This is a genomic window from Candidatus Poriferisodalis sp., assembly GCF_965208485.1.
Lineage (GTDB): Bacteria > Actinomycetota > Acidimicrobiia > Acidimicrobiales > Poriferisodalaceae > Poriferisodalis.
This window is the reverse complement of sequence record NZ_OZ242344.1, coordinates 4,131,547-4,245,479: the sequence shown is the minus strand read 5'-3', so window position 1 is coordinate 4,245,479 and position 113,933 is coordinate 4,131,547. Positions and strand designations below refer to the sequence as shown.

Genomic DNA, 113,933 nt, shown 5'->3' with positions numbered 1-113,933 from the left:
CCAGGCAGGCAGCGGGCACCGCAACCACCCAGAACGTGGCATCGGCATCGGTGCCGATGGCATCGAGACAGCCGAGCCGGAGCGCCCGCTGGGCGTGGTCGTCGATTGCGTCGCGCCCGGTGACGTGCCAACCCGACTTGCGCAGCGCCGCGGCGACCGATCCGCCGATCAGGCCGGTGCCGACCACTTGGGCGCGCGGCACCTCGTCGGCGCCGAATGAAGGCGCCTGCGCAGCCGTGCGGGGTTCCGTCGCCACGTTCCGAAGGGTACCGATGGCTCCTTATCGTCCCCGGCGAGGACTCGCAGCGACTATCCGGCTTCGATGCGGGCGAAGCTCAGTCTGCGGGGGCGAGCTCGGAGACTCGCTCGTCGAGCTCAGCGCGGAATATCGCGACGTTGGCCATCTTGATGTCCTCGTAGCCCCGCACCAGCTCCGGCAGGCGCGCTATGGCGATCGTCTGCTCGTACAAAGGACGCTCAGTGGGGCACTTGCCCGCTGCATCGCCCGTTGTGCCCCGCTCTTGCTCGCTGCGCTCACGGGCCGCTCGGGCCGCTCGGGCCACGGCTTCGCCTGCCGGCTCAGCCTCTTGGCGGGCGGCGCCGACGTCACGCTCGAGGACCTGCACCGCTGCGTCGACGGCGGCGAGGTATTCCCCGACCAGGGCTCGCTCGGTTCGACGCACCTCGGTGTGCCCGAAGGGATCGCACCAACGGCCCCGCAGCCGTTTGCCGCGCGCCAGCAACGCGAACGCCGGACGCCACGCGGTCGAGAATCTGATCTTGCCAGTGCGCCCGAGGACCCGCATCAGCGGCGGATGCAGCTTCCACGACACCACGCCGCCGACCGACGTCGCGAGCCGGCGTGCCGCGGCGTCCGTGACCGGATCGCACATGAGTCGGGCAACCTCGTACTCGTCCTTGTAGGCCATGAGCTTGAACAGGCCGCCGGCGAATGCCGCCGTCAACCTGGCCGTCCCGTCCCCAGCCTTGCGATCGGCTCGCGCCACCCGTTCCACGGCGTCCCCAAATTCCGCTGCCAGCCGCTCCGACTGGTAGGCGCAGAGCTCGGCCGCGTAGGTGCGCAGGCCGGCCCGCAGTCCGTCCGGGTCGCCGTTGCTGCTGCGGAGGCCGAGGGCGTCGGCGATCTCGTCGATCCGGGTTTCGAGCCGATCCGGCACAGTCTCGGCGCCGATGCTGTCGTCTGATGCAGAAGCGTCAGGACTCCCAGCCGACACGGCCGCCGCGGCGTCGGTCACGCTCTGCGGGTCGGCGACGAATGCCCGGCCCCAGCGAAACGCCGCGAGGTTCTGTGCCACCGCGACGCCGTTGAGCTCGATCGACGCCTCCACGCTGGCGGGCGCAATCGGCAGGCCGCCCGCCTGGACGGCCATGCCCACCACGAACACGTTCGCGGTGACCGCCGAGCCGCACAACGCGGTCACCAGCTCGCCGGCATCGGCCCAGTGACGCCGACCGGAGACGGTGACGGATGCCACTCGTTCGAGCAACGCGTCCGTCGAGGGCATGTCAATGCTGGGGTCGGCGACCATTGCACCGGTCGGCGTGGGAGTCGTCGAGCCGGTCACCATGGTGCGGCTGGGGTCGGCGACATCGAGACCCGCCTCCGACGCTGCCACCAGCAGGTCGAAGGCCAGGATCACGTCGGCTTGGCCCGTGCCCAGGCGTGCCGTGGCCGGGCCGCCGAGGCGCCGCAGCCGCAGGTCGCCGACCACCGTGCCGGCCTTCTGCGAGAGACCGATCTGATCGAGCCCCCGCACCTCGAAACCGTCGAACATCGCGGCGGTGCCCAGCACCTGATTCACGGTCACGACACCGGTCCCGCCGATCCCGCACATGCGCAGCGACACTTCGTCGGGACCGGTGATGCAGACCGGTCCGGGCAAATCCGTCGGCGGCTCGGGACGCTCGAATGGCTCGCTGCTCGCCGGGCGGCTCCATCGCAGCGGTGCGAGCATCTCCCGCACGGCACTGCGCAGCGGGCCGGGTGCCTCGACGGTCATGAACGACGGGCAGTCGCCGTCGAGGCACGAGTAGTCGAGGTTGCACGAGGTCTGGTCGATCCGGGTCTTGCGGCCGAAGAACGTGTCGGTCGGCTGCACCGACAGGCAATTGCTCTTGGCGCCGCAGTCGCCGCAGCCCTCGCAGATCCGCTCGTTGATCAGCACCCGCGTGGTCGGCGTCGGCTGGGCGCCGCGCTTGCGGGCACGCCGTGCTTCGGCCGCGCACTGCTGATCGTGGATCAGCACCGTGACACCCTCGATGCCGGCCAGAAACTCCTGCGCCTCCATCAGCCGATCGCGATGCCACACCTCGACGCCCGACGGCAGCGCGCGGCTGCGGTAGTCCGCGGGGTCGGCGGTGGTGATCAGCACTCTGGCGGCGCCGCCCGCCAGCAGCCCTGCTGCGACGTCGGGCACTTCCAACTGGCCCGCTGGATCCTGCCCGCCGGTCATGGCAACGGCCCGATTCCACAGGAGCTTGTAGGTGATGTTCACCCCGGAGGCCACAGCACCGGCAATCGCCAACTGGCCGCTGTGGAAGTACGTGCCGTCTCCCAGATTCTGGAAGATGTGCTGCGTCTCGACGAAGGGCGACATGCCGATCCACTGCGTGCCCTCCTGGCCCATGCAGGTGACGCTCACGATCTCGCCGACGCGCTCGGGCTCCATGAACAGCGCCATCGTGTGGCAGCCGATGCCGGCGCCCACCACCGCGCCATCGGGCACCTCGGTGGAGCGATTGTGAGGGCAGCCGGAGCAGAAATACGGCGACCGGCGCTGCTGGGGCGTCAAGGTCAGCGGGAGGTCGATGCGCACGCGTTCGGGCGCTGCGGCGACGAGCCGGTCGCCGATGCGGGACTCGAGGCGGCTGCGCAGCGGGGCGATGAGGTCGTCTGCTGTCAGCGCGCCGAAGGACGGAAGCAACGTCCCGTCATGCTCGTCGGTCTTGCCGACGATACGGGGATGGTGCGACTGGTTGTAGAGGGCGTCCTTGAGCAGCGACTCGATGTTGGGGCTCTTCTCCTCGATCACGAACATCTCGGTGACGCCGCGGGCGAAGTGCCTGGCCCTCTCTGCGCTGAACGGGATGGGCATGCCCATGCGCACCAGCCGGATGCCGGCGTCCATCACTGCATCGTCGCCGTCGAGACCCAGCCGCTTCAGCGCCTCGCGCACCTCCCGGTAGGTGATGCCCGAGGCAACAATCGCGATCCACGCATCGGGGGGATCGACGGTGGCGTCGTTCAGCCGGTTGGCGGCGGCGTACGCGATCGCCAACTCGTAGCGGACCTCGACGATCTCCTGTTCGATGCCGACCGTGTGCGGTGTCAGCAGGTAGCCGTCGGGGGCATGGCGGTACGGCACGCCGTCGACCGTCGGAATCACCGGATCGAACCGGTCTGGGTCGAGCAGCACGGTCGCGGCGCCGTCGGCGACATCGGCCACGATCTTCAGGCCCGTCCACAGACCCGTCGTCCGGGACATCGCAATTGCATGGCGGCCAAGATCGAGCGCCTCAGCCGGCGTCCCCGGGTAGAGCACCGGGATGTGCAGATCGGCCATGGTCCCCGCGGAGCTGGACGGGATGGTGGAGCTCTTGGCCGCAGGGTCGTCACCCGCGATCGCCACCGCGCCGCCATGGGGATCCGTGCCGGCGAAGACTGCGTGCCGCAACGCGTCCGATGCCCGGTCGACGCCGGGCCCCTTGCCGTACCAGAGACCCACCACGCCGTCGTAGGCGGCATCAGGCCGGGTCGTGGCCAGCTGGCTGCCCATGACAGCGGTGGCGGCCTGATCCTCGTTCACCGCAGGCGAGTGCACGATCGGCAGGTCCGTGGTCGCGCATGCAGCCTCGACAGCAGCGTCATAGCCGCCGAGCGGCGAGCCCGGGTAACCCGACACGAACGCCGCCGTGCGAAGCCCGGCCCTGCGGTCGGCTCGCAGCTGCTCGATGGGCAGGCGGGCCAGAGCCTGCAGCCCCGTCATGAACGTCGTGCCGCGATCGTCCGTGTACCGCCCCGACAGCCGGTAGGTCTCTGCGAGGCTCATCTGCACTCTCCGGTGTGTACGGCGCTGACTCCTGCCGCCGCCGGCCTTCGACGGGAACCTGAGCGCGTCATGCCCATTGTGGTCGCTGGCTGCGACACGAGCGGTACGCCCGAGCGCTGCGCGTTCCGACCGCCGGGCAGCGGAACGCACTTCGGCGCCGCACTGGGGCCGGCGTCAGGCGTCGGGTCCCTTCGCAGCGCGGTGAAGCCCGCGGACTTCCTCCGCTGTCAGCGGGCGGCACTCGCCGGGACGCAGGCTCGGATCGACAAGCGGCCCGATGCGCATGCGCACCAGGCGCAGGACCGGATGGCCCACGGCCTCGCACATGCGACGGACCTGGCGATTGCGGCCCTCCGAGATCTCTATGCGCAGCATCGACGACTGCCGCGATGATCTCTGGGGCACAGCCGACTGGGGCATCGAGACCCTCGCCGGCGCCGTCATCCCGTCGTCCAGCTCGACCCCGTTGCGCAAGCGCGCCAGCGCTCCCCGGCCCGGAACGCCGTCCACATGGGCCAGATACTCCTTCTCCACACCCCAGCGGGGGTGCGTCAGCCGGTGTGTCAGCTCGCCGTCGTTCGTCACGATGATGAGCCCCTCGGTGTCAGCATCCAGACGGCCGACGGGATAGACGCGCTCGCCAGCGGGCACCAGGTCGGTCACGCAGCGCCTCCCCCGGTCGTCAGAGGACGCGCTGAGCACGGCGGGCGGCTTGTTGACCAAGTAGTGGACGAGGCTCTGGTCCCATGTGACGACGGCACCGTCGACTTCTACGAGATCCGACGGAAGCGCACGGTCGCCTGCCCTCGCCGTCGCCCCGTTGACGCTGACGCGCCCCGCAGCGATCAATGCCTCGCACGCACGCCGGCTTGCCACGCCAGCGTGGGCCATCACCTTGTGAAGGCGCTCGGCGCCGTCCCGCGGGCTGTCGGGCGATCCCACCCGAGCTAGCCGTGTCCGTCGGAACAGCGCAGAGGCGAGCCTCTTGGCCGCGAAGCCTGATGTCCCCCGCTCTTGTTCCCAGGTTTCATCCCAGGCTTCGTCGGCATCGGGCTCACAAGCCGCTCGGACCCTGGCCGGCCGCCAAACGGTCCATGGCCTCCACGGCGTCGGGATCCACGCTGAGCTCCGCGAGCGACGGCAGATCGTCGAGACGGTCAAGCCCCAGCCGCTCGAGGAACAGGTCTGTCGTTCCCAGCAGGGAGGCGGTGCCAGGCCCCGGGTCGCGTCCGACCTCGGCGAGGTAGCCCTGATCGGCAAGCGTGCGCACGACCCCATCGGCGTTCACGCCGCGGATGGCGCTGATCTGTGCCCGAGAGATCGGCTGCTTGTACGCCACCACAGCCAAGGTCTCCATTGCTGCGGCGGACAGCCTGCCCGGACGGCGGCCGCCGACGAACCGCTCTACATATTCTGCGCACGACGCCGAGGACTGCACTCGGTAGCCGCCGGCGATCCGCACGAGCGCGAAGCCCCGCTCTGCTGCGGCGTACTCGCGGGCAAGCTCGTCGCAGATCACCGCTACCGAGGCGAGCGGCGCCGCGGTCACCGACGCCAGCACCTCAGCTGGGACAGGCTCGGTGGCGACGATCAGCACGGCTTCGATGGCTGCGTACAGCTCGTGATCGTCGAACGACCGGGACTCGTCGAGACGGGTCTCACTGCTGAGGGACTCAGCAGCAGACTCGGCGAACCCGTCGAGCGTGTCCGTCTTGTCACGGGAGGAATGGCTGCTGCTGGCCGGCATCGATGGGTGAGGCGGCGGCGCCGATGGCTGCTGCGTGCGCGGCTGCGCCGACGGGTCGGCAACGGTGCGGCCTTCGTCGCTGACCAATCGCAAGCTGCGCGCGAGATCACGAAGGGGGCCTCCGGCGCTCACGCAGCGTCCTCGGAGTAACCGCCGGCAATGGCAGGCAGCGTCGCGTCGTCGCCTCCGACCCATTCCACCCCGATGTCGCCGAATCGCTCGGCCTGTTCAAGCTCGATCAGACCGGATCCGAACATCTCCAGCAGCGCCAAGAAGTACACGACGATGACGATGCGCTCGCTCAGGTGTGACGTGAGCTCGCGGAATGTCAATGAGCCGGTATCCGCCAGCCGTTCGGCGATCTGGCACAGCGCTTCGTCGACCGTGATGCCTGCGGCGCGCAAGTGGCTGACGTCGACGCGAGGCACAGGCTTGGGCGCCAGCACGCGTTCAAGCGCCGCCGTGAGGTCGCCGCGAGTGGCACCCTCGAGCAGATCGGGCGCGGATGCGATGAATCGCTCCTCGGGACCGGCGCATCGCGGCCAACCCAGTGCTGCAGCGTCCCACCGCTCGCGCAGCAGGCGGGCCGCTCTGCCGAACGTCCGGCCCTCGAGCAGCCGGGCGAGCGCCGCGTCCCGAATCCCGTAGGCCGCGAGTTCCTCGTCGATGTCCAGCTCGACCGGCGGGGCAGGCAGCAACCGGCGGGACTTCAGCTCGATGAGTGTCGCCGCGAGCAGAGCGAACTCGCTCGCCGCCTCGATGTCGATCCTGCCGCCGCGAACCGGCACGCCGGCCGTCTCGCCGCTCGGCGCACCATCAGTGGCCTCAGGGAACTCGACTGCGGCCATGACGGCCACGAAGTCGTCCACGAGGCGCGACAGCGACACCTCCCAGATGTCGACTTCTTGGGAGACCACCAGCTTCACCAGCAGATCCAGCGGGCCTGCGAAGGCTTCCGTGCGAACCTCGTAGGTCACGCAGCCCGAAGATACCGCGACCTTCTCGCACCGCTCGGGATATTCGGCAGGTTTCTCTCACCGTCAGCCGGTACCGTCCGGCGCCATGACACGAGTGCTCTCGGGCATCCAGCCCACCGGCGACGTCCACCTCGGCAACTATCTCGGAGCACTGCGCCAGTGGGCAATCGACCAGCACGATGCGGACGCTTTCTACTGCGCTGTCGACCTGCACGCCGTCACCATCCAACAGGATCCCGAACAGCTCCGCAGCGCAACGCTGGGCACCATGGCCACGCTCGTCTCGGTCGGACTCGACCCTGAGGTCTGCACGCTGTTCGTGCAGAGCCATGTGCCCCAGCACACCGAGCTGTCGTGGCTGCTCGAATGCACCGTGTCGCTCGGCGAACTGCGCCGCATGACCCAGTTCAAGGACAAGGCTGCCCGCGCCGAGGGAGGCGACCAGAGGGGCGACCATGTCTCCGCGGGTCTGTTCACCTACCCCGCGCTGATGGCCGCCGACATCTTGATCTATGACGCCGATCGGGTGCCGGTGGGAGATGACCAGCGACAGCATCTCGAGCTGACCCGCGACGTGGCCCAGCGCTTCAACAGCCGCTACGGCGACACGTTCGTGATTCCCGACGCCGCCATCCCCACCGTGGGCGCACGCGTCATGGACCTGCAGAACCCCACCGCCAAGATGTCCAAGTCGTCAGAGAGCCCGCAGGGCTCGGTCGGCATCTTCGAGGATCCAGCCCACGTCGCCCGCAAGTTCACCCGAGCGGTGACCGACTCGGAATCCGAGGTGCGCTACGACCCCGAGGTCAAGCCGGGCGTCTCGAACCTGCTGTCGATCCTGGGCGCCGCCACGGGCCGCAGCGCCGCAGACGCAGCAGCGAGCTACAGCCAGTACGGCGTGCTCAAGACCGACACGGCCGATGCGGTGATCGCCATGCTCGAGCCCATCAAGGCAAAGAAGGCCGAACTCGACGCCGACCCGGCCGAGCTGGCACGCATCATCGCCGTCGGCGCCGACAAGGCCGAGGCCGTGGCATGCGTCACCGTGGCCCGCGCCAAGGAAGCGATGGGCTTCCTGCCCAAGCAACCCCAACCAAAAGTTTCCGCCTAGTGGTGCGTCGGCAATCTGCGCAGGGCCTGCCGAAGCCTGTTTCCGCAGGTCAGCGGGTCGCCGTTCACGACTTCCCCGACAAGGCGCTGGGCGAGTTCGCGAAGGCGATCCCCTACTGCATGTGCGACATCGCCAACAACGACCTCGCTGGTCAACGACTGCACGTTCGCCATACTTTACGGTCAGGGAATGGTCGGCTGCCAAAACCGACCTCAGCCGCACAGACCCTGCTCCTGGCAGATCGCCTTGTCCGCCAGGAACTCCTCGTCGGTCTCGGAGAACGACAGCGTCCCGTCTGGCGATGTCAGCACGAAGTACATCCACGGCCCGTCTTCGGGATTGAGGGCTGCTTCGAGCGACGCGCGCCCGGGCGCTGCGATCGGCGTGGGCGGCAGGCCGACCAGCACCCGTGTGTTGAACGGCGAGTTGACTGCCAACAGGTCGGCCGTGAGCTCTCGCTCGCCCACCGCATAGACGATGGTGGCGTCGATGCCGAGCGACCACCCGCGGGCCAGCCGGTTGTAGATCACCCGGGCCACCTTGGGGCGGTCTTCGGGGCGCTGTGCTTCGCGTTCGATCATGCTGGCCACGATCAGCGTCTCATAGGGCGTCAGGCCCACCTGGCGCGGTGCGTCGGCATAGCCCAGCTCGCCCAGCACAGTGTCGAGGCGATCCACCATGAGCGCCACGAGCTGCTCCGCGCTGGTTCCCGAGTCATAGAAGTACGTGTCGGAGAAGAGCTGTCCTTCGGCGGGGTCGATGACGCCGGAAGGCAGAACCGGGGGCACCGGCGCTACCCGCGAGAGCGCGGGCCGGGCACGCACCGTCTCGAGGAACTCTCGGCCGCCGAAGTTCAGGTCCGGCACCTCGTCGATCAACTCGGCCATCTGCGCAAGCGTCAAGCCCTCCGGAATGGTGAGCGACAGCGAGGCGGCCCGCGCGACGCGGCTCGGCCCCTCCCCGAGCACCGCGAGGGTCTCCCACACCGAGGAGTTGGCCTGGAACGTGTACTCGCCCGCTTGGAACGCGGGGCCACCCCTGAACCTCACGTACCACTCATACGCGCGTGAACTCGGTATGACGCCGTGCTCGGCGAGCAGATCGGAGATGCTCGCCGTGCTCGAACCCAGCGGCAGAGTCAGCACGATCTCGCCAGTCGGCTCGCCGGGCGGGTCGAGCTGCTCGTTCACCCAGCGATAGGCGCGGCTTCCCGCCATCCAAGCGATGACGCCGAGCGCGACCAAGAAGAGCAGTGCTCCCCAGGTGCCGGGACCCCGCCGGGTGCTGACCACCTCGTAGTCGATGCCGCGACGGCCGCCGACCGGCGGCACGCTCGGCTCGCCGGCTGCAGCGGGGGGCTCGGACCGCACAGTGCCTGCGGGTCGGTCTGCGAGTCGGTCAGCAGGTCGAGAGCGGGCGAGCAGGCCCGGCTCCGCGGCTGCGGATGCTTCGCCGCTCGACAGCCCCATGAAGCCGGCGAGCCGCCCGGCCAGCCTGCGCACCGCAGGCGGCGTTCTCAGCGCGGTGGCGCGGCCTGCCGCGCTGGTCATTGCTTCCCGCTCTTGTTCCCCATCGCGATGGGAATCGGACTCACGAGCCGCTCGGACCCGGGCCTCAGCGCTTGGGCTGCCGTCAGTCACCGGCGTCCAGCCACGACTGCAGGATGACGGTGGCTGCCACCTTGTCGATGACCTCACGGCGGGCCGGCCCGCGCACGCCGCGCTCGGCCAGCATCCGCTCCGCGGTCACCGTCGTGTAGCGCTCGTCGTGGAGGACCACCGGCACCTCCAGCGCCGCGGCGATCTCGCCGGCCTCGGCCCGCACGGCCGCAGCCGCCGGTCCCTCGCCGCCGTCGAGCGACGTCGGCAGGCCGATCACGACCACCTCCGCACCCACGTCTGCGACCATGCCGGCGAGCGCGCGGTGGTCGTGGGCACGCTCGCCGCTGCGTTCGAGCACCTCATAGGGCACCGCCACCGAGACATCGGCGGGTGCGACGGCCACGCCGATGCGCACCGAGCCGAGGTCGATGCCGGCTGCCCGCATCATCGGACTCAGTACGTCAATTCCCGAGCGCAGCAACTCGAGCCTGGGTCAAGGCATCGGAGATGCCGTCGGGATTGCGGCCCCCGGCAACCACCAGCGGCGGGTCGCCCTTGGCGCCGAAGCCGCCACCCACGATCCGGGCGGCGTCGGCGAGCAGGGCGCCCGCCGACAGCGTCCCGGCGGGATCCACCGCAGCGACCAGTGCCACTCCCCCGCCCGGGGGCGCCGAGGCCAGCACCACTGCACGGATGCCGTCACGGTCGCGCACCGACACCGTAAGGTCTCGCAGCGCGTCGCGTTCGAGATCGCCGAGGTCGGCGATGACCACCCCGTCGACTGCGCTCGCAACGAGCTCGTCGGCCCGTCCCGACGACAGAGCCCGCTGCAGGTCGCGCACCTGGCGTCGCAATTCCTTGGTCTCGTCCAGCCGCCGCTGCACTGCGGCGGAGATCTCATCGGGCTGGGAGTTCAGCATCTCTGCCAGCGAGCTCAGCGTGTCCTCGGCGTCTGCGAGCCGGTCCACGGTGGCGAGACCGGTGACCGCTTCGATGCGGCGCATGTTGGAGCCGATGCTGGATTCCGAGATGACCCGCAGATGGCCGATGTCGCCGAGCGCCGCCACGTGGGTTCCGCCGCACAGCTCGACCGAATGCGGACCCGCTTCGAGCACCCGCACCACGTCGCCGTACTTGTCGCCGAAGAAGGCGATCGCACCGATCGACTGTGCGTGGCTCATCGAGGTCTCGTAATGGCGGCAGCGGCCGTTGGCGATGATCTCCGCGTTCGCGACGCGCTCGATCTCGCGCAGCTGCGCCGGACTCACGCCTTCGTAGTGGCTGAAGTCGAAGCGCAGCCGGTCGGGCGCCACCAGCGAGCCGGCCTGCTTGACATGGTCGCCGAGCACCTCGCGCAAGGCCCAGTGCAGGATGTGGGTGCCGGTGTGGTTGCGGCGAATGGCGGCGCGCCGCTCGTCGTCGATCTCGGCACTGACCATCGTTCCCGACTCGACTTCGCCGCTGATGCGCCCGATGTGGCGATGCAGGTCCGCCAGCGCGTACGTGCAGTCGAGCACCTCGATGGTGCCCTGAGGACCCGTGATCGTGCCGATGTCGCCGATCTGCCCGCCGCTCTCGGCATAGAACGGCGTACGGTCCAAGAAGACCTCGACAAGGCCCTCGCCCTCCGCTGCGCCTTCCATTGCGCTCTCGACCGCGCCGTCCGCTGAGCCATCGGGAGACGTCATCTCGAAGACTGCCAAGACCCGCGCATCGGCGACGGTCGGCGAATCTCGCACAAAGTCAGTGGGGCCGAACTGAGCCAGGAGCTCGCGATAGCGCTCGTCGGCAAACGTGGGCCCGCCTGTCCGATCCGCACGGGCGCGTTCACGCTGCTCTTTCATGGCGGCCTCGAAGCCGTCCCGGTCGATGCGGAAGCTGCGCTCAGCGAGTATCTCTTCGGTCACTTCCACCGGAAATCCGAACGTGTCGTGCAGCCGAAATGCCACTTCGCCCGGGAGCGTCAGAGGACGCGGCGCCGCTTCCTTTGACGATTGCAGGACTCGACGCTGCGGGCCTGAATGCGATGCAGCGATGGGTGCTCCCTGCAACGTCTCACCCCCGGGGGCCGGCCGAGGTGGTTGGCGTCGGCGTGCGGGCGAGCTTTGGCCGGCCGAATCCAACTGCTCCTGTACTTTCCGAAGCTCCTCGTCGAGGATCTTCTGGCCGGCGGCGAGCGTGGCGCGGAATCGCTCCTCCTCGCGGGCCACCACCTCGGCAATGAACTGCCGGTTGGCGACCAAGTCGGTGTAGTGGTCGCCCATGACGTCGACCACGATCTCGGTCAGCCGCGGCATCACGACATCGGTGACGCCGAGCACCCAGGCGTGACGGACCGCACGGCGGATGATGCGCCGCAGCACATGGCCGCGGTCCTCGTTGGACGGGAAGACCCCGTCGGAGATGAGCATCGCCGTGGCGCGGGCGTGGTCGGCGAAGATCCTCATCGAGACGTCGGTCTCGGGATCGGCGCCGTAGGTCTTGCCGCAGATGCGTTCGGCCTCGGCGAGCAGGGGCGCGAAGAGGTCGATGTCCCACGCTGCCGGCACGCCCTGCAGCACCGCCAGGATGCGTTCAAGCCCGGCGCCGGTGTCGATGCCGGGCGCCTCCAGCGGCGTCAGCTCGCCAGTGCCGTCGGCAGCGAACTGCATGAACACCAGGTTCCAGATCTCCACGAAGCGGTCCTCGCCGCCGTGTGCGGGGCCGCCGCCGGGGCCGTGATCGGGCCCGAGGTCGTAGAAGATCTCGCTGCACGGCCCGCACGGCCCGACATCCCCGGCGGCCCACCAGTTGTCCTTGTCGAGCCGCTGGATGCGCTCGGCCGGGACGCCCACCTTCGTCTGCCATATCTCCGCAGCCTCGTCATCGCTGAAATGGACGGTCACCCAGAGCTTGTCCGCGTCGAGGCCGAGCACCTCGGTGACGAACTCCCACGCCCACGGGATCGCCTCGGCCTTGAAGTAGTCGCCGAAGCTGAAGTTGCCCATCATCTCAAAGAACGTGAAGTGCCGGTTGGTGCGGCCGATGTCGTCGAGATCGTTGTGCTTGCCGCCCGCCCGGACGCACTTCTGGATGGTCACCATGCGGCGCGTGGGAGGCACCTCGGTGCCGAGGAAGTACGGCATGAACGGCACCATGCCGGCCACCGTGAACAGCAGCGACGGCTCGTGGGGAATCAGGCTCGCGGAGGCGCGGACCTCATGCCCTCGCTCGGCCCAGAACGAACTGAACGCCTCACGCAGTTCTCCAGCGCGCATCGGAGCAAGGATAGCTACGGCCTTTCGCGGCCTCTGTGTCGCTTCGCGGCCTCGATGGCCGCTGTGCAGCCTCGCGGCCTCGATGGCCGCTGTGCAGCCTCGCGGCCTCGATGGCCGCTGTGCAGCCTCGCGGCCTCGATGGCCGCTGTGTCGCTTCGCGGCCTCGATGGCCGCTCAGGCAGCCTCGCGGCGGTGGCGGCGTTCGGCCCAGCGACGATCCCGCTCGTCGCGCAGGCGCCGTTCGGCATCGCGCATCTGGCGTTTGCCGTCTTCCCACGCTTCGTCGACGCGCCTGCGGCCGTCCTGCCACGCATCCTTGAGGTCGCGACGCACTTGGCGGGCAGTGCCGAGCGCTGTCGCGGTGCCGCGGACCGGCGCGTACCGGTTGAGAAGATGGCGCAGGCGCCGCTGCACCCACAGCGACGCCCCGGCGCCCAAGCCGGCGCCCAACGTCAGCCAACGCAGTCGCTTGAACACCTCAGCGCTCCTCCGTCCTGCCGCTGGCAGCTCTGCCTTCGCCGCCGGAGCCAGTCTCGCGCTCCGACCCCGCTGCCTGGCCGCGCAGCACGGAAATCACCGAGCGCACCTTGTCGACCGGCACTGACGCCGCCTTCGCCGTGGCTGCACCCGCGGACTCGGCCAGCCCGGCGACCTTCTGCGCCACGTTCAGCAGGTCGCGCAGCCGGCCGATCTCAGTCTGTGCCATCTCGGCGGTGTCTGCGAGCTGGCTCAACGCCGGGGAGACCTTGGCATCGAAGTCCTCCAGCTTGCGCCGCATCTCCCGCATCAGCGCGAATGCCTGGGTCAGCACGGCGATGAGCGCGACGAGCGCGATCAGGACGCAGACTGTCACCACCACGGCGGCAAGATCGCCGTTGCTCACGAGTCGTCCTCGTCATCCGCAACCAGATCAGAATGCTCGCCCTCACCGGCGACGAGAGCCAGACCCAGCTCGTCGAGCTGATCGGGGGAGATGTGGCTGGGGGCATTGGTCAACGGGTCGGCGCCCGACTGGCTCTTGGGGAAGGCGATGACCTCGCGGATGTTCTCCTCGCCGCAGAGCAGGGCCGCCAGCCGGTCGATGCCGAAGGCGAAGCCCGCGTGCGGCGGCGCGCCATAGCGGAATGCGTCCAGCAAGAAACCGAACCGCTGCTGCGCCGTGACGGGATCGATGCCCAACAGCGTGAAGATCTGCTGCTGAATGTCGCCGCGGTGGATCCGCACGCTGCCCGAACCCAGCTCCCAGCCGTTCAGCACCAGGTCATACGCCTGAGATCGGATCCGGAGCAGACGCTCGGAACGACGGATCCCCGCCTCTTCCCCGAACATGGTCAGTGTGGCATCGCGCAGCTCTTCGGACTGCGCCCGCTCGGCCTCGGACAGATCGCTCGCTGCGGCCAACACCCGGCGCGCCTCGAATTCGTCGCTCAGGAGCCTCACGGTCTCAAGGTCATCGGCGTGAGGCATCGTGAACGGATGGTGGGCAGGCACGGGCAGCCCTTCGGCGGTGACGTCCTCGAACAGCGGGAAGTCCACCACCCACAGCAGCTGCAGCCCCCCCTCATTGACCGGCGGGCGGCCCAGCTCCAGCCGCAGCAAGCCCAGCACTGCGCTGGCCTGCCGCCAGGTGTCGGCCACCAAGTAGCACATGTCGCCCGGCCCGGCGCCGAGCCGCTCCAGCACGCCGCCGATCTCGGCTCCGGACATGAACTTGGCCACCGGCGAGGTGACCGCCAGCCGGCCATCCGCTGCGACCTGCGATCCATCGGGCGGTGCGGCGCCGTCGGCGACGCGCATCCACACCAGGCCCTTCGCCCCCCAGCGTTGGCACTGCTTGGTCAGCTCGTCGACCGCGTTGCGGCTGATGTCGCCGCCGGCGGGCACCAGCATCGCCTTGACCGCCGGGGCCTTGAAGGCGTTGAACCCGGTCTCGGCGAACAAGTCGGTGACATCGACGAGCTCCATGCCGAATCGCAGGTCCGGCTTGTCGGAGCCGTAGCGGTCGATGGCCTCGTGCCAGGAGATCTCGGCGAATTCCGGCCTGGGGCCGCCGGTGATCTCGCAGACCGCCTCGGCGACGGCGTCGCTGATCACCGCTCGCACATCGGCGCCGGACGCGAAGCTCATCTCCAAGTCGAGCTGGGTGAACTCGAACTGCCGGTCGGCGCGCAGATCCTCGTCACGCAGGCAGCGGGCGATCTGGTAGTAGCGGTCGACGCCGCCGACCATGGTGAGCTGCTTGAACAGCTGCGGGCTCTGCGGCAGCGCGTAGAACCGGCCGGGGTGCATGCGGCTGGGCACCACGAAGTCACGGGCGCCTTCGGGCGTCGAAGCGACGAGCGTCGGGGTCTCCACCTCGATGAACTCGTGCGCCTCGGCGGCACGACGGATGGCTGCGTTGACCCGAGCCCGGCGCACCAGGTTGTGGTGCATCCGGGAGTTGCGCAGATCCAAGTAGCGGTGGCGGATTCGCAGCGTCTCGTCGGTCTCGGTGCGTCCGTCGATCACAAACGGCGGCGGCTCCGAGCGTGACAGCACCTCGACCGTGGCATCGCGGATCTCGATCTCGCCGGTGTCGAGCTCGGGGTTTGCGGTGTCGGCCGGACGCTCGCGGACAGTTCCGGCGATCGACAGCACATACTCCGCACGCAGATCGTGAGCGTGGTCCACCACGCACTGCACGATGCCGGTGCGGTCGCGCAGATCGATGAACGCCAGGTGCTCGCCGTGCTCGCGGCGGCGCGCCACCCAGCCGCAGACGGTCACCTCACGGCCGATGTCGTCGGGCCGCAACCGGCCGCAGTAGTCGGTCCGCATGCTGCCCATCAGCGGGGTGCGCTGCGTCAGTGCCGTCGTCGCTGTCATCGTCACATCAGCCGCCATCAATCCAACCCTGAAGAATGAGATCCGTCGGTGTCGCCCGCCGCAGCATTCAGCGCATCGAAAACGGTACGCAGCGTGCCCAGCAGATCGGTGCGCGCCACGGTCCGCTGCGGCTCGTCGGTGCTGCCGCCGTCGGGACGGCGCAGCGGCCGAACCGTGACCGTGCCCGCACCGGCCTCGTCGGGCCCCACGATGAGCGCGATCTCTGCACCGGAACGATCCGCGGCGCGCATCTGCGCCCGCATCGACCGGTCGTCGAAGGCTCGGTCGGCCCGGATGCCCACCGAGCGCAGGTCGTGCGTGAGGTCGCGTGCCGCTGCACCCCCAGCAATATCGACCACCCACACTTCGGCCCGCTGCGTCGGAACCTCGAACACGCCCTCGGCGTCGCAGGCCAGCAGCAGGCGCTCGATGCCGAGCGCGAATCCGATGCCGGGCGTGGGCGGTCCGCCCAAGGCCTCGACGAGACCGTTGTAACGGCCGCCGCCGCAGATGGTGTCCTGGGCTGCGTCCAGGCTGGCGGCGCGGAACTCGAACGTGGTGCGGGTGTAGTAGTCGAGGCCGCGGACCAGCTTGGGATCGACCTCATGGGAGACTCCCAGGGCATCGAGTCCCTCGCGCACCCGCTCGAAGTGCGCTGCGGTCGTGGGCGACAGGAAGTCGGTGATCTGGGGAGCTTCGGCGGCAACCGCCGCTGTCGCCTCACGCTTGGAATCCAAGATGCGCAGCGGATGCCGCTCGATCTTGTCGCGGTCCTCGGAGTCCACATCGCCGACGCGACGCTGCAGGTAGACGCTCAGCGCCTCCCCGTACGCAGCGCGGGTGTCCGCGTCGCCCATCGAGTTCAGCACCAGCGGCACCTGTGCCAGCCCCAGCGCAGCGAAGAAGTCGGCAGCGAGGGCGATGATCTCGACGTCGGCGTCCGCGTCGTCGGTGCCCAGCGTCTCGGCGCCGATCTGATGAAACTGCCGGTAGCGGCCGGCCTGGGGCGCCTCATAGCGGAAGAACGGCCCTTGGTACCAGATCTTCCACGGCGTGGTGGGCCGATGCTGAGCGAACGCCCGGCACACCGACGCCGTGCACTCGGGTCGCAGCGCCAAGTGGCGGTCGCTGCGGTCGAAGAACTCGTACATCTCCTTGCCGACCACATCGGTGCCCTCGCCGATACGGGCGAACACGCCGATGTCCTCGAAGATCGGGGTCTGCAGGTAGCCGAAGCCGGCCCGGTCGGCCAGCCCGATGAACGCGCCCATCAGCGCCACCCAGCGATCCGACTCAGGGGGTGCCAGGTCGTGTGTGCCGATTGGCGTCCGGAAGGCCTTCTGCGCGGTCGCATCGCCGCTGGCGGCGGCTTGCGCTGGCTCAGAAGGCGTGCCGGTCATGACCAGCGCAGGCTACGGCCCTCGTGCCCCCTGTCACGAGATGTTCAAAGTGATATGCGATCTTCAAGACGCAGCACTGCGCGTGCTGATGGTGACCGTGGCCAAACGAGACAAGGCCTACCGATAAGGCCTGCAGCGCGGCGGAGAAATCCGGCGTCCACCGCAGCACTCTCGGACGATGGGCCTCGGTACTCGCGAGGCAGGTCATAGAGACGTCGATTGGCGAGCAGCGGCCGCTATCGCAAGTCGCCGTCGATTTGCAGTTGCACTCACCGTCCTTGATTGCTCGGGTGCACAAGAAATCGACGATTGTCACCCGACAACTGTTGGAGCTGGCTCGAGCGACGGATGCACCATCGCTCAGTATTCGGTGCGGGCCAGGCCTTGCATGGCGCGGTAGGCGTCGAAGACGCCCGGCACCTCCCGCAGCGCGGCAAGGAGCTGATCGAGCAGGATCGGGTCGCCGATCTCGACCTCGAACTGCATCACGGCCACCTGGTCATCGCCCACGAACGTGTCGCAGCTCGCAATCGACAGGTCGTGACGCCCCGAGACCACCTGCACCACGTCGAGCAGGAGCCGGTTGCGGTCGAGGCCCCGCACTTCCAATGACGCGACGAACTCGCCGGCCCAGCTCTCGTCCCACTCGACCTCCACTTGGCGGGCCCTCACCGACATCGCCAGCTCGCCCGCGTTGGCACAGTCGGCGCGGTGCACCGAGATGCCCCGCCCGCTGGTCGCAAACCCCAGGACCTCGTCGCCGCGCACCGGGCTGCAGCACCGCGCCAAGCGCACCAGCGCGTCGTCGTGACCGTCGACGTGGACGCCCGCGGATCGGCGGCGGCGTGAGCCGCGTTGGCGGGCCGGCCGGGCCGGAAGCTGGACGCCGTCGCTCTCGCCTCGCAGGTTGCTGACCAGCCGCTTAGCCACCGAACGAGGCCGGACGTCGCCCTTGCCGACAGCTTCGAACAGGAGGTCCAGATCGGCTCGGCTGAACTGCGCCGCCACAGCCCGCATCTCTTCGCCGTCGATCAGCAGCGACCCCTTGAGCCCCTCCGAGCGCAGCGCGTCCTCGACGGCCTCGCGTCCTGCGGCCACCCACTCCGACCGTTCCGACCGAGCGAACCAGCGCCGGATGCTGGACCTGGCCCGCGGTGTGACCGCGATCTCCAGCCAGTCCCGCGACGGCCGCGTCCCAGGATCGTCAGAAGTGAACGCCTCGATCGTGTCGCCCGAACGCAGCGGTCGATCCAGCGGCACCAGTCGGCCGTCGATCTTGGCGCCGATGAGGGAATCGCCGATATCGGTGTGGATGGCATACGCGAAGTCGATGGGCGTGGCGCCGGCCGGCAGCGTCACCACGTCGCCCTTGGGGGTGAAGACGTACACCTCGTCGTGGCCCAAGTCGCTGGCAATCGTGCGCATGAACTCGGCCGGGTCGTCGGACTCGGCTTGCCACTCCACCAACCGGCTCAGCCACGGCATGTCCGCCTCGGAGGTTGCGCTGGCTTTCTGTTCTGCCCTGTGCCCCTTGTCTGCCTTGTGCCCCTTGGCGTGTCCCTTGTCCTTGTGGCTCCCCTTGCTGCCGTTGCCGTTGCGCTCGCCCTTGTAGCGCCAGTGGGCAGCCACGCCGTGCTCAGCCCGCTGATGCATCTCGTCGGTGCGGATCTGCACCTCCACCGCCGTGCCCGACGGTCCCACCACCGTGGTGTGCAGCGACTGGTACAGGTTGAACTTGGGCATCGCGATGTAGTCCTTGAAGCGGCCGGTCACCGGCTTCCAGGTCGCGTGGATGGAACCCAAGGCGGCGTAAGCGTCGCGGATGGTCGGCACCACGACCCGGATGCCCACCAAGTCGAAGATCTCGTCGAACGAGCGGTTCTTGATGACCATCTTCTCGTAGACGCTCCAGTGGTGCTTCTTGCGGCCGGTCACGATGGCGTCGATCTTCATGCGGGAAAGCTGCTCGCGGACCTCCTCCAGCACTTGGTCGACGAATCGTTCCTGGGTAGGTGTGCGCTCGGCCAGCATCCGGTCGATCTCGGCGTAGCGCTTCGGGTACAGCGCGGCAAAAGCGAGGTCCTCCAGCTCGTCGCGTACCTGCTGCATGCCCAAGCGGTTGGCGAGCGGGGCGTAGATGTCGAGCGTCTCGCGTGCTACGTCGGCCTGCTTGGCGCCGTCGAGTGCTCCGACGGTGCGCATGTTGTGCAGCCGGTCGGACAGTTTGATCATCAGCACCCGGGGGTCGTTCGCGATCGCCACCAGCATCTTGCGCAAGGTGGCGGCCTGCTGTGCCTGCTTGGACGCGAAGCGCACCCGGTCGAGCTTGGTGACGCCGTCCACGATGCCGGCAACCTCGGTCCCGAACTCGTCGGCCAGCGCGACCAGCTCCACGCTGGTGTCCTCCACAGCGTCATGCAGCAGCGCCGCGGCGATCGAGGTGTCGTCGAGGCCAAGGTCGGCGACCACGCCGGCGACGGCCACCGGGTGGGTGATGTAGGCCTCGCCGGTCTTGCGCCGCTGGCCCTCGTGGGCTGTACGCGCCGCCTCGTAGGCCCGCACCACGAGTTCGGGCGAACGCTTGGGCCAGCGCTGGCGGTATCTCTCGACGACCGGCGAGATGTCGGCCGCGACCGTGTTCGCGATGCGCCGCCACGGCAGGACGCGCGACACCGCAGGCATGGCCCTAGCCAAGCTTCTCGCAGCGGCGTCCGGCCGGCGCCCGGCCGATCACAGGAATACTCACACTCTCATTCTGCCGTGCCCCGCCAACGGTCAGTGTCTTCAGCTCGGCAGCCGGACTTGTGTGCACGATCCCAACCATTGCGTGGCACAATTGTGGCCATGTCAACTGAATCGCTGCGTACCGTGAGGGATCAATTCTCTGACTTTGTGGAGCGAGTGCACAGTCAGCACGAACGAGTCGTCATCACTCGCAACGGGTCGCCTGCAGCGGTTCTGATGAGTCCTCAGGATCTTGAATCGCTGGAGGAAACGCTCGCGATCCTGACCGACAGCGAGGCGCTGCGCGAACTCGCTGCTGCCCAGCACGCCATTGCTGCGGGAGATGTCGTTCGTGGGGCAGAAGCCGTCCGCGCTCTCCGGGACGAATGACCGCCACGACCTACGACTTGGTCGTCGCAGGACCAGCAGCAGCAACACTCGCTCGGAAACCGCCGGAAGCGGTCGCGGCCGCCGTCATCGAATTGATCACCGGACCGCTGCTCGAGGCGCCGCGGCGCATCGGTGTGCCGTTGCGAGACGAGCTCGATGGCCTGTGCAGTGCCCGCCGAGGCACCTGCCGCATCGTCTATCGGATCGACGACACAGAGCGGATCGTCGAGATCTTGCGGATCTCTCATCGCAGAGACGCCTACCGACCGGCAGGTTCTTGAACTCGATTCCCACAGAGGTGTTACACCTGCTCAAGCAGCGAGACTGGACAACCGGCCAGTAGAGCGTCAGCGGCGGCGCTGGGACTTTGAGCGGCGGCGTTTGCGGGGCCGGGGCGAAGCGCTGCGGGTGTAGCTCTCCGCAGCGAGCGCCTGGGTGGCGGCCTCCATCGAGTCGTGGCGGCCCGCGGCGTCAGCGGCAGCCTGCGCGGCAGCCCAGCCCGGCTCGTAGCCCTTCAGCCACGCCACCGTCGGCATGGCCACGAAGATCGAGCTGTAGGAGCCGACGAGCAAGCCGATCAGCAGCGCCGTCGCGAACTCCGCCAGCGTGCCCGCACCCAGGAAACCGGCGCCCACCACCAGCAGCGACACGACCGGCAGCACCGAGGTCACCGAGGTGTTCACCGAACGCGTCAGCACCTGGTTGAGCGACACATTCGCGAGCGCCGCATAGGTGAAGTGGCTGCGTGCCGGCAGCGACCGCTCGTTGGACTTGACGCGGTCGAAGACCACGATCGTGTCGTACAGCGAATAGCCCATGATCGTGAGGAAGGCCACCACGGTCGCCGGCGTCACCTCGAACCCGAACAGCGCGTAAGCGCCGACGGTCAGCACGATGTCATGGCCCACGGCGATCAGCGCTCCGACCGACATCTTCCACTCGAAGCGGAGCCACAGGTACAGCGCGATCAGCACGAAGAACACCACGAGCGCTCGCCGCGCCTTGCCCGCCACTTCGTCGCCGAATGACGGGCTGACCTGGCGAGTAGACAAGCTCTCAATATCGACGCCGGCAGCCTCGGCCAGCGCTGCGTTCACGTCGACCGCGCTCACGTCAGGCTCAAGCAACGCGCGCACCCGAAAGATGTCCTCGGACCCCGTCACCGTGACGAGCTGCACCCTGGCATCCGGCACGCCGACGGCAGCAGCAGCAGCAGCGATGTCGTCGGTCATCGGGCCGTCCGCCAGCGGCCCGGTGGCGGTGTCGGCATCTTCTTCGGCACTGTCTTGCGCGCTCGCCGGGATCGGGATCTCCCACACCGAGCCGCCCTCGAACTCGATGCCCAAGTTCAGGCCCCGCACCAGCAGCGCGACCACGCAGATGAGGACGGCCAGCGCCGAGCCAATCAGCACCCGGCGGGACACCCCCAGGATGTCCCAAGCGTTCCCGCCCCGGTAGAAGGTCCGCAGCGCAGAGATCACGTCGCACCTCCCGTCACCGCAGCCGCAGTGGCTGCATCTTTGCTGGCCGGGAGCACACCCAGCCGCCGGGGCTGCTCGTTGACAAGCTTGCGAGCAATGAAGACCACCAACGGTCTCATGAAGAAGTACGACACCGCCAGGTCGATGAGCGTCGCGATGCCGAGATACAACGCGAAGCCGCGCACGGTTCCGCTCGTGAGCTGGTACAGCACGCCAGCACCGATCAGCGACGCCAAGTCGGCCCAGACAATCGTGGAGAATGCGCCTTTGAAGCTGGCATCAGCGGCAGAGCGAACGGCCCGCCCCCGGCGGACCTCCTCTTTGATCCGTTCGTAGTAGACGATGTTGGAGTCGACTTGGACGCCGATCGACACGATGATGCCCGTGGTGCCCGCCAGCGTCAGCGCGAGTCCGCTGCTCTCGCCGAGCCAGCTGATGAGCGACCACAGAATCGACCCGCTGATCGCCAAGCTGGCCACCGCCACGATCCCCAGCAGGCGGTAGTACGCCAGCATGTAGATGCCGACGACGATCAGGCCGACAATGCCGGCCACCACACCGGCACGCAAGGTTCCCTCGCCCAAGGTGGCAGACACTGTGCGCACGTCGTCCTGCTCAAACTCCACCGGCAGGGCCCCGAACCGGAGCGCAACGGCAAGATCGCGTGCGCCTTCCTCGTCGAACGTGCCGGAGATGACTGCCGTGCCCTCGAATTCGTTCGCCCGGATGACCGGCGCGGACTCAACGACGCCGTCGAGCACAATCGCGACCTGCTCGCCGAAGTAACGGGCGGCTATCTCATCGAATCCCACGGCGCCCTCCTCAGTGAGATCGACATTCACGACCCACTCGTTGTTGAACGTCGCCGCAGCTTCGGCGACCGCCTCGCCGGTGAGCTCTGCGGGGCCGAGCACATAACCGATCAACCCGCCACGGTCGCTGAGCAGGACCGTGCGCTCAGCGAAGTCGTCCTCAGGCTGCGTGAGCATCGGAGGCTCCTCGTCTTCGGCCTCGACGGACTCATCGCTCTCGCCTGACGCAGTCTCGGGTCCGATGATCTCCAGAGGCTCCACGGTCTCGGGAAGCCCATCCGCCTGATCTGCCGGCGAATCGCCCAATGAGCCGCCGGCGGTTCCCCCATCGAGAGCAGTCTCAGCGCCTGCGCCAGCCTCAGTTCCGCTCTCGAGGTCCACAGCCTCGCCAAACGCAGCGTTGTAGGTATCGACGAGGTCCGCCGCGGAGCGGAACTCGGCTTCGTTGAGCACGCTGAACGTCCCGAGCACAGGACGGAAGCGCAGTTCGGCCGTCTGCCCGACCAGGTCGACCGCACGCTGCTTGTCCTTGACGCCTGGGAGCTGCACCACCACCTGGGTGCCCTGACGGGTGATGTCGGGCTCGGCCACACCCAGCGCATCGACTCTCGATCTGATGATCTCGATGGCCCGATCGAGCTGCTCGTCGTCGGCCGGGGAGGTTGGTCGCAGCAGCACCTCGACGCCGCCCTGCAACTGCACACCCAGCACAGGCACCCATCCCGCGACGATCACGCCAGCCAGCGAGCCGAAGCCGATGATGACGGCCAGCAGCAACGAGACAATCTGCGAGCGACGCATCTCGGGTTATCGACAGACCGAGGAGCGAGGCGTCAAATCCGGCTCATTCGGGAGGGTCAAGCGCATCCGAGGTAGGCGGATCGGCGGGATCCGTTGAGACGGCGGATGTGAGGATCTCGCCGATGGCCCGACGCTGCACCCGCAGCTCGACGTCGCTGTCCACCTCGATGCAAACGACCTCGCCGGGTTCCTCGACCGCGACGATCTTGCCGATGACCCCGCCGACTGTAGCGACCTCGTCGCCGACGTCGGCACGGCTCAGCATCGCCGCCCGCTCCTTGGCCCGCCGCTGCTGAGGCCGGATCATCAAGAAGTACATGAGGGCGAACAGCCCGACGAGCAGGACAACCGAACTCATGGCGTGCTCCTCTCGGGGACCGGGACGGCGGGCCAGCGTACCGGCGTGTCGGCGTTCGCCATCCCTCAGCTCCAGACTTCGTTGACCTGCCCGCGAAACGCCTCGAACCGTCCCGCCTCGATGGCGGCACGCGCCTCTCTGACCAAGTCGGCCAGGAAGGCGATGTTGTGCAGCGTCAAGATGCGACCGGCGGTGGGCTCGTTGACGCTCATGAGGTGCCGCAAGTAGCCGCGACTGAAGCGGTTGCCCGGCCGCTCTCGGCCCTCGGAGTCCGCCGGGCGGGGATCGAGCGGCGTGGAATCGCGTGCGTAGCGTGCATTGCGGATGTTGATGCGGCCCTCCGGCGTGAGCGCGGTGCCGTGACGGCCTAGGCGGCTGGGCAGCACACAGTCGAACATGTCCACGCCCGCAGCGATCGCGTCAACGATTCGTGCGGGATCGCCGACGCCCATCAGGTAACGCGGTCTGTCCGGGGACAGCACGGCGGTCGCGGCAGCCAGCGCGGGACCCATCTCGGCGCGGGTCTCCCCCACCGAAAGCCCGCCGATGCCGTAGCCGTCGAATCCGATGTCTGCGATCACCTCGGCGCTGTGGCGGCGCAACTCGGGATCGGCACCGCCTTGGCAGATGCCGAACAGCGCTTGGCGACCGGCGGATCCGCTGCGGCGTGCCGTTTCCATAGCAGCAGCAGCCCTGTCGGCCCACAGGTGCGTACGCTGGGCTGCCAAGCGCACGTCCTGCGGAGCGGCCGGCAGTTCGGGGCAGACATCGAGTGCCATCTGGATGTCAGCGCCCAAGCGACGCTGGATGCCGACCGCGTCCTCGGGTGTCATCCGCATCTGGGTGCCGTCGTAGATCGAGCGGAAGGTCACGCCCTCGTCGTCGACCTCGGATTTCGCGCCAGCGCCGCCGGAACGGCGACTATGCCCGCCAGCGCCGCCGGAACGGCGACTATGCCCGCCAGCGCCGCCGGAACGGCGACTATGCCCGCCAGCGCCGCCGGAACGGCGGCCGAGCGACATGATCTGGAAGCCGCCGGAATCGGTGAGGAAGTGGCCACCCCAGCCGGTGAAGCGGTGCAGGCCACCCAGTTCCTCCACGACATCGACGCCCGGCCGTGCCTGCAGGTGGTACGTGTTGGCCAGCACGACCTCGAGGCCCAGCTCGTCGTAGTCGGCGGCGTCGAGGTGAATCACCGCACCTCGTGTCCCCACCGGCATGAACACCGGCGTCTGGAAGGTGCCGCGGGCAGTGGTGACCTGGCCTCGCCGGGCCTGCCCATCAGTTGCCAGCAGCTCGAAGGCGACCCTGGCGGTCGGCGCGGCCACGGCTTCGGCGCTCGCTGCGCTCATGACGACCCGCTGCGCTGCAACAGCATCGCGTCCCCGAATGACAGGAAGCGGTAGCCGTCGCGGAGTGCCTTGCGGTACAGATCGCGCCATCGCGGCCCGATGAACGCATCGATGAGCAACAGCAGCGACGACCGGGGCAGGTGGAAGTTGGTGAGCAGCGCGTCGACCGTCGTGAACTCGACGCCCCGACGCAGGAACAGATCAGTCCATCCGCAGACATCTGCCGCGTCGGCCGCGCCTGCGAGCCGCGGCTGCCGGACGGCCGACTCGAGCGCTCGAACAGTGGTCGTGCCGACAGCCACGACCCGCTCCGCAGCGGCACAGGCCTCGAGCGTCGCTGCGGGCACCCGGTAGTGCTCGGTATGCATCTCGTGGTCGTCGGCAGCCTCGACGGTGACTGGGGCGAAGGTGGCCAAGCCGACCGTCAGATCGACCGCCGCGATCGTGACACCGTTCGAACGCAACGCATCCAGCACACGGTCGGTCAAGTGCAGTCCCGCCGTGGGCGCGGCAGCCGAGCCCTCCGAGCGGGCGTACACCGTCTGGTAGCGCGCCGCCACGACGGATCTGGCGGCTTCGCCGTCTGAGTTGTCGAGCCCAGCGCGCTGCGCGATGGCCCGCCTGGTCGCCTCGGGATCGATGTAGGGCGGCAGCGGCGCCTCGCCGGCGCGTTCGAGCAACGCGGCCTGCGACACATCGCCGAGCGGGACCCCGCCGGCCAGCACGCTCACCGCCCTGCGCTGACGGTCCAGCCGCGGACCCACGACAACGCTCAGCTGCGGGTCGCGTTCGGAGACCAACGCGGTGCCCTCAGCAATGCGGCGCGAGGGCCGCACCAGCGCGGCCCATCCGTTGCCGAGTCCCGCTGCTGAGTCCTCCCCCACGACGTCGCGTTCCGCTGCGAGCGGTTCGAGCAACAGCACTTCAACAGCCCCGCCCGTGCTCTTTCGAAGCGGCAGGCGTGCGGGCATCACCCTCGTCTCGTTGACCACCAGCACGTCAGAAGGACCCAGCAACGAAGGCAGATCAGCGACGTGCAGATGCTCAGGCGTCCGGCAGGACCCCCGGTCCACCAGCAGCCGGGCCGTGTCGCGCGGCTCGGCGGGAACGTGCGCGATGGCGGACGGCGGCAGCTCGTAGTCGAACTCGTCCATCCGCAGCCGCGAATCGCCCATTGCGGGTCGAGGCTACGTCTGGGCGAATCGGCAAGCGCTGCTCGGTCGGCAGCCGGTTACCACGGCGTGTCGTCGATCGACACACGCTCTGAGGTCTCGGCGCCGGGTGCAGGTCTCTCCGCCAGCGCTACCTGAGGTGTCGTCGCTTCGCTGCGGCACACACGCATCTCGACCGGCAGCGGCAACGGCGCCTCAGCGGGACCCTCATGGTCGAACAAGGTGACCTCGCCGGGCGCCACCCCCGCAGCGGCGGCGTCGCTCGCCTGCGGCGGCACATCGACACCGAGGTGTGCGTAGGCGGCAGCCGTAGCGACGCGACCGCGCGGTGTGCGCCGCAACAGGCCGCGCTGGATCAGGAAAGGCTCGTAGACGTCCTCCACCGTCTCGGTCTGCTCGCCGACCGTGATCGCGAGCGTCGACAGTCCCAGCGGCCGTCCTGCGTGCATGACGGCCAGCGCGTCCAGGATTGCCCGGTCCACCTTGTCGAGGCCGAGATCGTCGACACCGAAGGCCGCCAGCCCCTCGCGGGCCACCGCATCGTCGATCGCGCCGTCGGCACGTACCTCGGCGAAGTCTCGGACCCGTCGAAGCAGCCGGTTCGCGATGCGCGGCGTACCGCGGCTGCGGGCGGCGATCTGCTCCGCTCCCGCGCCATCGATGCGCACGTCCAGGATCCCGGCCGCACGCGCCACGATCTTCGTCAGATCCTCCGTCGAGTAGTAGTCGAGGCGCTCGACCAGGCCGAAACGATCACGCAGCGGCCCCGAGATCAGCCCAGTGCGGGTCGTGGCGCCCACCAGCGTGAAGCGGGGCAGATCGAAGCGAATGGAGCGCGCCGCCGGCCCCTTGCCGAGCACGATGTCGATGGCGAAGTCCTCCATGGCGGGGTACAGGACTTCCTCCACCACCTTGGGCAGCCGGTGAATCTCATCAATGAACAGCACATCGCCGTCGGCTACGTTCGTGAGAATCGCTGCAAGGTCGCCCGCTCGCTCCACCGCCGGCCCGGACGTGAGGTGCAGCGAGGCACCCAACTCCGTGGCAATGATGCCTGCCAGCGTGGTCTTGCCCAGCCCCGGCGGACCGGCGAACAGCAGATGGTCAGGCGGCTGGCCGCGGGCCAAAGCTGCTCGCAGAGTGATCGCCACATGCTCCCGCACCTCGGGCTGGCCGACGAACTCGTCCAAGGCCCGCGGCCGCAGGCCGGCCTCGGCATCTGCGGCGGCCGTCTCGTCGGGAGCACGCGCCGGGTCGGTCGTGCCGCTGCGGGGCACAGCGGGCCGCGCGGCGGACTCGTCTCGACGGTAGCCCTCGCTCCGCCCGGTCGCGGCACTCATCTCGGACCCAACTCTTGCAGGGCAACGCGCAGCAGCGCGCCCGGGTCAGCCGCGTCCTCGCCTGCTGCGGCAACGACTACTGCAGCCATGGCCTCGCGTACTTCGGCGGGGCTGAATCCCATCTGGCCCAACGCTGCGCGCACCTCGGCCGCCGCGGTGCCGGTCCCGTCGCCCGACGGCCCCGCTGCACCCTCAGCACCGACGCTCTCCGGCACCCCCAGCTTGGACTTCAGATCAAGCACCATCCGCTTGGAGGTCTTGGCGCCGATGCCGGGCACCACCTCCAGCACTGCGGCGTCGTCGACCGCCACCGCCCGTCGCAGTTCGTCGGGCGGCAAGTGACTCAGCACGGCCAGCGCCAACGCGGGTCCCACGCCGTGAGCGCTCAGCAACGCCTCAAAGCACCGGCGTTCGTCCAACGTCGGGAAGCCGTACAGATCGGCGCTGTCCTCGCGTACGCGGTGATGCACGTAGACGAAACACTCTTGGCCCACGGGACCCGACGCGGCCAGAGCGGACGGCCCTACCGTCGTCCGGTAGCCCACCCCACCGACTTCGATCAGCAGTTCCCCCGCCGGATCCTTGTCGAGCAAACGTCCGCGCAGTGAGCCGATCACGGCGACAGCCTCCCGATTGATGTCACGGCGTTGCCGACGAGCCCGCTGCGCCGACTGTTGCAGGCACCACGGCACGTGATTCCGCCCGCGACGCAGCGCGATGCCACGGCGCCAATGACAGATGGCACAGTGCCACGGCTGCCGCATCCGCAGCATCGGCAGGCTGCGGATGCCCGGGCAGACCGAGCAACTCGCCGACCATGCGCTGCATCTGCTCCTTGTCGGCGCCGCCCCAGCCGGCGATGGATTGCTTCACTTGGCTAGGCGTGTACTCGACCACTTCCGTCCCCGCCGCCGACGCGACCGCCATCGCCAGACCGGCCACCTGCGCGACACCCATGGCGGTGCGGGCGTTCACTTGGAAGAACACCCGCTCCACCGCCACGACGGCCGGGCTGAACTCGTCCACGAGCGCCTGCAGCTCGCGCATCTGCGTCGCGAGGCGGTCAGCGATCGGCTCTGCGGGGTCGGTGCGGATGACCCCCAAAGCCACCGCCTCGATGCGAGCGCGCTGGGTGCCCGAGCGCTGCTCGACCACGCCGTAGCCGCAGCGGGACAATCCTGGGTCGATTCCCAGTACGAACATCAGTACGAACCGTAGCCCCTGACAGCGGTCCAACCGGGTATGCAGGCCGGTCGCACACGGGCCGCGGGACCCTGCCCAGTTCGCCGGGCGCCCCGAGGGTCGTGCTCTGCGTGTCGCCGCCGTCGACATCCCGATGCCGTTGCCGCCGCCGGGGCGATGGCCGCTAGCCGGTGATCGCATCCAGCAGCGAGTCGCTGATGTCGAAGTTGGCATATACGCCCTGCACATCGTCGTGATCGTCAAGCGCATCGAGCACTGCCATCACCTGCTTGGCCTCCGACACGCTGGTCAGTTCGATGAGGTTCCGCGGAGCGTAGATCAGGTCCGCGGATGTCACTGCGATGCCCGCTGCAGTGATGGCCTCGCGCACCGCCATCGTGTCGGCAACGGCGGCGGTGACTCGCCAGGTGTCGCCCTCTTGGGTGATGTCCTCCGCGCCGGCGTCGAGAGCAGCAAGCATCAGCTCATCCTCGTCGAGGGTCTCGCCGGTCTCGCCGTCGAGATCAGGACTCGCCGTCGGCACCACGACGACTCCCTTACGCTCGAACTGCCACGCCACGGCGCCCGGCGAGGCCAGCGAGCCGCCAGCACGGGTGAACAGGCTGCGGATCTCCGCGCCGGTGCGGTTGCGGTTGTCGGTGAGCGCATCCACGAACATCGCGACGCCGCCAGGTGCATAGCCCTCGTAGGCGACCTGCTCGTACGACACGCCCTCCAGTTCGCCGGTGCCGCGCTTGATCGCCCGCTCGATGGTGTCGAGCGGCACCGAGTTGTCGCGGGCCTTCTGATACATAGTCCGCAGCGTGGCGTTGGCGTCGAGGTCGCCACCGCCCTCACGTGCCGCGACCTCGACTTGGCGGATCAGCTTGGCGAACAGCTTCCCGCGCGCCTTGTCGGCTGCGCCCTTGCGATGCTTGATGGTCGCCCACTTTGAATGACCGGACACAAACACCTCCTCGCCGGACCGTCGTCCAGTCTGCCCGGTGTGCCTGCCAAAGCGTCTGGTGCAGCAGCCGCCGGCGATTCGCGAAGCGCACATGCAGGTTCTCCGACTTCGAAGAATGGCGGCGTCATGCGCTCGTCTCCACATGAGGCCCGAATTCGGTGTGCCGCATAGCCATCCGCATAAGTCCCCTTGGCAGGTTCAGCGCATCCGCATCGCCACAGTGCTGGCCCGACGGCCCCGGGTGCTGTTCTTCGACGAAGCCACCAGCTTTCTCGACTCGATGAGCCAAGCCCATGTCATGAACTCCGTCGCCGAGCTGGCGCTGACTCGCATCGTCATCGCCCACCGCCTGTCCACCATCCGCGGAGCGGACAAGATCCATGTGCTGTGGGGGGGGCGGCTCGTCCAAACCGGGACCTACGACGAGCTCACCGAGGTCAGCGGGCCGTTCCTGGATCTCGTCCAGCGCCAGATCGTCTGACCCCGGTTCGCGACGCTCGTCGTGTTGGCGACCTCAGCTCGCCGCCCCTTGGCTGAGCGCGCTTCGCCGCGCTGCTGAGGCATGGCATACTGGCGCTCAGCAACTGAGCCCCCAGGAGTCCTTCAGCATCTCGAGACCAGAAAAGAGCGCCATGTCGACCGCAACAGAGACCGCCACGAAAGCACGCATCAACGCAATCCGAGACGACGACGAAAGCCTGCGCCAACTGTCCGACGAAGAACTCGACCAGGTCGCCGGCGGCCAGACCTATAGAGTCACGCTCCACTGTGGCTGCGTCTACAACGTCACAACCGACGCCTACGAAACAGCCGTGGTATTGGCCGAATGGGCGCATTCGGTCGACGACAGCTGCCCCAACTGATCCCGCTGATCCCGGCTCGGCGCACCAGTGCATGATCGGGCGTGAGATCGAGTGGGCGGTCTCGGAACTCTTGGCTGACACGCGACCTGAGTGAGCAGACTCGGCTAGGGCAGGATCGGCGTGGCATCCATGTAGCCGGGCTCGAGGAATTCGCCTCCCGGCGTGGCGCGGGCCTGCGCGTCCGCCGACGACAGGCACACTGACCGTGTTATGGGGGGCTTCGCGATCCGCAGGCGCCAGGCCGCTGCCCGTATCGGTGCCGTGCTGGCGGTGGCGAGCGTGGCGAGCGTGGCGATTCTGCACCTCGTGTCGGGTTGCACCACAGGTGACAGCGACGCGGCAGGGCAGCAGGACGGCGAGGTACTCACAGGCAGCCTGCGCATCCTGGTTGCGGCATCGCTGCTGCCGGCCGCTGAGACGCTCGCTGCCGAATTCGAGCAGCTCCATCCCGGCGTGGAGGTGCTCATTTCGGGGGCCGGCAGCTCTGCGTTACGCGAGCAAGTCCTGGCCGGGGCGCCGGCCGATGTCTTTGTGCCGGCCGATCCCGTCCATCTCGAAACGATCCGCGATGACGTCGGGCTCATGGACGATCCGATCGTCGTCGCCCGGAACTCTCTCGTGCTCGCGGTCCCGTCGGGCAACGACGCCGGGGTTGTCTCGCTTGCCGACCTGTCCCGTCCCGAACTGCTGATCGGGCTCTGTGCCGCAGAAGTGCCATGCGGGGCGCACGCACGCTCGGGCCTCTCCCGGGCGGGGATCGAACCGGCGCCAGACACCGACGAACCCAACGTGCGCGCCTTGGTCACCAAGCTGGCCGCCGGCGAGCTCGACGCCGCGGTGGTGTACGCCAGCGATGCCGGCATCGAGGCTGGTATCGAGCGCCTGGGCTGGACAGCCGGCGCAGCACCCGAGACGACCTACGAGGCCGCCGTGCTCGCCGATGCACCCAACCCAGGGGCCGCGGCGGCTTTCGTGGAGTTCTTGCTGTCAGCGACGGCCTGGGACGCTTTCGAGGACCACGGGTTTCGGGCACCATGACGGGCACGACGTCTCTGAGTGCATCCGAATCGGGCGAACAACCGGTCCGCCGCGCGGCGCGGGAGCTGCCGCCGTGGCCCGTCGCGCTGCTTGCAGCCGTCGGCGTCGTGCTGTTCGCCCTTCCGCTCGTCGGGCTCGCCGCGCGCGCCCCGTGGTCGGGCCTGTGGACGCATCTGTCGAGCCGCTTCGTGGTCGACGCCGCCGTGCTTTCGGTGGCGTCGTCGGTCGCGGCAGCCGCGTTCGCCGCAGTCGTCGGCGTGCCGCTCGCGTGGGTGCTGGCACGAGTGCCGTTCCGGGGACGCTCGGCGGTGCGTGCGCTCGTGACGCTGCCCATGGTGCTGCCGCCGGTCGTGGGCGGCGCGGCGCTGCTGTTCGCACTCGGACGGCGAGGTGTCGTCGGCGGACCGCTGCACGACGCCACGGGGCTGCTGCTGCCGTACTCGATCTGGGGCGTCATCTTGGCGAACGCCTTCGTTGCCACGCCGCTGGTGATTCTCACGGTCGAAGGCGCACTGCGGAGCCTGGATCGGCGATACGAGGCAGCAGCGGCCACGCTCGGGGCATCGCGGCTGCGCACGCTGTGGAAGGTGACACTGCCGATGATCGGGCCGGCGCTCGGCGTGGCGACTGTGGTGGCCTGGGCTCGTGCCCTGGGAGAGTTCGGCGCCACGGTGACGTTCGCAGGCAATCTCGGCGGGCGGACCCAGACGCTGCCGCTCGCCGTGTTCGTGGCATTGGAGTCGGACCGGGATGCTGCCGTCGCCATCAGCCTCGTGCTCGTCGCGCTGTCCCTCGGTTTGTTGATCGCCCTGCGGGATCGCTGGTGGCCGAGCCGATGAGTGCTGATCTCCTCGTGACGCGCGTCGGCGGGCTGGAGGCCGACATACGGCTGGTTCGGGGCGACTTCGAGCTGGATGTGTCGTTGCAGGTAGCCGCAGGCGAGACCGCAGCACTGCTCGGACCCAACGGAGCGGGCAAGTCCACGATCGTCGCGGCCATCGCCGGGCTGCTGCCGCTGGGCGGCGGCACGGTCCGGCTTGCCGGCAGGGTCCTCGACGATCCTGATGCCGACATCTTCATTGCGCCTGAACACCGTCGCATCGGCGTGATGTTCCAGGACCAGGTCCTGTTCCGGCATCTCAGCGCGCTCGACAACGTTGCCTTCGGCTTGACCGCTCGAGGCATGCGCCGATCCGAGGCTCACGAGCATGCACAGGCCTGGCTCGATGCGATGGACCTCGGCGATCTCGGTCACCGGCGGCCCCGAGCGCTGTCGGGCGGTCAGCGCCAGCGGGTGGCCCTCGCCCGGGCGCTCGCCTGCGGTCCCGATCTGCTGCTTGCCGACGAACCGCTCGGATCGCTGGACGTGACCGCTCGCAACCGGCTGCGGCGCAATCTGGCGGCCCACCTCAGCAGCGGTCGCAACGGCGGCGGCACCACTGCGCCGGCACCGCCGCGCGGCACCGGCGACGTGCCCCGCCTGTTGATCACGCACGACCCGACCGACGCGTTCGTGCTGGCCGATCGTGTGCACATCCTCGAGGACGGGCGACTCACCCAGTCGGGAACACCCGACGAACTGCGACGAGCGCCGGCTACCGCCTATGCCGCCGATCTGTCGGGCATCAACCTGGTGCGCGGCACCGCACGCGACGGCGAGATCACGGTGACGACTACCGACGCAGCGCCGCAGCCCGCCGCCCGCCGCCCGACTGTGGTTCTGCACGCTGCCGACACGTCGATGTTCGGGGCGGTCGTGGCCACGATTCACCCGCGGTCCATCGCACTGCACCGCGAGCGGCCCAGCGGCAGCCCTCGCAACGTGTGGCGCACGACGGCCGACGCTGTCGAGCCGCTGGGCGACATCACCCGTGTACTCCTCGGCGCTCCCCTGCCGCTCACCGCGGACATCACGCCAGGGGCGGCGCACGAACTCCTGATCCGGCCCGGCACCACATTGTGGGCGTCGGTCAAAGCCACCGAGGTCGAGCTAGCCCCCGACAGCCGCGACTAGCCCGATCGGTAGACGGTGCTCCCTGCTCAGCCGTTAACGCCGCTCGCTCACGCCGAAGCAATCTAGGCGCCCGGCCGGTGAAGCCGTCCACATTCGCCGATACGCTCCCGCAGCGATGAGCGCGAGTGTCAGCGGAACCGGGTCATGAGCGAGTACAAGCGCGGCACCCGGGTAGTAGTGACCGAGGACCTTCCCGGCGTCCCCGAAGGCACTCCCGGCAAGTGCGGCCGGGGTATCGGTTTCGCCATCAAGCGCTACCGCGTCCGGTTCGACAACGGCGTCGAAGCCATCTCGGTCGCGCACGGCAAGCTGGTGCCACAGGCCGAATGGCCCCAGTTTCTCACCAAGCGGGCTCGCGCCGAAATCGCAGCGGCAACCGAACGCGCTCGCATCGCCGAGGCCCGTGCCGCCGCTGCGGAGTCACGCGGGCTGCCCGCAGCGAGCGCTGAGACACCGGCCGCCGATGCCAGCCCCGAACCGGCACCGACCCCCGGCGCCGCGGAGGAATCCGGTGGCGATCCTCGCTTGGCGGCGATGCTGGCGCGCTCGAAGTCCGCTCGCGACGCGACCGGCGTTCCTGCACCCGAGAGCACTGGGCCGACCGCGACGGAGACAGATCCTGCCGGACCGGATCCGGCGCCTGCCGCTGAGGCCGCACCAGCTCCGGCTGCGGCGCCGACGATGCCTCCCGCACGCACAGAAGCTCCGTCTGGACCCGAGCGGGTGGAACTCCCCGAATTCGTGCCCGGCCCCGAGGTCGACCCGGCCTACACACCCGCAGCGAACCGGGTCAGCGAGCTGATGTCCCGCGTGCAGGACGACGAGTGAGCCGCTGACGCAGTCCGCTGACGCAGTACAGGCTCAGCTCCGCGACAGTACAGGCTCAGCTCCGCGGCAGCGGCGGCGACCCAAACGGTTCGGGGTCAGCGAAGCGTCGCAACACGTTGGCCGTGATGCGTGCGATGTCGTTGTCATAGCCATCGCGCGCCAAGGCACCGAACCACGAGATCGAGCCGACCGAGAACACCGCGCCGCCGCCGGGCGTCTCGTAGAAGACTATGTCGGCACGCACCATCGGGTCGGGCGTGGGGAAGTACACCGAGCCTTCGAACTCTTCCTTGGTGCGCAGCATGTCGGGCCCGAACGTGGTGGCCGAGGCCAGCACGACGGCATGGGCCGGTGAGCCCAAGCCCACGTCGTAGCGATCGACCTCCTGCCCGGCCGCGCCGCCGCCCAGCCCGGAGGTGCCGATGTGCTCACCGGGCACCCCGTCGAGGATCCACGCCGCCCGCGAGCTGTCCGCTCCGGGATCCCGGACGAAGTACGTGGCCTTCTCAAAGCCCTGCGCGGCAAATCCGATGCCGCAGATCTCGTTGGGGGCACGGCCCTGCCGGCGCCACAGCCCCCCGTACTCGCCGCCCCACGCGTGGTAGCTCTCCCCCGGCCCCGTCTGCCAGTTCCGCACGCCGTCCTCTGCGCGGCGCAGCTCGATGGCCCCCGGCCAGTCGTCGCTGAACGCCACCCGCCAGTAGAAGCCGTTCCCGCCCAGGTACATGAGCCGGCCGCCGTTGCGTTGCCAGTCGGCCAGCACGTCCAGCATCGCTGTGGACCAGTACTCGGGGTGGCTGCCGGTCACCAGCACCCGGTAGGGCGCGACGGCAGCCAGGCCGTCGGCATGCAGGTCCTCGTCGGTCACGATGTCGTGGCCGACCTCGAGGTGCTCGAGGAAGGCGTTGATGTCGGTGTCGGGCGTGAAGTTCCAGCCGTCCGCGCCGGGGCGCAGGTTCAGCACGGGCCGACGGCGTGAGCTGAACATGACGCCGCTGCCATCGGGGTGCTTCTCGTAGTGGCTGAGGCCGAGCTCGGGGTGATCCCGGACATAGGCGTGCTCCGGCCGCAGCTTGGTGCGCGTGGACATGAAGTCGGCGCCGTCGATCAGCATCCGGTGGTTCGCGTAGGCCATGTACGTGGCGGTCGGCATCAGCAGCGCCACATCGACGGTGCGCGCGCCCGCAGCGGGGCGGACGAAGAACGGCACGCGGTCCTCGCCGACGTCGCTGCGCACCCGAAAGGCGTAGATCCCGCTCGGCAGGTCCTCCGGCAACGTCGCCTCGACGGTGGTCTCCCAGCCTGCGTCGTACAGGTCGTCGTGGTGGAAGTGGATGGCGTCGTAGTGCGCTGGATTGCCGGACCATCGGTGCGCTGACCCGTCCCATGCAGGCCCCGTGATCCCACGGGTCGGCAGCTGGTGCAGCACGAGCGGTCCGGCGGCTTCCTCGCCGGCCGTCACCGTGCGACCAGCCATGTCGGCGCTGAGATCCCAGCGGGCGGTGGTGTCGCCCCACCTCAGCATCGGCCTCGCGATGCGGCCGTCGAATCGTTCGCCGCGAGGACCGGCACCCAGCCACAGCTCAGCTGACGCGACCCCCGCGGCTGGCACCGTCGATCCCAAGGTCGTCACCTCTCGCACGCCGTGATCGGCTTGCGTGGCCCAACCCGAAGACAGGTCTCTTGCAGACGTGTCGCTGAGCCGGTCTCCTTCGACGGCGTCGCGACCAGGCGAATCCGAGCGTGGCGTCACCAGCACGGCGCTCAGCGTCCCCGCCTCAACGTCGAGATCGGCTGCGATCAGATACCACCGGCTGCGGGTGAGCGGCACCTCGTCGATGACGACGCGAGTCTCCGGCCCGGCTGCCGAGCTCACCGCGACCGCCCGACCGTCGTCGAGTTCGAGCCGCAGGACTTCGGTGCTTGCCGATCCCTGAGGTGCCTCTGCGGACCGAGCCGTCAGCGTCGCGATGCACGCCGACCGATCAGGCAGTGTCGGCATCACCCATGCCTGCAAGCTCACACGTCTTCCGTCCACTAGGCCGTCGAGGGACGCGACGCCGTACGAGCCGGGCGTGAGCGGCTGTTCGTCGAGCTCGACTGACCAGCTGTCGACTGCGAGAGCGGGGCGTTCGTCGAAGCCTGGTCCGTAGCGGGTGGGGTCGCCGCAGACGAGCCGCGTGACGTCGACCTCTGCCCGGCCGGGCCTGTGGCTCGACGCCATCAGGCGCACGGTCTCACCGGCGCGCAGCGACCACGGCTCGCAATAGCCGGTGACCTGCTTGGCCTCGGGCGCGTCAGTGTCCGTCACCGCTGTGACCTCAACTGGGCAGGCAATCCCGCGGTGATCAGCGCTGCGACCGGAAGGTGTCGTAGTCGGTGACTGCGAACCCGTCAGCTCGCCAGCCGGCGAAGCCGGTCTCGATATGGCTGACCTTGGCCACTCCCATGTCCTGCAGCGTGTCAGCAGACAGGGCGGACCGGCCACCAGCCGCACAGCTCAAGATGAGCTCTCGGCCTTCTTGGAACTCCGCCTTGGTGTACGGCGACTCGGGCGACACCCAGAACTCGAGCATGCCGCGGGGCGCGTGCGTCGAGCCCACGATGGCGCCGTCGCGCTGGAGCTCCCGGACATCGCGGATGTCGACGATCAAGGCGTTCTCCTCGATGACGCGCCGGTGCGCCTCCGTCGGCGAGATGTTGTCGATGCGGGTCTTGGCCTCCGCAACCATCTCGTTCACTGACTTGACACCCATGGGTTCCTCCCTGCGCCACTGCCTTCGTTGGTGGACGGGCGGTTGCCATGGCACCGGGGACAGTGCGGCTGACCGCCGTGCCCGCAGTCTCACCGACGCGAGCGATCGAGTCCACTCGACCCGCAGGTCGCTGCACCCGCAGGCTTCTCGCTGGCACACTTTCTGCAGTGACGACACCGCTCGGGCCGGCGCCAGGCCGCTTCTGTTTGGGCATCGACACCGGCGGCACGTTCACCGACGCCGTCGTGTACGCATTCGACGCCGATGGGGCTGCCGACCGCGTCGTGGCGGCTGCCAAGACCCCGACCAGGCACGACGACCTCTACAGCTGTGTGGTCGAGGCGATGACGCGCGTGCTCGCGGGAGGCGACGGTTCAGCCGATCCAGCCGATCCGGCAGACGACGGCCCGAGTGCAGCCGACATCGGGCTGGTGGCGGTCTCGACGACGCTGGCGACGAACGCGCTCGTGGAGGGCGCGGGGCGTCCCGCCGGCTTGGTCGCCATCGGATTCGAACCCGAACAGCTGGGGCGCGTCGGTCTGGGAGTGGGCAGCGCCCGGCGAGGCGGCATGCGGGCGGACTCCCCGTCCGGTGAGCGGGGCAGCGGCCCAGAGCAGGAGCGCCTGGGCGGGAATCTGGGGTCTGCACCGGTGGTGCTGGTGGACGGCGGCCACACCGCCCAAGGTGACATGCGTGCCCCCTTGGACCTGGACGAACTGCATCGGGCCACCGAACGCATCGACGGATCTGTCGATGCGTACGCGGTGGCGGCTCAGTTCAGCGTCCGCAACAACTCGCACGAGCTGGCGGCGCGTGACGCCATACGCCGGCTCACCGGCAAGCCGGTGACGTGCAGCCATGAGCTGTCGCCACGGCTTGGGGGCCCGCGTCGCGCGGTGACGACGCTGCTCAACGCCCAGCTCATCTCGGTCACGGCGCGGTTCGCCGAGGCGATCCGGGCAGCCATGGCATCGCTCGGACTCAGCGCCCCGCTCATGGTCGCACGCGGCGACGGCTCTCTCGTCGGGGCTGACTTCGTGACGTTGCGTCCCATCGAAACGGTGCTCTCCGGACCCGCGGCGAGCGTGATCGGCGCCCGCCACCTCGCGATGTCGGCACCGGAGGGCGGACTCGACATCGACGCGGCCTGTCTCATCGCCGACATCGGCGGCACGACGACGGACATCGCTGCGATCCGCGACGGCGTCGCGGCGGCGGGGTTTTCCGGCGAAGACGACACGGCCGTCGTGGCCGGTCACGCCACGATGGTGACGGCGCTTCCCACGACGACCGTCGGGCTGGGTGGAGACAGTGAGATCTGGATCCCCGCCGATGGCGCCAGCGGCGAGCTGGCCATCGGGCCGCGCCGGGTCATCCCGCTGTGCGTCGCCGCTCGGCGGCATCCCGATGTCGTGCTGGGAATGCTGCAGCAGCAGCTTTCCGCTGACACCCCGCTGACCGAATTCGGACAGGTCCTGCTCGACGCGAGACCCGGGGGGACCGACGACGGCGCCGGCGGCAGTGAGGGAGCGGACGGCATCGATGGCGAGGTCCTGCGGCTGGTGCGGGCGGCGGGCGGGGCGCTCCAGCTGGCGGACCTGAAGCGATCGGCCCGCTGGCGTGGTGCGCTGGGACGGCTCGAACGCGGCGGCGCGCTGCGGCGCGCGGCGCTGACGCCGACCGATGCCTGCGTCGTGCTCGGCTTGGTCGATGCGGAAGCGGTGGGCGATGCAGAGGCGGCGCGGCTGGGCAGTGAGCTGTTCAGCCGCCAGCGCGACCGCTACGGCGTCGACATCGGCACGGGGGCCGTCGAGTTGTCGCGCCGGGTGCTGCAGGTGGTGCTGCGCGATGCCGCAGAGGCGCTGCTGGGCGTGGCGCTCAGTTCTGACGGCATTGTCCCCACCGAGATTCGGCGGCCGCTCACCCAGGCAGCTCTCGACCGCCGGCAGCGCACCCTCGGCCGTCCCGCCGCGGCCCTGTCCCCTGGCGCTGCGTCTGGCGGCGCGGCGACGGATGGCACAGCGTCCGATGGCACAGCGTCCGACGACCTGCCGCCCGATGACGCAGCGCGCAGCGGCGCAAGCCCGCTCTGGGGCCTGCTTGACGGCGGCACGTCCGCAGGTGTGCCCGTGGCCGGCGATGTCGTACCGGAACAGTCCGATCCGGCGCCACTCGCTCGCATCGACGCCGGCGCGGCCGTCCCGATCGTCGTCATCGGCGCGCCCGCCGTGACCTATGCGCCCCTGATCGCAGATCTGCTGGGCACGGTCTCAGTAGTCCCCCCTCACGCCGAGGTCGCGAATGCCGTGGGCGCAGCGGTGGCACGCATACGGATCACCAAGCACGTCACCGTGACGGCTCCCCGCCGCGGCAGTTACCGGGCGCATTGGGGCGAGGATCCGCCGATCTGGCACAGCCTGTCCGAAGCCCGGGAGTGGGCAACAGCGCAGGCAGTCGAAGCTGCGAGAGCCGAGGCGACCGAGGCGGGCGCGCTCGATCCCGAGATCACCGTCGACTTCCTGACCCGCACTGCCCCGAGCAATGGCCGCGAGCTCTTCGTCGAGGCGACACTGCGGGTCACCGCCGCCGGCCGGCCCTCACTGACCTGAGTTTGCGGCGGCTCCCTGCTGCGACGGCGCGGCTGAGTGGACCATCCGTCCTTCGGTCCTGCATCTGGTCTCCACGTTCTCCAGCCAGTGCACATCAGGCACGGGCCGCGCCATGGTCGGGTCGTCGGCGAAAGCGGCCTCCAACGCCGCGGCGATGCCCAGCAGCCGGCGGTCGCTGTAGCCAGGGCCGACGATCTGCAGGCCGAACGGGGTGCCCTGGCCATCGAGACCGCACGGCAACGCGGTCACCGGATGGCCCACCACCGTGAGCGCCGCCGACAGGCCGAGCCATGCCATGTAGTTGCGCACTGGCTGCCCGTCGATCTCGGCGGGATAGAGCTGGTGCCAGTCGAACGGCGGCACGCTCACTCCCGGGCAGATCACGACGTCGAACGTGTCGAACAGCGCGTCGGTCGCCCGGTACAGCTCGACTTGGCGGCGTCGCGCCTTCGCGATGTCCAGCACCGTCGTCCGCAGCGCCTCGTCGTAGGTGGCGCGGATATTGGGGTTGAAGCCGCCGTCGGGCCCAGCGGCATCGGGATCGAACCGGTGAATGCTGCGGTGATAGTTGGTGGCAAAGATGTCCGAGCGGAGCTGCCAGTCCACGTCGAGCGCATCGCTGAGATCGATGTCGGCTTCTTCGACCGAAGCGACGATGCCGGCCAGTCGTTCGACACGGTCGGCGAACGCAGTCTTGACAGCTCCGGAGACCGGCAAGCCGCCGAGGTCGGCACTGACGCCGACCTTCAGCGATGAGGCGTCGACGCCGTGCAGATCGGCGAACGCGGCTGCGTCGAGCGGGAATGCCATGGGATCACGGCGGGCAGCGCGATCGCGGCCGGCGACCACCGACAGCAGCAGCGCCGCGTCGGCGACTGTGCGGGCCATCGGTCCCTGCACGCTGTAGTTGGTCCGCCCGATCGTGCGTTCGTCGTGCGCGACGGTGCCGGGCGTGGACCGGTGGGCGACGACCCCGCAGTACGAGGCCGGGATGCGCAGACTGCCGCCGTGATCCGACCCCGTTGCGAGCGGCGCCATCCCGCAGGCCAACGCCACCGCCGAGCCGCCGGAGCTGCCTCCGCAGGTCAGCGAGGGATCGAAGGGATTGCCGGTGGCGCCGAAGAGGCGATTCACCGTGTTGGCGCCGATGCTCAGCTCTGGCGTGTTCGTCTTGCCGATGATGACGGCGCCGGCTGCTCGCACCCTCGCCACGATCCCGTCGTCGGCGACCGGCACGTTGTCGGTGAATGGCACGGCGCCGTAGGTGGTGGTCAGTCCGGCCGTGGCTTGGATGTCCTTGATCGCCACCGGTAGTCCTGCCAGCGGTCCCAGCGGCTCGCCTTGGGCACGTGCACCGTCGATCTGCCGGGCTGCTGCGCGTGCCGCATCGTCGTCGCGGGTGACGAGCGCGTTCACCGCGCCGTCCGTGGCGTCGGCGCGTGCCAAGCACGACTCCAGCAGCTCTGTCGCTGACAGCTCGCTGGCCTCCAGCAGCGCCCGCGCCCGGCTCGCAGATAGGTCGCAGGGCTCGCCCATTCCCGGAGCGTGCCACATCGCCGCGCCCTGAGGCCGAGCGGCCCGTGAGCCCCCCGTGAACCCCATCGCATGAGGACTGCGGGCGAGAGCGGGCAACAGCAAGCTGCGCAGCGGGAACACGCATCCATCTGCGCATTCTCCGGCTCCGCCTCGGGCGCATCGGTAGTCTCTGCGACGATGAGCAGCCCTGACGGAGCGAGCTTGAACGGCGGGCCGAGCGTCCATGACGTGGTCGTGGTCGGCGCCGGTTTCGCCGGCATGTACATGCTGCACAGGCTGCGCGGACTCGGTTTCGACGTGGCGGTGGTCGAGCGGGCCGATGACGTCGGCGGCACATGGTACTGGAACCGCTATCCGGGCGCCCGCTGCGATGTCGAGTCGATGCAGTACTCCTACTCGTTCGACCCCGAACTCGAGCAGGAATGGGAGTGGACCGAGCGCTACTCCGGCCAGCCCGAGATCCTCCGCTACGCCAACCATGTCGCCGACCGCTACGGCCTGCGCCGCGACATCCGCTTCAAGACGACGGTCACCGGGGTCGGCTGGGACGACGCCGGCAGCCAGTGGCAGCTGCAGACCGACCGCGGCGAGTTTCGGGCGCGCTTTGTGGTCATGGCAACCGGCTGCCTGTCGACGGCCAATGTCCCCCACTTCGACGGCATCGAGACCTTCGAGGGGCCGACGTACCACACGGGTCGATGGCCGCACGAAGGCGTCGATTTCTCCGGGCTGTCGGTGGGTGTGATCGGCACAGGCTCGTCGGCTATCCAGGCGATCCCCGTCATCGCCGATGAGTGCCGCGAGCTGACGATCTTCCAGCGCACGCCGAACTACTCGGTGCCAGCCCGCAACGAGCCATTGGCTGCGGCCGAACAGGCCGACTGGAAGGCCAACTACCGCGAGCGGCGGGCCAAGATGGCAACCCAGCAAGCGGCGATGGTGCAGCGGCTGCCCGATAGCGAAGATCTCGCGAAGGAAGCAAGCGCCGCCGAGTTCGACGAGCGCATGGCTGAGCGGTGGGAGGTGGGCGGCTTCACCTTCTACCGGGCGTACGGGGACATCGGCCTCGACGCTGAATCGAACGGCCGCATCGCGGAGTTCGTCCGCGGCAAGATCGCCGAGATCGTCGACGATCCCGAGACCGCAGCCAAGCTCACCCCGCACAACACGATTGCCTGCAAGCGCCCGTGCCTCGACACGAGCTACTACGAGACGTTCAACCTGCCGCACGTGCACTTGGTGGACGTGTCCGAAACGCCGATCGATCGAATCTCGGCAGCGGGCGTCGTGGTCGACGGCGAGGAGTACCCGGTGGACGCGATCGTGTTCGCCACCGGCTTCGACGCCATGACCGGAACCCTGCTGCGGATGAACATCACCGGGCGTGACGGCGCTCGACTGGCCGATCATTGGGACGCCGGACCGCGCACCTACCTTGGACTGGGTGTGACCGGCTTCCCGAACATGTTCACCGTGTCGGGTCCCGGCAGCCCGTCCGTGCTGACCAACATGATGCCGTCGATCGAGCAGCATGTCGACTGGATCGCTCGGTGCTTGGCGGATCTCCGCTCCCGGGGTTCCACCATGATCGAGCCCGAAGCCGATGCCGAGGCCTACTGGGTCGACTACGTCAATGCCGTGGCCGATCTGACGCTGTTCCCCACCTGCAACTCGTGGTACCTGGGGGCGAACATTCCGGGCAAGACCCGGGTCTTCATGCCGCTGCCGGGCTTCCCGCCCTACGTTGAGATCTGCGAGAACGTAGCGTCGGACAACTACCGCGGCTTTGCCCTGGCCTGATCGACCCAGATCCCGAACCGTCCCAAAGGTTGCAGATGAGATTCACGCCGACCGAGTTGACCGGTCCCGAACTTGACCTCCAGGCAGAGGTGCGCGAGTTCCTGGCCGCCGAGCTGCCGCCCGGCAGTCATGAGCCGTGCCTGGGCATGGCGGCGGACCACGACCGGGAGTTCTCCGCGAAGATGGCCGCCCGGGGCTGGGTGGGCATGGCGCTGCCGTCCCGCTGGGGCGGTTCGGATCGCACCGCGGTGCAGCGCTTCATCGTGGTCGAGGAGATGCTGCGCTGGGGAGCACCCGTGGGGCATCACTGGGTGGCCGACCGCCAGACCGGCAACGTGATTCTGAAGTTCGGCACCGACGAGCAGCGTGAGCGGTTCCTGCCGCCGATCTGCCGGGGCGAGCTGGGCTTCTCGATCGGCATGAGCGAGCCTGACAGCGGCTCGGATCTGGCCTCGGTGTCGACCCGTGCCGAGCATTCTGGGGATGGCTGGGTGGTGAACGGCACCAAGATCTGGACGTCGAACGCGCACATGAACGACTGGTTCATCTGCCTGCTGCGCACGGCGCCCATGGAAGACGGCAACAAGCACGCAGGGCTGTCGCAGTTCCTGATCGACCTGCGCTCGCCGGGCCTCGAGATCAGCCCCATCCCTTTCTTGGACGGGAGCCACCATTTCAACGAGGTGACCTTTCACGACGTGTTCGTGCCCGACGCCAACGTCGTGGGCCAGCCGGGCATGGGCTGGCACCAGAACACCACCGAGATGGCCTATGAGCGCGGCGGTCCGGACCGGTGGCTCTCGCCGTTCTCGACGGTGGAGCAGTTGCTGCGCGAGGCCGCCGGCACGCAGATGGAAGGTGCTGTGTCGGACCTGTTCGGCGAGCTGGCGGCTCGCTGGTGGGGCATCCGGAACCTGTCGCTGTCGGTGGCCCGGCTGATCGACGAGGGCGAGGCCCCGTCGGTGGAGTCGGCGCTGGTGAAGGAGATGGGCACCCGCTACGAGCTGGAGGTCGTCGAGAAGCTGGTGCAGCTCATCGACGAGGAATACTCACCCGAATCCGAGTCGCTGTTCGAGCGGCTGCTGGCGCAGTGCGTGGTGACCTTCCCGGGCAACACGATCCGGGGCGGCACCATCGAGATCCTGCGCTCGGTGGCCTCGAAGGGATTGCAGGGGCTGCCGGCATGACGGTGCGAGCGACTCCCGAGCCTGTGGTGGTCGACGAGCTGATCACCGACACGGCCGACCGATTGTTCGGCGAGCTGTGCACGCACGAGGCCGTGCAGGCCGCCGAAGAAGCCGGCGGTGCGCCCGAGATCTGGGAAGCGTTCCGCGAGACTGGCTTCGACTTGATCGCCGTTCCAGAGGAGGCGGGCGGATCGGGCGGCTCGCTGGCCGAGGCCATCGAAGTGCTGCGGCTGGTCGGCTACCACTCAGCCCCGATCCCGGCTGCTGAGAACGGCGTCCTCGGCGGGTGGTTGCTGGCTGTGGCTGGCTTGGAGCGACCCGATGGACTGGTCACGGTCGTCCCTCCTCGGGCGGCCGAAGGCGGCTGGTCTGGCGGCGGAGCGTGCTCAATGGAGATCGCCAGCGACGGCACCACGACGCTGACCGGCGAGGCGCATCGGGTGCCGTGGGCGCGCAGCGCCGAGGTGATCGTGTGTGTCTGCGAGTGTGATGGGCAGACGACCGTCGCTTCGGTGCCGGCAGCGGAGTGCGAGATCGCGCACCTCCCCAACATGGCGGGCGAGCCCCGCGACACGGTGCGCTTCGATGGCGCGACCGGTGTTGCGGCCCCCGCTCCCGACGGCGTGGACGCCGGCGCCTTGGCGCAGCGTGGCGCGCTGTCGCGGGTTGCGCTGATGGCGGGCGCCATCGAGAAAATGTGCCAACTCACCGTCAGCTACACCAACGAGCGGGTGCAGTTCGGCCGTCCGGTGGCCCGCTTTCAGGCCGTGCAGCAGCACTTGGTGTGGGCCGCGCAGGATGCGGCGCTTGCACGCATGGCCGCCGAGATCGCTGCCCGGGAAGCCACCCGGGGCGATGCTCCCTTCGAGATCGCCGCAGCCAAGCTCATCGCCAATCAAGCAGCCGCCCGCGCCACCAAAGCGTGCCATCAGGCACACGGCGCCATGGGCATGACCCAGGAGTACCCGCTGCACCACTTCAGCCGTCGCCTGTGGAGCTGGCGCAAGGAGTACGGCTCCGACGCCCACTGGACCGGGGTGCTGGGCGACATGGCCACCGGCGCCGGCGCCGATGGCCTCTACCCCCTCATCACCTCGGGCACCGCTGCCCTACAGTGAAGTGGTGACAGACGCCGACAGGGAGATGGCTGTGTCGCTGCGAGATTCCGAGATCATCTTCGAAGTCAGCGAGGACGAAGTCGATAGTGGATACTCCGCTAGGAGACTGCTGAGCAATTGCCGAAATCGCCGATTCACGGACACAAAGCCACAGGTCAGAGCATTGCAGGCTTGCCCGAATCCGAATAAATCAGCGGTCTCCTAGTTGACACGCATGTAATGACCATGGACCTTGTTGACGTTTGTGGTCCGGGGATGGGTTGAGCCTCCGTGGCAGTGTGGGGTCTGTAGTGATCCCGACTGCGAACGGAGGCTCAGTGAACGACGGTAGTGCAGGTACGGCTCGGCGGGGTGCGCCGCGGCCGCCCGGGAGGCTGTCCGCGGAGACGAAGCGGGAGTTCTGTTTGCAGGTCGCGAGCGGGGCGGTCACCCAGGTCGATGCTGCCCGCGGGTGGGGGGTGGTCGTGTCGTCGGTGATCGCGATCCGTCGCACGGCCAAGGGCGCTGCTTTGGCTGCTTTGTCCCCCAAGCCGGGGCGGTCTGCTGGGGAGCGGGACTGGGAGCTCGAAGAGGCCCAGGCGGAGATCGGCCGGCTCGCCGAGGCGGTCAAGGCCCAGGCGATCGAGTTGGCGGTCGTGCGGGGAGAATCCGGCTGGGACTGAGCGGGCCGGTCCCGGCGAGAGTCCCCGCCGAGGTCAAAGAACTGGTCCTCTTAATATGGGGTGATGAGATTAATATGGGGTGATGAGGTTTCGGCTTTCGGGTGTGGGGTGATGAGGTTTCGGCTTTCGGGTGTGGGGTGTTGTGTTGCGGTGTTGGTGCTGGCGGTGGGTGTGGCGCCGTCGGTGGGCGCGCAGTCTGGCGGGGAGTCTGGGTCGGGTGGTGTGGTGTTGGTGGTGGTGAATGGTTCGTCGTTGGCTGATGTGGGTGTGGCGGCTGGGCTGGTGGGTGGCGGTGTGGGTGATGTGGTGGTGGCGGCGGAGTCGGCTGGGGGTCTGGGCGAGGCGGCTGGGGGTGTGGTTCGGGATGCGGGTGTGGTGTCGGGTGTGGTGCTGGTGGGCGGTGAGGCTGCGTTGGGCGGTGGTGTGGCTGCGGAGTTGGAGTCGTTGGCGCCCGGTGTTGTGGTGGAGCGTGTGAGCGGCGCGGATCGGGTGGCGACGGCGGCTGCTGCGGCGCGTCGGGTGCTGGCGGGCCGTTCGGGCGGGGCCGCTGCGGGGGTGGTGTTGGCGGATGGGTGGTCGTTGGCTGATGTGGGTGTGGCGGCTGCGGTGGCGGCTGCGGGCGGCGCGGATGTGGTGCTGTATTCGGGTTCGGGTTCGCTGCCGGACCAGACGCGGCAGGTGCTCGCTGGTGAGGCGGTCGGCGGGATCGTGGTGGTGGGCGGCGCGGCGGCGGTGCCTGACTCGGTTGTCGCTGCGGCGGCCGGGGCGGCCGGCGGCGTCGGGACAGAGCGTGTGGGCGGCAAGGACCGGGTGGCGACAGCCGCGCTGGCGGCCCGCCGGTGGGCGTCCGGCTGCGCGGAGGCCGCGGTGATCGCGAACGGCTGGTCGCAGGCCGACGTCGGCACGGCAGCGGCGCTGGCGGCGGCGCTGGGCGACAGCGTGGTGCTCTACACGGCGAGCGCGGACGGGCTGGGCAGCGACACGCGCTCGGCGCTGGGACGCGTCCGCCCGCAGCTCGCGGTCGTGGTCGGCGACACCGACACGATCAGCGACGACATCTCCGGCGAGCTCGCCGAGCTCGGCTACCCCGCCGCACGCGTCACCGACGCTGCTGCTGCTGCCCGCTACGCACTCGACAACGACCTCCGCAACTGCCGCACCACCACCGCACCCCGCAGCCCCACCGGCACAGAAACCCCCAACGACAACACCAACCCAGACAACACCCCCGACACCGACAACCCGGACACCAACAGCCCACCAGACAGCACCCCACCGGACAGCAGCGGCACCGGGGACACTGCTTCTCTTCATGAGGTGTGCTCGAGGCTGTTTGCCTGGCTCAGCCCGAACCAGGCCCGCGTCACCCGAGTCCGCGTCACCGAGGGAGGCCCGGCGGCGACAATCACGGCGACCCTGTCCGAGGCACTCCAGACGCCGGTCACACTCCGGCTGAGCGCGAGCCGCGGCGACGGCGTGAGCGACGACGACTACACGCTGGCGCCCTCGACGCTCACATTCGCGGCAGGCCAGACCCAGGCGTCGTTCACCGTGGCCGCGAACGACGACAGCCGATTCGAGCACGACGAGACGCTCACCCTCAGCCTCCTCGGCCCGTCGATCCCGTCGTGCTCCCGGCTGTCGTGGTCGGCGACGGCGTTGGTGACGCTGGTGGACACCGACGCTCCCGACGTGGCTGCCAGCTTCGCCGAAGGGAGGTACCGGGTCACCGAGGGCGGCGCGCCGGTGACGATCACCGTGGAGCTGTACGAGTTGCCCCAGCGGCAGGTGTCGGTGCCGCTGAGGATCGCTTTGAGCGGCGAGGGCCGCCAGTACTCGCTGTCGCGCACGACGTTGGTGTTCGCTGCGGACCAGACCAGCGCGACGTTCACCGTGACCGTTCCCGACGACAGCCTCAACAACGACGGCCACCGGCTGACCCTGAGCTTCGGCGATCTGCCGCCGGGGTTCCGTGCGGCAGTCCAGACCACCGCGACGGTGGAGATCGTCGACGACGACATCGAAGTGAGACTGGAAAGGGCGCGCCGGTACGCGGACGAGTGCTTTGCGCAGAGTTATCAGGCGCAGTGCCGGGCGAGGGTGCTCGCGAACGACTACGCGTACGAGGGCGGCGACCCCGTGCAGGTCCGTGTCCGCCTCGACAGCCCGCCCACAGCGCCGGTCACGATTCCGCTGACATCCGAACTGCGGGGCGGCGCCGTCGCCGACGACGTCAGCTACTCCGTCGAGGACCTCAGCTTCAGCTTCGGCGTGGGCGAGACCGCCAAGACCTTCACGGTGACCGCCGTCGACGACACCGAGCACAACGACGGCGAGCATGTGGTCTTCGGCTTGGGAGACCTGCCCGACGGCTTCGTCAGCACCACCGCCACGTCGGTCACGATCCACCTCATCAACGATGACGGAGCGTTCTCGCGCCAGGCCGGCAAGGACGTCTCTCCGGTGCTTCCGCGAGACCAGGGCGGCGTGACCGATCTGTGGTCCGATGGGACCACGGTCTGGGTGCAGGTGAACTCCAATTGGGTCTACGAGCTCGACTTGGACACCGGTGCCTGCCTCAACGTCGATTCAGACTCCGGCGCCTGCCTCAGCACATTCGCTTATCAAGAATTGCTGGATCGAAATGTGAACATCAAGGGGTTCTGGTCTGACGGTGAGACCATGTGGCTGGCCGACGACCTCGGCACTGCGGCCAAAGTCGTCGCCATCGACTTCGACACCGGCAACACGGTGCCCGACAGGAACTTCGCCCTCGTCCGGTCTGTGGCGGAATACCCGCCCGATCCCGAGTCGGTGTGGTCTGACGGCGACCTCATGTGGGTGCTCGACCAAGCATTCCGGCGCGTGCATGCCTACGACTTCGACAGCGGCGACCACATGAGCTCCCGCACCATCAATCTCGAATCAGAGTTCTCGCGCAACTTTGACGCTCAGGGCATCTGGTCCGACGGGATCACCATGTGGGTCTCGCACCGCCGCGCCGACACGCTCTACGCGTACGACCTCGCCACCGGTGTCCGCCGCGGCCATCTGGACTTCGGCAGTCTCGGGAAAACGGGCAAAGCCTGGCCGGCGGGCATCTGGTCCGACGGGCGCACCATGTGGGTGGCCGACACCGTCTCCGGCAAGTTCTATGCCTACAACATGCCGGTCTCGGCGGCGCTGAAATCGCTGTCGATCTCCGACGTGGAGTTCGGGGTGTTCCAGACGGGCATCTTCTCCTATGAGGGCACCGCAGCGGCGGGCACGACGTCTGTGACGGTGACCGCAGCAGCGGCATTCCCCGACGACGCGACGGTGACGGTCGCGTGGGAGGCCGCCGACGCCACGACCGGCACGGGGGCCTCGGCGACGCTGTCTGCGGGCGACAACACCATCACGGTCACCTCGGTCTATGACGCTGACGGCGACGCGGACACCGACAACGCGGATGTGCGCGTCTACACGGTGACCGTCACGGTTCCCCCCGCAGCCGACAACAGCTGATCGGGCGCCTTCGGTGCCGTCAATCGAGTTCTTCGAAGAGCCAACCCTTGTGAAGGGGCTTGCATACAATAGTTGACGACACGGCTGTGACCTGCGGAAACGCTTTTCACATCCATCAACGTTCTTGCTGGTCGCACCGTTGCAGGAAACTATTCTACATAAGCCCCTTGGTGAAGGTGACGGTGTATTCGGTGCGGGGGTTCGATCGGGTGTAGTCGGCTCGCTGGGTGTTGCTCAGCCCGGCGAGGGTGCAGCGGGTGGTGCTGTCGGTGTTGTGGGTGTACAGCGGGCCGGCCTCGACGCTGATGTAGTGGATGCCCTCGAAGGTGAACTGCTCGCGCAGCCCGCCGTGGTCGTAGTAGGGGTCCCAGGCGGCGGTGATGCGCGTCGCGTTCGACCACTCGCTCTCGCCGCGGACCCACGGAACCCCCACGTCGACGATCGTGGGGGACTGGTACATGCGCACCCGCAGACAGCCCGCCGACGCGGTCTGGGTGACCGTCGCGGTGTTGTAGTCGTGCATGCTCATCCACGCCCGGAACCAGTCGCTGTCACCGTCACGGTCCACCGTCGCCGACACCGCCGCCTCTCCGGCGTCGGCGCTCACGAACCCCGGCGTGAACAGATGCCGGCGCAGCCGCCAGCGCCACCCGTCGGTGCCGGGCAGGTCCTCGCCCGGGGCCTCCCCCACGGGATCCTCGGCCTCGCCCCACGCATACAGCGTGTAACGCGACCCCAAATACGCGCTCGGCGGCTGGTTGAGCGAGCCGTCATGGGCAGACAGATGGAGCGCCTCGTTCTCGAAATTGGCCGCCGTGCGCACATAGTCCGAAGCGGCCTGGGTGAACCAATGCTCCCAGGAGCCGCTGGTGCGGGAAAAGCCCCCCGCAACCCCGAAGTCATGAAGGCTTATCATCCCCTCCGAAGCGACGTCGAAGTCGACGTTAATGTTGGAGATAAACGGCCTGACGTCGTTGAGCAGCGACCCGCCGATGTCGTGCATCCTGAGCGTGAACTGGTTGCGGCGGCCCGCCTCGAGCCCCTCCACCCGCACCAGCTGCGCGCCCGCGCCGGTCGTGAGCGCGCCGAGCGTGAAGCTGTCGTGCAAGAACCCCTCCACGCTCGACCCCACCGCCACCGTCGCCGCGTCCGCAGCGACTTGAGTGCCCAGAGAATGAACGGTGGTGCTGCGCAGGTCGGTGACCGCCACCGTATAGGTGGACAGCACCACATACGCCTCCCGGAGCCCGCACCTGTGGCAGCGATCCACCAGCGCACCAGCCGGCGCCGACGCCGGATCCGACACCACATCGCTGTAGAACGCCCACACCCCACCCGACAGATGCGGCAGCTCCACCCCCACGAAATAATCCCCATCCGACGGCGGCGAGAAATACGCCCTGCGGCGAGCAAGCTCCCCGACGCTGTGCAACTGGTAATCGTTGCTCGCGCCCGACCCGGCAAGCTGAGCGCCGTCGCTGTCATAGATCGCCACGATCGCCGCCCGCCGGGCGCTGCCGCCCCGCACATCGACCACATACACCCGGCCCGCCTCCAAACCCGTCATCTTGAACCAGTCCACATCACGCGACCGATGAAACGCACCCCCAACCGAACCACCCGCAGCCACCACACTGCGCGACGCCTCATTACCAGGCTCGTCGAACTGCTCCCCGTACACCGCCAACGCAACCCGGCTATTTGAGGTCGACAGGTTCCAGGCGTCCCCGATCCCGCGAGTCAGGATGTAATCCCATATGGAGAAGCCGGGACCGTCCTGGTTGTCCGAGAGGACCGCAAACGCCGCCGGCCTTCTGGTCGCCCCCGAAAGGGTCGCCTCGGCCGCGCCGCTCTCCAGATGTTCCAGAACCAGCCAGTAGGTGTCGCCCTGCTCGAGGACGGCGCCTTCGGGCGCGCTGAACCGGTAGGTGCGGAAGTCGGTGTCGGCGTCGGTGAGATAGTCCGCCGGCGGGGTCAGCTCCCACAGCACCTCACCGGGAAAATGGCCCTGGGAGGCGTGAATCGTCACACGGCCCCGGTTCCGTATGCTTGACTGCCGCCGCCTCATCTGCAGCTCGACCGCCTCGAGCCGCCAGCTGCCCGAGGAAGGGTCCAACTGGAACGCCTGCGCCGTCCCATCCACAGCCCCTCCGAGAAGCTGGCTAGTGGCACTTGCGGTGCCGTACGCGAAGTTGGTGACCAGCGGGGTCTCTGCGTTCTGGGGGGCGGCGATGAGCGGCTCGGGGTCGACGAACTCGACCAGCACCGGCTCGATCAGCACCGGCTCGGCGCGTGCTTGGGGCAGCGCGGGCGTGGCAGCGCTGAGGGCGCCAGAGGCGGGCCCGGTTCCGGTGCCGTTGTAGGCCTGCACGGCGTAGTGCAGCGTCTGGCCCGGCGGCGTGGTCGTGTCGGTGTAAGTGGTCACCTCAGCGGCGAGGCCGTCCGCGATCACCGCCAGCTCGTCAGGCCGTGGGCCGCGCCACACCCGATAGCCCTCCACGGGGCCGCCCTCGGCAGGCGCGGCCCACCACAGCGTCACCGCCCCGAACGGGCCCAGCGCAGTGCCCGTCAGCCGCGGCGCGCCCGGCAGCGGCACCGTGTCGGCGATCTCGACGGTGGCCAGACCGGTGAGCGGGCCGCTGCGCTCGGTGCGCGCGAACGGCCCCGAGCCGGTGACGCCGTAGCGGGCGCGCATCTGCACTTTGTAGGTGACGCCCACAGGCAGGTTCCGCAGCGTGAACGACGTCACATCGCCCGCCGGGTACAGGTTCCCGCGGGTCTCGCCGTCGCCCAGCCGCCGATAGGTCAGCCACCCCAGATCCTCCTGCGCCCACATCACCCGATAATCATCCGGCACCGGATCCGGCGTCGACCACGAAATCGTCAACTCCCCCGGCGCACCGCTCGACACCACAAACCCGCCGATCTCGCCCCAGCCCAGCCCAGACCCCTCAGACCCCTCCTGCGCCTGCTCGGACCCCTGCTCCTGCTGGCCGGACTCCTGCTCCTGCTCGGACTGCTGGGCCTGCTGATCCTCGGCCTCCTGCTGCTGGGACTGCTGGGCCTCGCCCTGCTGGGCCTCCTCATCCTGCTGCGGGTCAGACTTCTGCTGGGCCTGCTGCTGCTCTTGATCGTCCTGCTCCTGCTGCTGGGCCTCCTGCTGACCCTGGACCTCCTGCTCGGCCTGGTCGTCCTGCTGGGGCTGCTCAGACTGATCGTCCTGGTAGGGGTCTTGCTGGTGCTGTGAGGCGACCGGCGCGGCGGCGACGGTAACAGTGAGCTCGTCGCTCCACGGCGACGCGGCCACCTTGCCCTCAGCGGTGCGGAACCGCGCCCGCACCATCACCTTGTAACCGGCGCCCTCATCAAGACCAGACAGCGTCACCGACGTCGCGTCACCACCCGGCCACGCATTGCCCCGACCGGCCTCATCGGGCTGTCGCCACGACAGATACTCCAAATCGTCGCGCGCCCACCGCACCCGATACTCGAACGGCGCCAGCTCAGGCGCCTCCCACCAAACCCTCAGCTCACCCGCAGCATCACTCGCAACCGCCACCCCAACCAGCTCCGGCACCGACTCGCTGGCACCCACCGGCACCGCCACCGACGCGCACAACGCCAACACCGCAAACGCCGCACCCCAACGCCGCACGCTTCTCCGGGGGGGGGGGGGGGCAACCCGCCGCCACGCCGCACACCCACCACACGCCCCACACCACAAGCCCCACCGAACCGCACAGAACCGCTCACCGCACCAGCCTCCACAAAACAGCCGACAACACAACCGACACAACACCGGCCTGCCGACATCCCTGCCGGCAACAAGCCGACACCATACAACACATCCAAACCAACACAGACAAACCGAGCCGCAAGTGCGTGTCTGGCAGGCGGCGGGCAACGGGTGGCGTGGGGCGCGGGCTGTCCGCTTTGGGCGGCTTCGCGGACCGTGTCGGGCTGACGGACGCGCTGTCGGCCGCGGCGCCCCAAAGCGGGGAGCGCGCCCCGATGCACGACCGCGGCGTGATGCTGACCCATGGGCTGTTGACGGCCGCTTGGGGCGGTGAGGCGTGCAGCGACATCGAGCATCTGAGGGCGCAGCACGAGCCGTTCGGCGAAGTTGCGTCGGACTCAGCGCTGTATCGGGTGCTCACCGGGCTCGGCGCGGACGGCGCGGCGGTGTTGCTTGACGCGGCTGGGCGGGTGCGCGAGCAGGCGTGGGCGGGCGGGGACCGCAGCGGCCCGCTGGCGGCCGACATCGACTCCGCGCTGGCGGAGGTCCGCGTCGCCGTTCGAATGGCGCTTGAGTCTCGTGGCGGACTTCGATGTCGCAGACACTTGAGCCCCTTCAGGCCGAGGGTTGCGCACCGGTTTCAGCGCCGAGGTAGGCGGCCTGCACCGCTGGGTCCGCTTGCACCTCCTCAGGCGTGCCGGCGCTGATGACCTGGCCCTGGTCGAGCACGTAGATCCGATCGCTGATGCCGGTGATGAAGTTGAGGTCGTGGTCGATCACCAGCACGCCGGCGTCGACCGCTGCGGCCATATGCCGGACGCGTCCAATCATCTCGGCGGACTCAGCGTCGCTCATGCCGCTCGTGGGCTCGTCCAGCAGCAAGAAGGCGGGCGCCATCGCCGCGGCACGTGCCAGCTCGAGCCGCCGTGCACTGCCGTAGTCGAGCTCGCGGACCCGGCGATCGCGCACGTCCCACAGGCCCGCCTCGGCAACCAGCTCGTCCACGCCTGGATGCAGCCCCGGCCGGTGCCGGGCCGCCACACGGCCGGCCAGCTCCACATTCTGGCGCACGGTCAGCGCCCCGAACAGCCTCAGGTTCTGGAACGTGCGCACCAAGCCGGCCCGTGCGATCTCATGGCTCGGCTCGGAGTTCAGCACCCGGTCTCCCAACTTGAACCAGCCCGATGCCGGCTCCACCACCCCGGTGATGACGTTCACCAGCGTTGTCTTGCCGGCGCCATTCGGCCCGATCAGACCCACGACTTCATCGGGGGCAACGGTCAGCCCGGCCCCGTCGAGCGCCCGGAAGCCGCCGAAATCGACAACCAGCTCCCCCACGTCGAGAGCTGCGCCCTGGCGAGACACCTCGGCGTGCAAGCCCACCGGCACCACCTCCGCCAACGGCTCGGGCCGCTCGGCAGGCCGGCGACGCTGCCAGCGACGCCACAGCCACGCGTCCAGCTCCCAATCCCCCAGCAATCCCTCGGAGCGGAAGATCATGAAGCCCAGCATCGCCAAGCCCAAGAACACCGTCTGCAAGTTCTCCCGGAAGATCCAGTCCAACAGCCCGGCGTCCAAGCTCAGCCCGAACAGCTCGTAGCCGTCCTGGCCGAGGCGTCGCGCCGCCTCGCGCCCGATCGTCATCACCGCGACACCAGCCAGCGCGCCGGTGACGCTGTTGCGGCCGCCCACGATCAGCATCGCCAGCGTCAGCAGCGTGTAGTTGAAGAAGAAGTCGTCGGGCAGGATCGAGCCGTTCTCGTACACCCGCAGCGACGACCCGATGCTGACCACCGCCACCGAGATGAGCAACGCCGCGGTCTGCTGCACCAGCGGGTTCACGCCCATGGCACGGGCGGCCAGATTGTCCTCCCTCGCCGCGACCGCAAGCTTGCCGCTGCGGCTCTGCGCATACAGCCGGGCAATGATCAGCGCCCCGAACAGGCAGAGATAGATCGGCAGCCGGCTGTCGAGCGCGGCGCCGATCTTGAACGTCAGACCCGCCCGGCTGCCGCCGGTCAGGTCGGGCCAGTTGCGGGCCACCTCATGGGTGACGAACAGCAACGCCAAGGTGATGACCGTTGCCGCGACAGCGCCCGACTCCGCGCCCGAGCGGGCCAAGCCGACGCCCACCATCGCCGCCACGACCACCGTCACCCCGATGGCCACGACGCCGGCCAGCACCGGGTTCAGCAGCACCTCATCCAATCCGAACGGGGCGTCATCGATGCGCTTCAGCTTCTCGTCGGGACTGATGGCGAAGACCGCGAAGGCGTAGCCGGCGATGGCGCCGAAGCCGATATGCCCGAACGACAGCACGCCGGTGTTGCCGACGTAGATCTGGATGCCCAGCACGATGATGGCGTCGATCAGCATGACCGTCACCAGACGCTCGGCCGCCCGGCCCTGGAAGCTCTCGTAGATCAGCCCGGCCGCCAGGAACACGGCGAAGAGCACGACGCAGCCCAAGACCGGGAATCCGACGTCACGCCCGAGGCGAGGGAACATCAGACCCGCTCGATCCGACCCACCCGATCAGACCCGCTCTGCGTGTCTGACGGTGACCAAGCCCTGGGGCCTGAAGATGAACAGCAGCGCGATCAGCCCGAAGACGACGCCCTCGGTGAGGCCGGCGACGCTGTCGGGCAGGCGCGAACGCAACAGCACCTCAGCCAGTCCCAGCACCAGCCCGCCGATCACCGCTCCGCGCAGGCTGCCGAGGCCGCCGATGAGTGCCGCCAGCACGCCCTTGAGCATCGGGGCGATGCCCGCGCTCGGGCTGATGCTGCCGGCGCGCATCAGCCAGAAGACCCCGGCGATGCCGGCCAGCAGCCCTGACAGCGCGAAGGCGCCCCGGATCACGGTGTCCGAGCGCACGCCCATCAGCCGAGCCGTGTCGAAATCGGCCGCGGCGGCGCGCAGCGACAGCCCGAACATGGTCCGCTGCACCAGCCACGTCGTGCCTGCCAGCGTCAGCAGGGTCACGACGATGACGGCGGTGTCGTACACCTCGATGTTGAGCGGCCCGACCGAGTACGTGTTGGTGACCCAGGTCGGGCGGTCGAACGGCTTGACCGACGCGGACACGTACAACAGGAAGATGGCGGAGATCACGAAGTGCACGCCGAAGGAGGTGAGCAGCAGCGTGAAGTCGGAACTGCCCCGCACCCGTGAGAACGCGACCCGCTCGATCACCAGCGACGTCAGCACAGCGCTCACCACGATCAGCGGCGCCACGAGGTACCACGACCAGCCCGCGCCGAGGGTCCACAGCGCCACGTAGCCGCCGACGGTTATCAGCTCGCCGTGGGCGAAGTTCAGCAGGTGCATGACGCCGAAGACCACGGCGACGCCCAGCGCCAGCAGCGCGTAGATGCTGCCCCGGCCCAAGCCGTCGATGAGGTTCTGCGCCAGCTCGGTCATCGCGGACCGTCCTGGGCGTGTCGGGGAGTGCCATTGCCGGCGTCGTGACCGACGAAGGTGTCGAACAGATCGTCTCGCCGGCTCAGCTCGGCGCCCGTGCCCGTGGCCACGATTTCGCCGCTGCGCAGCACGTAGGCGCGGTCGGACACCTCCAGCATCCGGGCAGCGTTCTGCTCCACCACCAGCAGCGCGCGGCCCTGGTCGCGCAACGTGTCGATCAGCTCGAACACCAAGTCCACGAGCACCGGCGCCAACCCCAGGGAGGGCTCGTCCATCATCAGCAGCCGGGGGGCCGACATCAGCGCCCTGGCGATCGCCAACTGCTGCGCCTCGCCGCCAGACAGGAACCCGGCCGGGACATCCCACTTCTCGGAGAGCACCTCGAAGCGCTCGGCCATCTCGTCCAGCAGTTCGGCCCGCTTCGCCGGCGCCACGGTGACCCCGCCGATCTTCAGGTTCTCCTCCACGGTGAGGTCGGCGAAGATGCGACGGTGCTCGGGCACAAGCGCCACGCCCGAGCGCAGCAGCTTCTCGGGCGTGTGCCCGGTGATGTCGTCGCGCTCGAAGGTCACGCGGCCCTCGGCCGGCTCGATGAGCCCGGCGATGGCGGAGAGCAGCGTGGTCTTGCCCGCACCGTTGGGTCCGATGAGACCGACGACCTCACCGGACCCGACGTTCAGCGATGCATTGCGCAATGCGGCTATGGAGCCGTAGCGAGCGGTGAGCCCTTCAACTTCGAGCATGGGAGCCGCTCAGCTCACGATGGGTGGCACTGTGCCCGTCGTGGCGCGCCGAGCGATGCCAAGAGGCTGCGGGCTTGGGCGAACCTTCACCTCGCAGCACCTCATGCTTCCGGCTGATGTTCGCTGTGCTCGCGGGCCGCTCGGGGCGCAGCTTCGCCTGTCGACTCAGCCTCTAGTTGATCGTGATCGTGGCGACGAGCACATCCTCGCCGTTGGTGATGCGGTTGATCGGCACTGCCTTCGGCGGGATGCCGTTAGTGCCTTCATAAGCGATCTCGCCCGACAGCCCCTGAAAACCAGAGATCTGCTTGACGGCCTCGCCGATTTCGGCGGTGTCGTCGCAGCCGCAGTCGAGCATGCCTTGGATGCCCAAGAACATCGAGTCGACATACAGCGCCATGAAGCCACGGCTGTCCAGCGCCTCGCCCTTCGCGGCCTCGAACGCAGCGAGCATCGAGTCGATCCGGTCGCCTGCGGTGATGCTGGTGTGCGGCGTGTGGGCAATGCCCTCGTTGTTGGTCTCGACCTGGATGCCGGTGGCATCGAGCGCGTCGGTGCCGACGTAAGTGAGTCCGTCCAGGCCTTGGCCTTCGAGCTGCCCGCGCAGCGCTGTCACCTGGAAGCCCAGCGCGGCCGAGAACACCACCTCGTTGTTCTCCGAGATCCCGGCGATCTCGTTCACCTGCGGGGAGAAGTCGGTGTCGCCAGCCCACACGTATGTCTGCACGCTGACGACCTCGCCGCCGCCGGCTTCGAAGGCGGCCATGAACGCGTCGGGATTAACGCCCGTGTAGGGGATGCCCTCGCCTTCGGTGAACACGATGGCCCTGGTGATGCCCTGGTCGAGTGCCCACTGGGCGGCTGCCCCCGACATCTGATGGTCATCGAAGGTGACCAAGTACGAGTTGATCGAGGCGTCCGCCAGCGTGGGCTCGGTGGATGCGGCCACGAACAGCGGCACCTCGCCGTCGGTGGTCCGCAGAATCGGCAGCGCGAAGTCTGCGAAGGGCGGGCCGATCAGGAAGTGCGCGCCCCAGTCCAGCAGGACGTTGGTGGCGAGCGCAGCGTCGTCGCCGACTTCGGCGACGCGCACTTCGACTGGCCGGCCGTTGAAGCCGCCACGGCAGTTGGCGAGCTCTGCGATGTAGGGCACGAGCTTCGAGCCGGGAATGTCGACGAATCCGACCACGTCGCTGAAGTCCATCGCCATGCCGACCCGGATCGGGTCACCCGTGGGCGCCTCCTCGCACGCCGACAGATCGGCGCTCAGGATGTGATCGATGTCGATGCTGGTCATCGTCGCGCCGGCTGACTCGCCGGCTTCGGCCGTGTCGTCGCCGCCGCATGCTGCGCCGAGCAGTGCGACCACGGCCAGCAAGGCCAAGATGCGTCGTCTCATGGTGGATCCCTCCCGTGGATCGAGTCGATGCTAGCCCTACCCGGATTGCGGGCCGTATAGCTTCTGCTGAGTCTCGGGAAGGAACGACTCATGGCCAACGACCGCGTTCGCATGCTGTGGCCCGACCATCTCGGTCTCGCTCGAGGCAAGTACGTCCCGGCCGCCTTTGCCCACGAAGGCACCGGCCATGCGGCGGCCGTCTTCAGCCTGGCCTACGACCGCTCGTTCATCGCAGCGCCCGGGTCGGGCGTGTTAGACGGCTTTCCCGACATGCACGCCACCTTCGAGGAGTCGGATCTGCGTCCCGGCTGGGATGACGACCGCACCCAGGTGGCGGTCTGCGACCTGTCCCAGCGCGGCGAGCCGTTCCGCTACTCGGCAAGGTACGCGCTGCGCAAGGCGATCGCCGACTGGGAGGCCTTGGGCTACCGCCCGATGGTGGGCATCGAATTCGAGGCCTACGTGCTGGAGCTCACCGAAGAGCACGGCTGGCGGCGGTGGGACACGCCCGAGTCGTATGTGTACGGAACGGGGCGACTCGTGGACCCGATCGGCTTGATCGACGACATAGTGGATCTCGCGGCCGGCAGCGAGATCGTGCTCGAGTCCGTCAACGCCGAATTCGACTCCGGCCAGTTCGAGCTGACCCTGCGCTACACCGATGCGCTGCGGGCCGCTGACGACGCGTTCCTGTTCCGGGTGCTTGCCCGTGAGCGGGCCATGGATCACGGACGCCGGCTGACCTTCCTGGGCAAACCGTATGCCGAACTGGAGGGCAACGGGGTCCACGTGAACTTCTCACTGGTCGACGGCGACGGCAACAACGCTCTCGCCGATCCCAGCACCCCCGACGGGTTGTCGGAGCTGGCCAAGTCGTGCTTGGCCGGCCTGTGCGCCCATCACCAAGGACTCACGCCGCTGTGCGCCCCGACGGTCAATGCCTACCGGCGCCTGCGGCCGTTCACCTTCAGCGGCCGGAGAGCGAACTGGGGATATGACCACCGCGTGGTGGGCACCCGCGTGCCGCCCGAGCGAGGCGAACGCACGCGCATCGAGTCACGCTTGGCCGACGGCGCCTGCAATGCCCACACCGCCATTGCCGCCGTGCTGCAGGCGGCACGCTTGGGCTTGGCGGACGAGCTCGAGTGCCCCGAGCCGGAGACCAATGACGGCATGGAGGCGTGGAACACCGAGGTCACCTCGGCGTTGAACCTGGCGGATGCCTTGGGCCACTTGCGAGCCGATCCAGCGCTGGCCGAGGCGGTCAGCAGCGACCTCGCCGACAACTTCCTCGCCATCAAAGACGCCGAGTGGGAGCGCTACGTTGCTGCGGTGGGTAAGCCCTCCGACGACATCAGCGAGTGGGAGATCAACGAGTACCTGCCGTACCACTGAGCCGCCACTCGGCAGTCGCCGAGCCGGACGGCAGCGGCCGAGACGGCCCCGCAAGACCCAGCGGGTCGGACTTGCTCAGGTGAACTCGATGTAGCGCTTGCGCTCCCAATCGGTCACGTCGTCGCCCGCCGGATCGCACCCGGCGTCGACGAACTTGTCCAACTCGGCCTTGGCCATCAGCACAAAATTCGTCGAGAACTCCTCGCCGAGCGCTGCCGCCAGGGCGCTGCCCTCGTACGCCGCAATGCCGTCGGCTGCGTTGTTGGGCAGCGGCACCGCCTCGCCGGGGTCGTCGTACTTGTCACCCTCGCTCATCGGACCCGGATCGGCGCCCCGCTCGAGCCCGTCAGCACCGGCTGCCAGCAATCCGGCGATCATGAGGTAGGGGTTGGCGTCAGCGCCTGCTGACCGGAACTCGACACGGTTTGCGCTGCCCGCGCCAACCGTGCAGCGACACATCACCGACCGGTTGTCGAGCCCCCAGTGCACGTGCGTGGGCGCGAACGTGTACGGACGCACGCGCTTGTAGCCGTTCGGCACCGGGCTGCCCAGCAGCGACAGCGCACCGGCGTTGTCCAGCAGGCCGCCCAGCCACTGCGACATCACCTCATCGGGAGCCTCCGCAGACGATGCGAACACGTTCCCGTCCCCGTTGGACAGGCTGGTGTGCACATGCATGCCGCTGCCTGAGGGCTCGGTCCACGGCTTGGGCATGAAAGTGGCCTTCAAGCCGGTCTCCTCCGCGATCTCCTTGACGATGCTCTTGTAGAGCGCCGTGTTGTCCGCGGTGGTCATGGCGTCGGCGTGAGCGACATTGATCTCGATCTGGCCGGGCCCGTACTCGGGATTCGAAGACTCCACCGGAATGCCCAAATCGATCATCGCGAGCCGCATGGCCAGCAGCACCGCTTCGATATCGCTCCGATCGGTGAGCGACGAGTACTGGATGTGTTCTTGAGTGAACGACCAGTCGTGCTCGCACAGGTAGAATTCCATCTCGGTGGCCACCACCGGGCTGTAGCCGAGCGCCTCGCACCGCTCGATCTGGCGGGCCAGCACCGTGCGCGGGGCAATCGGGTGCAGCTCATGGGCCGGATCGAGACTGTCCGAGAAGACCAGCGCGTAACCGCTGCGGTGCCCGAACAGCCGCAGCGTGCCCAGATCGGGAACCAAGTGCGTGTCCAGGAAGCCCTTGGCCATGTTGATGTACGGGCTGTCGACCAGGTCGTTGTGCAGGTCGAAGATGTAGATGGCGTCGGCGAGGTGGCAGCCGCCCTCGGCCACCGAACGCAGGAAATGGCCCAGCGGGAACCGCTTGCCGCGCAGGTGACCGTAGGTGTCGACGATGGCCACCTCGACGGTGTGCACATCGGCGAAGCGCAGCCGTTGCTCGACAGCGGCGATGACCCCGCCCGCCGAAGCCTCCGCCGAAGATGTTCCCCCGAAATCGGGACTGTCGATCGAGGTGAGTCTGGTCATGGTTGGTCTCCTCGTTGCTGGGGGTGCGGCGACGACGGGTTTGGCCTGCCTGCGAGCGGCCACAGGCTTACCATTCGGCTGTGACCAGCGAAAGCACCGTCGACAGCCCTTCGCCGTCCGACATCGACATCGCCGATGCAAGCCGCTACTCGCACGGCATCGCATGGGAGGATTTCCGGGCACTGCGCCGGCTGCCAGGGCTGCACTGGAATCGCTACGAGGCCGAGCCAAATGTGGACGGGGGCTTCTGGGCGGTGACGCGGCACGCCGACGTCTGCGAGGTGTCCCGCCATCCCGAGCGCTTCTCGTCGGCGATCGGGCACGTGAACCTGTGGGATCTCGAAGCTGACGCACTCGAGGCCCGTCGCTCGATCCTCGAGCACGATCCGCCGGCGCACACCCGCTTGCGTCGCGTGGTCTCCAAGGCGTTCACGCCGCGCCAGATGCGCCGGTACAACGAGCGCACCCGCGATATCGCCGACGAGTTGCTCGACGCGGTGGTCGAACGCGGCGGCGGCGACTGGGTGGATCTCGTCGCGGCGCCGCTGCCGATCCGGGTGATCATCGCGATCCTGGGGGTGCCGCCCGAAGATGCCGACTACATGGTGGAGCTGTCGAACCACCTGGTCGAGGGCACCACCGAGAGCCAGTCGCTGCCGCCTGACGCCTACGGCAACACCACGCCGCTGCGGCTGCTCCCCTTCGGCAGCCCGGCCGCATGGGGCCTGTACTCCTACGGCGCGAAGCTGAGCGACGAGCGTCTCGCCCAACCCACGGACGACCTGGTCAGCCACCTGGTGCATGCCGAGGTGTGCGGCGACCGTCTCACCGCTGCGGAGTTCCGCAACTTCTTCCAAGTGCTCGTGTTCGGCGGCAACGAGACCACCCGTACCGCGATCACGCACGGGACGATGGCGTTCGCTGACCACCCCGAACAGTGGGATCGGCTGGTGGCGGATCGTGGCTTGCTTCCCAACGCAGTCGAGGAGGTCATCCGCTGGGCATCGCCGATCCTGCACATGCGGCGCACCGCCGCAGTCGACACCGAGCTGGCCGGCACCCAGATCTCAGCGGGCGACAAGGTCGTGATGTGGTACCCGTCGGCCAACCGCGACGAGGCGGTGTTCGATCGGCCAGACGAATTCGACATCTCGAGGGCGGACAACGCGCAGATCGCGTTCGGCGGCGGCGGACCGCACTTCTGTCTCGGCGCCTACTTGGCCCGCATGGAGCTGACCGTGCTGCTCGAAGCGATGCTGGACCGCGGCATCCGGCCGGCGAGCGCTGAGAACTTGGTGCGGATCCCGTCCAACTTCGTGCACGGCGTCGCCTCAGTGGACGTGAGCGTCGACGTTGCGGCACCCGCTGTGGGAGTCTGACGCGGTGAGCACCTGGGCCGAGCCGTACCTGGACGATCTGGGACCCGACGACGCCGACATCTCCGACCACGACGTCTGGACCCGAGGCGTGCCCCATGCCACGTTCGCCCGGCTGCGCCGGGAAGAGCCGGTGGCATGGATCGACGAGGTCGACGGTCGCGGCTACTGGGCGATCACCAAGTACGACGACGTGTTCCGCGTCAGCCGCGACACCCAGACCTTCACCTCGACGAAGGGCATACGCCTCGAGGACATGGCGCCTGACGAACTCGAAGCCCGCAAGACCATGATGGAGCAGGACCCGCCCGAGCACACCCGCTACCGGCGGCTGGTGAGCCGGGGGTTCACACCGCGGGTCGTGAACACCTACGAGACTGCAATCCGCGCCTTGGCCTGCGAGGTGCTGGACCGGGCGCTGACAGACGAGCGCTTCGACTTCGTGACCGAAGTCGCCACCGAACTGCCCATGCGAATGCTGGGTCGCATGCTGGGAACCAGCGATGCCGATGGCCACCAGCTCGTGGAGTGGGGCGACGCGTTGCTCGGCAACACCGATCCCGATTTCACCGACTATCCCGTGGGCTTGGTGGACACCGACGAGTTCCGGCTGATGCCGTTCCGCAGCCCGGTCGCCATCGAGATCTTCAACTACGCAGCAGAGCAGGCAGCGAAACGCCGGGCGCACCCGACAGGGGACGTCATCGGCCAGCTCTTGGCGCCGACCACCGACGGCACGCCGCTCACCGATCAGGAGTTCAAGAACTTCTTCACCCTCATCATCGCTGCGGGCAACGACACCACCCGCTACACGATGACCCACGGCTTGTGGGTGCTGATGGCGCACCCTCACCTGTTCGACACATGGCGGGCTGCGGTGCTCGCAGGAGACGAAGCGCTGACCGCTGCCGCGGTCGAAGAGGTGCTGCGCTCCAGTTCGGTCACGACGCATTTCCGCCGCACGGCGACGTGCGACACCGAGATCCGCGGCACCAAGGTGCGAGCAGGCGACAAGGTGGTGCTGTACTACATCAGCGCGGACCACGACGAGGACCGCTTCCCGCACCCGTACCGTTTTGACTTGGCGCGCCCGGATAACGAGCACATGACCTTCGGCCGCAACGGTCCGCACCTGTGCCTGGGAGCGTGGCTGGCCCGCATGGAGATCAAGGTGGTGTTCGAGGAGCTGCTGCGGCGGGTGGTGCGCATCGAAGCGGACGGACCCACCGAGCGGCTGCGGTCCAATTTCATCTCCGGAATCAAGCACCTGCCGGTACGCGTCAGCGAGCTGGCTGCATGAAGGCACTCGTCGTGACGCACGAGGAAACGTCGCGGCCCGGTTTCGTCGGCGACGCACTGGTCGAGCGCGGCGCCGAGCTGACTGTCCACGTGATGGTGCCCGACAGCACGAAGCCGGCCGAATTCCAGCCCGTGGGAGACGACAGCTTCGATGTGCTCGTGGTGACGGGTTCGCACTGGTCGGTGTACGAGGACGCCATCAAGCCCTGGATCGGTGCGGAGCTGGATCTCATCCGGCGCTCGCATGAGCGCGGCACGCCGGTGCTGGGCATCTGTTTCGGCGGTCAGGCGCTGGCTGCGGCGCTGGGCGGATCGGTCGATCTTTCCCCTGAGACCGAGATCGGCTGGTACCGGATCTCGCCGCCCGACGGCGTGACGCTGCCGATCTCGGACGGCCCGTGGATGGAGTGGCATCACGATCGCTTCCACCTGCCCCTTGGCGCCGAACTGCTGGCCAGCAGCGAGATCTGTCCGCAGCTGTTTCGCATGGGCCGCAGCGTGGGAACCCAGTTTCATCCTGAGATCAGCGTCGCGCTGGCCTCCGAGTGGCTCGACAAGGCGACTGACGACTACCTGGCATCGTGCGGCGTCACTCGCCAGGAGATCCTCGCCGGAGTGACGCGCAATGAGGCCGCCAACCGTCGCAACTGCTTCGAGCTGATCGACTGGTTCCTCGACGACGTGGCCACGTAGCAGGTCTGGGCGCGTCCCTGGCAGATTCTCGAGGCGCTGCGGCCCCGCCGACGAGTGGATCGGCGATGCAGATCCTTCGCCCGGTCGTCACGCAGGTTGAGCGTGAGGCCCAGTTTTCCGGCGTTGTGGTTGTTGAACGATCCCCCGGCTTCGATGCCGCGGTGCTCGCCTACGAAGGGCTGCGTGCCTCGCAGGATGTCCCAGCGGCCTTGGCGGACCGGATCCTCGATGCGGATCACCTCTGCGCCGAGGGCGGCGAGAATCTTGGTGGCCCCCGCCCCGGCGAGCTGCCCGGTGAAGTCGCAGATGCGGGTACCGGCGAGCGCGCCCGGCTGGGGCTTCGGCCAGATGGGCGGGCAGTGGTCGGGATCGATCACGGGATGAGATCGCGCTGGGGCGTCCGGCCCGTTCCGGACTCGTCGGCCAGTGCCCGCGCTCGCTGCTGGCAGTCGTCGATCGCGGTCCGCAGCGTGGCGGTCCACGCTGTCATGTCGGCACGACGGGCTCGTGCGCCGTCGGCGCCAGTCGGCGGTTCGAGGGACTCGCCCACCACGATGGCCACCTGGGTCCGCTTGGGGAACTTCGCACCGCTGGGCATCGACTCGCGGGTGCCGGCGATGCCGATGGGCAGCACCGGCGCGCCCGACTTGGCTGCGAGCCACGCTGTGCCGTCGAAGATCTCGCCGATCTCGTCGGAGGGCTGGCGGGTTCCTTCCGGGAAGACCAGCATCGCCTCTCCCGCCTGCAGCAGGCCGAGCGCAGCGCGCAGCGCATCGAGGTCCGCCTCACCCCGGCGCACCGGGAACGTCCCGACCGAGCGCATGAACCAGCCGAGCGGACGGGGATGAAACAGCTCTTCCTTGCCCAAGTAGCGCACACGCCGGTGGGTGAGGCTGCCGATGAGCGGCCCGTCGAGATGGCTGCGGTGCACGGGCGCGTAGATGACCGTGCCTTCCACGCGCAGCCGCTCCTGCCCGGATGCCCGCATCCGAAACGCCCGGAACAGCAGGCCCCGCACGAGGCCGCGCACCGCTCGGAACGTCAGCGTCCCCGCAAGCCCGTCGGCGGCCAGCAGGCCTCCTGAGCCGCGCAGCCTCCATGTGCTCGCCCGTGCAGTCACACCAAGATTCTGGCGTCTCGCATGCGGTCCGCGCCGATCCGAATCTGCGGTGTCACTACGCTCGTGTTCGCCGAAGGTGAGGATCGAGACAGTGCCGGTTCTGACAGACATGGCGGGCGAGACGATCGGGCCTATCGCCCACGAGGTGGACGAGCGCTGGACGATGGCATACGCGGCCTCGCTCGGCGACACCCACGACTGCTACTTCGACACGCTCGCCGATGACGGCGTGGTGGCCCACCCGATGTTCGCGGTATGCCCGGAGTGGCCGGTCATCGTGTCAGGCCGCGACGTATCAGACCGCTGGGGCATCTCGCCCGATGAGGTCCGGCGGTCGGTGCATGCCACCCACGACCTCACCGTGCACCGGCTGGTGCGCCCGGGCGACCGCTTGACGACCAGCCTCACCTACACGGGCGTCGAGCAGCGCAAGCCGGGCACGTTCCAGACGATGCGGATGGACACCGTCGATGCCGACGGGAAGCCGGTGGCGACGACATATCAGGGCGGGATGTACCTCAACGTCGAGACCGTCGGCGGCGACCGACCCGACGCCGATGCGCCCGCAGAGCCCGACTTCGGCCCGCTGCCCGACGAGTCCATGGCCGAGATTCCGGTGCCGGTTGCGCACGGAGCAGCGCACACCTACGCCGAATGCGCCCGCATCTGGAATCCGATCCACACCGATGCGGCCGTTGCCCGCAAGGCAGGGCTGCCGGGCATCATCCTGCACGGCACCGCCACGCTGGCGCTGGGCGTTTCCGCGGTCGTCGACGCCGTTGCCGACGGCGACCCCAACTGTGTCCGCCGCATCGTCTGCCGCTTCCGCGCCATGGTGCTCATGCCGTCGACCATCACAGTGCGCGTCTGGGACGAATTCCCGGTCACGGACTTCGGCTCAGCGACCAGCGCCGTGCGCTTTGACGTGCTGAATCAAGAGGGCGGCCCCGCAGTGGACCGAGGGGTCATTCTCCTCGGTTAGAGGCCGCGCGGATTGGCCGTCCACGGGTCGGCTGGTTCCCTGGTGTATCTGTCGGGTTGTCCGAACATCCCGACCCGTGGAGGCCGATTTCATCATGCGCGCTTTGGAACCCGAGGCGTCTGGGCTTAGCCCGGTCCGTCGAGGGTCAAGGGGATCTCGGGGCTGTAGAGCCACGAGGCAAGCAGGGCCACGGCCTCAGGTCCGCCGAACTGTGCCACGATCCCCATGAACTCGGACGTGGTGGCGGTGCCGTCGACCGATTGCCGGTAGTGGCGCCGGACGAGCTCGAAGAACGCCTCATCGCCAAGGTGGCGGTGCAGGGCGTGCAGGGTCAGCATGGACCGCTGGTACACGGAGGGGAAGTCGAACAGCTGCTCGACGGAAATGCTGCCAGGCGGAACAGCTCTCGCGCCGCGTGCTGCCCGCAGCTCGCCGGCCATCAGCGCGCCGATGTCGCGGCCCTCGTGGTCGGCCAGATACAGGAAGGCCAAGTAGTGCGCGAAGCCCTCGTTGAGCCAGATATCGCTCCAGTCCCCCGGCGACACCGAGTTGCCGAACCACGCGTGCGCCAGTTCGTGGGCAATGATCAGCGGACTCAACGTCTGGCTGCCGTGCAGCGAGAGCGTCTGGTTCTCCATGGCGAAGCCAGTGCTGAACGGCAGCACGAGCGTGCCGTAGGCATCGAACGGATACGGGCCGAGCATCTCCTCGAAGAATGCGATGGCGCCCGGCGTGACCGACAGGGCATCGAGGGTGACCCGGCGCTGCTCGTCGGTCAGTGAGCTGGGGATGTAGTCGCGGATCAGCAGGCCCTCGCGGGTCTCCTGTTCGTGACGCTCGAAGAGGCCGATGTACACGGCAGCCAAGTAGGTGGCCATGGGATCGTCCGTGTGCCACGTCGCTGTTCGTCGGCCGTCGGCGACTGTCTCGCTCACCAGCAGCCCGTTCGAGGCAGCCGTCAGGTGCTCGGGCACGGTGATGGCGATGGTGTAGGTGGCCTTGTCGGTCGGGTGGTTGTTGGACGGGAACCATGACATCGAGCCCGACGGCTCGTTGGCGGTGTAGATCACGCCGCGTTGGTTGAACCATCCGATCCGGGCGAACGGCACACCCGGGTCGTCGATGCGATCCGGCACGCCGGAGTACGCGACCTCGACGGTGAAGCCGACGCCGGCGGGCACCGGCACAGCGGGCTGCACCACCAGCTCCGTTCGCTCGCGCGAGAACTCGGCCGCGACACCGTCCACCTTCACCGCGCTGACCTCAAGGCCGGACAGGTCCAGGTAGATCGTCTCGAGTCCGCTGGTGGACACCGCATGGACGGTCGTGACGCCGTCGAGGCTGTTGGCGTCCGGATCGACATCGAGCACGAGGTCGTAGTGGGTGACGTCGTAACCGCTGTTGCCGAGCCACGGGTAGAAGCTGTCGCCCGCCCCCGCGCCGGACGGCGGAACTGCCTGATCTTCCCCAGCCGGCGGCGGGGCAGTCGGCGGGGCTGCGGTCGGTTCAGTCTCTGGGGACGCTGTCGTTGTCGGCGCCGGGGCCAGCGTCGTCGACGGAGACGCCGTCGTGGCGGATGTCTCGCTCGCGATCTCGGATGCTGCAGTGGTCGGCGACGACGCCTCGCTGCGCCCGTCATCGGGGCTGGTGCATGCCGAGAACGCCAGTGCAGTGGCAAGTGCGGGCACGGTCACCTTCATCCATCTGTGCATCGGCGTCACTCTCGCAGATCAGTCCGACGACGCCACGTCACACAGGCGTATCCGGACGGCGATGGTCGTTCCTGCGCGCTTGTCATGCAGACTCACGACATGATCTGACATGAGGCATGGATACTCGCATCTCTGAGTGTGCTATTCTGCGGTGCATGCAGTCTGGGCAGAGTGCTTGAGGATGAACGCAATCAAGGGCTATTTCGTCGTCACGCTCTGGCGAGCGATTCTCAAGTTCATGACGATCATCACACTGGGTGTGATCTGGGCCGTGAACTCAGACAGCGCGCTGGCGATGGGCGTGTTCGTTGGGGCCTGCATTCTCTGGGTCATTGACGGATGTGATCACGGCATCGACAACATGCGCATGAGGAAGAAGAGAGCGCAAGCTGCGAGCCTGAGCAACTAGGCGAGCATCGTGAGATTCGGCTAGCTGAAGCTGGAGCCGCCGAAGCGACGGCTCAGCTCAGGTGTTCTGCGAAGTGATCGAGGGTGCGCTGTTTGGCCAGGGCGGCCGCATCGGGATGGAAGCTGGCCCTGGCGTCGCAGTTGAATCCGTGATCGGCGCCGTCGTAGATGTGCACGGCGATGTGGTCCCAGCGTTCGGCGATGGCATGCACGTTCTCGAGCGGGATGCCGTGGTCCTCGGTGCCGAAGTGCATCAGCAGCGGGGCGGTGGGCCGCTCGTCGAGGTGCGGCATGATCTGCCCGCCGTAGTAGCCCGATGCTGCGGCGATCTTGTCGGCCAGGCGGGCTGAGGCCACGTAGCACATCGACCCGCCCCAGCAGTAGCCCACAATGCCGACCTTGCCGCCCTCGGCCGCACAGTCAGCCGCTGCTGAGATGTCATCCATGACCTGATCCACGGTCAGGTCATCGAAGGCGATCTTGCGTCCCACGTCGATGCCCTCGGCGTCGTAGCCCAGCTCGACGCCGCCCCGCACACGGTCGAACAGTGCCGGCGCCACCGCCAGGTAGCCGTCGGCGGCGTAGCCGTCGGCCACGCTGCGGATGTGGTCGTTCACACCGAAGATCTCCTGCACCACCACGACACCGCCCTTCGGCGACCCCGCAGGCTCGGCCCGGTACGCGCTGAACGTCACGCCGTCTGAAGCTGTCAACTCGATCGTCTGTCCCATGGCGCCAATGTCTAGCGGCCCCGGCGCAGTCGATGTCATGGCTGCCGCGATCTCGGCTTTCACGGCTTCGCCTATTGGCGCGGCCTCTTAGCCCAGATCCGCCGGTGGGGTGGGTGGCGGCGGGTTTGGTGGGGGGTGTGGTTGTGGGTGGTGTTGGGTGTCGGCTGCTGGTGGGTGTGGGGGCGTGGCGGTGGCCGGTCGGGTGTTGGTGGCTGGTTTGTGTGCTGCGTCTTGGGTGTGTGCTGCGCGGCGCGGCGTGACGCTGGGGGTGTTCAGCAGTGCTGGGGCATGCTGCGGATGCGTCGCAGTGCTGTGGTGAACGTGTCCGCCCAGGGCAGTGCGAGCCCGCGATTCTTCGATGCGCTCGTGGACACCGGCGCACAACGCACCTTCGTCTCATCCAACGTCGTGACGCACTTGGGCGCAGTCCCGGTCGACCTCGAGCCGTTCCTGGCTGCCAATGGACAGCGGTGCCCGACGGTGGTCATCACGATGATCGGCAGGCCGGTGTCGCGCAGCGTGTTGGCTTCGCTGCCATTCGACGCTTCGTACGCGTCCGCCTGTTCCCTCACCCAGGCCCATGTGCTGGGTCCGTATTCGCCGTCAAACCTCTCGCTCTGAGTCATGGCGGGCAATCTACGACAACGCACCGAAATGCGTTCGCGTGACGGGCATCTCGCACGCCTACGATCCACAGCGTGCAGATCATGTCCGCCTTGTTCATCGAGCACTTCGACATGCGCCAGGCAGCGGGCGGCGCAGCCCGCATCGATCTCGGCGGTGTGCACTTCTCGATGGCAGCCCCCGGGCCTTTCCCGGTGACGATCACGCCGCACATGATCGTGCTCGTGCGCTGCCCTGCATCCCACACCGGACTGGCGGCGCTCGAAGTGCGCTTCATGCGCGGCGACGAGCAGGTTGCGCGCAACGTGCAGCCCCTCAGCGTCGAACCCGGCAAGTTCGGCTACAACCTCGTCCAGGCCGAGCTCACCTTCGGCGAGCCGTCCACCATCGAGGCCCATTGCCGCGTCGACCAGGGCGAGGCGGTCGTCATTCCGTTGACGATGAACCCGCCCGCGGACGACAGTCCGCCGGAGGCCCCAGCGGGAGGCGGCTGGACCGGCACTCCCGCAGAGCAAACGGGCTAGGCGGATCGAACAGCGATGCCGTTCACCGTCGGGTTGTCCCAGCATGCCGATCCCGGAGCGGCTACCGGCGAGATCGTGGGCCATGTGCTCGAGTCATTGGGCGTGCAGCCCGACGTGGCACTGCTGTTCACCTCGGGTGACCACATCAACCACACCGAGGAAATCGCAGCAACGGTCGTCGAGTTGCTCGCGCCCGCGGCGCTCGTCGGCACGACGGCCGTCTCGGTAGCCGCCGGCGAGCGCGAGATCGAAGAACAGACGGCTGCGGTGCTGTGGGCCGGGAGCCTCGGCTCGGGCGTCCGCAGGCGGGCACGCGCAGTGCATCTCTCGGGTGTGCCCGATCCGGCGGTCGACGACGAGACGCTTGCGGCCGCGCTGGACGAGGTCGATGCCGTCAGCGATCCCTCGATGATCCTGCTGGCCGACCCGTACTCCTACCCGGTTGATGCGGCGCTGTCCCATTGGGCCGAGCGATGGCCGCACGTCAGCGTGCTGGGCGGCATGTCCTCCGGCGCGCCGATGCCGGGCGGCAATCGCATCGTGGTCGACGGCGGCGTGCATCGCTCGGGTGCTGCGGCGCTGATCGTGGGCGGCAGCGTGACGGTCACGCACTTGGTCTCCCAGGGCTGCCGGCCCATCGGCCAGCCTTACATCATCACGGAGGCCGAGGGGAACGTCGTCCGATCGCTCGGCGGGCTGCCGCCCTTCGAGCGGCTGCTGCAGATGTTCTCCAAGCTCGATCCGGCCGATCAGCGGCTGGTCCAGCGGGGCCTCCATGTCGGCCGAGTCACCCATGAGGCCAAGGTCGAATTCGAACGAGGCGACTTCCTGATCCGCGGCGTGCTCGGCGCCGACCGCGAAAGCGGCGCAATCGCCATCGGAGACGTGGCGCCGATCGGCGCCACCGTGCAATTCCATGTACGCGACGCCGTCACGGCCGACGAGGACCTGCACGAGGCGCTCAGCAACTCGACTCCGGCCGCACGCGCAGCGGCAGGCGCCCTGCTGTTCACCTGCAACGGGCGCGGCACCCACCTGTTCGAGACCCCTCACCACGACGCCTCGGTCCTCGCTTCCCACATCGGGACCCAGGTAGGCGGCATGTTCTGCGCCGGCGAGATCGGTCCCGTCGGGGAGCGTTCGTACGTGCATGGATTCACTGCGTCAATGGCGCTGTTCACCGACAGCGACGCGCCATGATGAACCCTGTCTCATGAATCCAGTGTCATGAACCCAGCCTCATGAGTCCCAACGTCACGGACACCGCTCTCATGAACACCACGCTCGAAGCCCGGCAGATCAACACCATCCGGGCATTGGCGATGGACGCCGTGATGCGAGCCAACAGCGGCCATACCGGAACGGCGATGGCGCTGGCGCCCGCGGCACACGTGCTCTTCAGCCGAATCCTGCGCTACGACGCCAGCGCTCCCGACTGGGCAGACCGCGACCGGTTCGTCCTGTCCGCAGGCCACGCCTCGATGCTCGTCTACGCGATGACGCACCTGCTGGGCTACGGCGTCACGCTGGACGACATCCGCGATTTCCGCCAACTCGGCTCCATCACTCCCGGCCATCCCGAACGCGGCCTCACCCCTGGAGTCGAAGTCACCACCGGTCCGCTCGGGCAGGGATTCGCCAATGCCGTCGGCATGGCCCTGGCCGAGCGCGGGCTGCGAGCCCGGCTGGGCGCAGACCTCGTCGACCATCGCACGTTCGTCATTGTCAGCGATGGCGACCTGATGGAAGGGATCAGCCACGAAGCGGCATCCCTTGCCGGCCACCAGCAACTCGGCCGCCTCGCAGCGGTGTACGACGACAACCGCATCACGATCGACGGCAGCACCGACCTGGCGCTCAGCGATGACGCCGCCCGCCGCTTCGAGGCCTACGGCTGGCATGTCGCCGACCTCGGCGAAGCGGCCGAGGATCTCGACGCGATCGAACAGGCACTGCGCTCTGCGATGCTCGTCGACGACCGGCCCTCGTTGGTCATCCTCCGCACCCACATCGGCTACCCGATGCCCACCGCCATCGACACGTCGGCGGCGCACGGCGCCATCACCGACGCCGACGAGATCGCCGCCGCGAAGCGAGCCATGGGCATGGTTCCCGATGCCGAGTTCGCTGTCGACGACGACGTTGCGCAGGCCTACTTGGCCGCCGGCACCCGAGGTACCGCCGAACGCCTCGAATGGGAGGCCCGACTGGCGGCGAGCGGCCACGATCCCGACTGGCTGGATGCGCTGTGGTCGGCCCGCTCCACCAACGGCGACCCGGCCGCCGGCCGGACCTTCGAGGCCGGTACCCAGATGGCGACCAGGGTTGCCGCCAACCGCGTGCTGGACGCTTCTGTGGACAACGTGCCCGCCCTCATCTGCGGCGGTGCCGACCTCACCGGCAACACCGGCACCAACATCGCCGCCGAGGTGCTGTCTGCAGACAATCCCGGCGGCCGCAAGCTCTTCTACGGCGTGCGCGAGCACGCGATGGGCGCCGTGGCCAACGGCATGGCGCTGCACGGCGGGGCGCTTCCCGTGGTCGGCACGTTCCTGGTGTTCAGCGACTACATGCGGCCTGCGGTGCGACTGGCAGCCCTCAGCGGCGCCAAGACCGTGTTCGTGTGGACGCACGACTCGATCGGCGTCGGCGAGGACGGGCCCACCCACCAGCCGATCGAGCACCTGGCATCCCTGCGTGCGATCCCGGGCCTGAGCGTGATCCGTCCTGCCGATGCCAACGAGACCGCACAGGCATGGCAGATCGCGGTCGACCGCGACGGTCCCACAGCACTCGTGCTGACTCGCCAGAACGTCCCCGTGCTCGACGGCACTGAGCGTGCCGGCCAGGTGGAACGCGGCGCGTACGTCCTCATCGACACCCCGGCGCCTGCGGTGATTCTCGCCGGCACCGGCAGCGAGGTGCAGTGCTGCACCGAGGCCGCGGCCCTGCTCGCAGCCGAGGGCATCGCCAGCACGGTCGTCTCGATGCCGAGCTGGGACCTCTTCGAGGATCAGGACGAGCGGTACCGGTCGATGGTGTTCCCTGCGGGGGTCCCGGTGCTGGGTGTCGAAGCCGCCGCTGCGTTCGGCTGGGATCGCTATGCCGATGCGACGGTGTCCATGAACCGGTTCGGGGCCAGCGCGCCGGGCGGCGACCTCATGGCCCACTTCGGCTTCACGGCTGCGAGCATCGCCGATGCAGCTCGCAAGCTGCTCTAAAAAGAGACTGCGAAGCGTTACCCCCAAAGGCCCGATCTCAGAAAGATAAGCATGACCGACGGCGATGCGGGCAGTACGAAGGACGGCAAGCTCACCTCGCTGTTCTCGGTGTGCGGACAGAGCCCGTGGCTCGACAATCTGCGCCGAGGCTGGATCACCGGCGGAGAGCTGGAAAGCTGGGTCGAGCGGGGCATCCGCGGCCTCACCTCGAACCCCTCGATCTTCCAGAAGGCCATCGAGTCGTCCGCCGATTACGACGAGCAGTTCGGCGATCTCGTGTGCGGCGGCACCCCAGTCGATGACGCCTACTGGCAGCTCGTCACCAGCGACATCTGCGGAGCGCTCGCCGCGCTCGAGCCGGTGCACGCGGCCTCGGGGGGCACCGACGGATTCGTGTCGGTCGAAGTCGATCCCTCGCTGGCGCACGACACCGAGGCAACCGTCACAGCGGCCCGTGCCCTGCACCACGGCATGGCGCGACCGAACCTGATGGTGAAGATCCCCGGAACGGTCGAGGGCCTGCCGGCCATCCGTCAGATGATTTCCGAGGGTCACAGCATCAACGTGACGCTGATCTTCTCGGTAGCCCGTTACGAGCAGGTGGCCGAGGCCTACCTGGCGGGCCTCGAAGACCGGGTCGGCGCCGGCGCATCGGACCTGTCCGATGTCGCGAGCGTGGCCTCGTTCTTCGTCAGCCGCACCGACACCGAGGTAGACCGCCGCCTCGACGCGGTGAGCACGCCAAGTGCGCTGGCGCTGCGAGGTCGCACGGCGGTGGCCCAGGCGCAGGCCGCCTACGGCCGCTTCGAGGGGATCTTCAGCGGGCCTCGCTGGGATCGGCTCGCGGCCCTCGGCGCACAGGTGCAGCGCCCGCTGTGGGCATCGACGAGCACGAAGAACCCCGCCTATCCCGACACCCTCTACGTCGACGAGCTCATCGGGCCGCACACGGTGAACACGATGCCCGACGCAACCCTGGATGCCTTCTGCAATCACGGAAAGCTGCGTCGCACGGTCGACACCGACCAGTCCGCCGCCCGCTACGTGCTGGACGCCGTGACAGCGCACGGCATCGACCTGGACGAAGTCGCCGGCGTGCTCGAAGCCCAAGGCGTTGCCGCGTTCACGAAGAGCTTCGACGAGCTGCTTGGGTCACTGCAGACGAAAGCGGATTCGCTCGCCTGACGACTCGTCGGGCCGATTCGCTCGCCTGACGACTCGCCGGGCCGATTCGCTCGCCTGACAACTCGCCGGGCCGATTCGCTCGCCTGACAACTCGCCGGGCCGATTCGCTCGCCTGACGACTCGTCGGGCCGATTCGCTCGCCTGACGACTCGTCAGAGCCTCGTTTCCGAGTCAGTTGCAAACCGAAACTGACTCCCCTAGTCTGCGCGGCCGTGGCTGTCTTGCGTGAGCAGTTAGGGGAACGGTCGGGCGAGCGCCCGCCTGCCTGCTCCATACAGGCAACCCTCGACATCGTGGGCGACCGCTGGACGCTGCTCATCCTTCGCGATCTGTTCCGCGGTGTGCGCCGGTTCAGCGCGATGCAGCACGACTTGGGCATCGCTCGCAACATGCTGGCCGATCGGCTCAGCCGCCTGACCGACACCGGCGTGGTGGCCAAGGTGCCCTACCAGCACCGACCGGTCCGCTACGACTACGTCTTGACCCCCAAGGGCCTCGACCTGTCCAACAGCCTGCTTGCGCTGATGGCCTGGGGCGACCGCTGGTGCCACGACGGCGATGCGCCGACCGTCCTGGTGCATGCCGACTGCGGCACGCCGCTGGAGATCGCCACACGTTGCCCTGACTGCGACGAACCCGTCAGCCCGACACGCATCCGCAGCCTTGGCGGCCGCAGTCTCATCAGCCGCAGGGACACGCCGCCCAGCAGTCCGCCCAGCGTCGAACTGGCCGCTGCCGGGACTTCCCGAGTCTTTCAACAGCACCCCACGAACGGAGGGGCCCTGTGACCATCATCGAACCGTCGCACAGCGTCAAAGACGCACCGGTCGACCCTGCCAATGACCCGGCTGCCAACGGCGCACCCTCCAATGGCGTCGCCGTGGCACCGCAGCCGACGCCGGAGTCGGTGGCGCTCGCGGCGCTGCCGCTGGCCGAGCTGGCCGAGCGCGCGGCGGAGGTGCGCGACCGTTCGGGCGGCACACGCATCACCTACAGCCCCAAGGTGTTCATCCCGCTGACGATGCTGTGCCGCGACAAGTGCGGCTACTGCACGTTTGCCCAGCCGCCGGCCCGACTCGACTCGCCATACCTCACGCCCGAACAGGTGCTGGAGATCGCGACGAGCGGTGCCCGTGCCGGCTGCCACGAGGCGCTGTTCACGCTGGGCGAGCGGCCCGAGCTGCGCTACCCCGCGGCGGCTGACTGGCTGGCAACCCACGGCTGGGACTCCACCGTCCACTACCTGGTCGAGATGTGCCGGCTCGTGCGCGACGAGACCGGTTTGCTCCCTCACGCCAATCCGGGCGCCATGAAGGCAAGCGAGCTGGCGTCGCTGCGCGAGGTCGCGCCGAGCCAGGGGATGATGATCGAGTCGCTGAACCCGCACCTCGACTGCCACCGGGGCTCGCCCGACAAGGAGCCCGACCGGCGACTGGCAACCCTCGAAGCCGCCGGCGAACTGGCCATCCCCTACACCACCGGCATTCTCGTCGGCATCGGCGAGTCGCTGGCCGACCGGCTGGCGGCGCTCGAGGCCATCGCCGTGAGCCACGCCCGCTGGGGTCATGTCCAGGAAGTCATCGTCCAGAACTTCCTGCCCAAGGCCGGCACCTCGATGCACAACATGCCGGCCTGCCCGCCCGACGAGTACGCGCAGGCCATCGCGCTGGCACGCCTGATCCTGCCGGCCGACATTCACCTGCAGGCGCCGCCGAACCTCACTGAGGATTTCGGCGGCCTGCTGGACTGCGGCATCGACGACTGGGGCGGCGTCTCCCCCATCACCGCCGACCACGTGAACCCTGAGCGCCCGTGGCCGGCACTGGACCGGCTGCGCGAGGTCACCGAAGGCCGCGGCTTCACGCTGGCACCCCGGCTCACCATCTATCCCGAATTCGTGTACCCCGGCGGTGCGTATCCCACCTTCGCCGTCGAACAGCACCCGTGGCTCGCCGACGGCAACCGCTTCGCCGTGGGAGACCGAGCCGACGCCGAGGGGCTGGGCCGTGATGACCCGGGCAGCCAGATGCCCGAGCGCACGATGGAGAACATCGATGCCGGCTCGGGGGCTGACGTGCTGGTCGCGGACGAGAACTCCACCCAGTGGTACTCCGGCGGCGCCGGTCATCTGCCCACCGACATCATGAACGGGCCGTCGCATGCCCGGGGCGCGGTGCGCGAAGTGCTCGACGGTGTCATGGCAGGCCAGCAGGTCGGCCACGACGAGATCGTCGCGCTGTTCGGGGCGCGCGGACCCGAGGTAGTCGCCATCGGCGAAGTGGCCGACGAACTGCGGCGCGAGGCCGTGGGCGACACCGTGACCTGGGTGCACAACCGCAACATCAACTACACGAACGTCTGCACGTTCAAGTGCAAGTTCTGCGGCTTCTCCAAGGGTCCCCTGTCGCTGAACCTGCGCGGCACGCCCTACATGCTCACGCTGGCCGACATCCAGGAACGCGTGATCGAGGCGGCCGAGCTGGGCGCCACGGAGGTGACGCTGCAGGGCGGCATCCATCCCAGCTTCGACGGCGACTACTACATCGACGTCTGCCGAGCCATTCACGACGTCGTGCCCGACATGCACCTGCACGGCTTCACGGCCCTGGAGGTGATCGAGGGCGCCAAGCGGCTCGGCGAATCGCTGGTGGGCTACCTGATGCGGCTGAAGGAGGCGGGCCTGAAGTCGCTGCCCGGCACCGCAGCGGAAATCCTCGACGACTCGGTGCGGGCCGTGCTGTGCCCGGACAAGATCAACACCGCGGAATGGCTCGAATGCCACGAGGCGGCCCACGCCGTAGGCCTGCACTCGAACATCACGATCATGTTCGGGTCGATCGAGCATCCGGAGAACTGGGCGAACCACATCGTCGCGACCCGCGAGATGCAAAAGCGCACGGGCGGCTTCACCGAGTGGATCCCGCTGCCGTTCGTGCACATGGCCAGCCCGATCTACCTCCGCAAGGGCGCCCGTCGCGGCCCGACCTTCCGGGAGACCTTGCTGATGCACGCCGTGCCGCGCATCGCCTACCGCGGACTCATCGACAACGTGCAGGTGTCGTGGGTGAAGATCGGCCCCCCAGGTGCGCAGCAGATCCTGCGGGCCGGCGCCAACGACCTCGGCGGCACCCTCATGGACGAGAACATCTCGCGCGCCGCCGGCGCGCAGCACGGCCAAGGACTCGCTGAGCAGGACTTCCGCAACATCGCCGAGCCCTTGGGTCGGCGCATCCGACAGCGCCTGACCGGCTACCAGAATGCAGACGGCGCTCCGGAGGTGCGCAGCCGGGTGCTGCGCCCCACCGACAACGCCACCGACCGCAAGCTCATCCCGCTCGAGTCGCTCGGCAGTCGCGTCTAGCGCGTGTTCAGGCGAGCGGTAAGGGATCCGGACCAAGCGTGCCGGAACTGCCCTCCAGACATGCCAGGCGCTCTCGCACCATGGCAACTTCGGCAGCCACGCCGTCGATGCGACCGGACTGGTGGTCGATGCGGCCAGCGAGGTGAAACATGATGCCGAGACTGGTGCCGAGCATGCTGGCGACGATCGCCCCGGCAGCGATGAGTACAGCCCACGCTTCGACGACGATCTGTGTCTCTGCCATGACTTCACTCTAGAAAAGTCGGCGCTCGCCTCCGCTCGGCATTTCCTTCGGCGCACAGGTGCACTGCGAGGCGAGGCGTACGCTGCGATGTGGGATGAAGTCCTCGTTCGCACGGTACCTCGCGCTCGGAGTCCTGGTGGTCGGCGCTGCGCTCATCGTCTGGGCCGCCGTCAACGACCCGGATCCTGAGCCGGTCTTCACCGAGACTGCCAGCGCCGCGGTCGAGGCGCCCACCACGACGTCTGCGAGCGACGCTCCTGCCGCTCTCACGACCACCACGACCGGGCCCCCCGAACCGATTCCGGTGCTGGGCACAGCCCTCACGCTCAGCAAGCTTGACGGCTGGCTCAACACCGACGCGACGTCGCTGGAAGAGATCCGAGCGTCCAACAAGATCACCGTGGTGCAGTTCTGGACCTTCGGCTGCCGGAACTGCAAGAACACGCTGGATGCGCTCGGCCAGCTCTACGACGACTTCCGGGACGAAGGCGTGGAGATCGTGGGAGTCCACTCGCCAGAGTTCGCCTACGAAGCCGATGTCGACAACATCATCGAGGCAGCCGCCGATCTCGGGGTGGTCTGGCCCATTGCCCTCGACACCACCAAACGCAACTTCCACGATTGGCAGGAGGGTCCCACGGGCTATTGGCCGCGCGTCTACGTGATCGACAGCGACAACCAGATCCGCTTCGAGCGCCGCGGCGACAGCCCCAGCAAGTACCGGGAGCTCTACGAGATCGTCGAGCGGCTCCTCACCGAGACCTGATCGGCGAGCTGGCCATCATGGGCACGCTCATCGACACCTTCATCGAAGGCCTGCGGGTCGTGACGTGGGCGTGCACGCTGACGGTCCTCGTTCCGGGCTTGGCGCTGATGCTGGTGGCCCGGCGCTGCCGCGCAACCGTGGCTGCGTACTACGTGGTGGGCGCAGCATTCCTGGCCTGGGCCCAGGCTGCAGGCCACTGGCGGATGGCGCCACGCGGCGTGGTTGTGGTCGTCGCAGGACTGGTCGCCGCCAGTACCTATGCAGCCGCGTGGAAGGCGCCTGGCCACGCCTCGCCATTTGCAACCGGCGCCGGCCTGGTCGGGGGCGCCTTGGCCGGCTGGATGTGGCGTCCTTGCGTCGGCGAGCACCTCGGCGACATCCTCAACGACGCCGCCACCGACGGTCCCCGAACACTGGGCATGCTGTTCGTGTACCTGCTCGGCGCCCTGCTGCCGGTGGTCCTGCTCGCGGTTGCCGCCTACGCACTGCCCGTCATCGGCAGAGCACTGGATCGGACGCCTTTGGCCGTCGCCGGCGCCGTCATCGGCGCCGCCTATGCGATCACGCTCGCTGTCGGCCAGTACGACAACCTCATCGGCGAGATGTACCGCATCTCCAGCGGCTACTGAGCAACTCCGTCGTTCGGAAATGCGCCGCCTCTGAGATGGACGCCGTCGACTGCTCAGCCGCCACGAGCATCGCTGCCTGCGGGCGGATCCGCCTGCCCGTCGTCGTTGTAGCCCCAGCACTGGGCTTGGCCGTCGCCGCGCAACGCGCACGTATGGGCGCCGCCGGCAACGTGACCGGCTCCGCAGGATCAGCGCCCGGGCCGACTCGACGCGCTGGCCACGTCCGCGATCACCGCCGCCGGTCGCGTACCCGCACCACGGCGTGGGACCACCGCAGTCTCATGCTGTCTCCCCTTCTGCCAGTGTTGTCTCGGGAGTCACCGGCTGTCACACGACCAGCGTCACCAATCGTCGTTCTGATCGCCGATGGACTCGCGCAGAATCGACGCTGCCTTGAGCGTCGCCCGGCGAGCCCGGGTGACCTTGCGCTCGAGATGGGCACGCTCGTCGCTGAGGTCAGCGTCAGCGAGGGCGCCCTGCAACAGCTCGATGCTCAGCTCAGCCAGCCGTTCAGCGGTCTCGTCCAAGCGGTCGGCCAGACCGGAGATGTCGTCGTTCATGTCACTCAGCGGTCCGGGTTCGGGAGGTCGGGATGCGGGCGCCTGCCAAGAAGTCCGCCACGATCTCCAGCGGATAGCGGACGTCGAGACCCACCGCTCGCAGGTGCAGTGTGCATCCGGGGTTGGCGCTGGCGACCACGCGCGCACCGCTGCGTTCGATTGCTGCGACCTTGCGCTCGCGCACGGCACCGGCGATGTCGGGATGCTGCTGGGAGTACGCGCCGCCGGCGCCGCAGCACAGCCCGTCGTCGTCCAGCTCGACGACATCGAAGTACCGGCCGAGCACCGTGCGGACCGACAGGTGCGCCTGCTGGACGTGACGCAGGTGGCAGGGGTCCTGCACCGCAATGCGTTCCCGGTGTGACGAACCGTCGCCGTTGGTGGCTGCAGTGTCCGCGCCGTGCTCGGTCGCAGCACCCGCAACGGCGGGCAACTCGTCGATCCGCTCCGCCAGCCACTCATGCACGTCTTGGACGCGTGCAGCGAACCGGCGGGCATCGTCAGTTCCGAGCAGGTGACCGTATTCCTTCATGGCCGCCCCGCAGCCGGCCGAGTCGACCAGGATCGGGGCATCGCCCGGCAGCGCCGCCATGGTCCGGGCCGCCAATCGACGGGCCTCGTCGCCCAAGCCCGCGTGCACGTGCAACGAGCCACAGCAAGAGGCACCCGCCGGCGGCAGTGCAACTCCGGCACCGGTCGTCTCGATCACCGACTGCACCGCCCGGTGGGTATCGCGCATCCACGCGTCCATGACGCAGCCGGTGAACAGCCAGACATCGTTGCCGCTCGGCACCAGCGGCGCTTGGCGCAACGGCACCCGCGGCAGACCCGCGGCCCCGGCCGCCAGGCGCCGCAGGGCCGGGATCCGAGCGAGCCATCCCGCCGCGCGCATCAGGCCGGCCCGCTGTGCAAGTGCCAGCAGCCGCGACCCGGAGGCCAGCAGGCGAGGCATGCCCAGCATCCGGTAGGCGATTCGGCGCAGCCGCGGCTGATAGTTCGACTGGACCGACAATGCCTCGCGGGTGGCTTCCATCATGTGGCCGTACTGCACGCCCGCCGGGCAGGCCGTCTCGCAGCCGCGGCACTGGATGCAGGCGTCCATGAACTCGACGAAGGCCGCGTCAGCTTCGCCCCGCTCCACCACGTCGCGCATCAACGCAATCCGGCCGCGCGGCGATGCCGACTCCTCGCCGGAGACGCGGTACGTCGGGCAGTGCGGCAGGCACATCCCGCACGCCACACAGGAGGCGAGCGTGTCGCTGTCGATGTCGATGTCCAGCGGGAACCTGCTCACTGCACCCAATCGTTCGCCCAAGGGACTCACTGCACCCAATCGTTCGCCCAAGGGACTCACTGCACCCAATCGTTCGCCCAAGGGACTCACTGCACCCAATCGTTCGCCCAAGGGACTCACTGCACCCAATCGTTCGCCCAAGGGACTCACTGCACCCAATCGTTCGCCCAAGGGACTCACCAAGCCCTCCGGCCGGGGTTGAGGCGATTCGCGGGATCCAGCCTCTCTTTCAGCGCTGACATCAACGCTGCATTGGCGGGCGCGATCGGTCGCGCACCGGTCGACTCGGCTCGGTGCACCAACCCCACGCCGACTTCTGCCAGCCACTCGCCTCCGGCGCCGACGAGCGCACGCAGGTCCGAGGGCCGCATCGATTCCCGCCCCGTGGCGGGTACCGGCGGGCCGCCCTCCGCGGGGCTGAAACCCAACGGCGCAATCTCGGCCGCCTCGGCGGCGACATCAGCCGGATCGCCTTCCAGCAGGATCCAGGTGCGCGTGCCGTCCCACAGGATGCTGCTGGGCCGATACAGCAGATCGAACGCAGCGAACGGATCGGCCTCACCCTCCAGCCACTGCGATGCCGCCGGAACCGGCAGGGTCCGCAGGATCACCTCGGCGAGGAACCCCAGCGTGCCGAGCGACCCCACCAGCAGGCGGGGCAGGTCGTAGCCGGAGACGTTCTTGACCGTCGGCCCGCCCGCGGTGACCACCTTGCCGGAGGCATCCACATGGCGGGTCTGCAGGACGAAATCGCGCACATGGCCGTAGCGCAGCCGCCGGTGCCCGCTGAAACCGCAGGCCAGCACACCGCCGACCGTCGCCGCGTCGTCGGCAGGATCCAGCGGCACCATCTGGCCCGAGCAGGCCAGGTGCGCACTCAGTTCGGCAACCGGGGTGCCGGCACCGCAGCGGACGGTCATCTCCGACGGTTCGTGCTCCCAGATGCCTGCCGGGGCTCGGACCTCCCGAGCGATCGCGTCAGCCTCGCCCACCACCTGCCAATGGGTGCGCGCACCCACGACCGTGACCGGGTCGCTGTCGCCGACTTCACGGGCGAATGCCGTAACGGCGGGCTCTATCCGGGCGGCGAGGCTGGCACCGACCGCTGCGTCGCCAGCGCTCGAATCGTGACCCGCCAGCACACCGGCGCCACTGCGCTGCGAGCTCACACCCAGGCACCTTCAGGCACATGCTGGCGAAATGAGTCGCTGCAGCGCGAACCCGTCGGGATGATCTTCAAGGGGTTGGCGAGCCCGTCGGGATCGAACGCTTCGCGTACCAGATCCTGCGTGTACATGTCATGCGCGCCGAACAGCATCCCCATGTAGTCCCGCTTCTCCAAGCCGATCCCGTGCTCGCCGCTGAGCACACCGCCGGCCTCGATGGAAGCGGCGACGATGTCCCGGCCCGCTGCCTTCACCCGCTCGTCCACACCGGGCTCACGCCGGTCGAAAGCCAGGATCGGATGCAGGTTCCCGTCCCCGGCGTGAAAGACGTTGACGGCAATCAGGTCGTAGGCATCGGCGATCCGGTACACCTTCTCGAGCACCTCGGTGAGCCGAGACCTCGGCACAACCGTGTCGTGGAGGTAGTAGTCCGGCTTGATCCGCGCCACCGCCCCGAAGGCGTTCTTACGGCCCTTCCACAGCAGCGCCCGCTCCTCGTCGTCAGCGGCCACACGCACATGGCCGACGTGGTGCTGCAGCGCCACCTCGTGCACGATGTCCACACCGGCGTCGACCCCGCCGGACAGGCCGTCGAGTTCGACCAGCAGCACCGCAGCGGCTTCGGTCGGGTAGCCCGCATGGGCGAATGCCTCCACGATCTCGATGGCTCGCTGATCCATCATCTCAAGCGCAGACGGCACCAGACCTGCGGCGATGATGGCGCTGACGGTCGCCGATCCCTCGCTGACATCGTCGAAGTCCAGCAGCAGCGTCCGAACCGAGGGCGCATTCGGCGTCAGCCTCACCGCCGCCTTCGTGGCGATGCCCATTGTGCCCTCAGAACCCACAAACAGCCCCCGCAAGTCGAAGCCCGGCGGTTCTGGGTCCACCCCGCCGAGCACGGTGGTCTCGCCGGAAGGCAGCACCACTTCGAGCGCTGCGATGTGGGCCGTGGTCACGCCGTAGGCCAAGCAGTGCGGCCCGCCGGAGTTGTTGGCGATGTTCCCGCCGATCGAGCAGACCTGCTGGCTGGAAGGATCCGGCGCGAAGTGGAAGCCCAGCGGGGCGAGGGCGCGGGACAGGTCCAGGTTCAGCACCCCCGGCTCGACCCACGCAATCCGGTCAGCAGTGTCGACCTCGACAATGCGGTCCATCTTGGCGGTGGCCACCACGACCGGGTGACCGACGGGCACGGCGCCCCCGGCCAAGCCGGTGCCCGAGCCCCGGGCCAAGAACGGCCGACGGTGGCGCCGGCAGATGCGCACGATCTCTGCCACCTCGCCTGCAGTCTCCGGCAAGCACACGATGGCCGGGGAGTTGCCTTCGATGGAGCCATCGCGGCTGTACAGGCCACGCTCGAAGTCGTTGTCACGCGCTCGGTCGCCCAGCACGCCGCGCAGAGCCGCGAGCAGGGCCGCGTCGGCCGCAGCATCACCGGATCTATCCGTCGAGGACTCGCCGCCCACGGGTGCATCAGGCTTTCGAGCCACGGCACGACCGTACCTGACACGCCGCTCGGAGACGCCAGGACTTAGCCAAACCGCGCCGCCGACATCCCCCGCCCAACCCGACACCACCCACCTCGCCGGTGCGTCTGGGCTTAGGCTCACCGTCGATGGCTGGTCATGGCGTCGCCGTCAGCGGCAACGTGAGTCCGTTCGCCGATGCGCGGGAGTGGCTCTCGCTGGAGGATCCCCACGAGCACCGCACTTGGCTGTTCGACGTGACGTTCCTCGCCAGCGCTTGGACTTGCATCTTCGGCGCCGGATGCCCGGGCACCGACGCAGAGCCAGCCCCCCAGCTCATGCTGGGCTGCTGCAGCCATGGCGCCTACATCGCCGACGAGCACGACCTCGCCCATGTCCGCCAGATGACCGCTGAACTCGATGCCGACCTCTGGCAGCACCACCGTGATCCCGCCGACGCTCTGTGGCAGGACAGCGACGGCTGGTGGCGCACCCAGGTGGTCGACGGGGCGTGCGTGTTCGCGAACCGGGCGTCCCATCCCGCGGGTGCGGGTTGCGCCTTCCACCTGCTGGCGCAGCGGACCGGGCGGCGTCCCATGGACACGAAGCCTGAGATCTGCTGGCAGGCGCCGCTGCGCCGCGAGGATCACGAGACCGTCACCGGGCACGTCTACACGATGGTGCGGGAGTGGGAGCTGCGGGACTGGGGCGGACCCGACACCGACGTGTCGTGGTGGTGCACCTCCGAGCCGCAGGCCCACATCGGGCACCGGCCGGTCTACCTCGCCCTGCGGGGCGAGCTCACGGCGATCTGCGGCGCGGAGATCTACGACCAGCTGCGCTCCGGACTCGACGAGCGCGCCACATCAGCGCAGGTACTGCCCCATCCGGTCGCTCGCCGCCGCGAGCGCTAGCTGGCTGATTCCAATCATCTGCACGAGAGATCTCCAGATGCGCCCCCGGCAGGACTCGAACCTGCAACCGGCGGGATAGAAGCCCGCTGCGCTGTCCAGTTGCGCCACGAGGGCTCTGGCCACAATGGCCTGGGGACATCCTGCCACTCAACCGCCGCTGGTCCAAGGACTCTGCGACCCGGCGAGGACCTTGGTCGGGACATTCGGACGTCGGGCCTGTCGGCGCCTAGTTCAGCGGCCAGCGCAGGATGCCCACCTCGGTGCTGCCGTCTGACTGCAGATAGTCGGGATCGGCAGGGAAGGCGATCCGGTGCGGACCCTCGTCGTCGAAGCGGATCCGCACCGGCTCATCGTCGGCCGGAGTGCCACGTCCCGCCGCGGCAACAGCCTCTGAGACGGTCGCGAATCTGGAGAGACGCTGCAGCATCCCGATCGTCGGCGTCATCATCACCATGTCGCCGATCTCGTTGCGCCGAATGGCATCAGCAGGTCGCACCCATTGGTGCTCGACGGCTTCGTCGTGATCGGGCAGCGGCACCTGGCCGTCGGGCATCGCCGTCAGGAAGAAGCGAGTGTCGTAGCGGCGCGGCGAGCCCATCGGCGTCACCCAGCGACCGATGAAATAGACGTTGTCGCCGTCGAGCAGCAAGTCCTCGCTGCGGACGGTCTCGATGAAGTCCCGCTCGCCGGCATTGATCTCGTCCCGGTAGTGCGAGAACCGCTCGGCCACATCGGGCGGCGATAGGTCGATGATTCCCGAGGGCAGGTCGCGGGGGTCGTCGACGCCGACCGCGTGGCCGTGGTGAGCCAGCAGAATTCCCGCTTCCTCGAAGGTTTCCCGCAGGGCGGCGACCCAGAAGGCAATGCCGCCGCGCTCGATGCCGATCTGAAACGAGGCTTCGTCATCGGTCAGGCCCGAAACGGTTTCGTCGGCGACCTGCGTGGCGTCCTCGGGGTCGACGGCGCCGCCGGGATACACCCACATGTCACCCACGAAGATCGAACGGGAGTTGCGCTTGAGCATGAGCACATGGGGATCGTGCTCGCCGGACAGGATCAGCACCGTTGCCGCGTCCCGTACCGGGATGGCAGCGGGGTCGTAGTCGCCGCCGGTTCCCGGTGATGTCGCGCCGACCGAGGCGCGGCGCTCGGGCTGCTCGCTCATCGACGGTTCAGGCCCCACTCAGCTCAGCTCGACTCAATAGTCGATGCCGGCGCAGACCAGGCAGTCCTCGCCGTCGTGGCTCAGCCGGGCTGCGGCGGCGTCCTCTTCGGTCTGGTGCTGCGGCGTCGGATGCCGCTCGACCCGATCGTCCTCGTAGCCGCCGCCGGCTCCGTCCTGCTGCGCGTCTACGGCGCCGGGGGTTGCGCACTCGGGCAGATCAGCCGCCTTGGCGGACGGCGCGAACACCTTGTCCTTCCAGCGGTCTGTCTCCGACCAGCGATGCGGCAGATGTGCCATCGAGCCGGGGACGCGAAGCTGGGCGAATGCAGCGAACGTGTCCCGCAGGATCCGCAGATTCAGGTCGGGCTCGTGCGGCTTGCCCGACGTGTGGCCCAGCGGATAATCCAGATAGACGGATCGAGGCGGCCAGGCGGCACGGGTGATGTCACGGGCACTCGACATCGAGAGTGTCGGGATGCCCTCAGCCTCGATGGCCCTTGCAATCAGACCCCCGGTCTGATGGCAGACCGGTCACACCGGCACCAGCAACACCGCATCGAGCTCGTCCGCCACACAGCGCTTGGCGAGCGCTGGGATCAGCTCCTCACGCACCCGGCGGGTGCTGTAGATGCCGCCCATCAGGGTGTACGCGTTCGGGCCCAGCTCGCCGATCTCGCCGCTGTCGCGCAACGTGCGCAGCGTCTCGATGGGAAACACGCAGTTGATGTCAGAGCGCGCATCGGTCAGGTCATAGGCGAAGTGCGTCGCCCGCAACTGTGACGTGTCGACATCGGTGGGGATGGCCCGGTAGGTCGTGTCGTCCCGGTAGTGGAACGCCGTCTGGCCGGTGACGTAGATGCCGCCAGTGGCGACGAGCCCGACCCTGCACTCCGAGATGGGCTTGGTGAGCGGCGTCCACGGCGGCGGCGTCTCGCTGTGCACCCAGCGGTACTCGCCATACCCCAGCCCGATGTACTGGGCGGTGATCCGGGGGATGTATTCGACGGGCGGCTGCCGAACTGCGATGGTCTGCGGGCTCACACGTCTACGGTACGCCGTCGAGGCCGCACTCGGCTGAGGTGTGGCCCGTGGCATCGGGGACCACCCCATGCGGGTCGCAGCTCAGTCGGCGAGAGCGCCACGCGCTCGCCCTCGGCGAGCGCCATCGGACACAGCGTGGCAGTGGAGGCCGGGGGTCCGAAAATCGGTAGCGAGGCCGCGGCGCCCGTGGCATCCTTGACCACCCCGTGCGGGTCGTAGCTCAGTTGGTTAGAGCGCCAGTTTGTGGCACTGGAGGCCGGGGGTTCGAATCCCCTCGATCCGCCCAGCACCTTCGAAATGAGGGTGTCGTTAGCCTTGCGGGGCACCACGCGCCTCTAGCTCAATCTGGCAGAGCAACGGACTCTTAATCCGCAGGTTCTGGGTTCAAGTCCCAGGGGGCGTACCACCCGCCGCCGGAACACTCCGGCCGGTGCACGGGCGAGGCCGTCAGATGAGCCAACACGACGCAGGCAGCAAAGCGGGAGCATCCGGATTCCGCCCTTCGGCCGACGAGTTGGCCGAGCACAACCGGCAGGCCGCAGCCACAGTTGCGACTCCTGGCGTGGCGGCACCGCCCAGCCGGCAGGTGGCCATCCTCACCTGCATGGATGCGCGCATTGATCCCTTGGCAGCGCTGGGACTGACCGTCGGTGAGGCGCACGTCATCCGCAATGCGGGCGGTGTGCTGACCGACGACGCGATCCGCTCGCTCTGCATCTCTCAGCAAGCGCTCGGCACGCGGGAGATCCTGGTGATTCACCACTCAGGATGCGGCATGTGCGGACTCGACGAGTCGGCGTTCAGCGATGATCTCCATGACCGCCTCGGGGTCCGACCCGACTGGCCGATCGGCGCCTTCGATGACCCCGCCGACGATGTTCGGTCGGCGATCTCGCAACTGCAGGCGTCGCCGTTCATCGAGCACGACACGGCCGTCCGTGGCTTCATCTACGACGTCGGCACCGGCCTGCTCAACGAGGTGCCTCCCGCGGGTTGACACACGCTGGCGGGGTGGCCTGCCGAATTGTTCCCCTTGAACGTCGGGTGCGTCGACCAGTTCATCCCGTCGGGGCCGTAGGCCAGCCGGGGACGCCTTCGTCCCGCTGCACGCCCGTGCTGTTGAGCAGGCCGCTGACCATCCGGTAGCAACCCGACGCAGCGATGAGGTGCACCATCTCGGCTTCGCTGAAGTGCGACACCGCTTCGGCCCAGGTGGCGTCGGAGACGCAGTCGTCGGAGTACAGATCGTCGACCACCTGCAGCAGCGCCGCCTCTGCCGGCGTCCAGTTGCCCTCGGCGATGGGTCGGGTGACGAGGTAGATCTCCTCGTCGGTCATGACCTCGGCCAGGGCGATCAGCGTGTGCTGGCCGAACTCGTACACAGACTGGCAGTTCCAGCCCATGCGCAGCACGGCGATCTCGACATCGCGGCGTGACAGGTCGCCCTTGTACAAGATCGCCATGGCGAACTCGCCGAACGCCCGCGAGATCGGGCGACTGTGCGCGAGGGTGGCAATGACGTTGATGGCGTTGGCGAATGAATTCTCCATGGCCTCGCGGGCGCGTGCGGCCACTTTCGGGATCGGCTCAAGTCGTGGTGAGGTCGGTCGTGGCAAGTGCATCAGCAGGCACTCCTCTCGTCGGACCCGCGAATGTAGGCCCCTGCGGTTGGCCGTGGCCGGCCTGGGCCTCAGGTCGACAGCGACTGCTCGAAGGGGAACGTGCTCAGCAGCTCGGTGCCAGTCTCAGTGACCAGCACTTGTTGTCCCAGCTTCACGCCCTCGGTCACGCTCTCGGCCGATGCAGCTCTCCACGCACAGCGTCATGCCTGGTTCGATCACGCCGTCGTATCCGGCGTCGCCGGAGTCGGCCCGGTGGTACAGGCAGGGATACTCGCCGGTCATGCCGCAGCCGTGAGCCGACAGGCAGCACCGATTGCGGCGGTAGGACTCAGGGATGTCCCAAGCCCGCTGCGCGTGCTCGCGGAACGTCACGCCCGGGCCGATGATGCCGAGGTTGTGGGTGACCCGGTCGCGGGCCAAGCGGTGCAGCTGCCGCTGTGCGGGCGCTGGTTCGTCGGGTCCGGCGCGGAACCGACAGGTGTCCAGCAACGAGTGAGAGCAGTGGACCCGGCGGAGACTCAGTCGCCGAAGAGGTGGCAGTCACAGAAGCTGCGCATCCCGCCTGAGAGCGGGACCGCTTCCGCCTTGATCTCGTCGAAGTCCACGAACCGGGCTTCCGCCGCATCATCCCCGGCGACGGGCACCGCATCGGCATCGCACTCCACGGCGTAGTCCAAGATCACGAAGTGCAGGCACTCGCTGATGTGCTCGGTCACGCCGACCAAGTTCCCGCAGCGCACCTCGAGTCCGGTTTCCTCAGCCAGCTCGCGCTCGACCGCCTCGCTCAGGCTCTCTCCTGGCTCGACACGCCCACCGGGGAACGCCCACAGACCCTCGCCGGGCGGGCAGCCCCGGCGCACCAGCAGCACTGAGCCGTCACGGACAGCGATGCCGCCGACGCACACCGTGGGCACCGGCCCGATCATTTGGTGCGCAGCGACGACGGGGTGTCGGGCTGCAGGGAGCGGTGCAGCACGAGCAGTCGCGCAGTGAAGCCGAAGGTCTCGAAGAAGTTCTTGGTAGCTCGATTGCCCGGCAACGCGAGCGAGTCGACCCCGCTGCAGCCCCGCTCGACGCACCACTGCAGCACTTCGCCGATCAGTGCCTCCCCGACGCTGACCTCACGGGCGCCAGGAGTCACGTACAGATCGGTCACCCGTCCCAGCGTCTCGCCGGTCTGCAGGGTCTCGACGACCGCCACGGCATAGCCGACCGGGACACCGTCGATCTCGCCGATCCACACAGCGCTGTCGGAATCGCCCAGATCCGCCGCCAGGCTCTCCTCGAACGGCCGTTCGCGCACCTCCCGGCGCGACCAGACCCAGCCCCCGCGGGCGTCTTCCTGCTCGGCCACCGCCTCGGTCGCCATCTCCGCAAGCACGCCGATGTGCTCGCTGGTTGCAGGACGGGCGATTACGTCCATACGACGAGTTCCATCAGCAGGGTTCCCTCATCCGGGATCCAGCAGGACAGATCCATGCGCCGCAGCCCTCAGACAGGCCCGGCTGAACGCCGCCGAGCAAAGGCCTCCTCGGCGCCCAAGCGTCCCAAGAGTCCCTCGGACAGGTCGACATGCGACAGCATCGCAGCTACCGCCCGGTGGCCGGCCACCTCGGAGATCTGCCGGTACATCTCGGTCACGATCCGCCGGTAGTCGGTGTGTCCTTGGGACTGCGACCGCAGCTCGATCATGTGCATCGCCTCGCGGGCATTGAACTGCATGCTGTAACGGACGCGGTAGGCCATGGCCACGGCGTACGACGCATCCAGAGTGCCGACGGTCTCGGCCAGCGTGTCGTACAGATCCCCTGACAGCTCCATCACGTCGTCGTAGGCCTCTCCTCCGCCGGCTGCATCCACCAGCGCGGGAACCCCGTACCCGTGCTGGGGGCTGAGCGGCTGCCACTCGACTGTGAGCAGCCGGTGACGCTGCAGGTCGCGGAAACTGCCGTAGTCCGCGAGCACGTCGAACCGGTAGTCGAGACGCTCCAGCCCACGGCCCGGCCGGTGGCGACGGTTCGTCCGCTCGCCGCAGTAGCGCTTGGTCAACTCCACGCGCTCGGCGTCGGTCATCTGGGCCACGCGGACCGCGATCTGCGACTCCGGGAGCGACGTGTAGGGGTACAGCATGGCGGCGAGCATCTTGGACTCGCCGGCGGGATCCCAATCGGTCAACACGACCTCGGGGACCGGCTCGGGGACGTCGTCGGCAAACAGGCCCGCGGCGAACTCGGTCATCGAGATCCGGTTGGCCTCGAGGTAGTCCGACCACACGATGCCCCGATCGGGCTGGTCCACCCGCCGCAGGAACGACGGGATGACCTTGCGCAGCTCGGTCAGCATCATCTGGGCGTAGCTGCGGGCCTCTTCCAGCGGGTGCGCCCGCATCCTCAGCAGCAGTGCCTCGTAAGCCTGTCCGGTGCCGAAGATGCCGACGTTGGACAGACCGGCGGCGGGCAGCAGCCCGCGGGCGGAGTCGAACGCCTGCGCACGGATGGCGCGCCGACGGGCTAAGTCTCCGGCTTTGCCGACGACAGACGGCACGGTGCCGGCCTTGGTGGCGACAGACGACGCAGCGCTCCCGGAGGCGCCCAGGACGGAGTCAGGATGCTCGGTCAGCCACGCTGTCATCCGGCGGACCATCTCGCCGTAGGCGTCGAACATACGGTCGACGTCGCCGACGAAACGCGTGCCGGCACGCGAACTCATCACCGAGGGCGGCCGGTGGTATCGGTAGCGGCCACCGATGCGCTCGTCGTAGGCGAGGTACCTCGTGGACTGCTCGAGGTACGACATCAACCGCCCCCGTTCGAGAATCTTCGTCAGCAGATTCGAGGCCTGCTCGCACGCCAGGTGCACGGCCCCGAGCTGTGCCACCGAGTCGTCGCCGTACTCGACGAACACGCGCTGGTAGAGCTGCTCGGCCCGCGCGACGCCCACGGTGGCGTCGATGGTCTCGTCCCCGGAGATGTCGAGGTCGTCGACGAACTCGTCGAGCAACAGCCGACGGAGGCTCTTGTGCGTCCTCGAGTAGCGGGCGAACAGGGCCCCCTTGACCACCTCGGGGAGGTTCACGAGCGCGAAGACCGGCTGGCGCAGGTTGGTGACATAGCGCCGCAGCACGTCCTGCTCTGTGGGGGTGAAGGTCTCTGCGTTGTAGTGGATCACCGGCGGCTCAGGCTGGACTCAGGTTGCTTGACGGCACCATGCCGATGGTATGGCACCGACTCCCGACACCCGCGGATCGGCTGCGTGCAGGCGCAGGCTCAGAAGACGATCTCGACGGCGTCCGGCACTGTCGCCACGTCCAGCTCCCGGCACTTGCCCACTCGCTCCCCGTCGAGCCACAGCGCCATCGGCCGCTCGAACCGGAACTCGGCGTCAGCAACGCGGCGCACCGAGATGGCCGGGTGCGGGAGGTGCGCCCCGGTTCGGAGGCGTCGGCGGGCCGCCAAGCGATCCCGAAGGCTCAGGAGGGGGTGGTCGAGCCCGGTCTCGAGCACATGGAGGCGTCCGTCGTTGGGATGGGCCGCGGGGGCTACTCGCCACGTCCCGGCCAAGTCGGCGTTCATGACGGCGACAGCGGGGCCGTGCCACCACGAATTGCGTGCGATGACTCCGACGCACGCCCACAGGCGCTCCCCGTCGGCCTGCACGCCGATGACATCGATGGGCGCCGTGTGGGCCCCCTCAGAGCGCAGGCGTCGGGCGCCTCCGCTCGGTGCGCCCACCACCCGCCACAGGTCGCCTCCGGTCACGCCGATGGGCTCGGGCCGGCTGGCTCCGTCACGTTGGGCGGTGACCGCCTGACGCAGCTCGCTGTTGCTGGAGGCAATGGGCGCCCCGTCCGGCAGAGGTGCCGTCCTGCCCCACGGCTCGCCGCGCCGGATCGTCATTGCAGCCTGCGGATACGCGTCGACACCGCTGCGGTCGCGAACCCCTCCCCCGCTCCGGCAACGACCGGCCCAGCCAAGGGTTCCTCGAACACGCGCGCCGCAGCCGCGACCACGTCACGGTCGAGTGCAGCACATGACGCAGCAGCCGTGCGCCGGGTGCCGGCGGAGGGGGCCACATCGGCGATGCGGTCGGTGAGATCGATCAGCTGTCGCATCTGACGGACGAAATCGCCCCCCGCGGGTGCGTCGCCGCCGACGAGGTCGGTCCGCCACAACTGGGAGTACGTCGCACCCGAGGCCCACGCGTGCGCTGTCGCCAGGAACGCCGCATCGGGCGGGCGGGAAAGCGTGAGGCTGTGGCGGCGCTCCGCCTCGGAGATCTCGGCGGACAGCTCGAAGATGAGCGCTGTGCGCTCCCGGCACTCGTCGTCGGGGTAGCGGGGGGCTGGCGGAGGCTGGCTGGAACGGTGCTCGTAGGTCAGCACCGAGACCAGTGCGGCTAGCTGGGCCGCCCTCAGCCCGTCGAAGAGGCCGTCGCGCAGCGCCAGCACCGTCAGCAGGTCCGCTTCATGGAAGACGGACCGCAGGCACTCCCCAGACGGCGTGAGCGACCAGCCCTCAGCGCAGCCGAACTCGTTCAGCACCGCGTTGGTGGCGTCGAGTTGGCGGGCCAGCCCTCCCTTGGCAATCTTGATCCGCTCCTTGCGCCGGCTGACCTTGGCCCCGATGCGCTCAGCCTGCCGCTCGGCCTCGGCGAGCGCTCGGTCAGGGCGCCGGTTACCCGGTCGCCCGCGGGGCCGCCGACCCCCGTGGGGGGGTCCCCGGTGCCCGCCGCCGCCAGATCGGCCAGCGGATGGTCCGCCGCCCATCGACCGCACCCGTGCTCGCGCCTCGCGCAGCTCGCGCCGCTCGGACTCGAGCGCAGCGAGCCATTCGTCGATGCGCCGATCGGCGCGCCACTGGGCGAACGAGCTGCGCACCAGTTCGGTGGCCCCAGCGTGGGTCCGGCTGGCGATCAGGTTGGCCACCATGTTGTAGGTCGGCCGGAACGACGACTCCAGCTCGAAGTCGGCGCTGGCGGCAAGGCGCGCTGTCTCGCCGAATGGCGTCTGCGGGTGCCACAGCGTGTAGGCGCAGCCGATGTCGTCGATGCCGCGGCGACCGGCGCGGCCGGTGAGCTGGGTGTACTCGCCCGGGGTCAGCATCGCGAAGCCCTCGCCGCGGAATCGGCTGAGCTGGCTGATCACGACCGAGCGCGCCGGCATGTTGATGCCCAGCGCCAAGGTCTCGGTCGCGAACACCACGGCCAGCAGCCCGGCGGTGAAGCAGTCCTCGATCGCCTCCTTGAAGGCCGGCACGAGACCGGCATGATGGGCTGCGACGCCTGCCTGCAGGCCCTCCAGCCACTCGTCGTAGCCCAGCGCTTCGAGGTCGCTGCTGCCCAGTGCGGCCGTATGGGCCGCAGCGATATCGCGGACTCGGTGCTGCTGGGCGGCATCGAGGAACGCTGCGCCCTCCGCCACCAGCGCCCGGGCAGCATCGTCGCAGCCCTGGCGGGAGAACACGAACACGATGGCGGGCAGCTTGCCGCCGGCTGCGAGATGCTCGACGATCTCCGAGCGCCGGGGCCGGGCCAGCCGCACGCCCCTCGAGCGGTGCCGTCGATGTCCGCTCGAGCGGGCACGGGCCCGTTCTTCCAGCCGCTCGATCTCGGGGTTCGCGCCTCCGTCCTGCAGCGTCGGAAGGTCCAGCACGCGCCGGCTGTGCCGCTCGTACAGCAGGAATCGATCCTCCAGCGGCACCGGGCGCTCCGAGCACACCACTGATTCGCAGCGCCCGGCGGCCGTGTCGATCCAAGCCGCCAGCTCGGCGGCGTTGCTCACCGTTGCCGACAGGCACACCAAGCGCATGTGCGCCGGGGTGCCGATGATGACCTCTTCCCAGACGGCCCCCCGGTAGGGGTCCTGCAGGCAGTGGATCTCGTCCAGCACTGCGATGCCGAACTCGGCCACATGCGATGAACCCGTGTACATCATGTTGCGCAGCACTTCGGTGGTCATCACCACCACATCGGCATCGGGCCGGATGACGTTGTCGCCGGTGAGCAGCCCCACTCGATCCGCACCCAGCCACGAGCGCAGATCACGCAGCTTCTGATTCGACAGGGCCTTGGTGGGTGTCGTGTAGGCGGCCCGCTGGCCGGCTCGGAGGGCCTCTGCGATCGCGTACTCCGCCACCAGCGTCTTGCCCGACGAGGTCGGCGCGGAGACCAGCACCGAGTTGCCCCGCTGCAGCACCTCGAAGGCCTCGAGCTGGAAGCCGTCGGGCGTGATGCCCCGCGCCGCCACATGGCCTGCCAGCAGCGGCGGCAGCGCGGGTTCAGTGCCGCCGCCGATGCCGGCCGTCGGCTGGCGCCGGGCGCTGCTCTCGCTCACGGACCGGGGTCCGCAACGCCGGTGGCCTCGCCTTGAATCCCACCCCGGGGTGCGTCCTGGGATGCTGGGGGTTCCTGGCTGCAGCGGCGCCTCAGTCGAAATGGCCCAGCGCCGCCGCGACGTCGCAGGATCAGCCAGCCGATCAGGATCGACAGTTCATAGAACACGTACAACGGCACCGACAGTGCAGCGAGCGTGATCGGGTCGCCCGAAGGCGTGATGACAGCTGCACCGGCGACGATGCCGACGATGGCGTAGCGGCGGACCCGGTTGAGCTGTCGCGGCGTCACCAACTCGGCGAGCTGGGCGAAGATCAGGACGATCGGGAACTCGAAGCCGATGCCGAATGCCAGCATCATGAACGTCACCAAGCCCAAGTAGGCCCCCGGACCCAGCAGCGGATCGACGGCATCGCCGCTGACGGAGATCAGGAAATCCAGCGCCCGCTCGAAGGTGAGATAGGCGAGCACCGCGCCCGACGAGAACAGCAGGAATCCGGCGGCCACGAACGGGATCGCCCAGCGCTTCTCCCGCCGATCCAAGGCCGGGGTGATGAACCTCCACAGGTGCCACAGCAGCACCGGCATCGCCAGCACCACGCCCAAGTAAGCCGAGACCTTGACGCGCGTACGGAAGCCCTCGAGCGGCGAGGTGATCACCAGGCTGCACGAGTCCCCCAGCACGCTCGCGGGAGCGTCGCGAGCGTCGAGCACCCGGCAGTACGGCGGCAGGAACACCGTCTCGAGCAGCCAGTCGTAGACGAGCAGGCCCACGACCATGCCGATCCCAATCGCGACGATGCTCAGGATGAGACGGTTGCGCAGCTCGGAGATGTGATCCCAGAAACCCATCACCGGCGGCCGCGGGCGGCGCCAGGACCAGAGCCTCACGCAGATCCGTCGCTGGTCGGACGTTCCTCCGCCGGGTCGGCAGCGGACTCGGACGGCGCGGCCCGCAGAGCATCAGCCGCTCTTGGCTCATCTGCAGCGGGTCCGATCGCCCACATCTCCGCCGTTGCTGCGGGCTCCGCGGCCGGTTCAGCCCCCTCGGGCGATCTGGGCTTCGCGGGCGGGTCGGCAGGCTCGATGATCGGCGCCGAGAGGGTGGCGTCCATCTCCTGGCGAACCGATGCGGAGAAGTCGCGTACTTGCCGAAAGGCTCGGCCGATGCCCCGGATGGCACCCGGCAGCCGCTTGGGACCCAGCACGATCAAGGCCACGAGCGCGATGATCAGCACCTCGTTGGGCTGCAGGCTCACGGCTCGATGGTAGAACCCCCGCCTGCCGGGACGGTTCTCGGGCTCACATCGGCAGCACCCGGCGGGCGGCCCAGCGAAGCACGATGCCGAGTGCGCGCTCTCCCGCTATCTGCCGGAGCGACGGCACGTCCAAGCTGTCGATGGCATCTCGCGCTCGCACGAGGTCGGCCCGCACAGATGAAACCGCCTCAGAGATGGATGCCAGAGCGGCAGCCGTGGCTCGCATCTCAGCGGCGAGTCGCTGGATCAGCAGCGTGGCGACCACCACGAGCATGCCGAACACCACCGCGGGCAGCAGCCAGATCGCTCCCATGACACGAACCATAGGGCTCGACATGCCACCGGGGACCGTGTCCGAGTTGGCACGATAGAGATGTGCTTCCGCAGCCGCTGCCGTCCTTGCTCACGCCCCCAATCACCTTCGCGCACCGTGGCGGTCGGGCTCACGGCCCCGAGAATGCGCTCGAGACCTTCGCAACGGCACTGGAGATGGGCGCGACCGGTCTCGAGACCGATGTGTGGCTGAGCAGCGACGGTCACCCGATGCTGGACCACGACGGGGTCGTCTGGCATCGGGGCGTCCGCCGTGCCTTCGGCTCGCTGCTGCGCGAGCGCATCGGACCCGATGTACCCACGCTGGCCGAGATGTACAACACCTGCGGCTCGGACTTCGAGCTCTCCGTCGATCTGAAAGACCCTGCTGCCGCTGACGCAGTCATCGAAGCCGCCCGCGACGCCAAGGCCGAACAGCGCTTGTGGATCTGCCACGAGGATTGGGACCTGCTGACCGACCTGAGAAGCCGCACGAGCGCGCGCGTCGTCGACTCGACCCGCGTTCGTCGCATGAAGGAAGGCCCCGAGCGCCGGGCCGCCGCCATGGCCGATGCCGGCATCGATGCCGTCAACCTCCCGGCGAAAGACTGGACAGGCGGACTCGCGGCCCTGTTCCACCGCTTCAAGCGGTTCTGTCTCGGTTGGGATGTCCAGCACACTCGTTTGGCCGCGGGACTCCGCGACATGGGCCTCGACGGCCTCTACGGCGACCACGTCGGCCGGCTCTTGGTCGGCATCAGCCACCGCAGCGGTCCATCACAGTCACAGAGCGGCGGCGGCATCTGCGGGACCAGTCCCGCTTGAGCGTGCCCCTCATCGCCCGAACTCGCCAGCGGGGCAACTCCTCATCGCTCTCACAAGCCCCCGAGCCGGTTGGGAGGCCAGAAGCGCGCGAAAGCTCTCCCGACGATCTCATTGCGGTGAATCGGGCCGAAGTACCGACTGTCCTGGCTGGAGAACCGATTATCGCCCATGACGAAAATGTGGTCGGCTGGCACCCGCACAGGTCCGAAGTCGCGTGTGTACACGTCGGACGGGAGATACTCCTCGTTCACCGACGTCCCGTCGATGGTGAGCCGGCCGTCCACTGCCCCAACCGTCTGGCCGCCGATCGCCACGACGCGCTTGACAAGTTCAGCAGTCTGCGGATCCCGCAGCTGATCGGGGGTGCTAAAGACGACGATGTCTCCGGGGCTGGGCTCGCCGATGCGGTAGCTGAGCTTGGAGACCAGCAGCCGATCGCCGATCTGCAGTTCCGGCTCCATCGACTCGGACGGGATGAAGAACGCCGCAACGAGAAAGGTCCTCATCAGCAGCGCGAGCACCACCGCAGCCATCATCACCCACGACCACGACAGCAGGTTGCGTGTGCGCCTGCTCATGGCTCGCCGGATGCGCGGCAGACGCTCGCGTCTCAGCGGCGCGGCATCCGTATCGGAACCCATGGACTCGTCGAGAAGGCTCACGGACTCAGGAACGGACTCATCAGGCTCCGGATCGGTGGGCTCGTCGAGAAGGCTCACGACACTGCCGTCAGCCAGGTCGCCGCGGCACCGAGCCATTCGCAGGCCTGACCGTCGCGCTCCAGCGGGCGTCCCATCGAGGTCACCTGCAGATCCATCCGAACGAGCGCGTCGGCCAAGGCCGCCGGAACCACCGAGACCGCCCGCTCGCCCAGCGAGGCGATCCATCCCGCATCGCTGGGCGCCACGGCGACGCCAGCGGGCACCGGCACGACCGTGCGCCGCGGCGAAAGCGCCAGCACCGTCCGAGTGTGATGGCTGACGCCATGGTGCCGTTCCCGCTCGTCATCAGATGACGCACGCGCAGCCACCGCCGTCGCTGCGCCGAGGCCGTCCAGCACAGCGGCATGGCCGGCCAGGTCCAACCCCGAGAAACCCAGCCGACTCGAAGTTCCGAGATGTCCGGGCCCGGGCGACACGATCACCCGGTCGATGCGCTGCGATGCCAGTGCTGCAACGCCCCCCGCAACGGTGACCGACTCGATCGGCGCACCGAACGCCTGCCCGGTGCTGACCGCGTCCGCGACAGCACCACGCTCCAGACACGCAGCAGCGAGGTCGCTGAGCACGAATGGCAGTGCGCCCCCGTCGGTCATGACATAGCCCGGTGCCTTGCCGGTTGCATCGTGGGTCGCCGCTGCCAGCGCCAGCGCGTGACTGTGCAGCACACAGAGGACCACCCGGACGCCCGTCAGCGACGGCAGCTCACCAAGGTCACCGCCGTCACCCGAGCGTTCCCAAGACTCCTCGGATGCGTCGACCGGAAGCTGCTCCGCCAAGTAGCGGGCCTTCATGACATGTCCCATGCCCGCATCCCCCAGATACGGCGAACTCAGATTGGTGTGCACCACATGGGCACCGCCGGTGCCAAGTCCCAACTCGACCGCCGAGACATTCACGAGCAGTTCGTCGCCGACTTCAGTCGGGCCGCACAGATCGGTCAACGCGTACGCCTCGCTGCCGTCGTGCAGCCTCATGCGCTGCAGACCCGGCCTGACGTCACGCACCTCAGCGGTTCGCAGACGCGCAAAACGCGGCATCCGCCGGCCTCAGTCGGCCGAGAGGCTGAGCCCCGGGCCTGTGCGTGCGGCGGCACCCATCACAGCGACTCGATCAGCTTGTCGACGCGCTCGTCGTGGGAACGGAACGGGTCCCTGCACAGGACGGTTCGTTGGGCCTGATCGTTGAGCTTCAGGTGTACCCAATCAACCGTGTAGTCCCGGCGCCGGGCCTTGGCCTCACGGACGAACGCCCCTCGCAGACGGGCCCGGGTGGTTTGAGGGGCCTCATCAGTGGCTCGGCGGACATCTGCGTCGTCGAGGACCCGCTCCACCAATCCTCGTCTCTGCATCAAGTAGAACACGCCGCGCGTCGAATGGACATGGTGGTACTGCAGGTCGAGCAGCGCAGTGTGAGGGTCGTCGAAGCCGACACCGTTGCGCTCGCCGTAGCCGGTGAGCAGCTTGTGCTTGATGACCCAGTCCACCTCGCGGTCCAGCTTCAGCGGGTCGTCGTCGATGACCGTCATGCAGTGCTCCCACATCTGCAGCGCCCGTGACTCCTCGGCGGTGAGCTCGTTGGTCTCGGCAAAACGCAGCGCCCGCTCGAGATACTCCGATTGGATGTCGAACGCACTGACCTCGCGGCCGTTCGCCAAGCGCACCTTGCGACGGCAGGTGATGTCGTGGCTGATCTCGCGGATCGCCCGAATCGGGTTCTCCAGCGTCATGTCTCGCAGCACCACTGCCGGGTCCTCGAGCATCCGCAGCATCAGCGCCGCAGCGCCGATCTTGAGGAACGACGTGTACTCGCTCATGTTCGAGTCGCCCACGATGACGTGCAGCCGGCGGAAGCGCTCGGCATCGGCATGCGGCTCGTCACGGGTGTTGATGATCGGCCGGCTGCGGGTGGTGGCGCTCGACACGCTCTCCCAGATGTGCTCCGCCCGTTGGGTGATGCAGTACCGGGCACCCTTGGCAGTGTTGAGCACCTTGCCGGCCCCAGCATAGATCTGGCGGGTGACGAGGAACGGGATCAGCACTTCGGCGTAGTTCGAGAAGTCGTCGGCGCGGCTGGTCAGATAGTTCTCGTGGCAGCCATAGCTGTTGCCCGCCGAGTCGGTGTTGTTCTTGAACAGGAAGATCGTGCCGTTGAACGCTTCCTCGGCAAGCCGGTCGGTCGCGCTGGCCACAAGCTGCTCGAGGATGCGCTCGCCCGCGCGGTCGTGGCATACGACATCGTAGACCGAGTCGCACTCGGGCGTCGCGTATTCGGGGTGGCTGCCGACGTCAAGGTACAGACGCGCCCCGTTGACGAGAAAGACGTTGCTGGACCGTCCCCACGACACGACGCGGCGGAACAGGTAGCGCGCCACCTCGTCGGGGCTGAGACGGCGCTGTCCTCGCAGCGTGCAGGTGACGCCGTACTCGTTCTCGAGACCCATGATGCGCCGATGCACGGCGCTCACCGTACTAACGAATCAGGAGGCTGAGCCGTCAGCGGTCGATGCGGCGCCGTCACCGAGGACGACTTCGACCTCGGTGTCATCGAGACGGCGGAAACAACGCCGACGGTGCGACGCATCCGGCACGATCGCATCCAGCAGTGCCACCTCGAGATCGGCAGCGGTGATGTCGCGCTCAGGACCCGCGAGAGATTCGCTAGCCAGCCGGATCGCAGCGGAGGCGTCGAGACTCGGGTCGTAGCCCTCCGCAACCCGCTCGCGCACCGCATCGGCATCGCCGCCGATGCAGCAGTAGGCCTCCTCGTCCATGACCGTGCCGTCGTACTGGATCCGGTACAGCTGATTGGCCTCGCCGCCGATGCCCACTTCCACCACCACGATCTCCACTTCGAGCGGCTTGAGCTCGTGGGTGAAGAACTGGCCCAGCATCTGCGCGTACTGGTTGGCCAGGCTGCGTGCCTCGACATCGGATCGGGAGTACTGATACCCCTTCAACTCGGCATGGCGAACCCCGGCGATGCGCAGCTGGTCGAACTCGATGTAGCGGCCCACGCCGCCGAACGCGATGCGGTCGTAGATCTCCGACACCTTGCGCAGCGTCGCGCTGGCGTTCTCGGCCACCAAGGCGATGCCGCCGTCGTATTCCAGCGTCACGAGCGAGCGGCCGCGGGCAATGCCCTTGCGGGCATAGTCAGCCCGATCCTGCATGAGCTGTTCTGGGCTGACGTACAGCCCGGGCATGCTCATCGAGCGGCCTCCGGGAGACCCAGGCGTGCTGTCGAGCCGCCGTTGCCGCCGCTCGCCAGACTGGCCTGCAGCGCAGCGAACACCTCTGCGGATTCGTCGTCGCTGAGCTGGCGGAAGCCGTCTGAGCCGATGGATGCGAGCACCGGATAGATGCCCCTCACCGGATCCGGTCCGCCGGTGGCGCTGTCCTCGTCAGCGGCGTGCCACAGCGCCTGGACGCTGAGCGCCAGCGCGTCGGGTTCGCTCAGGTCGTCCCGGAAACCGAGCTTCAGCACGGTGCCCGCATGCAGGCTCCCCGACCCCGCCGTGGCGTAGTCCTGCTCTTCGTAGCGGCCGCCGGTCACGTCGTACTGGAACAGCCGGCCGCGGCCGTCGCTGGACTCGAACCCGGCGAAGATCGGCACCACCGGCAAGCCGCGCATCGCCTGGGGCAGGTGCGCCCGCAGCATCTCCGCAAGCTGGTTGGCCTTGCCCTCCAGGCTGAGGGGCCTGCCTTCGATCTTCTCGTAGTACTCGAGCTGCAACTGGAAGATGCGCACCATCTGCACGGCAGGTCCGGCTGCGCCCGCGATGGCAACCGCCGAGAACGAGTCGGCGGGGAACACCTTGCGCATGTCCCGATGACTGATGAGGTGCCCGCTGGTGGCGCGCCGGTCGCCCGCCACCACAACGCCCTCAGCGCTTCGCACCGCCAGCACCGTGGTGGCATGGGATCGCTCAATCGGCCCGACACCGCCCTCGGCGACAGATGCCCGAGCAAATTCGGCGAACGGCTCGCCGCCGGTGCGGCGCAGCAGTTCGGTAAAGCTCGCCCCAGGGTCGTCGCCCGGAGCGAAGAACGGCATACCCGTCACTCGCCGCCCTTCTGCACGTAGTTCTTGACGAACTCCTCAGCGTTGGTCTCAAGCACGTCGTCGATCTCATCGAGCAGGTCGTCGAGCTCTGCTTTCAGCTCCGTGGCACCCTCGCCTGCTGCACCCACCGGCGCTGAACTCTCGGTCTCCCGCGGGGCCGACCGTCGCTTTTGGGAGCGTTCTGCCATCTGGGGCCTCCTCGAATCTCGACTTTGTGTGGGTTCCGATCACTGCCAGCAGGTGCGCAGGGCTGGCTGGCGGCGGGTCAGTTGCCCAGCCGACGCAGCAGCTCGGCTGCGTCACGGCACTCGTCCAACAAGTTACCTACATGGGTCTGGGTTCCTCGCAGGGGTTCCAGCATCGGCACCCGCCGCAGGGGATCCGTACCGATGTCGAACACCATCGAGTCCCAGTTGGCAGCCACGATCTGATCGCCGAACTTGTCGAGGCAACAGCCTCGAAAGTAGGCGCGGGTCGTCGGAGGCGGCGCCGCCACTGCTTCGTTCACCTCGTCGTCGGAGGTGATGCGCTCAAGGCCCATGCGCCGCGCGAGCGACTTGGACGGGCGCAGGTCGTGATACTGCAGGTCCAGCGCCGCCAGCTTCGGATCGTCCCAATCGAGCTCGTGGCGCTGCGCGAATCCCTCGTACAGGCGCAGCTTGGCCACCCAGTCCAGCTGCGAGGCCAAGCTCAACGGGTCGGTTTCCAAGAGGGCAAGCACAGCCTCCCAGCGGTCCAGGATGTCGTTGCCGATGTCGTCGCCGCCGACGGCCTCAAGCCCGTGGCGCCGCGCGTACTTGCGGGCCGTCTCGAGGTACTCCCACTGGATCTCGGTGGCTCGCATGCGCCGGCCGTCTGCCAGATCGATGAGACTCTGCAAGCTCGTGTCGCAGCTCACCTGCCGCAGGGCCGCGACCGGCACCAGCGGCGTCAGCGGCTCGGACACGAAGTCGTCGTCGATCATTGCGAGCACGAGCGACGTCGTCCCCAGCTTGAGGTAGGTCTGGATCTCGCTCATATTGGCGTCGCCGATGATGACGTGCACGCGCCGGTACTTGCGCGTATCGGCGTGAGGCTCGTCGCGGGTGTTGACGATCGGCCGCTTGAGCGTGGTCTCGAGCCCGACTTCCTCCTCGAAGAAGTCGGCTCGCTGGCTGATCTGGAACGGCCTGCTCTCGAAAGACGCGGGCGGCGGCTCGGCCATCGGCGCTTCCATGCCGATCTTCCCCGCACCGCAGAAAACCTGTCTGGTCACGAAGAACGGCATGATGTGCGTCACGATGCGACTGAAGGGGACATCCCGGTCAACCAAGTAGTTCTCGTGGCAGCCGTAGCTGTTGCCCTTGCCGTCGCTGTTGTTCTTGTGGATCACCAGTTCCTCGCCGTCTGGCAGGAGACTGTTGGCCGCTTCCATCGAGCGGATCAGGATCTCCTCGGCGGCACGGTCGTAGACCACGCACTGGCGGGCGTCGGAGCATTCGGGTGTCGACAGTTCGGGATGTGCGTGGTCCACGTAGTAGCGAGCTCCGTTGGTGAGCACTGCATTTACCAAGTGGGTCTCGATCTCGGGCGCGAGCGCATCGAACTCGTTGAATCCCCGCGCGTCGGTGCCCGGCTGCTCGTCGTCGAAGTCCCAGCTGACCCGCTGGCACAGGAAGCCGTTGACGTAGGCGTTGATGATCATCGACGACGCCGCCACCGGATTGGAGTCGCCGTCGCAGCGATGGAGAATGCCGAACTCGGTCTCGATGCCAACGACTTTGTGAACCGCCACCGCGCGAGACTCTAGAGGTACTGGCTGGTCTGGACCCGCTCGATGGCCCGGCCGCCGAGTGCATCGCTGTCGTCGGGGTCGACCAAGGTGCGGATGAAGACGATCCGTTCGCCCTTCTTGCCTGAGATCTTCGCCCAGTCGTCGGGATTGGTGGTGTTGGGCAGGTCCTCGTGCTCGCGGAACTCCTGCCGTATCGAACCCATGAGGTCGTCGAGGCGGATGCCGTTGCTGCCCGTCGCCAAGGAGCGCTTGATGGCGTTCTTCTTGGCCCGGCGCACGATGTTCTCGATCATGGCCCCCGAAGCGAAGTCCTTGAAGTACATGACTTCCTTGTCGCCGTTCTGGTAGGTGACCTCGAGGAATCGGTTGAGGTCGTGGGGCTGGTACATCTCGTCGACGGTTCGCTCGATCATGATCCGGACGGCCTTGTGAGGATCGCCGCCGCCGAGATCCGCTACCTCCATCGAGTCGATCGGCAGCTTCGGCGTGAGATAGGTGCTGAAGATCGACAGCGCCGCCTGTTCGTCGGGACGGCTGATCTTGATCTTCACGTCGAGACGCCCCGGTCGCAGGATTGCCGGGTCGATGAGGTCTTCGCGGTTGGAGGCGCCGATCACGATGACGTTGCGCAGACCTTCCACGCCGTCGATCTCTGCCAAGAGCTGCGGCACCACAGTGGATTCCATGTCGGAGCTGATGCCGCTGCCGCGGGTGCGGAAGAGCGATTCCATCTCGTCGAAGAACACGATGACCGGCCAGCCCTCGGAGGCCTTCTCGCGGGCTCGCTCGAAGATGCGCCGGATCTGCCGCTCGGTCTCGCCGACGTACTTGTTGAGCAGCTCCGGGCCCTTGATGTTGATGAAGAAGCTGCGCGCTCCCTGCTGGGTGGACACCTCGCCGACCTTGGCTGCGAGCGAGTTGGCCACCGCTTTCGCGATCAGCGTCTTGCCACAGCCGGGCGGCCCGTACAGCAGGATGCCCTTGGGCGCAGGCAGGTCGTAGGTGCGGAAGAGATCCTGGTGCAGGTACGGCAGCTCGACCGCATCGGTGATCAGCTCGATCTGCGTGTCGAGGCCGCCGATGTCGTCATAGGTGACATCAGGCACCTCCTCGAGCAGCAGATCGTCCACCTCGGGTCGAGGCAGGCGTTCCAGCACGATGTTGGAACGCACGTCGAGCAGCAGATTGTCGCCCGAGTGCAATGGCTGGTCGCGCAGGTCGCCCGCCAGCTCCACGATGCGTTCCTCGTCGGCGCGCCCGGTGACCAGCGCCCGGAACCCGTCTTCGAGCACCTCGTTGAGGGTCACGACCTCGCCGGAGGTCTCGGGTCCGCGTGCGAGCACGATGTTGTAGGACTCGTTGAGCACGACCTCGCTGCCTTCGACCAACTCGGTCTCCGCGAGGTCGGGATGCAGCGCGACGCGCATCTTGCGGCCGCTGGCGTGAACGTCTGCTGTGCCGTCATCGTTGCGTGCCAGGAATGTGCCGTACGCAGACGGCGGTTGCGTCAGCTTGTCGACTTCTTCGCGCAGCGCAGCGATGTGCTCCCGTGCTTCCCGCAGCGTGTAGGTCAGTTTCTCGTTCCGAGAAACGGCATCTGAGAGCTGCCCTTTGGCATCAAGCAGGCGCTCCTCGAGCGTGCTGATGCGTGCGGGGGTGTCGGCAAGCTTTCGACGCAGAAGAGCGACCTCTTCCTCGAGCGCGCGCAAGCGGCTGTGGAGCGCTCCCGCATCTGCTGCGCTGCTGCGCGCTGGTTCGGTGCCGTCGGGGTCCATGCGCGGCCGACACTACCCGCACGCTGGTGTTACACCGTGACGAACGGCTCCTCATCCAGCCCGGCCGCGGTACGCTGCTGGCGAGTGCCGTGCAGCATGCGCGCCGACTCGGTAGATTTCACCATTGGTTCAATTCCCCGCGAGTCGTCTCACAGGAAGGGTCCTACACGATGAAGGTCTGGATCGATCAGGATCTGTGCACCGGTGACGGGCTCTGCGAAGAGATCGCTCCAGATGTCTTCACGCTTCTTGACGACGGCTTGGCGTACGTCAAGGAAGGCGACAAGGTCTTCTCCGACCCAGGTGGCGTCGAGGGCCTTGCAGAGTTCCCTGACTCACAACTCGACGCTGTGATCGAGTCCGCCGAAGAATGCCCCGGGGAGTGCATCTTCATCGAAGCGTGAGCCGAGATGAAGCGACAAGCACAGCAATCGAAGCGTGGGCATCTTCTCATCCGATGCGGCACTCGCCGTGAGGTGCTTCTTCAAGACGCCCGGGCTGCGCGGTGATGACCGTCTCGCCGAGATAGTTCAACTGCACGTCGACGCCTGCTGAGGCCAAGAACCCCAGCAGTTCGCCGCGGCTGAGCGCAAACGCGATGTCCCGCGGCCCCTGAACCGAGGCGAACGCCACACCGACGACGCTTCCGTCGCGGTCGATCAGCGGCCCGCCGGACTGCCCGGTGCGGACATCGGCGGCGACGAGATACACGTTCCGCTTGGTCCCCTCACCCCACCACCCGAACGCCGCCAAGTGGTGCTCGATGCGTGCCGGCGACACGACGAGTCCTTGGCCTTGGCGATAGCCGATCACTGCGCCAGAGATGCCGAGACGCACCCGGTCGACGCGCAACGGCGCCATCTCAGCGTCGGATCGAAGCAGCACCAGATCTCGCGCCGTGTCGTAGCCGACGACGGCCGCCGTGGAGACGGTGAGCTCGCTGCCAGCACCTGGCGCCCATTCGATCTCGATGCTCGGCGCCCCGGTGACGACATGCGCAGCACCGACCAGCAGTCCCGGCGCCACGGCGAACGCGGATCCTTGCGACACCGGTCCGCAGCCGACCGCCCGTACCGCGGCCACGCCTCTCGCCACATCCGCCAGCACCTTGTCGTCGACGGTCGCCGACGCCGGCGGGGCACCCAGCCACACCGGTCCGTCGCTGGTCTCGATGAAGGCGACGGGCTCGCCGGCCGGTTCCCCCCGACCGGAGTCGTCGGGATCTCGCCCGCACGAGCAGAGCCCGACAGCCACCAGCACGACGCCAAGGCCCAGCGCCCGCCACCGCAGGTGTCCTCGAGGGGATCGCGCTGCGCGGCGCCTCCGAGCGTGAACGGGGTGCGCCGCGATGCGCCTCACGCCTCGATCAATCGGGCACAGAGGATCTGCTTCCCCAGCGCGGTCGGCATCTCCCCAGTCTCGCTGTCACTCACGTCCCGATGAGCCTGGCACTGGTCAGGAATCCGGTGTGGGCGACCATGCGATGATCGGGTCGCACCGAGGCCCCCTTCACATGCCAGCTGCGATGCAGCACTTCGACGGTCTCGATCATCGACCAAGGACCGTCATCGAGCGTTCTGCGCAGCTGCTGCACCTGAGTCACCGACGGGTTGTAGGCAACCAGGATTCCCCCGCGCCGCAGCGTGCCGACCAAGTGGCCCACCACCCGCCAAGGCTCGGGAATGTCCAGCACAGCCCGGTCATAGAAGGCACCCGGGCAGCCCCCCGCTGCGGAAGGGTCCGGGGCTGCCGTAAGCCGGGGGGGATCCACGGCGTCGTAGGCGTCTCGAAGCTGGACGTCGTAGCGGTCGAGCGCCTCGGTCCCCGCCGCGGCAGCCACGTTCTGCGCTGCCCGCTCGGCGAAGTCCTCCCGCAACTCGTACCCGGTGACGAGCGCGCCGCTGCGCAGCAGGGTCGCCGACAGCGCTCCCGAGCCGACGCCGGCCTCGAACACCGACATGCCCGCCCGCACATCAGCCAGCATCCAGATCGCGCCGAGATCCTTCGGATAGATCACCTGCGCGCCCCGCGGCATCTTCAGCACCTGATCGGCGAGCGTCGGCCGGACTGCCACGAACCGTGCTCCCGAACCGCTGCGGAACTGCGAACCCTCGCCCGACCCGATGATCTCGTCGTGCGCCACCACGCCGGCGTGGGTATGGAACTCGCCTCCGCTGCGCAGCGCGACCAAGTAGCGGCGCTGCCGGCTGTCGATCATGAGCACCGTCTCACCGGCCTGCAAATCGCCCACCGGTGTCTCGGCGCCCCCCTCGGGGGGCAGCTGCTGTGGGGCTTCGCCGGTGTCGCTCACACGTGATCCGTCGGCGGATCGTCGGGTTCGCATCCGTGCGGCAAGTGCTCGATGGTGAGGCGCTCGCCTGGTGCCAACTCGCCCCGGTACACCACCTCGCTCTTGCGTCTCGAAAGCCTCACCAGCAGCTTCAGCCCGCTGGCGGCAATCGCCACGCCGAGCCAGACCCCGCTGCCCGATCGGGCTCGCTTCCACACCGAACGGAAAGCGCAGTCCCGAAGTCCCCCCAGAACCCGCATCGACGTCATGGTCACACCCGCCCCAGGCCCACTCAGACCCGGACGACCTCCACGATGGTGCTGCGCTTTCGCCCACGGCGGCGCCCGAACAGGAACGCGGCCAACACCAGACCGGTGCCGACGGCCGCAGCGGCCGCGACGGCGGCACTCGACATCTGCTCCGCAGCGTCGCCCGCGCTGCCGACGAGCGTCCGCACCCGATCCGTGATGTCCTCCCGAGTGATGCGCTCGCCGTCAGCGCCCCCGAAGTCGTTGTCAGCCACCGTCGCCCTCTCCGTGATCGTCTGTTTCGCTGCCGGCAGGCCCGCCGGCGTCGTATGTGCCCCTAGACGGCTTGATCGACCGCGCCAGCAAGACGATCGCCACGATGAGCAGCGCTGCTGCGGCCAAGTGCGGCACGAACGACCAGTTGGCCCCGAAGACCGTCGTCTCGGTCTGCAGGACACGCATGAGGGCGAGTGCGGCGAGCACGATGGACACGCTGATGGCTATTGCCCCTGCCAGACCGAAGAACAGGTAGCGGCCCAAGCCGCGCAGCGGACCCAGCGTCTCCTGCGCCACGTATGCCCGCAGCATGGCGACCAGTTCGGAAAGCTCGGCTCTCAGGCCGACGTCTCGTCGAGGCACTGTTCGCTCTGGCACCGTCCGCCGGGATTGAGCAGGCCACTTTGGCCCGTGGGGCGACGCTACCGGTCGCCCAGCAGTTCTTCCACGCCGTCCAGCACGCCGGCGATCACCTCGATGCGCCGGGCAGGATCGGGTGCGCGCAGCATGGCGTGACGGTCAAAGGGACCAGCCGGCACCAGCCCGGCCAGCTCGAAGGCCCAATCCGTCGGATCGGAAGCGTCGTCCGCGAGATGGGAGAGCCGGTCGTCGATGGCCGCCGATTCGGTCGCTGTGACCCCGAGCGCACCGATCTCCGAGGCCAGCGCGCGCAACCGTCGCAAGCGCGCGGCGAGCGACCGGCGCTGCGGCGCATCGATCTCTGCAGGCTCATCAGGCCAGATGGCGGTGAGGGCCTGCGGGTAGGGATCATCCGGCAGCCATTCGAGAATCCGGATCCGCTCGCCGCCCGTGGCGATCACCACCCAGCGCCCGTCGGGCAGTTCCTGATGCTGGGCGATCATGGCGAGACAGCCCACATCGGAGCGCACATCGCCCCCGCCGACTTCGCTGCCGCGCTCGATCATGACGACGCCGAATGGCTCGTCGTCCTCGGTGCAGCGCCGGGCCAGTGCCCGGTAGCGAGACTCGAAGATGTGCAGCGGCAGCACCGCCCCGGGCAGCAGCGGCGAGCCCAGCGGGAACATCGGCAGCTCGCGGCCCGCAGCCGGCTCAGCCCCCTGTGCAGCAGTGGGACGTGACTGGTCGGGATCGGCGCAGCCCTCAGGCGATTCCACGCACTAATCCTCGCAGGGCCTCGTAGTCGCCGACGGGGTAGCGCAGCATCTGACCCACCAACGACTCCTGCAGCTCGAGGCCGAGACGGGAGTCGGCCGGCACGTTGTTGAGGATCTGGGCGAAGACGACCGTCCCGCTGTCGGTCTCGATGAACCCCGCCAACGAGTTGACCCCGGTCAGCAGCCCAGTCTTGGCACGCAAACGGCCCGCCACCGGGTGCTCGCCGAAGCGGTGTGACAGCGTCCCGGTCTGCGCTGCGACCGGCAGTCCCGCCAAGACCGCAGAATCGGTTCCCAGCCGGTCGATCAGGGCGGCCAGAAAACTGCAGGTCATCAAGTTCCCCCGGTCCAGCCCTGACCCGTCCCTCACCGTGGGCAGCGACTGGTTGGGCAGCATCTCGGACACGATCCGGGCGGCCGCGCCAGCGCCCGCAGGCGTCGATCCCTCCCCCGCGCTGCGCAGACCGATCTCGCGCAGCACCAGTTCGGCGGTGGTGTTGTCGCTTTCGCGCAGCATCTGCTGGATGATCTCGATCATCGGCGGCGACGTCAGGCGCGCTATCTCGGCCATCCCGCTGGGAGCCGTCGAGGCAATCAGCTCGACATCCACCGCAACGCCCCGCACCCGCAGCAGGTCAGCCAAGGTGGCGACGAACCAGCGTGCCGGGTGATCGGCCGCCGTCAGTGCGGTGGTGAAGCCGGTGATGCCGTCGTTGAGACTGAGGGCCGACAGCGGTCCGCTGTGCAGCCGGTTGATGTACCGCTGGGGCCATGTCTCGGGAAACCGAGTGGTGGCGTAGCGCGATTCGTCGGCGATGAGCCGTCCGCGCAGCGACTCGACGCCCAGACCGACGATCTGGTCCGCAAGATCTTCCATCGGCGTGCGCAGTTGCGGCTGACGCCGGTGGGAGTCCGCGTACGACTGGGTCATGATCAGCGGGTCGCCGCCGCCGACAACCCAGACCGTGCCGTCCAGCACGCCGTCAGACACCTCGGTATCCGTCAGCACCCGTGTCACCAGCCGCTCGGCGGGGTCGACGACCGCGAGCGCGGCGGCCGCGGTGACGAGCTTCTGCACCGATGCCGGGATCACCGGCTCGGCATCGCTGGAGAACACCTCCTGGGAATCGATCCAGATCGCCAGGCAATGCGGTTGAGGCCAATCGGAGCTGAACGCCGCCATCTCCCGACCGATGATGTGCTGCTGGGCTGCTCGCCACAGCACGTCCGGCGCCCGCTCGGCGCGCAGCAGCGGCACGCCCGTCGTTGCCGGGTCATCCTCGGCAGCAAGCTCGCCGGCATCGTCGGGTGGCGCCAGCACGGGCGTGCGCAACGACAAGGCATGCGCCGCCGCTTCGTCCGCTGCGGTGTTCATCCGCACTGCCGCCACCGTGGGCAGCAGGCCGGCCGCTGCTGTCAACAGCACCAGCAGGGCTGTGCGCAGCGCTCTCACGTCATCCGAGAAGGATCGCTCAGAGCGGCGCCGTCACCCTGCGCACCGCTCAGAGCGGCACCGAGCGCCGAGGACAGTTCCCCAGCCTCGGAGGCGACAACTGCGGGCCGTGTCTCGGCCGTGCGGCCGATGAGCAGCTCGCCCAGGCGCTCGGAGACCGGCTGGGCGAGCAGGTCCCAGTCTTCGCTGATGCCCCCGCTGATCACGACCAATTCAGGGTCGGTCAGTACGCAGAGACTCGATATCCCCAGCGCCAGCCAGTGCGAGTACTCGGCCAGCACCTCATGCGCCCCAGCGTCGCCGTTGCGGGCCGCCGCAGTGACATCGGGGCCTCGCATGCCCTCACCGAGACGCTCGGCCGCCAGCCGATTCAGCGCAGAGCCCGATGCGTACATCTCCCAGCATCCCCGCCTGCCGCAAGGACAAAGTCGCCCGGACGCCTCGACGATCATGTGCCCCGGCTCGCCGGCCAACCCGTTGGCGCCGCGCAGCACCTCGCCATCGACCATGAACGCGCCGCCGATGCCGGTGCCCACCGCCACCATGACGCCGTGACGGATCCCCTGCGCGGCCCCGGATGACAGTTCCCAGCGCGCAGCACAGTTCACCTCGTTCTCGAAAGCAACCGGCATCCCCAGCACCGCGCTCAGATCCGCACCGATCGTCGCGCCGTTCACCCCGTCGAGATTCGGCGAGGTCGTCACGACGCCAGCGGTGGTGATCAGACCGGCCATGCCCACGCCGACGCTGACCGCGCCCTGGACGGGAGCCAGCTCGCGAACCAACGCCGCCAAGGTGTCGACCAAGCTGCCTGCACCGGCAGGGGTCGGTTCACGCACCGTTCGCAGCGGCGCACCACCGTCGTCGGTGGCTACGCCGAGGATCTTCGTCCCGCCGACGTCGAAGCCGAGGCGCGTGACGTCAGCAGATCGCGTGCCGCTCACCCGTGCCGCTTCGTTTCGCGCGACCCAGGTCCAAGTGCCGCGTCGCCGGCCACGGTGCGACCCAGCGGCCTACAGCTTGCCGAGAATCGAGGCGCAGCTGGAAACCTCGACGCCGCCGCCTTCCTCGACCTCAAGCTCCGTCACCGTGCCGTCTTCGATCACTGCGGCGTACCGGCGCGACCTCATGCCCAAGCCGAAGCCCGAGCCGTCCATCACGAGGCCCATGGCTTCAGCGAACTCGCCGTTGCCGTCGGCGGCCATCTCGATGCCTTCCGCGCCCTGCGCCTGCGCCCACGCACCCATCGTCCACGCGTCGTTCACCGAGACGCAGACGACCTTGTCGACGCCCTTGCCCGCAAGGTCCGCAGCGCCTTCGACGTACCCGGGGAGATGGACATTGCTGCAGCCTGGGGTGAAGGCACCCGGCACTGCGAACAGCACCACCTTGCCGCTGCCCAGCATCTCGCTGGACTGCACCGGCGACGGCATGCCGCCGTCGTCCAGCACTCGCAGTGTCACATCCGGAATCTGGTCGCCGACCTGTACCGCCATCTCACTTCTCCGTTCATGTCCGTCGTTCAGCCGAAGTGTGGCTCGAAGCGTACCGGCACCGACGCTGCGGGCTCCGGGTGCGGCCAACAGCACCTCAGCTGTGCAGGCTCGTCTCGGGAACCGGCGGCCCGACGCTGCAGATCCACTCCAGCAGCTCGCCGTAGTCGTCGGT

Annotated in this window: 107 protein-coding genes, 3 tRNA genes and 1 pseudogene (2 of these 111 only partly in view); 37 read left to right on the top strand and 74 right to left on the bottom strand. The window is 68.3% G+C overall.

From position 1 onward, the window contains the following. The 5 genes from ACOGXQ_RS19450 to ACOGXQ_RS19430 form a co-directional block, all read right to left on the bottom strand. On the bottom strand, positions 1-256 hold the 5' end (the start) of the coding sequence (locus ACOGXQ_RS19450) for a prephenate dehydrogenase/arogenate dehydrogenase family protein (RefSeq protein ID WP_419945254.1). It extends 863 nt beyond the left edge of the window; only the first 256 of its 1,119 coding nucleotides appear in the window; its start codon is at positions 254-256; its stop codon lies off the left edge, out of view. Positions 257-335: 79 nt separating this feature from the next. Then, complete coding sequence (locus ACOGXQ_RS19445) at positions 336-4,070, bottom strand: indolepyruvate ferredoxin oxidoreductase family protein (RefSeq protein WP_419945253.1); 3,735 nt, start codon at positions 4,068-4,070, stop codon at positions 336-338. A 174-nt stretch (positions 4,071-4,244) separates the two neighbouring features. Beyond that, entirely contained in the window at positions 4,245-5,012 is a 768-nt protein-coding gene (locus tag ACOGXQ_RS19440) for a pseudouridine synthase (RefSeq protein ID WP_419945252.1), read from the bottom strand. Between the two features lie 112 nt (positions 5,013-5,124). After that, positions 5,125-5,949, bottom strand: a complete 825-nt coding sequence (gene scpB / locus ACOGXQ_RS19435) for an SMC-Scp complex subunit ScpB (protein WP_419945251.1) — start codon at positions 5,947-5,949, stop codon at positions 5,125-5,127. Beyond that, positions 5,946-6,794, bottom strand: coding sequence for a segregation and condensation protein A (locus ACOGXQ_RS19430; RefSeq protein WP_419945250.1), 849 nt, complete (start codon positions 6,792-6,794; stop codon positions 5,946-5,948). Before ACOGXQ_RS19430 ends, scpB begins: the two co-directional genes overlap by 4 nt. A gap of 85 nt (positions 6,795-6,879) precedes the next feature. On the opposite strand from ACOGXQ_RS19430, the gene trpS reads away from it, so the two are divergent. Then, positions 6,880-7,905 carry a tryptophan--tRNA ligase gene (trpS, locus tag ACOGXQ_RS19425; protein ID WP_419945249.1) on the top strand — a complete coding sequence of 342 codons (1,026 nt, stop codon included), beginning with the start codon at positions 6,880-6,882 and terminating at the stop codon, positions 7,903-7,905. Positions 7,906-8,117: 212 nt separating this feature from the next. Here trpS and mltG read toward each other — a convergent pair whose 3' ends face one another. The 7 genes from mltG to hisS form a co-directional block, all read right to left on the bottom strand. Continuing rightward, positions 8,118-9,455 carry an endolytic transglycosylase MltG gene (gene mltG, locus ACOGXQ_RS19420; protein ID WP_419945248.1) on the bottom strand — a complete coding sequence of 446 codons (1,338 nt, stop codon included), beginning with the start codon at positions 9,453-9,455 and terminating at the stop codon, positions 8,118-8,120. Positions 9,456-9,537: 82 nt separating this feature from the next. Further along, positions 9,538-9,951: a Holliday junction resolvase RuvX gene (gene ruvX, locus ACOGXQ_RS19415; protein ID WP_419945247.1), complete on the bottom strand. Its 414-nt coding sequence runs from the start codon at positions 9,949-9,951 to the stop codon at positions 9,538-9,540. Positions 9,952-9,967: 16 nt separating this feature from the next. Continuing rightward, positions 9,968-12,763, bottom strand: a complete 2,796-nt coding sequence (gene alaS / locus ACOGXQ_RS19410) for an alanine--tRNA ligase (protein ID WP_419945246.1) — start codon at positions 12,761-12,763, stop codon at positions 9,968-9,970. A gap of 174 nt (positions 12,764-12,937) precedes the next feature. Then, complete coding sequence (locus tag ACOGXQ_RS19405) at positions 12,938-13,240, bottom strand: hypothetical protein (protein ID WP_419945245.1); 303 nt, start codon at positions 13,238-13,240, stop codon at positions 12,938-12,940. Between the two features lies 1 nt (position 13,241). Then, the gene (locus tag ACOGXQ_RS19400) at positions 13,242-13,646 is read right to left on the bottom strand and encodes a hypothetical protein (protein ID WP_419945244.1); all 405 of its coding nucleotides are present in this window, start codon (positions 13,644-13,646) and stop codon (positions 13,242-13,244) included. Beyond that, the gene (aspS, locus tag ACOGXQ_RS19395) at positions 13,643-15,646 is read right to left on the bottom strand and encodes an aspartate--tRNA ligase (protein WP_419945243.1); all 2,004 of its coding nucleotides are present in this window, start codon (positions 15,644-15,646) and stop codon (positions 13,643-13,645) included. Before aspS ends, ACOGXQ_RS19400 begins: the two co-directional genes overlap by 4 nt. Next, complete coding sequence (gene hisS, locus ACOGXQ_RS19390; RefSeq protein WP_419945242.1) at positions 15,646-17,028, bottom strand: histidine--tRNA ligase; 1,383 nt, start codon at positions 17,026-17,028, stop codon at positions 15,646-15,648. The genes aspS and hisS overlap by 1 nt, the downstream gene beginning before the upstream one ends. Between hisS and ACOGXQ_RS19385 the strand changes: the two genes are divergently transcribed. Continuing rightward, positions 17,027-17,155, top strand: a complete 129-nt coding sequence (locus ACOGXQ_RS19385; RefSeq protein ID WP_419945241.1) for a type II toxin-antitoxin system RelE family toxin — start codon at positions 17,027-17,029, stop codon at positions 17,153-17,155. The genes hisS and ACOGXQ_RS19385 overlap by 2 nt on opposite strands. 233 nt (positions 17,156-17,388) lie before the next feature. Here the strand turns inward: ACOGXQ_RS19385 and ACOGXQ_RS19380 are convergent, their stop codons facing one another. After that, positions 17,389-19,710 carry a RelA/SpoT family protein gene (locus ACOGXQ_RS19380; RefSeq protein WP_419945240.1) on the bottom strand — a complete coding sequence of 774 codons (2,322 nt, stop codon included), beginning with the start codon at positions 19,708-19,710 and terminating at the stop codon, positions 17,389-17,391. A gap of 162 nt (positions 19,711-19,872) precedes the next feature. On the opposite strand from ACOGXQ_RS19380, the gene ACOGXQ_RS19375 reads away from it, so the two are divergent. After that, positions 19,873-20,142: a type II toxin-antitoxin system Phd/YefM family antitoxin gene (locus ACOGXQ_RS19375; RefSeq protein ID WP_419945239.1), complete on the top strand. Its 270-nt coding sequence runs from the start codon at positions 19,873-19,875 to the stop codon at positions 20,140-20,142. Beyond that, positions 20,139-20,423 (top strand): type II toxin-antitoxin system RelE family toxin, encoded by a 285-nt coding sequence (locus ACOGXQ_RS19370; protein ID WP_419945238.1) that lies wholly within the window; start codon positions 20,139-20,141, stop codon positions 20,421-20,423. The genes ACOGXQ_RS19375 and ACOGXQ_RS19370 overlap by 4 nt, the downstream gene beginning before the upstream one ends. Positions 20,424-20,489: 66 nt before the next feature. On the opposite strand, the gene secF is transcribed toward ACOGXQ_RS19370, so the two are convergent. The 9 genes from secF to ACOGXQ_RS19325 form a co-directional block, all read right to left on the bottom strand. Next, positions 20,490-21,623, bottom strand: a complete 1,134-nt coding sequence (gene secF, locus ACOGXQ_RS19365; protein ID WP_419945237.1) for a protein translocase subunit SecF — start codon at positions 21,621-21,623, stop codon at positions 20,490-20,492. Further along, positions 21,620-23,236: a protein translocase subunit SecD gene (gene secD, locus ACOGXQ_RS19360; RefSeq protein WP_419945236.1), complete on the bottom strand. Its 1,617-nt coding sequence runs from the start codon at positions 23,234-23,236 to the stop codon at positions 21,620-21,622. Before secD ends, secF begins: the two co-directional genes overlap by 4 nt. Positions 23,237-23,279: 43 nt before the next feature. Next, on the bottom strand, positions 23,280-23,594 hold the full coding sequence (yajC, locus tag ACOGXQ_RS19355) for a preprotein translocase subunit YajC (RefSeq protein ID WP_419945235.1): 315 nt from the start codon (positions 23,592-23,594) through the stop codon (positions 23,280-23,282). 65 nt (positions 23,595-23,659) lie between these two features. Further along, complete coding sequence (tgt, locus tag ACOGXQ_RS19350) at positions 23,660-24,946, bottom strand: tRNA guanosine(34) transglycosylase Tgt (protein WP_419945234.1); 1,287 nt, start codon at positions 24,944-24,946, stop codon at positions 23,660-23,662. Continuing rightward, complete coding sequence (queA, locus tag ACOGXQ_RS19345; RefSeq protein WP_419945233.1) at positions 24,943-26,121, bottom strand: tRNA preQ1(34) S-adenosylmethionine ribosyltransferase-isomerase QueA; 1,179 nt, start codon at positions 26,119-26,121, stop codon at positions 24,943-24,945. Before queA ends, tgt begins: the two co-directional genes overlap by 4 nt. 56 nt (positions 26,122-26,177) lie before the next feature. Further along, entirely contained in the window at positions 26,178-27,458 is a 1,281-nt protein-coding gene (ruvB, locus tag ACOGXQ_RS19340; protein ID WP_419945232.1) for a Holliday junction branch migration DNA helicase RuvB, read from the bottom strand. Continuing rightward, positions 27,455-28,075 (bottom strand): Holliday junction branch migration protein RuvA, encoded by a 621-nt coding sequence (ruvA, locus tag ACOGXQ_RS19335; protein ID WP_419945231.1) that lies wholly within the window; start codon positions 28,073-28,075, stop codon positions 27,455-27,457. The genes ruvB and ruvA overlap by 4 nt, the downstream gene beginning before the upstream one ends. A gap of 22 nt (positions 28,076-28,097) precedes the next feature. After that, positions 28,098-28,661 (bottom strand): crossover junction endodeoxyribonuclease RuvC, encoded by a 564-nt coding sequence (gene ruvC / locus ACOGXQ_RS19330; RefSeq protein WP_419945230.1) that lies wholly within the window; start codon positions 28,659-28,661, stop codon positions 28,098-28,100. Positions 28,662-28,824: 163 nt separating this feature from the next. Beyond that, the gene (locus ACOGXQ_RS19325) at positions 28,825-29,607 is read right to left on the bottom strand and encodes a YebC/PmpR family DNA-binding transcriptional regulator (protein WP_419945229.1); all 783 of its coding nucleotides are present in this window, start codon (positions 29,605-29,607) and stop codon (positions 28,825-28,827) included. 142 nt (positions 29,608-29,749) lie between these two features. Between ACOGXQ_RS19325 and ACOGXQ_RS19320 the strand changes: the two genes are divergently transcribed. From ACOGXQ_RS19320 to ACOGXQ_RS19295, 6 genes are all read left to right on the top strand, one after another. Next, entirely contained in the window at positions 29,750-30,088 is a 339-nt protein-coding gene (locus ACOGXQ_RS19320; RefSeq protein ID WP_419945228.1) for a hypothetical protein, read from the top strand. 151 nt (positions 30,089-30,239) lie between these two features. Continuing rightward, on the top strand, positions 30,240-30,470 hold the full coding sequence (locus ACOGXQ_RS19315; protein ID WP_419945227.1) for a hypothetical protein: 231 nt from the start codon (positions 30,240-30,242) through the stop codon (positions 30,468-30,470). 210 nt (positions 30,471-30,680) lie between these two features. Then, positions 30,681-31,508, top strand: a complete 828-nt coding sequence (modA, locus tag ACOGXQ_RS19310; RefSeq protein ID WP_419945226.1) for a molybdate ABC transporter substrate-binding protein — start codon at positions 30,681-30,683, stop codon at positions 31,506-31,508. Beyond that, a complete protein-coding gene (locus ACOGXQ_RS19305) occupies positions 31,505-32,347 on the top strand; it encodes an ABC transporter permease (protein WP_419945225.1) in 843 nt (280 codons plus the stop codon). The genes modA and ACOGXQ_RS19305 overlap by 4 nt, the downstream gene beginning before the upstream one ends. Continuing rightward, positions 32,344-33,522, top strand: a complete 1,179-nt coding sequence (locus ACOGXQ_RS19300) for a sulfate/molybdate ABC transporter ATP-binding protein (RefSeq protein WP_419945224.1) — start codon at positions 32,344-32,346, stop codon at positions 33,520-33,522. Before ACOGXQ_RS19305 ends, ACOGXQ_RS19300 begins: the two co-directional genes overlap by 4 nt. A 144-nt stretch (positions 33,523-33,666) precedes the next feature. Further along, positions 33,667-34,350, top strand: coding sequence for a hypothetical protein (locus ACOGXQ_RS19295; RefSeq protein ID WP_419945223.1), 684 nt, complete (start codon positions 33,667-33,669; stop codon positions 34,348-34,350). A gap of 55 nt (positions 34,351-34,405) precedes the next feature. On the opposite strand, the gene ACOGXQ_RS19290 is transcribed toward ACOGXQ_RS19295, so the two are convergent. Together ACOGXQ_RS19290 and ACOGXQ_RS19285 are read right to left on the bottom strand one after the other, a co-directional pair. After that, positions 34,406-36,661 (bottom strand): N,N-dimethylformamidase beta subunit family domain-containing protein, encoded by a 2,256-nt coding sequence (locus ACOGXQ_RS19290; protein WP_419945222.1) that lies wholly within the window; start codon positions 36,659-36,661, stop codon positions 34,406-34,408. Between the two features lie 37 nt (positions 36,662-36,698). Continuing rightward, positions 36,699-37,106, bottom strand: a complete 408-nt coding sequence (locus ACOGXQ_RS19285; RefSeq protein ID WP_419945221.1) for a rhodanese-like domain-containing protein — start codon at positions 37,104-37,106, stop codon at positions 36,699-36,701. Positions 37,107-37,273: 167 nt separating this feature from the next. On the opposite strand from ACOGXQ_RS19285, the gene ACOGXQ_RS19280 reads away from it, so the two are divergent. Continuing rightward, entirely contained in the window at positions 37,274-39,715 is a 2,442-nt protein-coding gene (locus ACOGXQ_RS19280; protein ID WP_419945220.1) for a hydantoinase/oxoprolinase N-terminal domain-containing protein, read from the top strand. Here the strand turns inward: ACOGXQ_RS19280 and ACOGXQ_RS19275 are convergent. After that, the gene (locus ACOGXQ_RS19275) at positions 39,704-41,251 is read right to left on the bottom strand and encodes an amidase (RefSeq protein ID WP_419945219.1); all 1,548 of its coding nucleotides are present in this window, start codon (positions 41,249-41,251) and stop codon (positions 39,704-39,706) included. The two genes, ACOGXQ_RS19280 and ACOGXQ_RS19275, sit on opposite strands and share 12 nt — an antisense overlap. A gap of 177 nt (positions 41,252-41,428) precedes the next feature. Between ACOGXQ_RS19275 and ACOGXQ_RS19270 the strand changes: the two genes are divergently transcribed. From ACOGXQ_RS19270 to ACOGXQ_RS19250, 5 genes are all read left to right on the top strand, one after another. Continuing rightward, positions 41,429-43,051: a flavin-containing monooxygenase gene (locus tag ACOGXQ_RS19270; RefSeq protein WP_419945218.1), complete on the top strand. Its 1,623-nt coding sequence runs from the start codon at positions 41,429-41,431 to the stop codon at positions 43,049-43,051. Positions 43,052-43,086: 35 nt separating this feature from the next. Further along, entirely contained in the window at positions 43,087-44,238 is a 1,152-nt protein-coding gene (locus ACOGXQ_RS19265; protein WP_419945217.1) for an acyl-CoA dehydrogenase family protein, read from the top strand. Next, positions 44,235-45,356 carry an acyl-CoA dehydrogenase family protein gene (locus tag ACOGXQ_RS19260; RefSeq protein ID WP_419945216.1) on the top strand — a complete coding sequence of 374 codons (1,122 nt, stop codon included), beginning with the start codon at positions 44,235-44,237 and terminating at the stop codon, positions 45,354-45,356. Before ACOGXQ_RS19265 ends, ACOGXQ_RS19260 begins: the two co-directional genes overlap by 4 nt. A gap of 317 nt (positions 45,357-45,673) precedes the next feature. Continuing rightward, positions 45,674-46,018, top strand: a complete 345-nt coding sequence (locus tag ACOGXQ_RS19255) for a hypothetical protein (protein ID WP_419945215.1) — start codon at positions 45,674-45,676, stop codon at positions 46,016-46,018. Between the two features lie 111 nt (positions 46,019-46,129). After that, entirely contained in the window at positions 46,130-49,525 is a 3,396-nt protein-coding gene (locus ACOGXQ_RS19250) for a Calx-beta domain-containing protein (RefSeq protein WP_419945214.1), read from the top strand. A 154-nt stretch (positions 49,526-49,679) separates the two neighbouring features. Here the strand turns inward: ACOGXQ_RS19250 and ACOGXQ_RS19245 are convergent, their stop codons facing one another. From ACOGXQ_RS19245 to ACOGXQ_RS19220, 6 genes are all read right to left on the bottom strand, one after another. Then, a complete protein-coding gene (locus ACOGXQ_RS19245; RefSeq protein WP_419945213.1) occupies positions 49,680-53,150 on the bottom strand; it encodes a fibronectin type III domain-containing protein in 3,471 nt (1,156 codons plus the stop codon). Between the two features lie 509 nt (positions 53,151-53,659). After that, on the bottom strand, positions 53,660-53,866 hold the full coding sequence (locus tag ACOGXQ_RS19240; RefSeq protein ID WP_419945212.1) for a hypothetical protein: 207 nt from the start codon (positions 53,864-53,866) through the stop codon (positions 53,660-53,662). 10 nt (positions 53,867-53,876) lie between these two features. Then, the gene (locus tag ACOGXQ_RS19235) at positions 53,877-55,769 is read right to left on the bottom strand and encodes an ATP-binding cassette domain-containing protein (protein WP_419945211.1); all 1,893 of its coding nucleotides are present in this window, start codon (positions 55,767-55,769) and stop codon (positions 53,877-53,879) included. 27 nt (positions 55,770-55,796) lie between these two features. Next, entirely contained in the window at positions 55,797-56,684 is an 888-nt protein-coding gene (locus ACOGXQ_RS19230; protein WP_419945210.1) for a branched-chain amino acid ABC transporter permease, read from the bottom strand. Next, entirely contained in the window at positions 56,681-57,427 is a 747-nt protein-coding gene (locus ACOGXQ_RS19225) for an ABC transporter ATP-binding protein (protein WP_419945209.1), read from the bottom strand. Before ACOGXQ_RS19225 ends, ACOGXQ_RS19230 begins: the two co-directional genes overlap by 4 nt. A 172-nt stretch (positions 57,428-57,599) precedes the next feature. Beyond that, complete coding sequence (locus ACOGXQ_RS19220) at positions 57,600-58,826, bottom strand: ABC transporter substrate-binding protein (RefSeq protein ID WP_419945208.1); 1,227 nt, start codon at positions 58,824-58,826, stop codon at positions 57,600-57,602. 90 nt (positions 58,827-58,916) lie between these two features. Here ACOGXQ_RS19220 and ACOGXQ_RS19215 point away from each other — a divergent pair, with 90 nt between their 5' ends. Beyond that, positions 58,917-60,221, top strand: a complete 1,305-nt coding sequence (locus ACOGXQ_RS19215) for a glutamine synthetase family protein (RefSeq protein WP_419945207.1) — start codon at positions 58,917-58,919, stop codon at positions 60,219-60,221. Between the two features lie 75 nt (positions 60,222-60,296). Here the strand turns inward: ACOGXQ_RS19215 and ACOGXQ_RS19210 are convergent, their stop codons facing one another. Next, entirely contained in the window at positions 60,297-61,700 is a 1,404-nt protein-coding gene (locus tag ACOGXQ_RS19210; RefSeq protein WP_419945206.1) for a glutamine synthetase family protein, read from the bottom strand. 80 nt (positions 61,701-61,780) lie between these two features. Between ACOGXQ_RS19210 and ACOGXQ_RS19205 the strand changes: the two genes are divergently transcribed. From ACOGXQ_RS19205 to ACOGXQ_RS19195, 3 genes and pseudogenes are all read left to right on the top strand, one after another. Beyond that, the gene (locus tag ACOGXQ_RS19205) at positions 61,781-63,079 is read left to right on the top strand and encodes a cytochrome P450 (protein ID WP_419945205.1); all 1,299 of its coding nucleotides are present in this window, start codon (positions 61,781-61,783) and stop codon (positions 63,077-63,079) included. A 4-nt stretch (positions 63,080-63,083) separates the two neighbouring features. Beyond that, entirely contained in the window at positions 63,084-64,376 is a 1,293-nt protein-coding gene (locus ACOGXQ_RS19200; RefSeq protein ID WP_419945204.1) for a cytochrome P450, read from the top strand. Then, positions 64,373-64,846, top strand: a pseudogene (locus ACOGXQ_RS19195) (type 1 glutamine amidotransferase); the annotation flags it as partial. The gene ACOGXQ_RS19200 and the pseudogene ACOGXQ_RS19195, both read left to right, overlap by 4 nt. Positions 64,847-64,944: 98 nt before the next feature. Here the strand turns inward: ACOGXQ_RS19195 and ACOGXQ_RS19190 are convergent. Next, positions 64,945-65,445 carry a CoA transferase gene (locus ACOGXQ_RS19190; RefSeq protein ID WP_419945203.1) on the bottom strand — a complete coding sequence of 167 codons (501 nt, stop codon included), beginning with the start codon at positions 65,443-65,445 and terminating at the stop codon, positions 64,945-64,947. Further along, complete coding sequence (locus ACOGXQ_RS19185) at positions 65,442-66,188, bottom strand: lysophospholipid acyltransferase family protein (protein ID WP_419945202.1); 747 nt, start codon at positions 66,186-66,188, stop codon at positions 65,442-65,444. Before ACOGXQ_RS19185 ends, ACOGXQ_RS19190 begins: the two co-directional genes overlap by 4 nt. Before the next feature lie 91 nt (positions 66,189-66,279). On the opposite strand from ACOGXQ_RS19185, the gene ACOGXQ_RS19180 reads away from it, so the two are divergent. After that, positions 66,280-67,170 (top strand): MaoC/PaaZ C-terminal domain-containing protein, encoded by an 891-nt coding sequence (locus tag ACOGXQ_RS19180; RefSeq protein WP_419945201.1) that lies wholly within the window; start codon positions 66,280-66,282, stop codon positions 67,168-67,170. Positions 67,171-67,295: 125 nt separating this feature from the next. On the opposite strand, the gene ACOGXQ_RS19175 is transcribed toward ACOGXQ_RS19180, so the two are convergent. After that, entirely contained in the window at positions 67,296-68,882 is a 1,587-nt protein-coding gene (locus ACOGXQ_RS19175) for a M1 family metallopeptidase (protein WP_419945200.1), read from the bottom strand. Between the two features lie 181 nt (positions 68,883-69,063). On the opposite strand from ACOGXQ_RS19175, the gene ACOGXQ_RS19170 reads away from it, so the two are divergent. Further along, positions 69,064-69,291, top strand: a complete 228-nt coding sequence (locus tag ACOGXQ_RS19170) for a hypothetical protein (RefSeq protein WP_419945199.1) — start codon at positions 69,064-69,066, stop codon at positions 69,289-69,291. Positions 69,292-69,343: 52 nt separating this feature from the next. Here the strand turns inward: ACOGXQ_RS19170 and ACOGXQ_RS19165 are convergent, their stop codons facing one another. Next, positions 69,344-70,021, bottom strand: a complete 678-nt coding sequence (locus ACOGXQ_RS19165) for a dienelactone hydrolase family protein (RefSeq protein ID WP_419945198.1) — start codon at positions 70,019-70,021, stop codon at positions 69,344-69,346. A 297-nt stretch (positions 70,022-70,318) separates the two neighbouring features. Between ACOGXQ_RS19165 and ACOGXQ_RS19160 the strand changes: the two genes are divergently transcribed. From ACOGXQ_RS19160 to cofH, 7 genes are all read left to right on the top strand, one after another. Beyond that, positions 70,319-70,642, top strand: a complete 324-nt coding sequence (locus ACOGXQ_RS19160; protein ID WP_419945197.1) for a hypothetical protein — start codon at positions 70,319-70,321, stop codon at positions 70,640-70,642. A gap of 86 nt (positions 70,643-70,728) precedes the next feature. Continuing rightward, complete coding sequence (locus tag ACOGXQ_RS19155) at positions 70,729-71,169, top strand: hypothetical protein (RefSeq protein WP_419945196.1); 441 nt, start codon at positions 70,729-70,731, stop codon at positions 71,167-71,169. Between the two features lie 15 nt (positions 71,170-71,184). Continuing rightward, positions 71,185-72,369, top strand: a complete 1,185-nt coding sequence (locus tag ACOGXQ_RS19150) for an FIST signal transduction protein (RefSeq protein ID WP_419945195.1) — start codon at positions 71,185-71,187, stop codon at positions 72,367-72,369. Positions 72,370-72,410: 41 nt separating this feature from the next. After that, positions 72,411-74,390 (top strand): transketolase, encoded by a 1,980-nt coding sequence (gene tkt, locus ACOGXQ_RS19145; RefSeq protein WP_419945194.1) that lies wholly within the window; start codon positions 72,411-72,413, stop codon positions 74,388-74,390. A gap of 51 nt (positions 74,391-74,441) precedes the next feature. Continuing rightward, on the top strand, positions 74,442-75,575 hold the full coding sequence (tal, locus tag ACOGXQ_RS19140) for a transaldolase (RefSeq protein ID WP_419945193.1): 1,134 nt from the start codon (positions 74,442-74,444) through the stop codon (positions 75,573-75,575). Between the two features lie 212 nt (positions 75,576-75,787). After that, positions 75,788-76,363: a winged helix-turn-helix transcriptional regulator gene (locus ACOGXQ_RS19135; protein ID WP_419945192.1), complete on the top strand. Its 576-nt coding sequence runs from the start codon at positions 75,788-75,790 to the stop codon at positions 76,361-76,363. Further along, entirely contained in the window at positions 76,360-78,936 is a 2,577-nt protein-coding gene (gene cofH, locus ACOGXQ_RS19130; protein WP_419945191.1) for a 5-amino-6-(D-ribitylamino)uracil--L-tyrosine 4-hydroxyphenyl transferase CofH, read from the top strand. Before ACOGXQ_RS19135 ends, cofH begins: the two co-directional genes overlap by 4 nt. Positions 78,937-78,943: 7 nt before the next feature. Here cofH and ACOGXQ_RS19125 read toward each other — a convergent pair whose 3' ends face one another. After that, entirely contained in the window at positions 78,944-79,180 is a 237-nt protein-coding gene (locus ACOGXQ_RS19125; RefSeq protein ID WP_419945190.1) for a hypothetical protein, read from the bottom strand. 94 nt (positions 79,181-79,274) lie between these two features. On the opposite strand from ACOGXQ_RS19125, the gene ACOGXQ_RS19120 reads away from it, so the two are divergent. Both ACOGXQ_RS19120 and ACOGXQ_RS19115 read left to right on the top strand, forming a co-directional pair. Next, positions 79,275-79,946: a redoxin domain-containing protein gene (locus ACOGXQ_RS19120; protein WP_419945189.1), complete on the top strand. Its 672-nt coding sequence runs from the start codon at positions 79,275-79,277 to the stop codon at positions 79,944-79,946. 17 nt (positions 79,947-79,963) lie between these two features. Then, on the top strand, positions 79,964-80,575 hold the full coding sequence (locus ACOGXQ_RS19115; RefSeq protein WP_419945188.1) for a hypothetical protein: 612 nt from the start codon (positions 79,964-79,966) through the stop codon (positions 80,573-80,575). A 53-nt stretch (positions 80,576-80,628) separates the two neighbouring features. Here the strand turns inward: ACOGXQ_RS19115 and ACOGXQ_RS19110 are convergent, their stop codons facing one another. The 5 genes from ACOGXQ_RS19110 to ACOGXQ_RS19090 form a co-directional block, all read right to left on the bottom strand. After that, a complete protein-coding gene (locus ACOGXQ_RS19110; RefSeq protein ID WP_419945187.1) occupies positions 80,629-80,718 on the bottom strand; it encodes a hypothetical protein in 90 nt (29 codons plus the stop codon). Positions 80,719-80,916: 198 nt separating this feature from the next. Further along, positions 80,917-81,135, bottom strand: a complete 219-nt coding sequence (locus ACOGXQ_RS19105) for a hypothetical protein (protein ID WP_419945186.1) — start codon at positions 81,133-81,135, stop codon at positions 80,917-80,919. Between the two features lies 1 nt (position 81,136). Continuing rightward, positions 81,137-82,609 (bottom strand): (Fe-S)-binding protein, encoded by a 1,473-nt coding sequence (locus ACOGXQ_RS19100; protein WP_419945185.1) that lies wholly within the window; start codon positions 82,607-82,609, stop codon positions 81,137-81,139. Continuing rightward, the gene (locus ACOGXQ_RS19095; RefSeq protein WP_419945184.1) at positions 82,606-83,598 is read right to left on the bottom strand and encodes an FAD-binding protein; all 993 of its coding nucleotides are present in this window, start codon (positions 83,596-83,598) and stop codon (positions 82,606-82,608) included. Before ACOGXQ_RS19095 ends, ACOGXQ_RS19100 begins: the two co-directional genes overlap by 4 nt. Continuing rightward, a complete protein-coding gene (locus ACOGXQ_RS19090) occupies positions 83,595-85,085 on the bottom strand; it encodes an FAD-binding oxidoreductase (RefSeq protein WP_419945183.1) in 1,491 nt (496 codons plus the stop codon). Before ACOGXQ_RS19090 ends, ACOGXQ_RS19095 begins: the two co-directional genes overlap by 4 nt. Before the next feature lie 125 nt (positions 85,086-85,210). Between ACOGXQ_RS19090 and ACOGXQ_RS19085 the strand changes: the two genes are divergently transcribed. Next, positions 85,211-85,975, top strand: a complete 765-nt coding sequence (locus tag ACOGXQ_RS19085; protein WP_419945182.1) for a hypothetical protein — start codon at positions 85,211-85,213, stop codon at positions 85,973-85,975. Between the two features lie 40 nt (positions 85,976-86,015). Here ACOGXQ_RS19085 and ACOGXQ_RS19080 read toward each other — a convergent pair. The 4 genes from ACOGXQ_RS19080 to ACOGXQ_RS19065 all read right to left on the bottom strand — a co-directional run bounded on the left by ACOGXQ_RS19080 (position 86,016) and on the right by ACOGXQ_RS19065 (position 88,181). Then, positions 86,016-86,089, bottom strand: a tRNA-Arg gene (locus ACOGXQ_RS19080). Between the two features lie 112 nt (positions 86,090-86,201). Continuing rightward, a complete protein-coding gene (locus tag ACOGXQ_RS19075) occupies positions 86,202-87,140 on the bottom strand; it encodes an NUDIX hydrolase (protein WP_419945181.1) in 939 nt (312 codons plus the stop codon). A 33-nt stretch (positions 87,141-87,173) separates the two neighbouring features. Next, positions 87,174-87,602 (bottom strand): hypothetical protein, encoded by a 429-nt coding sequence (locus ACOGXQ_RS19070; RefSeq protein ID WP_419945180.1) that lies wholly within the window; start codon positions 87,600-87,602, stop codon positions 87,174-87,176. A 69-nt stretch (positions 87,603-87,671) separates the two neighbouring features. Next, entirely contained in the window at positions 87,672-88,181 is a 510-nt protein-coding gene (locus ACOGXQ_RS19065) for a glycine/sarcosine/betaine reductase selenoprotein B family protein (protein WP_419945179.1), read from the bottom strand. A 209-nt stretch (positions 88,182-88,390) separates the two neighbouring features. On the opposite strand from ACOGXQ_RS19065, the gene ACOGXQ_RS19060 reads away from it, so the two are divergent. The 3 genes from ACOGXQ_RS19060 (at position 88,391) to ACOGXQ_RS19050 (ending at position 89,178) form a co-directional block, all read left to right on the top strand. Continuing rightward, positions 88,391-88,467 (top strand) — tRNA-His (locus ACOGXQ_RS19060). A gap of 43 nt (positions 88,468-88,510) precedes the next feature. Continuing rightward, positions 88,511-88,587, top strand: a tRNA-Lys gene (locus tag ACOGXQ_RS19055). Positions 88,588-88,632: 45 nt separating this feature from the next. Next, positions 88,633-89,178, top strand: a complete 546-nt coding sequence (locus ACOGXQ_RS19050; RefSeq protein WP_419945178.1) for a beta-class carbonic anhydrase — start codon at positions 88,633-88,635, stop codon at positions 89,176-89,178. A 61-nt stretch (positions 89,179-89,239) separates the two neighbouring features. Here the strand turns inward: ACOGXQ_RS19050 and ACOGXQ_RS19045 are convergent, their stop codons facing one another. From ACOGXQ_RS19045 to ACOGXQ_RS19000, 10 genes are all read right to left on the bottom strand, one after another. After that, positions 89,240-89,803 carry a carboxymuconolactone decarboxylase family protein gene (locus tag ACOGXQ_RS19045; protein ID WP_419945177.1) on the bottom strand — a complete coding sequence of 188 codons (564 nt, stop codon included), beginning with the start codon at positions 89,801-89,803 and terminating at the stop codon, positions 89,240-89,242. A gap of 123 nt (positions 89,804-89,926) precedes the next feature. Continuing rightward, positions 89,927-90,292, bottom strand: a complete 366-nt coding sequence (locus tag ACOGXQ_RS19040; RefSeq protein ID WP_419945176.1) for a M24 family metallopeptidase — start codon at positions 90,290-90,292, stop codon at positions 89,927-89,929. A 29-nt stretch (positions 90,293-90,321) separates the two neighbouring features. Further along, positions 90,322-90,717: an NUDIX hydrolase gene (locus tag ACOGXQ_RS19035; RefSeq protein WP_419945175.1), complete on the bottom strand. Its 396-nt coding sequence runs from the start codon at positions 90,715-90,717 to the stop codon at positions 90,322-90,324. Between the two features lie 8 nt (positions 90,718-90,725). Next, complete coding sequence (locus tag ACOGXQ_RS19030) at positions 90,726-91,226, bottom strand: N-acetyltransferase family protein (RefSeq protein WP_419945174.1); 501 nt, start codon at positions 91,224-91,226, stop codon at positions 90,726-90,728. A gap of 68 nt (positions 91,227-91,294) precedes the next feature. Beyond that, on the bottom strand, positions 91,295-92,971 hold the full coding sequence (locus ACOGXQ_RS19025; RefSeq protein ID WP_419945173.1) for an FAD-dependent thymidylate synthase: 1,677 nt from the start codon (positions 92,969-92,971) through the stop codon (positions 91,295-91,297). 98 nt (positions 92,972-93,069) lie between these two features. Beyond that, complete coding sequence (locus ACOGXQ_RS19020; RefSeq protein ID WP_419945172.1) at positions 93,070-93,699, bottom strand: hypothetical protein; 630 nt, start codon at positions 93,697-93,699, stop codon at positions 93,070-93,072. Next, complete coding sequence (locus ACOGXQ_RS19015) at positions 93,696-96,134, bottom strand: DEAD/DEAH box helicase (RefSeq protein WP_419945171.1); 2,439 nt, start codon at positions 96,132-96,134, stop codon at positions 93,696-93,698. Before ACOGXQ_RS19015 ends, ACOGXQ_RS19020 begins: the two co-directional genes overlap by 4 nt. Then, positions 96,131-97,024, bottom strand: a complete 894-nt coding sequence (tatC, locus tag ACOGXQ_RS19010; RefSeq protein ID WP_419945170.1) for a twin-arginine translocase subunit TatC — start codon at positions 97,022-97,024, stop codon at positions 96,131-96,133. The genes ACOGXQ_RS19015 and tatC overlap by 4 nt, the downstream gene beginning before the upstream one ends. Then, a complete protein-coding gene (locus ACOGXQ_RS19005) occupies positions 97,021-97,392 on the bottom strand; it encodes a Sec-independent protein translocase subunit TatA/TatB (RefSeq protein WP_419945169.1) in 372 nt (123 codons plus the stop codon). The genes tatC and ACOGXQ_RS19005 overlap by 4 nt, the downstream gene beginning before the upstream one ends. A 43-nt stretch (positions 97,393-97,435) precedes the next feature. Next, positions 97,436-97,705 carry a hypothetical protein gene (locus ACOGXQ_RS19000; RefSeq protein WP_419945168.1) on the bottom strand — a complete coding sequence of 90 codons (270 nt, stop codon included), beginning with the start codon at positions 97,703-97,705 and terminating at the stop codon, positions 97,436-97,438. Between the two features lie 86 nt (positions 97,706-97,791). Between ACOGXQ_RS19000 and ACOGXQ_RS18995 the strand changes: the two genes are divergently transcribed. Beyond that, a complete protein-coding gene (locus tag ACOGXQ_RS18995; RefSeq protein ID WP_419945167.1) occupies positions 97,792-98,529 on the top strand; it encodes a glycerophosphodiester phosphodiesterase in 738 nt (245 codons plus the stop codon). A 50-nt stretch (positions 98,530-98,579) separates the two neighbouring features. On the opposite strand, the gene lepB is transcribed toward ACOGXQ_RS18995, so the two are convergent. The 8 genes from lepB to arc form a co-directional block, all read right to left on the bottom strand. Further along, on the bottom strand, positions 98,580-99,248 hold the full coding sequence (lepB, locus tag ACOGXQ_RS18990) for a signal peptidase I (RefSeq protein WP_419945166.1): 669 nt from the start codon (positions 99,246-99,248) through the stop codon (positions 98,580-98,582). Next, positions 99,245-100,225, bottom strand: a complete 981-nt coding sequence (locus tag ACOGXQ_RS18985) for a DUF3866 family protein (protein ID WP_419945165.1) — start codon at positions 100,223-100,225, stop codon at positions 99,245-99,247. Before ACOGXQ_RS18985 ends, lepB begins: the two co-directional genes overlap by 4 nt. Positions 100,226-100,347: 122 nt before the next feature. Next, entirely contained in the window at positions 100,348-101,706 is a 1,359-nt protein-coding gene (gene pafA / locus ACOGXQ_RS18980; protein WP_419947431.1) for a Pup--protein ligase, read from the bottom strand. Positions 101,707-101,727: 21 nt separating this feature from the next. Beyond that, the gene (prcA, locus tag ACOGXQ_RS18975) at positions 101,728-102,459 is read right to left on the bottom strand and encodes a proteasome subunit alpha (protein ID WP_419945164.1); all 732 of its coding nucleotides are present in this window, start codon (positions 102,457-102,459) and stop codon (positions 101,728-101,730) included. After that, entirely contained in the window at positions 102,456-103,304 is an 849-nt protein-coding gene (gene prcB, locus ACOGXQ_RS18970) for a proteasome subunit beta (protein ID WP_419945163.1), read from the bottom strand. Before prcB ends, prcA begins: the two co-directional genes overlap by 4 nt. 5 nt (positions 103,305-103,309) lie before the next feature. Next, positions 103,310-103,501 (bottom strand): ubiquitin-like protein Pup, encoded by a 192-nt coding sequence (locus ACOGXQ_RS18965; RefSeq protein ID WP_419945162.1) that lies wholly within the window; start codon positions 103,499-103,501, stop codon positions 103,310-103,312. A 77-nt stretch (positions 103,502-103,578) separates the two neighbouring features. Next, positions 103,579-105,087, bottom strand: a complete 1,509-nt coding sequence (gene dop / locus ACOGXQ_RS18960) for a depupylase/deamidase Dop (protein WP_419945161.1) — start codon at positions 105,085-105,087, stop codon at positions 103,579-103,581. A gap of 11 nt (positions 105,088-105,098) precedes the next feature. Further along, positions 105,099-106,862 (bottom strand): proteasome ATPase, encoded by a 1,764-nt coding sequence (arc, locus tag ACOGXQ_RS18955; protein WP_419945160.1) that lies wholly within the window; start codon positions 106,860-106,862, stop codon positions 105,099-105,101. Positions 106,863-107,032: 170 nt separating this feature from the next. Between arc and ACOGXQ_RS18950 the strand changes: the two genes are divergently transcribed. Continuing rightward, positions 107,033-107,266 carry a ferredoxin gene (locus ACOGXQ_RS18950; protein WP_419841415.1) on the top strand — a complete coding sequence of 78 codons (234 nt, stop codon included), beginning with the start codon at positions 107,033-107,035 and terminating at the stop codon, positions 107,264-107,266. Between the two features lie 46 nt (positions 107,267-107,312). On the opposite strand, the gene ACOGXQ_RS18945 is transcribed toward ACOGXQ_RS18950, so the two are convergent. From ACOGXQ_RS18945 to thrH, 10 genes are all read right to left on the bottom strand, one after another. Then, a complete protein-coding gene (locus ACOGXQ_RS18945) occupies positions 107,313-108,116 on the bottom strand; it encodes a S1 family peptidase (RefSeq protein ID WP_419945159.1) in 804 nt (267 codons plus the stop codon). 175 nt (positions 108,117-108,291) lie between these two features. Next, the gene (locus tag ACOGXQ_RS18940; protein ID WP_419945158.1) at positions 108,292-109,173 is read right to left on the bottom strand and encodes a tRNA (adenine-N1)-methyltransferase; all 882 of its coding nucleotides are present in this window, start codon (positions 109,171-109,173) and stop codon (positions 108,292-108,294) included. Further along, positions 109,170-109,427, bottom strand: a complete 258-nt coding sequence (locus tag ACOGXQ_RS18935; protein ID WP_419945157.1) for a hypothetical protein — start codon at positions 109,425-109,427, stop codon at positions 109,170-109,172. Before ACOGXQ_RS18935 ends, ACOGXQ_RS18940 begins: the two co-directional genes overlap by 4 nt. A 17-nt stretch (positions 109,428-109,444) precedes the next feature. Then, a complete protein-coding gene (locus ACOGXQ_RS18930; RefSeq protein WP_419945156.1) occupies positions 109,445-109,675 on the bottom strand; it encodes a hypothetical protein in 231 nt (76 codons plus the stop codon). Next, positions 109,668-110,054 carry a hypothetical protein gene (locus ACOGXQ_RS18925; RefSeq protein WP_419945155.1) on the bottom strand — a complete coding sequence of 129 codons (387 nt, stop codon included), beginning with the start codon at positions 110,052-110,054 and terminating at the stop codon, positions 109,668-109,670. The genes ACOGXQ_RS18930 and ACOGXQ_RS18925 overlap by 8 nt, the downstream gene beginning before the upstream one ends. A 44-nt stretch (positions 110,055-110,098) precedes the next feature. Further along, positions 110,099-110,812, bottom strand: a complete 714-nt coding sequence (locus ACOGXQ_RS18920) for an LON peptidase substrate-binding domain-containing protein (RefSeq protein ID WP_419945154.1) — start codon at positions 110,810-110,812, stop codon at positions 110,099-110,101. Continuing rightward, on the bottom strand, positions 110,799-112,265 hold the full coding sequence (gene dacB, locus ACOGXQ_RS18915; RefSeq protein ID WP_419945153.1) for a D-alanyl-D-alanine carboxypeptidase/D-alanyl-D-alanine-endopeptidase: 1,467 nt from the start codon (positions 112,263-112,265) through the stop codon (positions 110,799-110,801). The genes ACOGXQ_RS18920 and dacB overlap by 14 nt, the downstream gene beginning before the upstream one ends. After that, the gene (locus tag ACOGXQ_RS18910; RefSeq protein WP_419945152.1) at positions 112,262-113,209 is read right to left on the bottom strand and encodes an ROK family protein; all 948 of its coding nucleotides are present in this window, start codon (positions 113,207-113,209) and stop codon (positions 112,262-112,264) included. Before ACOGXQ_RS18910 ends, dacB begins: the two co-directional genes overlap by 4 nt. A 69-nt stretch (positions 113,210-113,278) precedes the next feature. Further along, the gene (locus ACOGXQ_RS18905; RefSeq protein WP_419945151.1) at positions 113,279-113,761 is read right to left on the bottom strand and encodes a peroxiredoxin; all 483 of its coding nucleotides are present in this window, start codon (positions 113,759-113,761) and stop codon (positions 113,279-113,281) included. A gap of 94 nt (positions 113,762-113,855) precedes the next feature. Beyond that, on the bottom strand, positions 113,856-113,933 hold the 3' end of the coding sequence (gene thrH / locus ACOGXQ_RS18900) for a bifunctional phosphoserine phosphatase/homoserine phosphotransferase ThrH (protein WP_419945150.1). The gene runs 552 nt beyond the window's last position; 78 of the gene's 630 nt are visible here — the last part of the coding sequence; the start codon falls outside the window, past its right edge; its stop codon occupies positions 113,856-113,858.

Excerpts from the sequence above, each read along its gene's own strand:
- ACOGXQ_RS19445 (WP_419945253.1), bottom strand. The coding sequence starts at position 4,070 with ATGAGCCTCGCAGAGACCTACCGGCTGTCGGGGCGGTACACGGACGAT.
- trpS (WP_419945249.1), top strand. The coding sequence starts at position 6,880 with ATGACACGAGTGCTCTCGGGCATCCAGCCCACCGGCGACGTCCACCTC.
- mltG (WP_419945248.1), bottom strand. The coding sequence starts at position 9,455 with ATGACCAGCGCGGCAGGCCGCGCCACCGCGCTGAGAACGCCGCCTGCG.
- ruvX (WP_419945247.1), bottom strand. The coding sequence starts at position 9,951 with ATGCGGGCAGCCGGCATCGACCTCGGCTCGGTGCGCATCGGCGTGGCC.
- alaS (WP_419945246.1), bottom strand. The coding sequence starts at position 12,763 with ATGCGCGCTGGAGAACTGCGTGAGGCGTTCAGTTCGTTCTGGGCCGAG.
- aspS (WP_419945243.1), bottom strand. The coding sequence starts at position 15,646 with ATGGCGGCTGATGTGACGATGACAGCGACGACGGCACTGACGCAGCGC.
- ACOGXQ_RS19385 (WP_419945241.1), top strand. The coding sequence starts at position 17,027 with ATGACCAGCGCAGGCTACGGCCCTCGTGCCCCCTGTCACGAGATGTTC.
- hisS (WP_419945242.1), bottom strand. The coding sequence starts at position 17,028 with ATGACCGGCACGCCTTCTGAGCCAGCGCAAGCCGCCGCCAGCGGCGAT.
- ACOGXQ_RS19380 (WP_419945240.1), bottom strand. The coding sequence starts at position 19,710 with ATGCCTGCGGTGTCGCGCGTCCTGCCGTGGCGGCGCATCGCGAACACG.
- ACOGXQ_RS19375 (WP_419945239.1), top strand. The coding sequence starts at position 19,873 with ATGTCAACTGAATCGCTGCGTACCGTGAGGGATCAATTCTCTGACTTT.
- ACOGXQ_RS19370 (WP_419945238.1), top strand. The coding sequence starts at position 20,139 with ATGACCGCCACGACCTACGACTTGGTCGTCGCAGGACCAGCAGCAGCA.
- secD (WP_419945236.1), bottom strand. The coding sequence starts at position 23,236 with ATGCGTCGCTCGCAGATTGTCTCGTTGCTGCTGGCCGTCATCATCGGC.
- yajC (WP_419945235.1), bottom strand. The coding sequence starts at position 23,594 with ATGAGTTCGGTTGTCCTGCTCGTCGGGCTGTTCGCCCTCATGTACTTC.
- tgt (WP_419945234.1), bottom strand. The coding sequence starts at position 24,946 with ATGAGCGCAGCGAGCGCCGAAGCCGTGGCCGCGCCGACCGCCAGGGTC.
- queA (WP_419945233.1), bottom strand. The coding sequence starts at position 26,121 with ATGGGCGATTCGCGGCTGCGGATGGACGAGTTCGACTACGAGCTGCCG.
- ruvB (WP_419945232.1), bottom strand. The coding sequence starts at position 27,458 with ATGAGTGCCGCGACCGGGCGGAGCGAGGGCTACCGTCGAGACGAGTCC.
- ruvC (WP_419945230.1), bottom strand. The coding sequence starts at position 28,661 with ATGTTCGTACTGGGAATCGACCCAGGATTGTCCCGCTGCGGCTACGGC.
- ACOGXQ_RS19320 (WP_419945228.1), top strand. The coding sequence starts at position 29,750 with ATGAGGCCCGAATTCGGTGTGCCGCATAGCCATCCGCATAAGTCCCCT.
- ACOGXQ_RS19315 (WP_419945227.1), top strand. The coding sequence starts at position 30,240 with ATGTCGACCGCAACAGAGACCGCCACGAAAGCACGCATCAACGCAATC.
- modA (WP_419945226.1), top strand. The coding sequence starts at position 30,681 with ATGGGGGGCTTCGCGATCCGCAGGCGCCAGGCCGCTGCCCGTATCGGT.
- ACOGXQ_RS19305 (WP_419945225.1), top strand. The coding sequence starts at position 31,505 with ATGACGGGCACGACGTCTCTGAGTGCATCCGAATCGGGCGAACAACCG.
- ACOGXQ_RS19300 (WP_419945224.1), top strand. The coding sequence starts at position 32,344 with ATGAGTGCTGATCTCCTCGTGACGCGCGTCGGCGGGCTGGAGGCCGAC.
- ACOGXQ_RS19295 (WP_419945223.1), top strand. The coding sequence starts at position 33,667 with ATGAGCGAGTACAAGCGCGGCACCCGGGTAGTAGTGACCGAGGACCTT.
- ACOGXQ_RS19285 (WP_419945221.1), bottom strand. The coding sequence starts at position 37,106 with ATGGGTGTCAAGTCAGTGAACGAGATGGTTGCGGAGGCCAAGACCCGC.
- ACOGXQ_RS19275 (WP_419945219.1), bottom strand. The coding sequence starts at position 41,251 with ATGGGCGAGCCCTGCGACCTATCTGCGAGCCGGGCGCGGGCGCTGCTG.
- ACOGXQ_RS19270 (WP_419945218.1), top strand. The coding sequence starts at position 41,429 with ATGAGCAGCCCTGACGGAGCGAGCTTGAACGGCGGGCCGAGCGTCCAT.
- ACOGXQ_RS19265 (WP_419945217.1), top strand. The coding sequence starts at position 43,087 with ATGAGATTCACGCCGACCGAGTTGACCGGTCCCGAACTTGACCTCCAG.
- ACOGXQ_RS19260 (WP_419945216.1), top strand. The coding sequence starts at position 44,235 with ATGACGGTGCGAGCGACTCCCGAGCCTGTGGTGGTCGACGAGCTGATC.
- ACOGXQ_RS19250 (WP_419945214.1), top strand. The coding sequence starts at position 46,130 with ATGAGGTTTCGGCTTTCGGGTGTGGGGTGTTGTGTTGCGGTGTTGGTG.
- ACOGXQ_RS19235 (WP_419945211.1), bottom strand. The coding sequence starts at position 55,769 with ATGTTCCCTCGCCTCGGGCGTGACGTCGGATTCCCGGTCTTGGGCTGC.
- ACOGXQ_RS19230 (WP_419945210.1), bottom strand. The coding sequence starts at position 56,684 with ATGACCGAGCTGGCGCAGAACCTCATCGACGGCTTGGGCCGGGGCAGC.
- ACOGXQ_RS19225 (WP_419945209.1), bottom strand. The coding sequence starts at position 57,427 with ATGCTCGAAGTTGAAGGGCTCACCGCTCGCTACGGCTCCATAGCCGCA.
- ACOGXQ_RS19220 (WP_419945208.1), bottom strand. The coding sequence starts at position 58,826 with ATGAGACGACGCATCTTGGCCTTGCTGGCCGTGGTCGCACTGCTCGGC.
- ACOGXQ_RS19215 (WP_419945207.1), top strand. The coding sequence starts at position 58,917 with ATGGCCAACGACCGCGTTCGCATGCTGTGGCCCGACCATCTCGGTCTC.
- ACOGXQ_RS19210 (WP_419945206.1), bottom strand. The coding sequence starts at position 61,700 with ATGACCAGACTCACCTCGATCGACAGTCCCGATTTCGGGGGAACATCT.
- ACOGXQ_RS19175 (WP_419945200.1), bottom strand. The coding sequence starts at position 68,882 with ATGCACAGATGGATGAAGGTGACCGTGCCCGCACTTGCCACTGCACTG.
- ACOGXQ_RS19170 (WP_419945199.1), top strand. The coding sequence starts at position 69,064 with ATGAACGCAATCAAGGGCTATTTCGTCGTCACGCTCTGGCGAGCGATT.
- ACOGXQ_RS19165 (WP_419945198.1), bottom strand. The coding sequence starts at position 70,021 with ATGGGACAGACGATCGAGTTGACAGCTTCAGACGGCGTGACGTTCAGC.
- ACOGXQ_RS19160 (WP_419945197.1), top strand. The coding sequence starts at position 70,319 with ATGCGTCGCAGTGCTGTGGTGAACGTGTCCGCCCAGGGCAGTGCGAGC.
- ACOGXQ_RS19155 (WP_419945196.1), top strand. The coding sequence starts at position 70,729 with ATGTCCGCCTTGTTCATCGAGCACTTCGACATGCGCCAGGCAGCGGGC.
- ACOGXQ_RS19150 (WP_419945195.1), top strand. The coding sequence starts at position 71,185 with ATGCCGTTCACCGTCGGGTTGTCCCAGCATGCCGATCCCGGAGCGGCT.
- tkt (WP_419945194.1), top strand. The coding sequence starts at position 72,411 with ATGAGTCCCAACGTCACGGACACCGCTCTCATGAACACCACGCTCGAA.
- tal (WP_419945193.1), top strand. The coding sequence starts at position 74,442 with ATGACCGACGGCGATGCGGGCAGTACGAAGGACGGCAAGCTCACCTCG.
- ACOGXQ_RS19125 (WP_419945190.1), bottom strand. The coding sequence starts at position 79,180 with ATGGCAGAGACACAGATCGTCGTCGAAGCGTGGGCTGTACTCATCGCT.
- ACOGXQ_RS19120 (WP_419945189.1), top strand. The coding sequence starts at position 79,275 with ATGAAGTCCTCGTTCGCACGGTACCTCGCGCTCGGAGTCCTGGTGGTC.
- ACOGXQ_RS19115 (WP_419945188.1), top strand. The coding sequence starts at position 79,964 with ATGGGCACGCTCATCGACACCTTCATCGAAGGCCTGCGGGTCGTGACG.
- ACOGXQ_RS19105 (WP_419945186.1), bottom strand. The coding sequence starts at position 81,135 with ATGAACGACGACATCTCCGGTCTGGCCGACCGCTTGGACGAGACCGCT.
- ACOGXQ_RS19085 (WP_419945182.1), top strand. The coding sequence starts at position 85,211 with ATGGCTGGTCATGGCGTCGCCGTCAGCGGCAACGTGAGTCCGTTCGCC.
- ACOGXQ_RS19075 (WP_419945181.1), bottom strand. The coding sequence starts at position 87,140 with ATGAGCGAGCAGCCCGAGCGCCGCGCCTCGGTCGGCGCGACATCACCG.
- ACOGXQ_RS19070 (WP_419945180.1), bottom strand. The coding sequence starts at position 87,602 with ATGTCGAGTGCCCGTGACATCACCCGTGCCGCCTGGCCGCCTCGATCC.
- ACOGXQ_RS19050 (WP_419945178.1), top strand. The coding sequence starts at position 88,633 with ATGAGCCAACACGACGCAGGCAGCAAAGCGGGAGCATCCGGATTCCGC.
- ACOGXQ_RS19045 (WP_419945177.1), bottom strand. The coding sequence starts at position 89,803 with ATGCACTTGCCACGACCGACCTCACCACGACTTGAGCCGATCCCGAAA.
- ACOGXQ_RS19030 (WP_419945174.1), bottom strand. The coding sequence starts at position 91,226 with ATGGACGTAATCGCCCGTCCTGCAACCAGCGAGCACATCGGCGTGCTT.
- ACOGXQ_RS19020 (WP_419945172.1), bottom strand. The coding sequence starts at position 93,699 with ATGACGATCCGGCGCGGCGAGCCGTGGGGCAGGACGGCACCTCTGCCG.
- ACOGXQ_RS19000 (WP_419945168.1), bottom strand. The coding sequence starts at position 97,705 with ATGGGAGCGATCTGGCTGCTGCCCGCGGTGGTGTTCGGCATGCTCGTG.
- ACOGXQ_RS18985 (WP_419945165.1), bottom strand. The coding sequence starts at position 100,225 with ATGAGGCTGCACGACGGCAGCGAGGCGTACGCGTTGACCGATCTGTGC.
- prcA (WP_419945164.1), bottom strand. The coding sequence starts at position 102,459 with ATGAGCATGCCCGGGCTGTACGTCAGCCCAGAACAGCTCATGCAGGAT.
- prcB (WP_419945163.1), bottom strand. The coding sequence starts at position 103,304 with ATGCCGTTCTTCGCTCCGGGCGACGACCCTGGGGCGAGCTTTACCGAA.
- ACOGXQ_RS18965 (WP_419945162.1), bottom strand. The coding sequence starts at position 103,501 with ATGGCAGAACGCTCCCAAAAGCGACGGTCGGCCCCGCGGGAGACCGAG.
- arc (WP_419945160.1), bottom strand. The coding sequence starts at position 106,862 with ATGGACCCCGACGGCACCGAACCAGCGCGCAGCAGCGCAGCAGATGCG.
- ACOGXQ_RS18950 (WP_419841415.1), top strand. The coding sequence starts at position 107,033 with ATGAAGGTCTGGATCGATCAGGATCTGTGCACCGGTGACGGGCTCTGC.
- ACOGXQ_RS18905 (WP_419945151.1), bottom strand. The coding sequence starts at position 113,761 with ATGGCGGTACAGGTCGGCGACCAGATTCCGGATGTGACACTGCGAGTG.